The sequence below is a fragment of the Vibrio sp. Vb1337 genome, from assembly GCF_033338715.1.
GTDB classification, from domain to species: domain Bacteria; phylum Pseudomonadota; class Gammaproteobacteria; order Enterobacterales; family Vibrionaceae; genus Vibrio; species Vibrio alginolyticus.
Map to the genome: position 1 here is coordinate 144667 of NZ_JAWOTD010000002.1, position 115343 is coordinate 260009.

Consider the following 115343-nt stretch of genomic DNA (forward strand, 5'->3'; position numbering starts at 1 on the left):
GCGAGAAGCGAGAAGCGAGAAGCGAGAAGCGAGAAGCGAGAAGCGAGAAGCGAGAAGCGAGAAGCGAGAAGCGAGAAGCGAGAAAATCTTACTTCAGTTTCCATTGATAAGAAAAGAAAAACCGCCCGAAGGCGGTTTTTTTATTTATTGAGAATCGACGCTTCAATGATGGTTGCCAAGTATGGGTCTCTAATCCAAGTTACTAAACGTTCTGTACGCTCTTCTGGTTTCAGTTTTGCCCAGTTGACGTACATATCTTTATCAACTTTATAGCTTGGGTCTTCACAATCAGAAAAATAAGATAACTCATCTACATTTTTATACTGCCTGCCCAACGACATCTCAAAGCTTCCAAGTTTAAACGGTGTTTTTTCCGCTGTATTACGTTGTACTAGAGAGGACACCTTTAGAACTGCTTCTTGGAATCGACCAGATGTCGAAACAACGGGTCCAAATGGTCGAAGCCCCTTGATTTCTTGCCCGTTCAGCGCTTTAAATGCGAACTCAAAACGAGACGCGTAGACCACCTTACCATCGAAATCTTCATCCATGTCTATGTTGGATAGAGCCTCAGAGACAAAATCTGCATCTATATTTTTGTTAACCACATCGCTGTCATCTAGCGTCCATTTAGAACCGTTCTTCTTTAGTATCCCAATATAAGTAAGGTTACTTAGATACTCAGGACCAGCGGTAGTTTCAGATCCGAATACGGCTTCATTATCAAAAGTAGTAGATAGCTTTAGTGAAACTGGAACACTCTGCCATTCGAGGTTTTGTCCCTCATACGACTCTTTTCTGTGCTTGCCACCAATAAGCATAACTTCCATAGCGAATGACTTATTCGAAGTCCAATCAAAGCCTTTGAGCTCATCTGCAGTAGTGAACATACTGTCCTCGTTCATAAACTGTCGTTTATTTCCGTAGTTGACCGCAATCGCACTGTGCTTAATGTCTTCGATAATAGGCTTTGTCGGGCCTTTATGAACTTTACTATGTAAGACAAAATCTAGCGTTAACAAGTCTTTCTCTGACACACTATTTCCGTTCGCAATAAAGCCCGATTTAGCAGAGAGTGTATAGTTATGGTTTGTATCGACTCCTACAGGAATCTGTCTAGGTGACGTAATAAATCGTCCGACTGTCTTGTCCACTCGTACTGGTAGCTTATAGTTGCTTCCAGATAGAGTGAACTCATAGGTCATATTTTTGAAGCCACCGCTGTTTACATATTCTTTGAGTACATCTTGTTGGGAGTCAATTTTTATCACCTGCCCAAAAATCGGACCGAGAGCAACTTTAGATAAGTATCCGCTATAATCGACTAAATCGTGCTTAGCGATCAAAGGCTTCACTCCAGAGAAGACATCATCGCCAAAGTAAAAATACGGTTCAAACTCACAACCAATAAGGACTTTGCCGTCTGCTTTTTCCGCCTCAAAAAATTCGGCCAACTCACCTTTGGGATCTACACTAAATTCCTCGTGTTTCATCGGCTTGAACATCAAATTAAACTTAGGTCCACTGGTATTAAGTAAACCGTCAGTGCGCTGATAAGACATCTCACACTGAAACACATTTGACGTCATCTGTTTCAGACTTTGTTTGCCTAACACCATTTGCCACTTCAAACGGTGGAAAGGCGATAATCGCACCTTTTTATTTGCTTTTAATCGTACCTTCTCCCACTCATCAAAGGTGACCCATTTAGAGTTGTCATGAGGCTCAGAGACTAATAACCTAACGAACCCTAGGTCCTCCTCTGATAATTTTTTAGACTCAACATTAAATTGTGTAGCAAACTCTACTAAGCCTCTTTGTTGATCGCGATTATAGAGCTTGTCTTGCACTGGAAACGCAACATTAAACGCCCCAGAAACATCTTTCCTTTTTGGAGCAATATAGTTTGCTTTATTACGAGTGATGACTTGTTCAGCGATTTCTTCACCGTAACTTTCAATTAGTTGCTTGTGTCCCTCACGACGCATGAGTTCTTGGAGCCACAAGTTACACAAATTTTCTTTTAACTCTGTGTTTAATACCCAGCCATCGGTTTCTATAAATCGCTGAATGTATTCATCGATGGCTAGTGTTCGCCACTGTTCTGTGAACTCTTGTTCGCCCTCAGAACAAGCTCTTTGAATCAAAAGCACCAAACCATTAATAGCAAGTGCACGGCGTTGATAGCGCTTAATCAACTCCTTTGCACCCGTAGCTTTTCCTAAGTGCTCAACTAACGCATCTGAAGACGAAAAATACAACTCAGTCAATTGGGTATCAATCTCAGCCAGTGAATCAATAATTTCTGTGGTTTCATGGCTAAGCTGTTCAATTGCAGATATGCTTTTTCTAACTTCGTTGTAGGAAGACAAGTAATAATCGAAGAGCACAGAGTCTAGCAACTGGGCGCCACTCATCAGCATTTTCCCGCCTTCTTTGACAACGAAAAAGCCTCTTGCTGCCTGTCCTATTATCGGAACATAGCAAGCCATACCAACGATCATCTCGAAGATAGCTAGCTTGAGCTCTTTTGCAATTGCTTCTTCTCCCAAGTTCGCATCTAACTGAGCTAAACGCGCTTGCTCCATAGCCTTAAAGCCGAGTCGACTCGGTGGAATTCTCGCCGCAAACTCTTGTAGATAGATGCGAACTTCAACACGTCGGTTAATATTAAGTTGCGCGTTTTCGCGTTTGATTTCGTTGTTTGGTACCTCGACTATCGGTCGACGTTCGCCAAAAAAACGAATACCACTGACTGAAGAAAAGAACTCAGCAACATGCTGCGCTCGCTGTTGCGAAAGGTTTTGGTTATATTCTGAATCACCGTTTTGACAGGCATGCCCTTCGATTTCAACAACGGCATTTGGAATCTTAGATAATTCTTTATCGACCGCAGCCAAATACGACAAGTGCGGGGCTTGAACCTGGTTGTTATCAAAAGGAAAAACTAAGCGTAAACCGGCACCTTTATGGTCTTTAACAAACATTGCACTGTCTTCAGCAACGTCATTCGGAATACTGTCAGTAAACGTTACATTGTCGCCTAACTTATCTATGATTTGCTTAAGCAGTAATTCCCCGCTCTTCAGACTTTCTTTCCAGACAGGTACCCAGTTCAGATAATCGCGTGATACCTGCTCAAAATAACTTTTCCTGAGTTTAGCTTTCTCTTCTGCTAAGCGTAATTGCTCGCTTTTGTCAGTGATCGCTTTTATCTCATAGAAGGTGTTAATTGCATTGAGCCCGGCCCCAGCAAAGGGCGACAAAAAGCTTTTGACACTGCCGTTACCTGTCAACCACGTTCTAGCAGCACTCCCCGCCACAACGTGGGCATTGCCATTTCTCGCAGGTTCAATCACCTTGGTAAAGAACTTACTTTTATCAAATCCTTTCTCTTTGAGGAGCGCTTTTAAGCCCACTTGAGCTGCACGCTCGGATTCAGATGCCGCTTGGCGTAAATCTTGAAGAGTTTGGTAAGCTGCTGCGGTAGCCGATACCCCAAATGAAAACTCCAATGCCGAAATCATGGCTGGAGGTAATGCGCCCTTATCTACTTGCCCCCAAAACGTGTTTGCTAAACTCCCAATCACATCATGTTTACTTGATGGGTTTTGATGAATATTAATGCCAGCATTAACCAAACTTGGTGTCACTTTTGTGCCAATCTCCCACAGTGCAGCACTCATACTGGCAGTCGTTCCGCTATTCTCTAGGTTTTCAAGCTCCCCCATTCGGAAGGCTTGTAGAGCTTTAAACTGCGTAGGAAATTGGTATATCAAAGACTCTTCAAGTGAGATCATGTCGCCCGCAACAACCGCGATCTTACCAAACGGTGTCGTTTGGCTAAGCGTGATGTATTCTCGTAGCTCGTAGCTGACTCTAGTAGCATCACCAAATTCATCATACTCTTTGGTTACATTAGTGGCATTCTGTGCAAACTCAGGTATCTCATCGATGAGGTCAACATCAAAAACCACTTCAATGGTGTACATGCCATCAGTAAAAACCTCCGACGCCAACGGAAACAAAGCTATTGGACGATGCGAATCACTGTTTCGGTCAAGTTGTGCTTGCGTTATGATTTCTTCGTCTTGCAGGTTGAGGTGCTGTCCGCTCTCCTCATCAAAACGAGTAACTTTAACAATTGCATCAGCATACTCTTGTGTTGAAAATGCTACTGCGAGAAATGAGAACGTGGGTACAATAAAGCCACGAATGGGCTTATCTTCAGGAACAGAGTCATACCACTTGTTATACGCAACTTGCTCATCAGTTAGTGCTTGAGTGCCCGCTTCATATTTAGGCGCAAGTTGTGAGCGCTTTACTTCTGTGACAGCGTATTCCACTTTTTTTTCTAGCGAGTTCAGTGTTTTCTTGCTCCCATTTCCCTTTAGATTTCCTAAGATAGAGGCAAGTTCTGAGCACGCCTTTTTGATTGGCCGAGCATTACTCTGGGCACCAATCGCCAACTCTGTGAGCATTGACCATTCAGGAAAAGACAGCTTGTACGTCTTCTGTGCTAACTCATGTACTGGCGAACGCAGTACCAAAACCTGATTGATATTGGTTTTTTGGTTTTTCTGAGTAGAATCACCCAGTACATGTAAACGACCTAAATCGTCTGTCGCCCAAAGGGCTGCGCTTTCCTCACCTAAATTTATTGCAATGGGAAGCCGTGACATAGGGCGGATATTTTTCAACTCTTCTAATGAGGTCAGGTCTTTTTCGATATTGAGTGCTTTATATCGAGGGTTCTGTGCATCCCCAACATTAGGAAAATCGACACCAAACAAATAGACATCTGTTGGTAAATACTTAAGGTCATTACTCATCGTTTTCTACCTCCAGAAAACGCCCGCCGTCAGCATCGGCATTATAAAGCACTGGGGTTTTAGCAACTCTGCCAGAATGAATCACCTTCCATGACTGAGCGCCATTTCCATTCATTTCATAACGGTAATCTGACCCATAACGTCTAATGGTTATTTTTGCTGCTCCTCTCTGTGTTTCATTACCGTTGTTACTGATATTTACAACTTTCGCATAAACGTTCTTTTCATCGCCTTCCTTAGAAAACGCAAGCCAAGTTTGCTCCTCAACATTGATCAGCACCTTACGATACGAGTTTATGCCCCATACATATTTACCATTGGGGCTGATAGCAATTTGGCGGTAGATGCGCTTCTCAATATCGATGGAGTCTTCAAACTCTTTTTCAGGTAAAATCGTGTATAAGCGTTTGAGTGTCTTGGCGTCATAAACTCCCACCCCCAAGCCCGCGGCATTGATTAACTTGCCATCTACAATGACCGTATCTTCAGACAACGGTACATCTACCTCTTCTTTGGTTCCCGTCGCGAGTGTGTATTTAAAGCGCTTAAAACCGTCTGAGAAATAGATGTAGCTAGAATCGTCCGCCCAGACCAAATATGGCTTAGTACTCGCGCTACCCAGCTGAATGGTCTGTTGCGTTTCTAAGTCAAAGATTGCCTTTATCAAAGGCCCACCAAAGCTATAGGCATAAGCCACATAACGATTATTGGGTGAACGACTCGTCACATAGTTCTGTGGTGAAGCTGTACTTGGTATATCATCTGTGACTAAGCGTAAATCTGTCCCATCAATTTTCACGCTCCAAATTTTGTAGCCGTTTTCGTAATCATTTACGAGTGGGTCGTTAAACTTAACATTATTCCACCAAAACTGAATTCGAGGTTTGTCATAAGAGCTCGCATCAGATAAATCTTCACGAGGCCACTCTTTTGCTCGGCGTACGGCATAACCTGGTTTGACAGGAAGCGTACCTGGGTATTCAGGCTTAGACAGATCTTCAGAGTAAACAATAAAGTTATGCTCACTTTGCCATTGGCAGCGTGGTCCTGTCACATCTTTGCGTTCGAATGACGTTGTTTCACCAACGTTGTAACAAGCCTTTTGAGCGGGTTCTTTTTCTGCGGTTTGTGTTGTTGCAGTATTCGAAGTTTGATTACTTTCTTCACCACAGCCTGTTAATAACATAACTGTCGAAAGAAGCGTGATACTTAACGTTGTTCGTTTCATTTTATAATAGTTCCGTGAGTTCAATGTCTTGATAAATTACTGACATTAAGACCGTTTTATCTGAGTTATGAGATCGGCAATGACGGGTTAGATTGACCCTTTTAACTTCTGGTAACCAACCACTAAACACGACTTCTTTGCAGTACTGATCCACAAACTCAGCCTCGCGCAAAAAAATCTTTTGGCTCCATGTTTCATCAACACACGTCAGTTGGAAATAATCATCTGGTTGATCGCATTGGGGATTACTTTTATAAGTAATTACGACGCCTTCGCTTGGGGAGTTAACAACAACGGCAGCAACACCCTGCTCTTTTTGACTGACGGCATTGTAATCTGATTTGCTTGGCGCTTGAGTATCCAAATTCGGCAACGAAATCACAGGTTCGGAGCTCGCATCAAAGTTGTGAGCAGAAGAATAATCACAGAGGTCTACTTCAACCGCTTTTTCATTATTCCCACTCTTTAATTCATTGAGTTGCTGAGTATTGAGTTGAGTCCGAGAATAGTAGAGAGCAACATCACTTTGTACGCTACCGTTTATTTTGTATGGAAGCCAAATATGAGGCAAAGGAACACCAAGCGGCTCTCTCTTTGTTTTACTTCCAGCCTTAAATGGACTCAATTCGGTTTGAAGTAATTCTGTGTATGTTTCGCCTTCGTTAGGCCAACCAGCGACCACTACCTCAACTTCTTCTGCAGTAAGACCAAAAACACGGGCGCAAGCATATTCGTCCAACACACCCTCATAGACTTTTTTACCGTCTTGGTACAACTGAAACGCTTCCCCTGACAGAAATGCTTCGGAGTCTTCATCATATAAACTAATATCGACCGATCTCTGAGGCGAGGACTTAGTGCTTTGGTAGAGTGATAGATCGACATCAGAAAAGCGTCCGTCGTTTTGAACTTGGATTTCTCGCCAAACTTCTGATTGCCAAACGACATAAATGTAACCGCGATCGATAGATACATACCCTGAATCACTCTTATGAACAGGAACCAAAGGCACCAAAACGTTATCCCACTCATCCATCTGAGTTTCTTTATCAACGGGTTGCAGGTCTTCGGCGAGTTTAAGCAAGATTGGCTGAGGTTGGTCGGAACAAGGGATTTTGATATAGAGCGTTTTGCCCTCAGCTTCGAGATCTTTAAACGTCGCGAGGCTGCGGTGTTTGTTTTCTGTATCGGCCTTGCCTACAGTAACTTTTTCTTTTTGAGCTTCGGTTTTTCCCAACATCAAACATGCTGCATTACTAGACCACTGCCCTGCAAACTCAACAACGATTTTTTGATCTGGGCTTGGCTCAGAAGGTACATTCGTGTAACTACGAACTAAAGCAACATCGTCAGTAACCTGCTTGTAACCCGCTTTAAAAACTTTGCTTTCATTCGAAGCTGATACAGAGTCAACGAGTGTTTTAAGTCTAGGGAAGCTTTGTAACTGAGAGTCCTTTAATGGCGACCTACGAGCAAAGGAAGATAAGGAGACCCAACTGCCTTTCCCAAGTTCGGCTCTAATCGCTGCTAGCAATCCGCTGGTCGTTTTTTTAGAAGAAAGAGAAATCTTTTGCGCAAACTCTTTAGGGAGGTTTCTGAGGATGTCATCTGAATTTCGCAAACGCGAAAGCTGCCCTATACACTCGTCTGGTGTAAGAACATAAGATAGCTCACTGGAGGATAGCTTCGAGCTAGGTATAAATTTGCAAACTAAATGCATTTGAATTCTCCACAACCAACATCGTAAATATGGTTGCGGTGACAATTAAGCTGATAAGGCTTACAAGTACGATTTGGTCTGCGTATCCTACTTACTTAGCCATTTATTTTCAACGAGATAGAAAAATCGCCCGAAATCAAAAACACCAAAAAAATGGTGATTTTTACTATTAAAACATGCGATTTGACCACAATAAAAGCCAGTAACATCACCCACTCTGTCAAAATGGTAAAATCTTACTATCTAAAAAAATTTAATTTATGGACTGAAGTTAACAAAAATCGTAGTAACGTGTGCTTCAGGTAAGCACGAGGAAATTCAGAAGTTTATGAGGTGCCCTCCTCAGCAACAAACAACAAATTGACTGTTACTGAGGAAGTTTAAATAAAAAGGTGAGCGCATTACGCACTCACAAAAGTAACTGCTCTGAAGCTTGCTAGGATTAAATTTGCTTCATCGCGAGTTAAAGAGGTGAGGTATTACCCATCGACCTCATGCAGAACACTATACTCAGAGTATAGAAACGAGCGTAAATATATAATATTTAAAAAGATTTTCAACGCGACACATTCACCACAGCTCCTGCCGAGCGACCATCACAATCACGTCATACACACCTAAAAGCAACATTGGCCTAGTTATTATAGTTATTCAGCCTTGTATTAAGACGATTCATTAATTCGAGTAACTTATCAATAAAGGCAATTATTTTGATAAATATCACAAAAAGTCCCAAAGAAATAAAGCGAGCTAAACGCTCGCTTTATTTATGCCGCATTTTTTAAAGTTTTGTTATCACTAAAATATCGGTTGTAAACAGCACCTAAGGAGGCTGTACTTGCGAAACGATCATAGTTAAATGTTGCTTGAGCCTCTTCGGCAGAGGCGGAAAGCTTGTTGGTACCATTTACATAAATCGTCACTACCCCCTCCTTCAGTCCTGAAAGATCTAAATCAGTTGTCCATGAGTCTGAAAGCACGGTTGCCATGCCTGTGGCTTCTGTACCATCAGCGTCGACTGCTTTGATATCTATGAACTCACCATCTTCAAACCGTTCACTGCTACCACTTACTGTCACGCTTTCCACTCCAGTAACATCTTTGATAACGTCTAGGTGTATTGTCGGTGTAATTGGCATGGAGTAAGCCGTGTTCTGACTACCGGTATTCCCTGATAAGTCTTGGTAGTCACGAACAAGCAACGTCACATTCAGCTCTGACGTGCTTGGTACCACCACATCACCAGTCCAAACACTTGGGTCCGCGGTTGCCACTAATGAAGTGATCGTCGTGCCACCTAACTCCGCCACAGCGGATTGCAGATCTTTATCGAATTCCAGCGTCACCGTCACGCTTTGGCCGATGGCTTGGTGCTCAGGCGTAAACGTCACGTTAGTCAGCGTTGGCAGAGACTGCGCCAGTGTAAAGCTCTGGCTTTCACTCACTTCAATGCCGGCTGAGTTCGTCCCCGTCACCATCACGGTGTAAGTGCCGTTGGTTTGGTGACTCATATCAATCGCGTCACTGGTCCAATTGCCACCGGCTTGTACCGTCGCACTGCTGCTTTTCAATACCGTCGCGCTGCCTTGGGCCTTTACTTCAAGACGCAGGGACTGACCGTCAAAACGTGTCGACGTGCCTTCGAATTGTAGCGTGGCGGCATGCGTTTCATCCACATTGCCCACTGGCGTGATGGCTAAGGTCGGCGTGATCGGCATGGAGTAAACCGTGTTCTGGCTACCGGTGTTTCCTGATAAGTCTTGGTAGTCACGAACTAGTAACGCCACATTCAGCTCTGACGAGTCTGGTACCACTACATCACCAGTCCAAACACTTGGGTCCGCGGTTGCCACTAACGAGGTGATCGTCGTGCCACCTAACTCCGCTGCGGCGGATTGCAGATCTTTATCGAATTCTAGCGTTACCGTCACGCTTTGGCCGATGGCTTGGTGCTCAGGCGTAAACGTCACGTTAGTCAGCGTTGGCAGAGACTGCGCCAGTGTAAAGCTCTGGCTTTCACTCACTTCAATGCCGGCTGAGTTCGTCCCCGTCACCATAACAGTATAAGTGCCATTGGTTTGGTGACTCATATCCATTGCGTCACTGACCCAAGTGCCACCAGCTTGTACCGTTGCACTGCTGCTTTTTAGTACCGTCGCGCTGCCTTGGGCTTTAACTTCAAGACGCAGGGACTGGCCGTCAAAACGTGTCGACGTGCCTTCGAATTGTAGCGTGGCGGCAAGCGTTTCATCCACACTGCCCACCGGCGTGATGGCTAAGGTCGGCGTGATCGGCATGGAGTAAGCCGTGCTCTGGCTACCGGTATTCCCTGATAAGTCTTGGTAGTCACGAACAAGCAACGCCACATTGAGCTCCGACGTATTTGGTACCACCACATCACCAGTCCAAACGCTTGGGTCCGCGGTTGCCACTAATGAGGTGATCGTCGTGCCACCTAACTCCGCCGCGGCGGACTGCAGATCTTTATCGAATTCCAGCGTTACCGTCACGCTTTGGCCGATGGCTTGGTGCTCAGGCGTAAACGTCACGTTAGTCAGCATTGGCAGAGACTGCGCCAGTGTAAAGCTCTGGCTTTCACTCACTTCAATGCCCGCTGAGTTCGTCCCCGTCACCATCACGATGTAAGTGCCATTGGTTTGGTGACTCATATCCATTGCGTCACTGGTCCAAGTGCCACCGGCTTGTACTGTCGCGCTGCTGCTTTTTAGTACCGTCGCGCTGCCTTGGGCTTTCACTTCAAGACGCAGGGACTGGCCGTCAAAACGTGTCGACGTACCTTCGAATTGTAGCGTGGCGGCATGCGTTTCATCCACACTGCCCACTGGCGTAATAGCTAAGGTTGGCGTGATTGGCATGGAGTAAACCGTGTTCTGGCTACCGGTGTTTCCTGATAAGTCTTGGTAGTCACGAACTAGTAACGCCACATTCAGCTCTGACGAGTCTGGTACCACTACATCACCAGTCCAAACACTTGGGTCCGCGGTTGCCACTAACGAGGTGATCGTCGTGCCACCTAACTCCGCCGCGGCGGATTGCAGATCTTTATCGAATTCCAGCGTTACCGTCACGCTTTGGCCGATGGCTTGGTGCTCAGGCGTAAACGTCACGTTAGTCAGCGTTGGCAAAGACTGCGCCAGTGTAAAGCTCTGACTTTCACTCACTTCAATGCCCGCTGAGTTCGTCCCCGTCACCATCACGATGTAAGTGCCATTGGTTTGATGACTCATATCAATCGCGTCACTGGTCCAAGTGCCACCGGCTTGTACTGTCGCGCTGCTGCTTTTCAATACCGTCGCGCTGCCTTGGGCTTTCACTTCAAGACGCAGGGACTGGCCGTCAAAACGTGTCGACGTGCCTTCGAATTGTAGCGTGGCGGCATGCGTTTCATCCACACTGCCCACTGGCGTAATAGCTAAGGTTGGCGTGATTGGCAATTCGTGAGCGGTGTTATCCTCACCTATGTTGCCAGTCAAATCTTTAAACTGACTAACAACCAAGTCGACACTTAACAGCGCGGTACTCGGAACTTGTACATCACCAACCCAGATCTTTTTATCTGCCGTTGCTGACAGAGAACTAATGCGATTGCCGCCAAGCGTAGCGGTCGCCTCTTGGAGCTCTTTATCAAACTCAAGCGAGACACTCACGCTTTGCCCCACGCTCTGATGCTCGGGGTTAAATGTCACATTGGTTAGTTTTGGTAAGGTTCCTTCAACCGCGATACTTAAACTGCTTCCCTTTCCAGGAATGGTGTTGGTACTTTGGTAGCTATCATCCTCTACCTGTATTGTTATGTTTTTATCTTGTTTTTCTGGGCTGACATAGTTAACCGTCCACGTAATATTATCTGAAGTCGACCAAGTATCTTGTTTTAACGTTCCTGTTGCACCGCTATCACTAGCGACAAGATGGACATCTGAGATATCAAAGTTCGTAACTTCTTCTGTAAAGTTAAACGCAAGCGTAATCTCTTCGCCTCCAAAAAGAGGGGCGCTTGAGGCGGTAGAGATACTTAGCCCGGGAACGGTTGCCGCTTCCACATGCGCATCAATAGAACTTTCACTCTTGTTATCCACCTTGTCTGTTGCTGCCACCGTGATCGTATGATCGCCTTTCGGTAACAAATAGCTGATGACATAAGGCCCCGCTTCGGTTGTCGGCTCAGTAATCGCTTGAGGAACCACTGTGCTACCACCACTCACCGCTTTTGACGTGACGAGATTTAAATTTTTATCTGTAATGTATGCACTAATTTCTAGTTGATACTTATCGTTTGTCGGCACCTTAGAGGTTTGATTAGCACTTAAGCCCGAAATACTTGGAGCGTCATAATCAACAATAGATTCGATAACCTTTCCATCATAACTTTTGCCTAGTAATTCAAAGCTTGTATTCTCTCTTCCAACTGAGTCCGTCACCGTCACCTTAAGGGTATATGACCCTTGGTTATCGACGGCAAAGTTCATCATTCCATTACCACTAGATGAGATAACATCGCCTGAGTAACGCAAGGAATCACCGAGGCTTGGAATAAGCTCCACAGAATATTGTGAAGCTTTCACTCTTTCTCCTTCCACCGTAGATACCGTAAACGGCTGGCTTGCCTTGGTTAAAAACAGTTTCCCACCCTGCAAACTCGTAATTCCATCGAAATAAACTGTGACTTTAGGAACACTAATATCAATGACTTTTCTGATATCAAAATACAGTCCGACGCTATCTGTCGCTTTGATATCAACCGTGATTGAACCACGCCCCTCTAACTGAGATTTCGGTAGTTCAAAGTACGTAGATGAACCGTTCCCATCCTCTACTCTTTCTTCTTGATAGCTTGGGTTTAAAACCGAATAGTTTACTTTTGCCAGGCTGCTACCAGTGTCCGTTATGTCGAAACGAAAACGAACATTATCTGGATTTGTTGGCGATTCAGTTACGATAATCTCATCGCCAACACTTGGAGGTGTGTTGTCAACTTTAATATCAACGGTCGCTTCACCGACTCTCGACCACACATCCGTTGCAGTAATCGTTGTCCTGATCGTTTTTCCATCCGCATCGCTAGGAAGTTCACTTGTAAATGTTGAACACTTGTAGGTTGGATCATCTGCACACACCTCTAATTGTGCAAACTTCTCCGGATTATCTTTATAGTTGTAGGATTCCGTTCCAAATCTGGCCATCACATTGTCTAGTCTAGAGTTTTCATACAGCTTAATTCTGAACTTGGCGACAAGCTGCTGACCATTAATGGTTGTGTTTCCGACCGGATCAGTAATTTCGACGACTACCGAACCTTTAGGTAATTCAAGCAGTAGATCGTGCTCTGGCGTCAAGTTTCCTGCTAAATCAGATAAGTTCTTGATTTTGTATTCTTGAGTTGTACTCAGGCCATCAATAATATCGGCATAGGATTCAGAATACGTACACTTGATATTTCCAACACCTTTGGCACAAGTCGTTGGTGTATAAGCTTTGTTGCCAAGATTACGAACCAACTTTGGATATTCATCTGAACTTTCGGTATTCACGCCTGATAAAGCATCATTAAAAGAGAGCTCAAATGTGAGCATCTTCTTCTTCAAAGCTTCATCAAACCAAACATCACTTCCTTTAAAACTGTATGAGTTACCATCTACGACTGTCGGTGCATCAATATCCACCATCGAGAAATTGAACTTGTTGATCGTTTCACGCCCATTTGTACCCAAGGTTTTAGTGATCAAAGTAACAGGTGCTTTGGTCATGTTTTGCCCAACATTGACACTACAACTGTAAGGTTCTTGCGATACGTTGATAACACCAGAAGTTGGTTGCTCATTAGTTGGTGGCGCATCTAGAGAGTTGTATTCTTCACGAACCCAACACTCTAACGTTTTGGCTTTGACCGCACTCAATGTAGTAAAGGTGACATCAAGAACACCATCAGATAAGTAATTTTGGAAGTCCAGCGGGCTTTCAACTGTTAGAACCACGCCTTCACGCTGTACGCTAAAGGTTTGGTTTACTTTTCCAACCTTTCGGTCTTTTTCATCAAGGTAACGAACTTTGTTATAAACCTTGATATCAAGTTCATAATTACCATCTTTGGCAATTTGTGTAGAAAGCAACGTTGCCGTCCAAGTGCCATCTGCAGTTTCTGAGAACGTAAAGTTAGTCCCGTTTTGCTCTCCAGAGAATCTATACGTTGAGTCAATTCGATCAACGCCACTATCATCAACAATATCAAGCGTAAGTACGATATTCCCATCTTGATAGATGGTGTTGTTTGTAATTGGCGTTCCATCCGTGTAACTCATCGCCAGCGTCACCTGCGGGATTGAGTTGTATACTTTGACGGTAAAATCTTGCTCATCACTGGTTAAGGTTGTGTTGCCACGAACATCAGACCCTTTTAAACGAATCTTGTGTGTACCCGAACCTAAATCACCAAGACTCACTTTGAGATCTTCATTGATTTTTTTACCTGGAGAGCCAGGTAATGGCTCCAGATCGCTAAACGTCCAATACTCTAGGCTTTCTCGATTGACACCATTAATTGAAACATCACCGTTTGCATTTAGGTCTAGCGCCGTTAGGTCAAAGACATAGTTACCTAAGTAGTAGTCATTCGCATTGAAACCACTTAATCCTAATGTTGGTCCATCACGATCAAGAATAACCTTGTGCGTGTTAGAACTAGACTCAAAACCATAAATATCGGTTGCTTTTACATACAATGACGTTGTTTTTTCATCTTCAGAAATGTCTATTTTATCTGTGTCACTCTTGATAAGAGACATGACAAACTCTTTAGATGAATCCGTTGGCACAATTGTCTTAATTGGCGAATCTTTACCACTTTGATACAGCGAGACTTGCTCAAGGTCTGAATCGTCTATTACGGATTTAAATCGCACATTGAACTCACGCCCTATGACATAGTTCTCTTTAGACAATGTGTCTTCAACCCAAGGCGTATTTAGGATGATTTCAGGGCCTTTGTTATCGACTTGGAAGGTGAATTTCCCTGTTGTACTGACATTGGCAGGGTAAGCGTTGTCCGTCGCAGTGACGTAAAATTCATTCCATTCATCGTAATCAAATGCTTTTGAAACCAGTTGGACTTTGACGTCAGGCTGTTCACCAACTAGGTATGGTACGTCACACGCCTCTGTTAGAGGGTCACAGCTTTCTAATGTCAGAGCCTGACCAGATCCGCGGCGCAGATCTATTTTTACGTTATTGCCAGAGCTTAACGTCCCCCAATCAATGACAGGTGTCCATTGGTTATTACCGCCTAAACGGCTTTGAACCTGCTCACTTTTTACAATAGGGGCTTCAGAGTCGATACGAATATTGAATCTCGGAGCGGTGCTAGTTAACTCTGAAACGGAGTTACCTAAGTTGTCCTCTGCTGCTGCAACAACTAACCAATCTCCATCACCAGGATAAATCGTAGAGCCTTGATTTGAACAAATCTCGCCCGTACATAGTTTGACTTTAAACGCGTCTTTCGAGTTACTTGCAAAGTTTTCTGGTGTGTATGTTACTTTTTCACCGGTTTGCTGGTAGAAAACAAGGCCCCTCGAGGCAAGCTTATCACCAACAATATCCTCAACGTTGAAGGTTAATTCATGAGTATTGTTCGCATTTAAATAAATACCGTTTTCTACAGGTTTACCATCGACATCATTGGGTGGAAGGTAACTGGCCTTAGGGAAGTCGTTATCAATAAACACCGATTCTATAAACGGAGATTTACCATTGTAACCATACGCATTGCCATGTGGGTCCATAGCACTGGTCTCCACGGCAAACTCTATAATATCTTTTAGTTCACTAGACTGGGAGTTAAGGGTGAAGAAGTACTCTTTTCGATAAGCATTGCTGCTGTCTGAGTTTTCTACGATGTTGATGTCCAGTGGTATTTCAATATTTGGCTCATTGGCTTGATACCACATCGTGCTAAACTTCGGGCCGTGAGCGTCGGTTCCTACAATACCAGAAGGATCGTCTAGGACAATTTTAGAAACAACCTCGCCAGCGATATAAAGCCTATTACCAACCATCGTCTCTCTACCGCTTTCAATGGTTAATTTTGGCTGCGGAGGCAAGGTATCGATACTGCTACCCTCTGTATCAAAAATGTTCTTACCATTTAAGTCAGGATTAGCCATCGAAATATCATCAGCATAGAGCTGCGCGATATTGGTCTCAATACCGTATTTGCTCGCCATGATTTCATAATAGGATTGCGCCAGATCTTTTCGGTAAGTTTCGGCGCCAAACGTGTAAGAATCGAGCGTAACTTGACTTCCTCCTGCCCCTACACCATTTGCTTTTCCATCGTAGCTAAAATCATCGTAAATAGCAGATGCAAAATCTAATGAGTTATTTCTTGGCATTCTCTCGGCAATACTATCAATTGCTTCAACAAGGAATCGGTGTAGATAGTCATTTGATGGCTTGTCTGGAATCGCTTTAGTCGTAAGCATTTCATTGGTTGCATAAGACACAACCGTTGGGTCAAACCCAAAGAATGAGTTGTTATTCGTACCTGATAACGCGTAGCGCACCTCATCAAGAATTTGAATCGCACGTTCTGAAGTTTTCTCTCCCGCTGTCACTTGATCCCACTGGAAATCAAACAAACCAGTCTGATATGTCGATAGTTCAGTAATATAGTAAGTTTGAGAACCTTTGAGCTTAAAATACACACCAATATTGGCCTTGTTTAAGTCAACCGTTACTTTCTTAGTCCCTGGATCTCTTTTCCATTGGTAATAGTATGGCTCACTGCCTTCGATACCAATTAAACGAACACGCATGAAATCATAATTCACTACGTCAGTTGTGGTTTCACAGCTCGCTACGTCAAGAGCCATGGACTGGTCACTTTCCAGTTGCTGGATAGTGGTACAACTTGCAAGTGAAGTGAATTCACCACTTGGGCTCAACCCTTCAAGTTGAGCTCGCGCACCAATAAATGGTGTCACCACTTTTATGGTTGGTAGGTCAAAGCTACTTCTAAAATATACTTCTCTTGGAGTGCTTTCGTTATCAGACTCATCGACGGTTTGAATGACTAACTTTTGACTACTGTTTTCTGATACCGATTTAAAGCTGTCACCCAAAATATCTCTTACAAAAGGAATGTAATAGATGACATCCTCTACTCGCCCATTGCTATCTAACAGCGTTTCGTGCGGAATTTTTGCGATGTAATCGTCATCGGATGCGGTTGTGTCAATAACTTGCTGAAGTGAGTAGTTGTTATCGTTGTTTTGGCTTACGAAGTACTTGACGACGAGCTTAAGCTTATTAGCGTTGGAGCCTAAAACCGTATCGGTGTTTACGTCTGAAACTTTCACACGAACATAAGGGATTTTATTCTCTTTCAATAAATTAGCGTTGAAGTTACTAAAATCTATCCCTTTTAATGAGTTCTGAATCCCTAAACTTGCGTACGCATAATCAATCTTCAGGAAATCGCGGCTTGCTTGAACATTGTCTGGGGTGTACGTATCTTGAGAGTAGATACCATCGTAAGTGGTTCGTTCACCATCTAAACCCACATTTACGTACGTCATTGACGTACCTTCAGGATAGGTTATCGTCTGTGCTGGCGCTTGATCGTCACGACTTACTGCATGCTGCGCAGAGCCCGTATTGCCTTTGCTATCCTTCGCTCGAACCTCAAAGACCGTCGTAGATAGGAATTCATCAGTTGGGTAAGCCTTACTAAACTCACAAGCATTTCCAGACTCTACAGTGACAGGAGAACATGTGACGCCCTCATGTAAGCCATCTTTAAATGAAATACTGACAGAACTAATCTCTTGCGAGCTTTCTTTTACAACCCCTTTCAGAACGTATTCTTTAAGTTGGTTATTAATTGCACTCGCCGATGTAATATCGATAACAGGCGCATCGTTATCCCATTCAAAGTTGATATGAAGACCCGAATGGCTGCCTGGAATTAACTCATTACCCAGTACATCCGCTGTATATAAGACTAACCGTGCTGCTGTTACGTTTGAGAGCCCTGTGGCAGGGTTCATATCTACACTATCGATCTCTTTAGTATTAATGTTAACTTTAACGTTGGTCTCTCGAAGGCCAACTTCAAAATCATCAAATTCAACCGAACAGAATGTGCTTCCAAAATCTTGTATGTCGTTACATTGAAATTCACCAGACCAAGAGCCATTAATCTGATACTGAATAAAGGCGGATACGTCTTCTACACCGATATCATCAACAATTTTTAGGTCAACTTTATCGGTGCCTGCAAGTACATCACGGTCAATGCGTGTCACGATAGGCGCTGTGGTATCAATCTCCGTCCCATCTCGCGGTGGAATGATGCCATCTGTACTGCCATATGTACCTAAGTCATTAAGCTTCTTACTAAAGTCGACATAGTCGGCAGCATCAGTACCAGAAATATTGATACTTGGGTCGTTTACCACGATCAAAACGTGCTGAGATAAGTCACGTGTGTAAACGTCGCTGTTTATCTTTTTCTGTCCAAAGCTGAGGGGAGTCACTGCTCCTGAAGTCTTGCTCACTTCAAGACCATCAAGAACACCATCTGCAATAACATCCCGATATTGGATGTCAGCGAAGTGCATCGAAGTGTAGACGTTATCGCTGTTGCCGTATTTTTTTATAAGATCGTAAGAGTAAGACGAGTATGCTGTTAATAAAGCACCGTATTGATGCCCAGCACTAGCAAAACTGCTTTGCCCACCTTTGGTAATATCAATAGGTTTGGTCTCATTTACGTCAAAACCATACATGCTATTGATACTATCCAAAGCGGTTGAAAAGGCACTTTCATCTGTGGCCCCCTGAGAAATTTTGTACTTTGCCAAGCCTGCTGCCAAGTTCGACAGCGGAGTAAGCATTAACTTTTGCTCACTCCCCTCTTTAAAGTTCACAACACCTTCAAATTTAAGTGTCTTCGCATTGCTCACAGATACCGTTTCATTTGTAAACGGATCGGTATAACTCCCCTCTTTTGCAACAACAAAAAGAGGCATTGACGACGATTCAAACTCTAGCAGATAGTTTCCGAAGGCATCAGACGTCGTGTTAGCCAACTTCCGACCTAAGTTTCCATTTTTGAACTCGAAAACCTCAATCTTGGCGCCATTGACTGGGGCGTCAAACACCATACCGGAAATGCTTCCTTTGCTTCTAGCTGGAGGTGTGTTGTCTCCTCCATCACCACCACCACATGCACTCAATAAAAGAGATGTAAGCGTAAGACCTAATGTTAATTTCAGCGTATTTTTAGCGAACATAGTAATTTGGCAAAATATATTTTCCCGAGATTATATTATTGAAAAATATTTTCTCAACGTGACATTAACACCAACAAAATAGGCATAAACACCAAGCCAACCGTCACTTTGACTGAATTATTAAAATTATTTTTACATCCTATAATTATTAACTTAGTTAAAACAGAGGAATTACTCATGCTTTAATGCTAGTTTTTATTTAAAATATTATACTCTACGCACAACTGTCAGTATTGATAAACCAACAAAACTAATGACTATTTTAATAATAAAAAGGAGTGTGCAAGCTCCTACCGTAGCCCTTATCACTACTGCGTTAATCATATTGATTAGCGTATCGCTTTCTCACTACTTCCTCACTCCTGTGGATAGGCTACCTACCATCAAGCCTTTAGAATTCGAAAGTGAGAATGTGCAGCCACCAATTAAAAAGAATACTCGTAGGCAAAAAATCACTATCGGTGTTGTTGAATACTCTTTTGTCGCTTCATTATTAAAATCAGGAGTGAGTCAAAAAGAGATCAACTTGCTATTAGCACTTATCAAAAGCAAGTTTAATATTATTGACTCTATTAAAAGAGGTGATAACTTTATCTTAAGAACTAAATTAAATAGTAAAAATGAAACTTACATTAGTTCTTTTTACTATTTAGGCAGTAAAACTGGTTTATTTATTATCAATGATGGTCACGGTAACGTATTTGATGAGCATGGTGTGTCGATAAATAATCAGTTCATGTTTTCTTCACCCTTTGATAAAAACTACAGAGTGAGCTCTGACTATGACTTAAAGCGAACACACCCAGTGACCAATATAACGACTCCGCACTTAGGCACTGATTATGCCACACCTGTAGGTACACCGATTCGTAGTATTGCTGATGGCATCGTTTTAAAGTCCCGCTACAACCGTTTTGCAGGCAACTACATTAATATCCGCCACACAAATGGCTCTGTATCACGCTACCTACACTTATCTCAGCGCAACGTCCATGTTGGTGAGAAGATCAGCCGAGGACAAGTGATAGGGAAAACGGGTAACACAGGAAGAACAACAGGGCCGCATTTACATCTTGAACTGCACATCAATGGTGTTCCGGTTGATTACGAGCGATACATTCAAAGGCACCCAAACACTGACGTAAATATAGAAATGCTGATTGCAGCGAGAAAAGAAAAAGCAGAGTTAACAGCGGAATGGCAACGGTATGAGCAGTCAAATAGGTAACAACAGCCACTTCGATTCGCTCTTTCTTCATTTATCTGAAGCGAGTCCTCGTAACCCTCTGAGCGCTTCGTAGTCTGTCGCCACTAACCAATTTCAGGATCAAAAAGAGCCGCTACATGCGGCTCTTAATGATTATAATTTCCCGATATTCCATCGGTTTCCCCTTTACCAAACACGTTGTCCTCTTGTTCTTGAACGCAAATGGTACGCGCCCTATCATGTTCACGTAAAAGATCAATAAAAGAATAAAATGATTACTCATTGTATTGGCTAGATATCTAATACAAAGAGGCCCAACAATACCTCTTTCTTACTTTCTAAACAGTGACGCTGTCACGATTATGAGTGGTTTCTATCATATTCAGCGCTTGCCTTTCTCAGCCCTTCTAAATCGTCTGAACATAAAAATCTCTTCAGGCTGTCGATTTTCTTATCAGGCCAATCATATATCCTAAGAGCAAGCAGTTCGTCTATCGTCTCTCGAGAAAAGCGATATTTGACATGCTTAGCTGGTGACCCCGCAACCATGCTGTAAGGCTCAACATCTTTCGTCACAACACTGTTTGCCGCAACGATTGCTCCTTCTCCGATAGTCACACCCGGCATTATCATGGATCGCATACCGAGCCAGGCGCCATCGCCAATATGAGTATCTCCTTTCCCGACGTACGCTTCTTCAATAAAGTCCATAAATGGGTACAAGGAGAACCAATCAGCTCTATGTGTACTGTTTCCCCCCATAACAATGACAACTTCCGCTGCAATACAGACAAAGTCACCTATATGTAACTTATCAATCTTCCATTTTGGTTCCCAATCTCGGCTGAACTCATCGCCTTGTAGATATCTTACAACAGACTCTTCAAAACCGGCGTCCCAACAATCACTGTAATAACTATGTTTACCTTTAATCGTTATATTTGGGTTCGTAACAACTTCATGTAGCAAAGTCACCTTAGACCAATGCTTAGTTTTCATGAATACTCCTATAAATACTATCTAATAAAACACTGTAGATAGTATGAATCTAAATAAACTCTAATAATTACGTAGTTCCTATTACCACTAAAATTCACTTCACCACTGAGCTAATAATATGGTAAGCAGCCTCTACTCTTTCGGCATTAGGGTAGTTTTTATTCGCTAGAATCACTATGCCTATTTTTTCAGAGGGTACATACGCGACATATGCCCCAAAGCCACCTGTTGAGCCCGTTTTGTTATACCAAATGTCACGACCGAGAGTACCGGATTCACTTGCTTGAACCAGTTTAGCGTTGAGAATTACGTCGCTGGAGTTACCCTTCAATAATTGTGAAAGTGAAACGGGGTAATCATAACCCTCCCATCCTACGGCTTGTGTAAACGTGTCGGTATCAAAATACTTAGTATGAGTTCTCTCTAGCGCATTTTCTATATCAGTATTAAGTTGCGCTTGCCCCATATTTGCTTCGATATATTGAAGCATATCTGAGCTTGTTGATTTAATACCATAGGCTTGTGCATCAAGAATACCTGGATTAACTCTAACTGGGTTTCCCTCAGAACTATAACCAAAAGCATAGTTGTTAAGCTTATCCTTTGGTACATCGACAAACGTATTGGTCATACCGAGCTCAGGCAGAATGACGGTTTCCATCATTTCCGTATAATCTGACTTCATACTCAAGGCACCGATGTAGCCAAATAGACCAATACTAGGGTTTGAGTACTTCCTCTTAGTACCGGCTTCGTACTCCGGTTGCCACGTTTTGTAGTACTGCATCATTTCAGCGTCGTTCGTTACTTCGCTAGGAAATTGCAGTGGTAGACCACCCGCAGTGTAGGTGGCGACATGAACTAGCTTGGTATTACCCAGAGCACTATTCTCTAATTCTGGAATATAATCTTTGACCTTGTCATCCATGTCTAGCTTACCTTTTTCTTGGGCATACCCAGTCAAAGTAGCGGCAAAAGTTTTACTGATAGAACCGAGTTCAAAAATTGTGTCGTTGGTGACTAAACTCCCCTTACTTTCGTCAGCAAAACCGTAATTGTAAAAATAACGCTTGCCATCAATCGTTACTGCAACAGCCAACCCCGGAATGTCGTATTCGTTGATTAATCCTTTAGCGCATTCATCAACTACGCTCTTTAATTGACTGCTAACCGTTAACTCCGTTTTCGCAAACGTGACGAAAGAAGTGAGCGATAAAATGGCCAGCAAGGCATTGTTTAACTTCATTGAACCCTCAATTTTTTAATTTTAACTTATAATTAATTTCTAGTTTATTCCAAGGCTTTTAACTTTTTATATAAAAGTAATCCTGACTTGAAGAACTCCAATCGTTAACCCTCGATGAATAACACTGTGTCTTCAAATTTTTAGTGCGATATAAACAGGTCTAAACCTGATCACCGTTGATAGGTAGGCCGGTTAGATACGAATGTAAGTAACATCCGTTTCCAAAATGGGGAAATAGTGTACTCATTACGCTTTCTCCATATCACGATAACGGTATACTAGGTAGATATACTTGGTATATACAGATCCACATCCTCACAACGCTTTAGAACCACTTTTCAACGTCTACAGAGAAAACGATGCCATTTTCACTACACTTCGAAACTGGAAAAGTCACCAGCCAACAGCTTTATTCCGAGATATACCAAGGGATATTAGAAGGCAGATTACGATCAAATGAGAGATTACCGTCAACCCGCATGCTGTCGAAAAAGTTAGGCATAGCAAGAAACACTGTCATTTCGGTGTATGAGCGACTTCAGTTCGAGGGGTGGATAGTAAAAAAGGCAGGGTCTGGCACGTACGTAAGTAATGCTCTAGAACAAACGATGAATCAAGATAAGAGACCAATAAAACACTACCAACTAGGGGTGTTTGGCACTAACGCAGCGAAGAAGCCAGAGATCATCGCACCAAAGAATCTAGACTATGACTTCACTTTAGGCGTTCCTGATCATCAGAGAATAGCAAAGCATATTTGGCGACACTCAAGACTGAGTAGGCTCAATGCATTAACTCCAGAGTTTGCACATGGTGGTGATTTGCAAGGGTTAGCTTGTTTACGAGAGTCTATCTGCGAGTATGTGAGACACTCGAGAGGCGTAATCTGTGACCCTGAAGACATCATCATTACGCAAGGGTGCCAGCAGGCAATAATGACGACTCTCCTTACATTACTCTCTCCCGGGGATCTCGTGTCGACGGAAGATCCAGGATATCCTGTTTTTCGAAATCAAGCTCGATTACTTGGCGCGCAAATAGGCTCCGTGCCGATGGACGACCAAGGTGTTATCGTTGAATCAATCCCTTCTAATACCAAAATTATTTATACAACGCCTAGTCATCAGTTCCCTTTAGGCTTTAGCTACTCAGTTGAAAGGAAGTTAGAACTGCTGAGATGGGCAGAAGTTAATAACGCAATCATTATCGAAGATGATTATGATGCGGAATATCACTACCTCAATACCAGTAAGCAAGGTCTCAAGTCACAAGACAAAAATGACTGCGTCGCTATGATAGGCAGTTTCTCTAAAATACTATTTCCCGGCATACGCATTGGCTATATGATTCCGCCAAAGTCTTTAATAGAGCCAATTTCAAATATGTTATGGCACTTGGGAAGAAGTACATCTGTAGTGTCTCAAATCCTACTTGACGAATTCATGCGTGACGGTCATTTCTCTCACCATTTACTCAATATGAATAAAATCTACAGCGAAAGGTATAATAAGCTAACTCAATTAATTGACAACATAGATTGCTTACAACGTATTCCAAGCCAAGGTGGATTGCATATAGCAGCTGAAGTATCGGGATGCGCGACACAAATGATGAATAAATTTGCTTCATCAAATGTAGCGGTTTACCCATCATCGCATTTTTCTATCAACAACCATTCTAATGCCCTCTTATTTGGATTTGGCATTATTCCTACCCAAAAAATAGAAAAAGCATTTGATATTATTCAATCAATATTGGATTAAAGCAGATATAAAATTATCGTTTTGCTCGGTATCAATTTATCGTCGCAGTTATCAGCATCAGGGCGACAGCCAGCGTGGAACGCTTTTCAACCCAATAAGGGTTCAATACGAACTGTGTCGCTCTGACACGCTTGGTTTGGCTTCAGCCCCAACACTATATTTCTTCGACTGTAAACGTACTAGGTTCAAAGTAAAGCGACGTATCACGCTGACACTTTCAGCGCCACCAGCAACCCTATTGCGTAAATCATCTTCTTTTAAGTTCACATCGAGCATTCAATGAACCTTATTTTTCTAATATCGAACAGTAAGTTCTGCTTAACACTCTATCAAAACACTATCTTTCGCTAGATGTTAAAGAAGAAAAGACTTCAAGGTAATTAAGGATTTGTTATAGAGTATTGACCTATATAATAAAGATCACAATCACGACATTAATCTCCAGTAATTTACCATATCGCTTCATGATCGCTTAGGATACAAATTATCGAAAAATACCAAACCCTAGGTTAATACGCTGTTAACGGCTCAAAAAAATAACGAAGTTGTACCGCAATTATATCAACATCATTTTCATGTAAAAAATAACGAGCGCCTTGGATACCGATCTCCCAATTATCTGAGAGGTTGTAGCCAACTTCTGCACCAATATATCCATCAAAACCATCCACTTCCGTCGTTATCTTGCTGCCTTGATACGTACTTTCAATATCGGTATCCCAGAACAAGCCCCCCAAACTCAGTTTTGCGGACCATGAATTGTATTGCCAGAACTTATAACCGATGTCGAAGCCCATGCCCTTAACAAGGAGTGGGGCTATAGATGCGACATTGGCGTGATAGTCTTCTGGTGAAGTAGTAGCACTACGCAATGTAGCACTACCTTCACCCATATCAATATAACGAATAGTTCCAGACCATTGATCAGAAAAAGTATATCCCAACCCGACAGAGCGATAGAACCCGGTGTTGTCAGTAGAGATTACGTTATCACCTTTAACAGCATCACGCTCATCTGCATGGCTTGACCCCATTTGAACATCAACATACCAGCCCGCTTGACTACTAAAACTAAACACAGCAATTAGTGCTAGAGCACTGTTTCTTCCATAACGTTGCATGGCTCCTAACAAAATCAAAAGCATCAACACCATGCCACCCAATGATCCTGCTGAAGTATTTTCAACCTTTACATCTCTTACCAACTTAACGGTCACTATAACTTTCCCCGCGTCTTGCAGGCCTTGGCTATCCTGAATGATATATGTCAACACATCATTGCCTTCAAACCCTGAGGTAGGGGTATAGGTCACGCTCTGATCTGCATTCATGACCGCCTGCCCATACTGCGCTTGGACTGAAACCAACTTCAATGTGTCGTTATCCGGATCGGTATCGTTAGCAAGGACATAAACCGTGACAGGGGTACGATCATCGGTGGTAATATTATCGTCCACCGCATTCGGATTCTGACTGTTTACCACATTTACCGTCACCTTCGCCGATCCCGTTCCACCATTACCATCCGTTACGCTATAAGTGATCAAAGCCTCCCCGTAGTACTGTGGTTGAGTGACATAACTTAGTTTGTTATCAACCACACTAACACTACCAATATCTACAGAAGCGCGACTTACCTTCAGCCCATCACCATCAGCATCGGTATCATTGCTCAATACATCGATCGTCACCGTACCATTGAGACTAACAAACGCATTGTCGTCAATCGCTTGAGGGGGTGTATTATTGCTTACACGAGCGGCAACGACGCCAGGGTCAACGACACTGCCATTAGCCAATCCGTCATCATCGTTCGGGCCACCGTCTTCAATGGTAAGTTGTACACACCAGTCACCTTCAGTCAGACCCTGTGACCATGAACTGTGCCCTGGTGGCGGACAATAACCAGCCTCGCCAGCACTAGAAGAAACCGTGTTTTGAGCATCCTCAATAAAGTCTATCCACCCCTGTTCAGCGTTATACTTTCGGTACACTGCATTTGCTGGAACAGGTAAACGCTGAGGCAAAACTAATTGATAGCTTTGGCCGGGCAGCGGCAAATTAGTTACTACAAAATCAAAGATTCCCCCTATGCTCTTCATGTTGATATCTTTAGGAAGCTCCTCATCCAGCAATAAAGCTCCTCCTGTTGCGTTAGTCAGAATGGTTATTCCTTTGCGTAAACAGACACCTGGCTGCCCCTCAATGAGGAAGCGATCTTTTTCTGACACAACCTGTTGAATTACGTTACAGTCAGAAATTGCATCAAGATAATCAGGGATACCATCACCATCACTATCATTATGACCTTCTTGATCATCCGGGATTAAGTCGCCATCACTGTCTTCACTCCCGAGCTCCGCCAATGTTTGTACCACTTCTAAATAGACATTCCGTGTCACTGATAATGGTGGAGTGCCATTGTCAGTAACTGTCAATTGCAAATTGTAAATCGCTGAACTCAGTAATTGCGGAGAGAAAGTCAATGTTTCGCTGTACATCTGCCCCGCAATCGCTTGGTTAAGTACATCGCTATCACTACTCCATCTGAAACTGTGTATATCGGACATATTGGCATCACTAACACTGCTCGTGATTGCGACCGGTTCAACACCATTTTCAATTTGGCTCCGCTGCTCCCCCGCCTGAGATACACTTACCGTGACCTTCGGAGCCACATTCTCTTCAAAGATTGTCAAGGTGTAACGACGCTTACTACCTAGATTAAGGGTGCTGTCCAGATCAATCACTAAGGTTTCAACGCCCTCATTTTGTCCATCATTAAGTAGTTCGAACGAAAGTTTGCCTTCGGTACCACTAGGTATCACCACTTCACCAGAGGTGAGCGTGTGGTCATCACTGTCCGTGCTTCCTGAAACCGTATAAGGTATGATTACTGGGTAGCTCGGCGAAGGACCGTTAAGGTGTATCGATACGCTATGATTGGTGCCTTCCGTGGTTTGCGCATCTTTGGAGATACTTATCAGTGGATACACTGTTACCGTTTGACTAGCTTCAGCGACGTTTCCATCAGAGTCTTGAGTGCGCCAATAGACCGTATTAGTTCCAGGTCGGAAAAAGGTCGTGCTGTCGACCAATGAAACAGGTAATAGCTTGCCTGTACTATCTCGTGCCACAGCAGAGCCTAATGCAACTTTAGTAAAGAGCGAAGTTGCGTTCACTTCGATATCTGAAGGTGCGGCTATTGTTGGTGCGTCCAATTTCGCACTTTTAATTGTCACGATTGCTTTCGCGGTGGCCTTTCCACCGTTACCATCTTTCACACTGTATTGCACTGCCACTGTACCAATTGAGGTCGTTACCAATTGGATTTGACTGCCCACAATCGTTGCCGTTCCAGATGTAGGTTTAACCCATTCCAGTTGTAATGTATCTAGATCAACATCGCTGTCGTTGCTGAGTACATCCAATAAGTAGCTACCATCGTTACTCTCGGTAAAGACATAGGTATCATTAACCGCCACTGGCTCATCATTAACGTTGATTACCGTGATGCTAAACGCTGCTAAAGATGTGCTTAGCTCACCGTCTGAGACACTAATAACAATATTATTGGTGCTGCCAACATGCTCATTTTCCGGCGTACCACTTAGCAACCCAGTTGCTCTATCAAAGGTTGCCCATGATGGTTTATTGCGGATTGAAAAGCTCAAGCTACTACTATCAACATCCGATGCCTGCAGCGCAAAGCGGTACGTACTGCCTTCGTTGACGGTAAGAGCAGGAGTGCCACTGATCACTGGCGCGTCATTGACATTGTTAACCACAATACTGAATCTATTGAGCATTGTGGTCGTGAGACCATCAGAAACCGAGATAACAATGCCCTGATATTTGCCAACATCACCATTATCTGGTGTACCACTAAGCGTGCCTGTTGATGCATCAAAGCTAGCCCAAGATGGCTTGTTCACGATACTGAAGGTGAAGGCTTGGCTGTCAACATCTGACACTTGTGGCGTGAACAGATAGGTGCTGTCTTCATTCACTTGTGTTGCTGGTGAACCAGAGATAACGGGTGCATCGTTAACGTTATTCACAGTAATCGAAAAAGCTGACAATGAGGAAGAAATAGTGCCATCGGATACGCTAATCACGATACCTGGATAAGTCCCCACATAACGGTTACTTGGCGTGCCAGAAAGCGCTCCTGTTGTCTTGTCAAATGTAGCCCAAGGTGGCTTGTTAGCTATCAAGTAGGTCAGAGTATCCGCTGGGTCATTGTCCAATGCCGCGGGCACAAACTGATACACACTATCTTCATCAACTTGCGCCGATGGGGTACCCGTAATCACTGGCGAGTCATTAACGTTATTCACCGTGATGGTCACTAACGCCACTCCAGAGGTAAGTTCTCCGTCACTTACGCTGTAAGTGAAACTGTCCTGACCAAAGAAGTTACTGCTACCCGTATAAACCGCGTGATTGCCTGTGACGGTAACATTACCGTTGACTGGCGATTTTACAATTTGATAGCTCAAAGATGAGCCTTCTGCATCGTTACCATTTAAAGTAATGGTCAGCGGTATTTCTTCCTCTCCCGTAGCACTGATATCGGTCGCGGTTGGTGTATCGTTGACTGCATTAACCGTCAAATCGACACGAACCTCTGTCGAGTCGAGATCACCGTCGTTGACCTTGAACAAGAAGAAGTCGGAGCCATTGAAGTCCGCTTCTGGTGTATAGCGCCAACTATTATTGGTCAACTGCTCTAGCACGCCATGACTGACTTGCTCAGTGATAAGATACTGCAGAGTGTCATCATCGTTATCAATATCTGAACCAACCAGCGTGATCACCAAACTATTGTCTTCATCAAGCGTTTGTGACTGTGCTTGCGCCATTGGTGCGTCGTTGACTGGTGTTACTGTCATGGTCACTGTTGCGGCGTTAGATACAGCACCTGCTAAGTCTGCCACCGTATAGGTGAAGCTATCTTCACCGAAGTAGTTCTCATTGGGGTTGTAAACAATCGCTCCTGACGCCGTCACGTTCACACTGCCATGTGCTGGCGTATCGACGACTGTGACACTAGTGAGTTCAAAACTGTCTCCAACATCGGCATCACTATCATTGCCTAATACATTGACCTCGAAGGAGCCTCCCTCTAGTAGTTGTGCACTGTTATCAACAGCAACGGGGGCATCATTCACTGGCGTAATATTGAGCGTGACGGTTGCAGGCACTGAGACTGCTTGACCACTATCGGTTAGCATGTAGGTAAAGCTATGTTGACCATTAACGTTCGCTGTTGGCACAATCTTTAAGGTCCCATCGACATTGACACTGACCGTGGCAAAACTGTATACCCCCTCTCCTTGACCAAGATCTTGCAGGGTAATACTACTCGGGGTGAATGACCCATCTTCAATATCACTGTCGTTACTTAAAATATCGAGTGTCGATGTGATATCTTCATCAAAAGTAAAACTGTCTTCCTCCGCTACTGGTGAGTCATTGACGGAACCGATATTGACGCTGACCGTGGCCGCAAGAGAAACGCCGCCTTCACTGTCTGCGATCGTGTAAGTAAAGCTATCGCTACCATTTTCATTCGGATTCGGCGTATATACAAAAGTGCCTACAGTTTGATCAATGGCTACTTGCCCTTTTTGAGGCAAACTAACTAACGATAAATCACCCGTTGGGATGCCATCTTCAACATCCTCCGCTTGACTACGCGCGCTGACTGCTGCGCTTGCGGTATCTTCGTCGGTGTTGATGGTCAGCGCTTTAGCGACTGGCGCATCATTTATAGCCATGATAGTGACGGTCACTGTCGCCTCTTGCGACTCCTGCAGCAGGGCATCTTTCACGGTATAGGTAAAGCTATCTGTGCCTGTCTCATTATTATTTGGCGTATAGGTAACAACGCCGTTGCTGATCGACACCTGACCTTTAATTGGTTGCGTTTTAATCGTTGTAGAAGAAGCGACCATGTCATCATTAACATCGGAATCGTTGGCTAACAGATTAAATTGTTTCGCCGTATCTTCCTCAGTCGAGAAGCTATCATCAACTACCGTTGGCGCGACATCGTAGCGTTTGGTCACAGTATCCGTCACTGCATCAGATGCGTTGCCAGCGGCATCGGTTACCACCACGCTTACTGTCAACGTCCCCTCTTGCAAAATAGTGACGTCAATGCCCGTTACTTGCATGGTCTCCGAAGAAATTGTTTGACTAGCGCCGTCAATGGTCGTGGTACCGTCGGTCACGCTATAAGTGAACATCGCGTTCACTTCAGCTGCTGCGAAGGTAAAGCTCATCGCCTGTTCGTTGGTTTTGTTAATGCTCTCCTGATCAATGCTGATGCTATGTCCAGTCGGGATCCCCGTATCCACTGAGATCAACAACTGAGTCGCTGCTGTATTGAGGTTGCCAGCTGCGTCGCTAAATTTCTCGGCTGCAACATCAATAGTTGCATCCTCAGTGCTTTCTTCTGCAGGTGTAAAGGTAGCCGTGTAACTGGCGCTACTGCCCGCAAAGTTAGAAAGAGTTCCTCCAGCCACGGTCACATCGGCTTCGGAAAAATCAGTTGCGGCTTCACTCAAGGTAAACGTGAGTGTTGCCGTTTCACCCGCTTTCAACGCAGCGCTGGAGCTAGTGATACTAACGGTTGGAAGCACAGTATCGACGCTGATGGAAAGTGGTGTAGCTGCACTATTGGTGTTACCAGAGGCATCGGTAAATGTGCCTGTGGCAACTTCAATAGTACCGCTCGTCGCACTCTCTTCCGTTGGTGTAAAGGTCGCAGTGTAGCTGCTACCACTGCCAGCAAAACCAGACAAAGTACCGCCACTAACCGTGATATCCGCCTCGGTAAAATCGCTCGACGCTTCACTTAAGGTAAAGGTAATGGTCGCCGTTTCGTCCGCTTTCAGCGCCAATTTATCACTGGAGATAGTCACACTCGGCACTAAACTATCAACGGTTATAGACAGTTGAGGCGCAGCAGTGTTGCTATTCCCGGCAGCATCGGTAAAGAAATCTGCCGCCACGTTAATCGTCGCTGTACTTGTACTGTCTCTATCCGGCGTAAAGGTGGCCGTGTAATTGTCACCGCTGCCCGCAAAGTTAGACAAACTGCCGCCAGTGACGGTGACATCTGACTCAGTAAAGTCACTTGAGGACTCACTTAAGGTGAACGTGATACTCGCCGTTTCGCCAGAGATCAAATCAAGGTCTGAGCTGCTCAAAGAAACAGTTGGCCTCACGTTATCTAACGTAATTGTTGTGCTATCTATACTGGAGGTGTTGCCCGCCGCATCGCTCTGGCTCGCCGCGACCGTCAGGGTGCCGTTGTTAAACGCACTTACATCAAACTCACTGCCAATAGTCGTCCAAGCCCCGGTATTGTCGGCCGTCACCGTACGACTGACTGAGTTGTTATTGTCCGTGATGGTCACGGTCACACTATTGCCAGCCTCCGCGCCGGAGCCAGCAATCAGCACATCATTGTCTTCTGCCGCATTGACGATACCGTCGATTGCAATCGGCGTGGAAATGGTAACAGCGGATGGCGCTGCGTTATCTAGGGTTACGCTCTGGGTGGCTACGGTGGAGATATTACCTGCTATATCAGCTTGGGTTGCAGACACAGTCAGGGTGCCATTGCTCAAGCCACTGATATCCAGCTCGCTGCCGCTCAGCGTCCAGTTGCCTGAGTTGTCGGTCGTCACCGTACGACTGACAGAGCTGTTGTTATCCGTGATAGTCACGGTCACGCTGTTGCCTGCTTCCGCGCCGGAGCCAGCAATCAACACATCGTTATCTTCCACTGCATTAACAATACCATCGGTTTCAATCGGTGTAGTGATGGTCACAGCTGATGGTGCGGCGTTATCTAAGGTAATGCTCTGGGTGGTCACTCTGGAGGTATTACCCGCCGTATCCGATTGCGTCACAGCAACTATGAGTGTGCCGTTGTTCAGGCCACTGACATCAAGCTCACTGCCGCTCAACGTCCAGCTGCCTGAATTGTCGGCCGTCACCGTACGGCTGACAGAGCTGTTATTGTCCGTGATAGTCACGGTCACGCTATTGCCTGCTTCCGCACTGAAGCCAGCGATCAGTACGTCGTTGTCTTCTGCCGCATTGACGACCCCATCAGTTTCAATCGGCGTATTGATGATTACAGCAGATGGGTCTGCATTGTCCAGAGTAATACTCTGGGTGGCTGCGGTAGAAGTATTACCTGCTATATCTGCTTGGGTTGCAGACACAGTCAGGGTGCCGTTGTTAAACGCACTTACATCAAGCTCACTGCCGCTCAACGTCCAGTTGCCTGAGTTATCAGCCGTCACCGTACGACTGACAGAACTGTTATTGTCCGTGATAGTCACGGTCACGCTGTTGCCTACTTCCGCGCCGGAGCCAGCAATCAGTACGTCGTTGTCTTCTGCCGCATTGACAATACCATCGGTTTCAATCGGCGTGGTGATGGTCACTGCTGATGGGGCTGCATTGTCTAGGGTAACACTCTGGCTAGCTGCGGTGGAGATATTACCTGCTATATCTGCTTGGGTTGCAGACACCGTCAGGGTGCCATTGTTCAGGCCACTGACATCCAGCTCGCTGCCGCTCAGCGTCCAGTTGCCTGAGTTGTCGGCCGTCACCGTACGACTGACAGAGCTGTTATTGTCTGTGATAGTCACGGTCACGCTGTTGCCTGCTTCCGCGCCGGAGCCAGCGATCAACACATCGTTGTCTTCTGCAGCGTTGACGATACTGTCAGCCTCAATCGGCGTGGTAATGCTCACTACGGATGGTGCTATTGTATCAATGGTGACACTTAACGCGTTGGATGCCGAGCTAACATTATCATCGCTATCAGATGCTTTAGCACTTATTGCATGTGTAATACCAGACGCCAACTCATTGGTTGTTATCTGCCAGTTTCCTCCAGTAGCAGTGCCTGTGCCAATAACCGTTGCACCTCCACCGACTTGATCACTGTATAAAGTAACGATCGATCCACTCTCAGAAGTCCCACTAAACGTTGGTGTAGTGTCACTGGTAATATTATCAGTATTTAATGGCCCGGTATCCGAACTAGCATCTAAATCGGGTGTAGATGGCGCATTTGGCGTGGTATCGACTGTCGTAAAGTTAAATGTGGCATCATCGCTGATCCCAGCGAAGCTATTATTTGCGCTGTCAGCCACGGCACTGGATTCAATATGAATGGCGTAGGTCCGGTTCCCTGCCAGATCACTGGTTGGGTTTAAGTAAACTTTATTGTTGGTAACACTGATGCGACCAGCGCCTGGTGATGTTGTTGTGCCATCGCTTTCGGTGGCAACATTAAATACTTCAAAGTCGCGACTGTCGGTAACATTACGAATGGTAATATTGCCGCTCTTCAGCTCAATATTTTCATCGAAGGCAATCTCGATGTTGTTGCTAACAGAAACATTGGTTGCATCATCAGTGGGAGTTGAGCTCGCACTGACAAAAGTAGGCGCGGTAGAGTCTGAAACCGCAGCGTCATCAATCTTGATACTTCTGATAAGATAACGAGAGTCAGCACCCGGACTTCGGGTAAACGCCATAGTCACTGTATCAACGTCCTGCCATGCCGAATCATTAAAATCTGTACCACGGGTCAGGGTAAACAAGTCCTGTAACCCTGAGTTTGCTTCACCACCTTTTGGCAAGGTGACAGTTTCGGTCACTGTTTGAGTATCATTAGAGAAGCCAGTTAACACAAGTTGATACGTTTTATCTGAGTCTCGGGCCGACCCCTGCATAAAGGTAATTTCGTCGAAACTGAAGTTAGTACTTGATTTCTCAAAAAAGCGGAAGCCACGATTGTTGAACTCATTAATCATGGTATTTGAGTAAAGAACACCAGCTACAAATCCGAGGTCATTTAGGCCAGTAAACGGAGTGCCATCCGAGCTAGTGCCCGCATCTAATACCATAGATACAGTACCTGCATTGGTAAGAGTGACTGAGGGCATACCCCCTGTGACGCCGGTCTCCACCTCACTAAAATTGGAACCTGAACCATTAGAGTAGTTAATCGTTTGCTGTGCAGCCCAGGCTCCACCGGAAAAAAACGCTGAGAACACCCATGCTGTTGTAATTGCGATCGCAACCTGACGATGTAATCTCATTTTCCTCTCCTGAAGATGACGGCCTTATCAACATGGCCGGGTTATCATAATCAACTTAAATATTTAATTTTTTTATAGGAAAGGATTAGCTAAAGATTCAGCCAATTCTTTCTTGGTTGATTAGCTGTGCGGTGGGTATACTCCCGCAGTGGCAATTAACCAATTAATCGGCAATACCGGGCTCAGAATATTAAGTGGCATTGAACCGCCTGTTTCAGTCACAGTTACAGTACCTCCGCCCGAGCCACTACCAGACACACTTAAGCCTTCGATCTCGGTCAAATCTGGTTGCTGAAACGTCGGTTTATAGAACCCGGGGGTAGAGTTTTGCGCTATATACGAATTACTATCGGGTACCTGTGTATTTGCAGCATTGGTAGCAACCTGCATCCTGCCTGTTACAGGTGCAGAAGTGCCAAGAGGGGTAAAAATTGCCGTATGTAAGTGTGCTGGCATTTGAGTTATATCAATAGTTACCAGTTCAGTACCCAATCTTTCTCCCTGATGATAATCCATCCCCCCAGGTCGTGTGCCTACACCAACTGGACTGCGGCCACGCAAATCAGGTAAACCAAAGGTAGTTCGGGCGTCACCTCCGTATAGAGTGCTAACTAGAGAGAAGAGCGCTGGATTATCTTCAATTGCCTGCATTTGCCCCGAGCACATTGCCCAATTTCTAATTGCAAAATTGCCACCAAATGCGGTTAGTGTCCCAAGATACGGTTCTGTAGCCATACTGTTCTTCCTTTCAACGTATACACTTAAGTTAAAACCAGCCCATAACGAAATTGGTGTGGTTGGTTAAAACTTTCCAATCTCGCATTACTAAATACCGTTACGGGCTTCATCACTGCCGCAAAGAGCCGTATTGAGATATTTATTTACTCACAAGCAGAAGCGTGCTGGAGCAATGACATCCCAGCATCTAGCCCAGCCATTTGCGCATAGCGATAACCCGAAAACACGCCTTGCTGTGTAGCAATAACATCTATTGATATGGCGCTATCTAACGTTTTCACTTGTAACCCATGTTGTGGGCTGATCTCGAGAATGCTCCCCGCCTCAACACCAACTAAAGAAGTCTCCATTGCGCTTGCTTGCAAAACATTGGCGACACCATTTGGCAAGCTCAACATCGCACCTCCGAAGTCATGATTGCCTGCTCGCACTAAGTTGACGATTTCGCGACTCGTTTGCACGTTCCAACGAATGTGCAGATCATGTTGGTTTACTGCTCGTGCCACTTCATTGGGGTTTGATACTTGTTCACGCCAAACCAGCCCTTGCTTTTGTTGCGCGATGAGGAAGTCATACATCAGCTTAGCCGTCATTTGTGACGCTTTTTTCTGAGCACTGGTTAAGGTCTCAAACGGGTGAAATGGTACCTCTAACTCCATTCCTATAGCGCCGGAATCAGCCGATGCCTCAAGACGATGCAGGGTGAGGCTAAAGGTGTCTAAACCGTCTCTTAATTGCCAATAGAGAGGCATCGGGCCTCGATACTCGGGCAGCTTTCCCGGATGAATGTTGTACAAGTTTCCGTTGAAAAACTGACACAGCGAGGAATGAACTATGTGCCTGAACAAATAGATGACGCCATCCGTGACTCGCCAAGCATCGAGTTGCGCTATCAAAGCACTGCTGTCATTGGCGGTATACTGAGCAATATGAATCGATTGAGCGCTCAGATAGCTCTGTAGCTGCTGTAAGTCAGGATTTAGTTCTCCTTCCGGTACTACCACGCCCGCCAATTTATGTTGTTGTGCCAACAACTGAATGATGGGCAAGGCGTAACAACTTCCTGTAAAAACGACGTATTTTTGCTGCATATCGAAATCATCCATGGGTGGCGACAAAACCTGGCAATCCGGTTAACTGATAATAGAAACAGACCTTATCGCCTCCCTTCGCTTCAAAGTAATGGTGTTCAACGGCTTTGGGCTTGGCATCCACATAAAAAGTCATGTCGGGTTTAGGATGGGTAATACCAGAGTCGTATTGTCCGACCATCGCATCTCCGTAAGTATCGATATGGCTGTAAATGGCGAGGATACGTTTTGCCATATCTGGCACATCTTTCGGCAGCTCAATGGTGTTGCCTTGCAGCATTTTTATTCCACCATCTAGCTCAAAAATCTCGCTTCTGAGCAACATGGCTTTATTGACGTTAAGAATTTCTCCCAGATCAATTCGATCATCGATCGCTTCCGGCTGGCAATGGTTGGAATGTGCATACTCTGCTTTTTCCCATTGTTGATTAAATTCCGTCTCCCCGATGACCATCATGGCGCGCACAGATACCTGATTGGGGATCATTTCGCCTTGAATATGTAAATATTGAACCAAATGTTTCGCGATGCTGAGGAACCCTTCCCGACTAAAGCCATGCTGCATCGCTTCAAGTATCAGGAGATCAAACGTTTGAGTTGGCGAAAATTGGGTAGCATCTTCTTCCACTAAGGCTTCAATGTAGTCTGCGATATCGAGATCCGCGATCAATTGATTGAGTGCTTTAATGGCTCCGGGGTGAATATCTACTAGTGTCACCTGAAGCTGCTCTGCGCTAATTCGATCACTTTGTTTGTAGTGAGCAAGTAAAGGCAGCAGCAATGGTGCAAAGGGGCCGCAAGCTGGATAAAGCACTTTAACCTGTGACTTGTTGGCAAGCATATGTTGGATAGCTTTGTTTATACCACACGCAAAGCCTTTAATTCGGTACACATCTTTGATGGTGTGTTTACAGTTAAGTGGGGACATCACCAGCCCAGACGTGGAAATGTACTGTCGGGTCAGTTCCTCTTGAGTGAGTTTAGCCAGAGAAAGAGATTGGCAAGCGTTGCCATACATGCTCTGAAAGGCTTGCACCAGTGTTCGGTGCTCAACTTTCGTCTCCTTCAATACGAGCTCAACTGCCGCAGCGAAACTCTCTTTCAGTTGCCGTTGGCGTTCAGCCGTGCTGAGTTGGTTTTGGAGCATAGCCTCAAGTTGAGTCCGTAATGAGTACTTAAGCAGCTCATCCATTTCGGGTTCAGCAAAACCAAACTGTTGAGTTTGTTGCTGCACTTCTTCAACACCGACCGTCTCACGAGATTGAGGACGTTGCTGGTAGAATTCTATAGATGAGCCTTTTTGCATAATTCATGAACCTCACTTGCCGCTGTAGCAGTAGTTAATGATGTAACACACCTGTACTTGAGAAAAACATATGCCAGAGGTCCGCGTTACAATATCTCAGCTCCCGGCTCTAACTTCATAAACCGTACTGACAAAATTGGGCAGAAAAATTGAGATAAAAACAGTTCTAATCCTGTAAATTCAGAGAGTAGTAAATAGTTAGGGTAATAGGCCTTTCGATGTGATTCTTCTAAAGCAAGCGCTTGCCAATCCCCTCGATGGCAAGATCGTTTGACATATGGCAGCCACGCAGTCTCCTTAATAGAGGTAAGCGCGGCACTCAAGTGTGGTGTAATATGAAAGCCTTTTAACAGGCAGAAAAAGCCAATATCCATAGTATAAAGCCAACTATTTATAATATTGAAATTAAAATAACTTTTTTCGGCAGTTATTTTGAAATTGCCGATATTTGATTTATAGACTAGAAAAAATCAGTTAGCCAGAATAGAGATAAAAAAAAACACTAAAAATAAGATTGTCAATTTATATCTCTAAAATTAAAGAATTTAATTTTTAAAGTTTAATGAAGTCCAATATAAGTTTAAGGTGTGCAATCTTTTAAAAGATATAAGTTTAAAGATATTTCAAAAAACTTATTAAGAAAAACATGAACTCACAAAAATAAATATCAAAATTATTAATAAAAAAACACCACTAATATAACAATGAATTAAGGTGGTTTGAAGATTAAAATGCCCATTTCATTTTCGTATATAACATTTTAACTACTAGTATTATATATGTGGTGAAATAAGATAAATTTATTCACTCAACATATCCAATCGATTCAGGTTTACTGGGAAAAGCTATACGTTACAACGGAGTGAAATATGGCAAATAGGGATGGAAGAATTCAACTCAACGTATTACGACTCAAAGAACTGAGAAAGAAATTAGGACTGAGCCAAGAAAAACTGGCGGAAGAATGCTTTCAACAGGGTTTTGTCGTATCTATTGCTTCTATAAAGCGAGCAGAGTCTGGGGCGAATGTGCTGTATCGTACCGCATCCAATCTCGCGGAATACTTTTCTGTCCCCGTAGAGGACCTTTTAATAGATCGGGCCTCAGAACCATTATTTACAAATGTATCTTCATCACCACCATATTTTTTTATTTTTGCAATCGAAGCAAAGTGTGATTTGACCGCAAAGGCTCTGCAAACCTTACTTCTCAGCCAAAACACTACACCCATAATACAAAACCGAACGTTTGTTCTTACTTGGTCTTTACAGGAATCGGACGAATATATTTTTGAGCGAATTCGACAACTAGCCCTTCAATTAAAGGTTGCTCTTTCGGCTTCGATTCGGTCTTTTATCAATGTGAAATACATGCATCGAATCACTGAGCTATCGGAACATCCGAATGCGATAACCCCAATCAATGAAATCCTAGTTAAAATCCCTTGGGGAGAAATAGCTGCTTGTCCTTGCTTTATCTCGTCCAATTGTGCCAGACCAATAAAACCTTTTCTAACAGGAGAGCCAGACTTCAACAACTGGCATTTTGTATCCTTACACCAAAACCATACTGACTGTTTCGTAGGGCGTAAACTTGAACTAGAAACATTGAATAGCGGAATCAAGCGATGGCAAAAACAAGAAGCAGGCCAAACGTATTGTATTACTGGTACCGCAGGGATAGGAAAGACCAGCCTACTCAACCAGGTCATTTCGTCTTTGAGTCGTTCTTCGTGTTTAACCACAGAGATTCAAATCCTGAATCATGGCAGTGCTGATCTCTTGTCCCCTCAAAATATATTCACTCGGGCAATTTGTTCATTTACTCGTGAAGATACCGATGATTCTATTCGTCAGCAGACTGTCGAGTCATCAATTCCCTCTTCTTTCCATCTCTGCCTTTATTGGTTAATGGGGGTAACACTCAACGAATCAGAAAAACAGCTGCTGAACTTAATGGAGTTCCAAACGCTGAAACAAACGATAGAGCAATCTATCCCTTTCTTAATTCAACAACGGCAGAGCAGCAAACCGCATTTGATTATTGTTGAAGATGTCCATTGGGCCGACGAGGTAATGTTGGCATTTCTTGAGACACTGCTACCTTATATTACAAACACCAATATTTTACTCTTTCTGACGTTTAGGCAGCAAAAACGACTTAGTTCCAAACAATCTTGGTTTGCCAACGTGAATCTAATCGAACTTAGGGAGTTATCATCTGAAGAGTCTTACGAGTTAGCTTGCTCAATCACATGCCAACAGAATAAACATATCAATGACTGTATAAAGCTTGCGAAAGGCCATCCTCTATACTTACGCCAAACACTACTTTGTTCTCAGTTTGATAAAGACGTTCCGGAGTCATTGGAACATTTAGTTTCGATACAATTAGCTCAACTTCCAGCCCAAGATCGCCAAGCACTCTGTACTGCATCTGTGTTGGGGCAGTACTTTCAACTGGAGCAACTGCGTGAAATCACTCGAATTCCCGGCTACGTACCAGATAAGTTAGTCGACGCTGGCTTAGTAAAACTCAATGGCGATCAATACCTTTTCCATCATGATTTGATTTGTAATGCTGTTTTCCGTCAAATAGACAAGTCACAGTGTTCAAAAATACACATGGCCTGCGCAAAATGGTATGAGAACCGAGATCGGTTCTTATATGCAGTCCATATCAATCATGCCAAGGGCGAAGGTGTATTTACTGTTCTTGACCAGACCGCCAAACATTACCTGAGCAATTATCAATTTGAAAAAGCACTGACTCTTATTGAATACGCTATTAAAGAGTCACCTAAAGCACAGATGGCGTATGCACTAAATATGAAAGGAAACTGCCTGTATTCGATGGGACGCATCAAAGAGAGTATTGAGGTTCTTGAGCAAGCGATTCATCACACAGAAAATGATTCTGAACGTGTTCAATACTATTTAGACCTCATTAACCCCTACCGTTTAACCGACAACTTTGTACAAGCGATGTCGATTTTAGACCAAGCCCAAGCCCTGTGCGAAAAGCTGACGTTAAATAAATCTTTGTGTGAAATTCACTCGATGAGAGGTAATATGCTGTTCCCCACTGGGCAGCTAGACGAATGTGAGAAAGAACATTTACTTGCATTAGATTACAGTCAACGAGCAAACTGTTTTCGCGCGAAAGCAAAATCGCTTGGCGGCCTCGGTGATTGTGCCTACGCACAAGGAAAAATGGCTCGCTCATACGAGCACTTAACCGAGTGTTTGCAACTGTGTGAAGAGCATCAGTTGCTTTCGATTGAAACTGCCAATCGCTACATGCTGGCAACAGTGATGATCTATCAACTGCAATCTGACGAAGCACTAAAACAGGCTCAGCATGCCTCGAATCTTGCCTATCTCACGGCAAACCGCCGAGCAGAAATTGTTTCTAGGCTTACGGCTGCATGGATCTTTCTCGACCGTAATGTCTTGGTGCAAGCTGAAAACGAAATCTCGACCGCTCTACAACTTTCAAAACAGCTTAATGCTCATCGATTTGTCGCTTTTCTTTTGGAGTCCAGTGCAAGATTGCACTGGTATCAGGGAAAAGAGGAGAAAGCCCTTTCGGACATCGACACGGCTCTAGATCTTGTTCATATCAATAAGCTACACAATTTTATTGGTCCTTGGCTCGTATCTACCAAGGCACTTATTTGTGGCGATGAATCAACGGCCCTCTCCGCTTTGCGCACTGGTGAGGCTTGGCTAGAATCTACCTGTGTTGGTCATAACTATTTACGCTTTTACCAACAAGGAATCCAAGTAGCGTGGCAGTATAAGCAGCCTACGCTACTTCGAAAATATCGCGATAAGCTGTCTAACTTCACCCAAGAAGATCCGCATCCATGGGGTGATTTTTATATTGAACAAGCGAATCTGATGCTTGCCTTACTCGACCAGTCCAGCTCCGTCTCTGAGTTGTTAAACTTCAATCAGGCCGCGCGTAAGCATCAACTGAATCAGGCTCAAATAAGTGTTGATGAGCTCGACCATTGGCTCTCCACATCTACTCAACCATGAAATATTCAATAAACGAAGAAAGTCGATTAATTGCACCGTCAAGTCATCGTGTTTACTCGATTTACCTCGTCAAACACAGATATTCGAAACCATCGAATATCTGTGTTTTGGCACAGTGTCATCGCTGATGAGATTTATGCTGGCGCAAGATCATTTTGCTCCACCTTAAAGTTCTCGATGCTAGGAACATGCTCAGGCAAAAGTAGAGTAACGCGTTGATTTGCTGCTTCAATCCATTTACCTGAACTATTTTTATATCGATAGAATGCCACGCCTGATTTCCAATCATCATTAAGTAGGAGGTTGAGCGTTACGTTATGAAGATCAGCTCCTAAAGGAGCAATGCCTAGATAAGGCTGGTAGCCCTGCAACGTCACCATGATATGACAATCACGCATCGTGCATTGATAGTTGAAACTACCATTGAGATCAGACACCACATTTAACGGTGGGTTAACGGCCTGAAAGATATGTCCTTTACCCACTATTGATTTGTCTTCGCTGGCCACGAGTAGATTAACATCGAAGCTCACTCCTCCAGGTAAGCCGTTACCAATTTGATAATGAGCAGTAAAAATTGCTTGTGATTCTTTTGAGTCCATTTTCATTGTGTTCTCCAACTGAATTTATTGTCGTTAGTGACCCATTCAATGTAGATAACACGTCATTCTGGTTCAGTATCAATTTAGGCTCAGATCTACTTGACTACATAAATTATCCACGGTCACGCAGATGCCGATCGTTCTTTTCATCAACCAGATATTGTTGCTCTCTCGCTGATGCTTTTGGCGATTTGTACAGAACAACTGATACCAAACTGATATGGTGAATGTATGCATTTGGTTTAATATTTGAACAACTATTCAATACATAAGCCAAATGGAAAAAATAATGGAACATGAATGGATGCAGGGAACTAAAGAAAACCAAGTGGTAGAACAGCACCCTAACCCTCAAATACAACGCCTCGCTGTACTTAGCGCGTACTCAATCTCAGTCAATAATGCCAAACTGTTTATTCAGAAAATGGATAAGTGCGGTTTTCCTAAAGAACGATTACTGACACCTCTTGAAAACACGGTTTCACCGGTTCCCGGTTTGAACCAATATCAAGTCGAGTCACTCATCTTCAATACTCGCTATCAACACCAACCCTTTGTCATTGTCATGTGCGAAAGTACGCAAGAAGTTCAGCAAGCCTATCTAACAGCAACTCAATTCAATCTCCCGATTCGTGTTCGCTCAGGAGGGCATGATCACGCAGGTGAATGCAGTGGTGACAACGTCATTTTGATTGACGTGAGCAGAATTAAGACCTTCCAATTGTGTGACAATATTGCCACCATTGGTGCTGGCTATCGCTTCTATCAACTGACACCAAAACTTGCAGAGCATGATCGAATGATTGCACATGGAACCTGTGCCACAGTTGGGTTGACTGGCTATATTCAAGGCGGAGGATGGGGCCCTTGGACGCGAAAATACGGCATGTGTTGTGAGCACCTAGTGAGTGCAACCGTGGTATTGGGTGATGGTACGATCACAGAAGTCTCAGCAGAGTCCAACCCTCACCTATTTTGGGCACTAAGAGGCGGCGGAGGCATGAGCTATGGCATTGTTACCGAGCTACGCGTAAAAACATTCCCTTTACCCAAAGAGATCCACCGCTTCGAGCTTCAGTGGAACCTCTATCCAAAAATCAACGGTATGCTTCAGCCAATACCAACGCACCCTACCATAGATGTGCTAAAAAATTGGGAGCAGGCTATAAAAAGCCTCGATACGCCTAAACTTCTTGGCACCAACTTGCAAATTGATGCTCTGCCTGAATCATCTAACCACTGTGATATTGAAACCATCAGCCATCACTGCACCATGTATGGCTACTGGGAAGGAACAGAACAAGATCTTCACCAATTTATAGCCGTTCAATTTGGCGCTTGCTTCCCTGATTTAGTTCAAGTCTATGAAGCACATGGCACTGACTTTGACGGGAAGAAATACGATCACTCCCTGATGAGCACATGGGGGCGCGATTCTTTGTGTCAAAACGGTTCTCCTTTCCCTCCCGATTATGACGCCCCAGCACCTCACAAAATCACTTCGCGATTGGTGTCAGAGCGAGGTCTTAAACCAGAAGGCTATACTGCACTTTTGCAAAGCTTAACTTCACCTTTGATAAAGCCAGAAAACCGCGATCAAGGGCTATTTAGTTACGTAACCTTAGGGGCGATCACTGGCGGTTTTTATCATCACTCAGACGACCTTGAAGACATATCTTTCCCCTACCGCCAGTGTCAATATACAGTCCAATACCAAACCTGGTGGAATGAAGAGATAAAGCAAAAACTAGAACTACAAAATAACCCAGTACTTGTTGATGTAAACAGAGCCATGGACTGGATTGATAAAGCCAGAGAAGCTGATATACCGGGAACCTATGGTGCCTTCATCAGCTTTAAAGATCCGGCAATTCCGACAAGCGTTTATTTTGATCGAAGCTACCGCGACTTAATCGGTATAAAAGAAAAATACGCTAAGGATAAGTTTAATCACCTTAGAACTAATAAGACCATCATTTAACATCAATATGCATCTTAAAAAGCATATATTAACAGAACGTCATTTGGCCGTTCTATCACGTATAGAAATTAAAAAAGAGGAAAAATTATGACAACTAAGGGTTCATTTTACGTTAAAAATAACTCCAACGATAAAATCACCGGATATGTGAGATTTAAAGACTCTCCGGAAATGGAGGTTCATTTCGACTTGAATATTGGCGAACAATCTGAATCTGCTAGTTTTGAATCCGGTGCCGCTACCCATGACTCCTGGTATTACAGTTTCAAAAAGGCAGGTAAAACCTATACTGGGGACAAGTCCTGTGCATACTATGCAAAAGATGAAAATAAAGGCCCCGTCGTTGTAGAAATCTTTAATGATAATTTAAAAATATCTCCACCACTTAGCGGTTCTTGTGAGAAAACTTTATAGCTGCTCACCTGATTCATCACTTCGCCCGAGACAGTTGCACAACTTCTCGGGCAGTTTCATTTCTCGGTATTTGGATTGAAGACTCTCCCCATTTTCAATCACAATCTGAAATTGTTAACTTTATGTTCTCACTTTATATCACCACTGCAAGATAATCGAATAAATACAAATCACTTTTAAAATAAACTTTAAATCTAGAGTAACCAAGATTGAAAAAATAAATATATTATTAATTTCTAAGATCAAAGAGTTTTACTTAATACATCACTTTTTATTTTAACTCTATCAACTGATACTAAACTGCTACTGACGTTTTTTGATTGAATGCTTAACTTAATAGCATGCGCTTATCTCAATGGCTAAAACCATTACTAAAGCGCAATTCATCTATATCCACGTAATCTCTAAGCATTTGATTCAGAGGGTTTCTTGGATATTCATCATTCAAGATAAACAACGGAAAGCATGGCTATGTGTACAGATGTTAATATCAATTATGGTTGCAACAACCAAACCTTATCCGCTAGAACCATGGAGTTTGCAGTTAACCTTCAGACCGAGATTTGGTTTAGAGCCCAACAAACTTACCAAATTACGACCTTTACTTCCGACGGAAAAGCCGACCGTGTTTTCAATGGTCAGCCGCCAAAACGTCACAGTAAAGAATGTGAGTTTCGAGCAAATTGGCAGGGAGAGTTGAGCTTCATACACTGCAATGCCATTACCCGGTATAATAACCCTCTTTTAACAGCTGATGGCATTAATGAATCTGGCCTTTCTGTTGGGTCACTGTACTTGCCCATTCTCAATCAAAATGTATCGACCTCTCACATCCCTGATGATGCCTTTGCATTAGGCAGCGGCCTGTTTGGTACTTTTATCTTGTCTACGTTTAATACTGTGGACGAGATGGTGACCTACTTCACCACCCACCCCGTTTACGTGTTTAACTCGACTATTTCAACTGGTGAAACAGAGAGTGACAACATGGCTTTGGACCAGCATTTCGTGATTCACGATGCAAATAATGACAGTGCCGTCATTGAGTTTCTTAACGGTAATATGCATATCTATCGAGCATTCAAAGAAAGCGATATGTTCAGCAAAGAGGAAAATCAGCAAGCACGCTATCAATGTACCGAATACGACTTTGATGATTATAAAGTGGTTGTGGACCACTCCTACGTTGGAGTAATGACTAACTGCCCAAATTACCATTGGCATGTCAATCACCTCTCTTATTTTTCCAATTTGCGCAACTACAACCCAGAACCGAACAATGAAGCAACCATGCAACGTCATGTCCAAGTGCCTGGCCCACTTCAATCAATCAATGGCGCTGGCTTGATGGGTCTACCCGCCGACCCAACACCGCCGTCTCGATTTGTACAAACCTATGCAATTAAGCAGTTAAGCGAACAACCAACTAACTTCGACGAAGCCTTCTCACTCGGACAAAAGCTACTTAATCGCGTTGATATACCTTTGGGCATCATGGCGAATGAGTTTGAGACATCCGATAACCCTGAAGTCTTTTTTAGTGATATTACCCAATGGAGCGTTATTAGACATAACAGTCATCAATCACCCGCGTTCTATCTGCGTACTTACGGAGACATGACTTGGCGAGTCGCTAATGTCAAAGACTATATTGGGTTAAATAGAGACTGTCAGATTTCAAGCGTTTTACAGCTCATGCCAGTTACAACATCATTACCGTTTGAACAAGTCGAATCTCGACCAACTATTAAAATCGCTTAGAGTTAATTTTGAAGCGCAAACAAATGAGAAGCAAAAAGCCAGAGTAAGAAATCAATCTCACTCTGGCTCATAGCTGCATATAGTATAGTTTTATCTGCTATAGATATAACGTATGGTTGCTTTTACACTTGTTACATTCAGTCGATTTACTCTTTACCGAACACGTTGTTCTCTTGTTCTTGAACGCGGATGAATGTAGTACGCTTGGTTAGCTCTTTAAGCTTTGCTGCACCTACGTATGTACATGTTGAGCGAACGCCTCCAAGGATGTCTTGAATAGTGCCGTGAACGCTACCACGGTATGGCAATAATACGGTTTTACCTTCAGCCGCACGGTAGCCAGCGACACCACCTGAGTGCTTATCCATCGCGCTCTTCGACGACATGCCATAGAATTTCATGAACTTCTCGCCGTCTTTCTCGATCACTTCGCCGCCTGACTCTTCGTGACCCGCTAGCATCCCGCCTAGCATTACGAAGTCCGCGCCACCACCGAATGCTTTCGCTACGTCACCCGCACAAGAACAGCCACCGTCACCGACGATCATGCCACCAAGGCCGTGCGCTGCATCGCCACACTCGATGATTGCAGAAAGCTGCGGGTAACCAACACCCGTTTTTACACGAGTTGTACATACAGAGCCTGGGCCGATACCCACTTTAACGATGTCTGCACCAGCTAGGATTAGCTCTTCACACATATCACCAGTAACCACGTTGCCTGCAGAAATGACCTTGTCTGGGAACTCAGCTCGCACGCGTTCAACATACTCGACCAAATGCTCTGAGTAACCATTTGCAATGTCGATACAAATGAAAATAAATTCATCTGAAAGCGCCATGATGTCTTTGGTTTTTTGGAAGTCTGCGTCAGATGTTCCCGTAGACACCATAACGTTATTCATGGTTACTTTATCTGCTGATTTAGCAAACTCAGCCCAATCTTCTACCGTGTAATGTTTGTGAACAGCGGTCATTACACCATGCTCAGCCAGCGCTTTAGCCATTGCAAAGCTACCAACCGAATCCATGTTTGCTGCGATTACTGGCACACCAGACCATTGACGACCACTATGCTTGAATGTAAAATCGCGGGTTAAATTTACTTGAGAACGGCTCTTAAGGGTAGAACGTTTCGGGCGAAACAGTACATCTTTAAAACCTAACTTAAGTTCTTGTTCGATACGCATTGTGTAATTCCTTGATTCATATGTATATGTGTCATCTCAGAGTGCGTAGTGATTTCGTTGGCAGACGAGTTCACTGTTCTTCGGACACAAAAAAACCGGAGCGTTGGCAGACGCTCCGGTTTTCAGCATTATAGGCTGTGATTTATTTCCTACAAGTCTGATATTTGAATTTTTTTTGTGATACCATCTTGATAATCGCATATCAAAAACGCTCCCCAAGTCATCAAAACCTCTTATTATTTATATCTATCAACAACTTGAGAAAGCACTTAAGTTAACCCATTGCGCAAACCTTTGCGTCATATCTTAAAAATTAAAACGCATCACCTCTCAAATCTGCCTAAAACTCAATCACCTAATACTAAGATGCCCTGCTAATTCGTAAAAAAGTACTCAAAAAAATCGACCAATTTTCTCAACAATGTATGAAATCTAATTAATTTCGATAGAGTTCTTGGGTGATAGCGGTACGAAGAGTGCTAACGACATCACTTGCCAAAAGACCAATTTGACCATTCTGACTCACGTTTATATCAGCAGCATGACTGTGAAGTACCACACCTAAACGTGCGGCAACAGAAATTGGTAAACCTTTGGCTAGTAATGCACCAATGACTCCAGATAACACATCTCCCATTCCCCCCGTCGCCATTCCGGCGTTACCCGCTAGACAGACGTACATTCTCGTTCCATCGTAAACAAGCGTCCCCGCGCCTTTTAAAACCACTACACCGCCATAACGCTCTTGCAGTTGTCTTGCAGCAGAGTATCGGTCACTTTCTATTTGTTGAATGGTTACATTTAGTAGTCGAGCTGCCTCTCCAGGATGCGGTGTGATCACTCGATGGTTGTCGTACACCAGAGTGCCATCGCATCGCTGGCTCAGCATCGCTAGAATATTGAGGCCATCAGCATCAACAACTTTAGGTTTCTGCTCTTGAGCCAGATATTGATAGGCTTGATAAGCCCACTCATCATCTCCAAAGCCAGGACCAAACACGAATACGTCAGCCCAGCGTATGCGTTTAGTTAAGTCGTTCTCAGTATCCCTGAGCAAGTCAGCGGTGATGCTCTGGCTCATTACTTCTGGGCAACCAACCTGCAGTGGAATAAGGCTACTCGTGTGAGTAATTGCGGCAGTTAAACCCGCTCCGGCTCTAATCGCAGCGGAGGAACATAAACGAATCGCTCCAGACATCCCTTGGTTGCCACCAACACAAAGCAACTTCCCGTTGTCACCTTTATGGACCGTTGGATTTGGCTTGGGCATTAATCTTGAAACAACCTGATGATCAATACCTAATGCACTTTCTACTTCGATAGTATCAAACTTAGTATTGACACCTAAACCACAAAAGTAGAGCTCGCCAACGCGATCTCTCGCTTGTCCAGTGCATAAGCCTTGCTTAACCCCAATGAAGGTTACAGTATGCTCGGCACGAATAGCATCACCTAAAACTGCACCTGTATTAGCACACAGACCAGAAGGAACGTCGACTGCAATCACAGGGGTATGAATTTGATTAATTTGGTCAATATAGCGACGATACTCCGAACGAACCTCACCGCTTAAACCAGTACCTAACATGGCATCAATGATCACATCTGCCTCTAACAATGCGGTATTCCATTCATCCCAATCATTGTTAACACCGTCGATTGACTGCCAATCTTGGTATGCGCGCAAAGCATCACCTTTTAGCGCAGATACATCACCAATTTGGAAAACATGTACATTGAGTTGAGCTTGTTTCGCAAGAGATGCAAATACGTAACCATCGCCACCGTTATTCCCTTTACCGCAAATCACTAAGATATTTTTTGATTTAGGATACAGATGTAAAAAGCGCTCATACACGGCCATACCAGCGCGTTGCATTAAGCTATACATAGAAACACCAGCCATTTGCGCAGCCAGCGTTTCACCGTTTTTTACTTGCTCTGCGGTGTAGAGTTTTAGGGCGAGATTAAAGTCCATGTTCACGTTCTACGCATTGGGAAACACAATTATAAGTATACAAAAAAGCCAAGGCGGACCTTGGCTTTTGAGAAAGTTTTTTATCGCTATTGATTCTGAGACATCAGAGCTTCAGCCGTCGCATCTTGTATAGACAAAAACAACGAGTTGATTTTTCCAGTCGGTGTGCGCATTGGGTTCAACGTAACATTCTGGTACATAAACTCCGCTTGCTGCGTGACTGGTCGAACATTGCGACAGCAAAATAAGTAAGGTCGTTGTCGCCATGTGATGAAGCTGCGACAGCCTAGGTCATACACTGGTTTTGTTTTTAATTTAAACCACTCCTGTGGGATTTCAGGGAAGATATCAAATATAGAACGACCTATCGCATCATGAGACTGCAAACCACTGTGATGAGTCATAAACCCATTCCAGACCTGTACATTGTAATCTCGATCAATGACCACTAAGCCCATGTCAACGTTTTGTACCATATCCACCATCCAATGGAATTGTTCAAACTCTGCTGGCATATTCAACATTAGAACTCCTCCATTAGATAAGACAGTTTGTTATCAAGCAGCGGCAAGGATTCGTCCACAAACATAAACAACAAGTCACAACGAATCGACGTTCCTTCAATGTTGTAGCTCACTTCGAATGTCATCGTGCGGCTGAATGCTCCAGTTGTAGATTCAATGATCGAGTCAATTGAGATATGCTGACCAAGGAGTACTGGTGGACTTTGGAAGAATCGGACTTCAGACTGCTCGCCTAAACCATTTAAGAACGACCCCACCAAAATATTAGAAATATCCATTAGCAGCTCAAGCTCTTCTAGCTCTTCGCTGTCTGCTGGTACTTTCATCAACTTTTTGAGATCAGATACGCTTGAGTCACTCAAGATCACTAGCGCTTCGCCAGCAATACCTTCGCCACAAAATCCCTGACAAACACCCGATACGTTGTCATGCGACGCCAAGTCGCGTAGGGCCATGTGAAGTTCGCTCACTTCAAAGATATTGACGTTCGGCAGAGGTAGTTGCACAAACACATCAAAGTGACGCGCCAATGCATCGGCTGCTCGACCAATTGAAACGTTAGCCACTTCCATGTAAATATCGCGACGACGTAAAATCGGTAACTCAATAGAGACAGGCGTGATAATTTGAGGACGAGGTTCTGGCTCGACCAACTCTTTAAGCGCCTTCTTGAGTTCATCTTTGGCGATCGGTTTTTGAATAAACGCTTTTGCACCCAGTGCGAACACGCGCTCTTTCGCTTTAGGTTGGATATCCCCCGACACAACAACCACCGGAGTTTTATCCCCCAACCGTTGCATGTGCTCTAGTGTTTCAAAGCCATCCATTTCTGGCATGGTCAAATCAAGAAACATCAATTTAAACTCGTTTTTTTCGAGTTCTTCTAGCGCGTTTTTTCCGTGGATAGCAAACGTAATATCGGCATTCAATGTGGCTGGTAGTGATCTCGCCATCTGCTTGCGTGCTAACGCTGAATCATCACAGATGAGTACGGGAAAAGACATTCAATCACCTTTTTATATTCCACAATCTGCGCCGGAGTCTAACAGATTGTTACAGCATGTAATACGAGAAAACTGACGAGTTTTTTATTTCTTTATTATTCAATAAGCATACGCAATATGAATGAATGAGTGAACAAAATGACTAAAAAGCAAGCATCACATTCGCTGTTTAGTGACATAAAACAAACATGGGTAAAACTCCTCCACCCAAAGTAAGCAAAAAGTTGCAGCTAACATCCAAAGCCCATTTTTGCTCGAATTTCATTCTTTCCATTTCCATAATGGGTAAACAGTAACGCGCTAAAACTAAAAAGGCACCCTGCTAGAGGATGCCTTTAATAACAATTTCATCGATAAGATATCAATTCTATGGCACACCATGACCTTTAGAAGCCACCCATACGCGATACCATTGCTCTCGAGTAAGTTCGATGTTCAATGCATTAACTGCAGTTTGCACACGCTCGATTTTACCAGAGCCAATGATTGGAATAGGGTTAGATGGCAAACGACGTACCCAGGCATAAATTACTTGGTCAATACTCGCTGCGCCCACTTCTTCACGAATTGCTTCTAATTCGTTACGGACACGAACAGCTTGCTCACTGTCACCACTAAAAATTGAACCTCCACCGAGGCAAGACCAAGCCATTGGTCGCGTACGCAACATTTGCATTTGGTCAAGCGTTCCATCGTGAGCAACCTCAAAGTTAAGTGGGTTGATTTCCACTTGGTTAGTAACCAACGGCTTACCTAAGCGAGATTGCAGCAGTTCAAACTGGCGTGGAGTGAAGTTAGACACGCCAAAGTGCTTCACTTTGCCGACTTTGTGAAGCTCAGAAAATGCTTCTGCAACCTCGTCCGCATCCATTAACACGTCAGGACGATGAATTAAAAGTACGTCGATTTCATCCACATTCAAACGTTTTAGCGAGTTATTCACCGATTGGTAGATATGTGCTGAGCTCGTGTCGTAGTGATTGATCTTACGCTCTGGCGTTTTATCGCCACACAAATTGATGTCGCATTTCGTCACGATCTGAATTTGCTCACGAACACTCTTGTCTAAAGCTAACGCTTCACCAAACAACGCCTCACACTCGTAATTACCGTAGATGTCGGCGTGATCGACTGTCGTAATGCCTAACTCAATGTGTTGCTTAAGAAATGACAAACGCTCTTGAGCCGTCATTCCCCACTCAACTGCACGCCAATATCCTTGAACCAGCTCTGAGAACTCTGGGCCTTTTGGTGCAGTTACTACTTTTGCAACCATGGGTTTTCTCCTTCAATTGATCTGCATTCATCGTAGTCTTGTTTTCGTACCGGCTCAACGGGTAAACTTTCGCAATTCGAACTGGAGTACGAAATATGTCTTTTGCCCAACGCCTAGCCACCCTGATCGGAGAAGAAAGCATCAGCGGGTTCGCTCGACGCGTCGATGTGTCTGAAGCTTTAATACGCAAATACCTTAAAGGCAGTGAACCTAGCCTAACTAAAGCAAATCAAATTGCAATGCGCGCCAATTGCTCTCTTGAATGGTTAGCAACGGGATGTGGTTATTTATATCGCCGTGCTGAAGTCGTGGATATGGATGCGTACAAACTTGCCTTTCAACACGTTATGAATCAGCCGTTGTCAGACGATGCAGAAGAGATACACCGCAAGCTAATCGCAGGCTATCAATACCTGCGCGCTCACAAAAAATCGGATGGTTTTTTGGATGAGTCTGCAATGGCGACCTTCCTATCTCTCCATAAAGAATCTAAAAACGAGTCACTTTGACCTCGATAATTTCGCCATCACTGCGCAATTGCACATTTAAGGACGGTGATGGCGTCAGAAACTCGTCCGGTTTTACCCAAAGCAAACTTCGAATCGCTTCTTGCGGATAGCGGTTCATCAACAAAATAACTTCTTTATCGACAAGCTCGGAAGATTTCTTTTCCAGAGCTTCAACGACATCATAGTGTTCTTGTCCGATAGTAACTCTGCGTAAAACTAACCCATCCTTTCTTAAGTTGAGAAGTAAGTCATTCAGACGCTGCCACTCGTATTCAGTGAGAAACGAGAACTGAGCACTTTCTCTTCTCAAAACCACTTCACCATACAAGTGCTGCTGGTAGTACGAAAAATCATCCAAACAAAAAGCGCTGATAAACGTTGAGTTGTCTCGCAACTGCACTTCGCAGCCATACCAGCTTCCACTTTTTTCTATACGTTCTTTTAGATTGGAATATGGCATTGCTGACAACGTGTCTTGCCACCAGCTCGGCGTTGAAAGTGCCGGAAACGTTACCGAACAACAACATAAAGAAAGTAAGAGTCGAAGATAAAAGCGCATGCACTGCTCTAGTTGGTTGACATCGAACCAAGACATTACTAACTGCAAGAAAATGTTCAAGAGAAAAATAGTGGCAGGTGGTGATGAAAGTTATAACGCAGAAATTAAGAAGGCGCACATGTGCGTGCGCCTCTACCTCGTTACTCAATCGTGAGTGTGCGAATCGGCGATGTCTATTGATGCATCCCGAACATAAAACGAGGACTTACCGTAGGGTTTGAATCCATCCAAATTGTGTGTAAAACCTCACATCCCTCCTTCTGAAGCAGTCATGTTGCTTTACATTTAAAGCATGGTTCATTTTTCTCAAAAAACAAGTTTTTTACCCTAAATTATGAGAGCAATAGCACAATCTGAGTGAATGAATAATATCGCGACACTTCAAACACTCAATAGTGAAAAGCTAAATTGCATCTTTATTGATTAGGTCTAGACTCTGCGAAGCGTATACTTTCTTTCGTCCCTTCCCCCAGCAACAGGAGAGCTTGTTAATGACCAAACGCGAGAGAATTGTGAAATCTGTGTTGGCGCACGTACCGAAAGATGCGATTAACCAGTTTGTCTCTCGAGGGTCAACACCATTTTCTGTTCTCATTATGGCCGCCATTGTGGGTACGTTGGCTGGTTTTGTCGGTACGTATTTCGAGCTTGCCGTTCATTTCGTTTCTGAAACACGAACAGAATGGTTAAGAAGCGAAATTGGTAATGTTCTACCGTTGTGGCTGGCAGCGGTTCTCATTAGCGCACTTTTAGCTTTTATTGGCTATTTTCTTGTGCACCGCTTTGCGCCAGAAGCGGCAGGTTCTGGTATTCCTGAAATCGAAGGGGCAATGGATAATATTCGTCCAGTGCGCTGGTGGCGAGTTCTACCAGTAAAATTCTTCGGCGGCATGGGCGCACTTGGCTCAGGTATGGTGCTGGGTCGTGAAGGCCCAACCGTTCAAATGGGTGGTGCTGTAGGTCGAATGGTGACCGATATATTCCGGGTAAAGGATGACGATACCCGCCACTCCCTGCTCGCTTCTGGTGCTGCTGGCGGTTTGGCTGCGGCTTTTAATGCCCCACTCGCAGGCATTATGTTCGTTGTGGAGGAAATGCGACCTCAGTTTCGCTACTCTTTGATCTCAGTTCGCGCAGTGATCATTTCTGCCATTATGGCGAACATAGTGTTTCGCGCCATCAACGGGCAAGACGCCGTTATCACTATGCCGCAATACCAGTCGCCAGAGCTTCAAACCCTATGGCTGTTTTTATTGCTTGGCGCATTGTTTGGCGTGTTTGGCGTGATCTTCAATAAACTGATTACCGTGGCACAAGACAGTTTTGTCGCAATTCACAAAAACGATCGTAAGCGCTACTTGATTGTGGGTTCGCTACTGGGAGGCGTGTTTGGTTTGCTTCTTTTGTACGTACCCCAACTAACTGGTGGTGGTATCGGCCTTATTCCTGACATTACTAACGGTAACTACTCGGTATCTATTTTAGTTTTGCTTTTCTTTGGTCGCGTAATTACAACCCTGCTCTGTTTTGGTTCTGGTGCGCCGGGAGGCATCTTTGCACCTATGCTTGCTCTGGGAACCTTATTTGGCTATGCGTTCGGAGCAAGTGCTGATGTCTTGCTCCCTGCGCTTGATATCGAGCCTGGTGTATTTGCGATTGCGGGCATGGGTGCCCTGTTTGCTGCAACGGTACGTGCACCGATTACTGGTATTCTGTTAGTGATTGAAATGACGAATAACTACTACTTAATCCTGCCATTGATCATTACTTGTTTGGGCGCTGTGATTATTGCTCAATTGTTGGGTGGACAACCTATTTACAGCCAGTTGCTGCATCGCACAATCAAAAACGAAAAGTTACGCCAGCAGGATCTACCGGAGAATCAATCAACATAACATTCTCTTTGTTATCACTTCGCTCCAGACTATCGAAGGGTTTGGAGCGATAAACTCTGCATTTTTACATCTTTTCCCAAATATTCGATACCAAACTCACAAAATTATCATTCTCTGATATTTGCTCACCACCTTTCATGAGAAACCCCTCTCCATACTTGTTAGTATTCGCTACTTAAATAGAGCATTTCATCCAAATCGTCATGTTTCGTTTCATTCAGGCAAAAATCAAATGGAGTAGATTTGAACTGGAGAAGACTTGTGCAGTTTTATAGTGTCCCGCCGTCTCAAGCCGCGTTGGCACTAGGTATGATAGGTTTAGGGCAAGCTTGGGCACTCTATGTTCCTGAGATTGGTGAACCGATACGCCCATTTTTGGCGTCACTCGGCGCACTTTTACTCGCCCCTGTACTCATAAAATATGCCGCGAATCCACGATTATTCATGGTCGACATTCGTCACCCACTGAGTGGTAGTTTAATGGCACCAATGAGTATGGCGTTACTGATCCTTGCAGATTATCTTGCCGCTGTAGCACCTATCATCGCTTATCCACTTTGGTTTATGGCGCTTTTGCTGCATTTTACTATGATGGTGCTGTTTTTTAGCTTTCAGCTAATGAACTTCAAAATGTCCAATATCGTACCGAGTTGGTTTCTTTATCCGGTGGGGCTAATCAGTAGTTCACTAGCCGGTTCTCAACTAGGTCACAACTTATTCTCCGAAACATTAGCGATGATGTGCATCGGCATTTATTTCTTCATGCTGCCACTCGTGTTGTATCGTTTAGTGTTTTTCGGCTCTCTACCAAGGCGAGCAAGACCGACCCTCGCAATTATGGCCGCGCCGGTAAACTTGTCATTAGCAGCATACTTGGTGAACTTTCCCTTACCTGATCCGATACTGACAGGCGCATTGGCCGGGATCGCCATCACTATGACGTTATTGATCTACTTATGTTACTTCCGCTTACTTCGCTTGAAGTTTCAACCTTCTATCGCGGCAGTAACCTTTCCTTCCGTGATCAGCGCCATCGCAATGCATCGCTTGACCTCTTTTTTCGCCGAATCGCACCCTCACTGGCACTGGCTACACGACTTTGGTTTTCTAGAGCTCAGTATCGCGACTGTATTGGTTGTTTGGGTATCGGCAGGTTACGTCAAAATGTATTGGCCAGAAATCATGAAGTCATTTTCTAAACAAGCATAAAAAAAGGATGGCGTTTGCCATCCTCTTAGAATAGTGCTTGGTTACCTAACGTAAACCGTGCAGAAACTCGGCACGCGTTGCTGGGTTGCTTTTGAAGATACCGCCCAATGCTGTTGTCGTGGTTTCACTGGTTGCATCCATCACACCGCGAGATTTCACGCAGTAGTGTGTTGCGTCAATCGTCACTGCCACATCATCGGACTCAAGCAACGTTTGAAGTGCAACAAGAATTTGCTGAGTCATACGCTCTTGAACTTGTGGACGCTGGGCAAAGAAGCGAACGATACGGTTGATCTTTGACAGGCCAATGATCTTGCCACGTGGAATGTAAGCCACAGCCGCCTTGCCATCAATGGTCACAAGGTGGTGTTCACAAGTACTGGTCACTGTAATGTCCTTCACGCGAACCATCTCGCTCACGTTCATCTTGTTTTCAATCACCGTGATTTTTGGGAAGTTGGAGTAATCCAGACCAGAGAAGATTTCGTCAACGTACATCTTAGCAATGCGGTGAGGGGTTTCTTCTAGGCTATCGTCGGTAAGGTCAAGTTGAAGCAGACCTAAGATCTCACGCATGTGGTGTTCGATCTTCTCTTTCTTCTCTTCACGACTTACGTTGTTTGGACGCATTGGCGTTTCCAAACCGCGTTGCTCTAGCGCTTCTTTTACTAACTTCGCTGACTCGCTAAGACCTGACATTCCACTTCCTCTTTTGTTTTACTTCAGCCTTCGTACAAACCCAATCAAAATTGCATTCATACTTTTCGCTTTGAGTTGCTCAGTTCGTGTCTTTACACCAAGTCACATCAGATGAAGGTACTGAGCTGATTTTCTTGAGCTCCGCAGGTTTTTTACCCCTTTTGGATGGCTGACAAGGATACTCGGATTTTTGAATAATTACACCCATATTTTATAGGTGGACATTCTTACTCAGTCCCCTTTTATGGTAAAGTTGCCACAAAACAAAAGAACACAGGATTTTCTCAATGGGCTGCTGCGACGCACCTGGCTTGATGCCAATTGAAGAAGCGATGGACAAAATGCTATCGCGAATCAAACCTATCCAAACAACGCTTTCTCTTCCACTTGCTGACGCACTCGGTTTTGTACTGGCAGAAGACATTTTGTCTCCTATTCACGTACCACCATTTGATAACTCAGCAATGGATGGCTACGCTATTCGCATTCAAGATCTTGAGTCATCTTCTGTATTGCCTCTGGCAGGTAAATCATTTGCAGGACAACCTTTTGAAGGTGAATGGCCTCAAGGTACCTGTGTTCGCATCATGACTGGCGCAAAAATCCCACAGGGTTGTGATGCCGTTATCATGCAAGAAAACACTGAAGTAACAGATGCTGGCATTCAGTTCAACCAAACCGACGTGAAGCCACAAAACAACATCCGCCCAACAGGTGACGACATCAAACAAGGCGACATCGTACTGGCAAAAGGTGCACGTTTGACACCTCGCGATATTCCGATGATTGCGTCGCTTGGTGTTAGCCATGTGACAGTAGTACGTAAGCCAAAAGTTGCTTTCTTCTCTACTGGTGATGAACTTAAACCACTGGGCGAACCGCTAGACGAAGGTCAGATCTACGACAGCAACCGTTACGGTATTAAACCACTTATCGAGAACTTCGGTTGTGAAGCCGTTGATCTTGGTATCATTCCAGATTGCCCAGAGACTCTGAAAGCAACCTTTGAACAAGCGCAAACATTGGCAGATGTGGTTGTGACCTCAGGCGGTGTTAGTGTGGGCGAAGCGGATTACACCAAAGACATTCTTGAAGAGCTTGGTGAAATCGGTTTCTGGAAGTTAGCAATCAAGCCGGGTAAACCTTTCGCATTTGGTAAGCTAAGTACAGCTTGGTTCTGTGGGCTGCCGGGTAACCCTGTTTCTGCAGTTCTTACTATGTACGTGCTTGTTCAACCAATGCTGGCAAAACTTGCAGGCCATACAGAATGGAAAGCACCCGAATCTATTCCAGCAACAACCAAAACCGCCTTTAAGAAAGCGCCAGGTCGTACCGATTACCAACGTGGTATCTATACATTGGAAGATGGCAAGTTTGTCGTTGAAACAACCGGTAACCAAAGCTCTGGTGCATTCCGCTCAATGAGCCTAGCGAACTGTTTTGTTGTCTTGGAACGTGAACGCGGCCGAGTTGAAGTGGGCGAAACGGTTCAGATTCAACTATTCAACTCAACCCTTTACTAGGAAGACGTTGTGGATATTCTTTCCGATCAGGAAATGTTGCGTTACAACCGCCAAATCATTCTTCGTCAGTTTGACTTTGAAGGACAAGAAGCACTCAAACAAGCATCGGTATTGATGCTTGGTGCTGGCGGTTTAGGCTGCGCATCAAGCCAATATTTGGCGACTGCTGGTGTCGGTAAAATCACGCTGATTGATGATGATATCGTCGAGTTGTCTAACCTTCAGCGCCAAGTGCTGCACCACGATGCGGATATTGGTCGTAAGAAGGTAGACTCGGCGGCCAATGCACTACGTGAACTTAATCCGCACATTGTCGTAGATACCATCGCAAAACGTCTTGATGATACCGCGTTAGAGAGCCTGATTAAGCAACACACTATTGTTGTCGATGCATCAGATAACGTCGATACGCGCAATCAACTTAACCGCCTATGTTTTGCGACTAAAACACCGCTAATTTCAGGCGCGGCTATTCGTATGGAAGGCCAAGTGAGTGTGTTTACTTACGACGACCCAACTCAACCATGTTACCAGTGCTTAAGTGCCCTCTTCGGCAGCGGTGCGTTAAGTTGTGTCGAAGCCGGAGTCATGGCTCCTGTTGTGGGTATTGTTGGCGCAGTACAAGCGATGGAGACGATCAAAGTGATTGCTGATTACGGCCAACCAAAGAAAGGCAAAATTCTGATTTTGGACGCGCTCAGCATGTCTTGGCGAGAAATGAATCTGATGAAAATGCCAACCTGTCCGGTTTGTAGTTAGTTCTAAACCTCTAATCATTCCCAAAAAGCCCAACTCGATGTTGGGCTTTTTTCTCATTTTGACAATCAGATTTAAAACCCTTCTTCTTACAAATTTTAACTTCATAAAATTCAACAATTTAAAAGTTGGCACATTCCTTTCATTGCATATATCACGAACCAATGAGAGGGCGAATTATGAAAAGGACATCACTACTACTTGGGTCTCTAATAGTTAGCGCTTATGCACAAGCGGCGCCATTTGATACGTGCCCAAGCCAAGCATACCTATTCCAATCAACCCCGGTTCAAATCTATGGCGTCAATTTGGTTACAGGCTCTACGACTCTTTTAGAGGACGACACAGGTTTGGCTTCGGGCATCAACGGTGTAGGCTTTAACTTCACTGACCGTTATATCTACGGCTACGACACCACAAACAAAAAGATTGTTCGTCTTGGTCAAGACTTCCAAGCAGAGACACTTGATGTTTCGGGTCTTCCTACCGACCACACGTTTTACGTAGGTGACGTTTACAACCACGTCTACTACTTGTACCGCAAAGGCAAAGGACTTTTCTCCATTGACCTTTCTCCGCTCGATTCTGATCCAAATGCGACATTGAGCATCGTGAAAATCAGCTCAACAACGACTGTGAACCTAACCGACTTTGCATTTCATCCAGGTGATGGCTCCCTTTACGGCATCGACAACAACTCTGGTGTGCTATATCAGTTCAACCCATCAAATGGTAGCGCAACTGCGATAGGTGACACAGGTGAGAAAGGCACATTTGGTGCTGGCTACTTCGATGTAAACGGCAACTACTACGTGTCACGTAACCAAGATGGCAAAATCTATCGCGTTGACCTTTCGGAAGGTAACGCAGCCAATATCGCAGCAGGTATCGTTCCTGCGGTTGAGTTTGTATCCAACGGTCCAAGCTCAAGCCAAAATGATGGCGCACGTTGTGCAAATGCTCCGGTGATTAACGAAGACGAGCCAATTGATTTCGGTGATGCTCCAGACAGCTACCACACAACACTTGCGTCAAACGGTCCTCGCCACGAAGTCGACGGTGTAACTTGGCTTGGTTCAGTCGCTCCTGATGGTGATGCCGACGGTCAAGCAAACGACAACTCTGTGGGCACAGCCGATGAAGATGGTGTTGGTTTTGTATCCGCACTTGACCCAGGCTTAAGCTCAATTGTGAATGTGACTGCTTCTACTTCTGGTTACCTATCAGCATGGTTTGACTGGAACCGCGATGGTGACTTTAATGATGAAGGCGAACAAGTCTTTACTGACCAACTACTGTCTGCGGGTAATAATCCCCTACCGTTTGTCGTTTCAACCGCTGCAACGGAAGGGTCTAGCTGGAGCCGATTCCGCTTTAGCCAACAAACCGGATTAAACTACGATGGTGGTTCGACATCTGGTGAGGTGGAAGATTACCCAATTACCATTACTGGTAATGGCTACTCAGTGGAATATTTCCCGAGTGCAGAAGATTACGCCACCGTCGCTTACGAAGATAACTGGCCATACACCGCAGACTACGATATGAACGATGTGGTCGTGAAATTCCGCATCACTGAAACCAGTCTTGCTGGTCATGTTGAGAATATTCAAATTACTGGTGACCTAGCGGCTTACGGCGCAAGTTACAAAAATGGCTTCGCAATCCGACTACCGGGTGTTTTGAGAAGCTCGATTGAAAATGGATTAACGACGCTATCCTTCAATGGTGTAGAACAAGCATCTAATGGCTTGGAAAGTATTTCTGATGAAGCCATTTTCATCATCAGTGAAGACTTAAGCACACACGCGGCGAGCAGCTGTAGCTACTTCCGTACCGAGTCTGGCTGTGATGATAACGTTTCACTCACCTTTACCTTGAATGTGTACTTCACTGAAGGCTCTGACCGTTCAGCAATTCAAGCCATGCCATACGACCCGTTCATCTTTGCAACACCGGGCACTTACCATGGCGATGGTATTACTTTCCAACCAGGGCGTAAGTGGGAAGTTCACTTAGCAGACCAAGCACCAACAGAACAGTTTGATGACCAAAACCTCTTCGGTGTCGGCGTCGATGCAAGTGACCCTGCGCAAGGTGTGTACTTCAAAACAGCAAACAACTTACCTTGGGCACTGTTGATAGTAGAAGATTGGGATTGGCCGCTAGAGCGTGTAGACATGGTCGATGCATACCCTCAATTCCAAACTTGGGCTGAGTCTGGTGGCGAACGAAGCACAGATTGGCACACCGCTCCAACACCTAACAAATGCTACATTCCATAGGGAGATAACATTATGAAAGCACTTATCACAATCATCATGGGATTAGCACTAACGGCTTGTGGCGGTGGCGGCGGAGGTGGTAACAGTACACCACCTTCACCAACCCAAACCACCGTTGCAGAGGAAGACACAACCCAACAGGAAGAAACAACCGTAGAAGAGACTACCGTAACTGTAGAAAATGCAACCATGCAGGGCCTAGTAGTACCGGATGGCTTTAGCTACAACCCAGTGACGGAGGGTACGCTCAATGTAAACATCAGTGGTTTCTCTTCACAACGTGCACACCTAAGCGTGTACAAAGAGTTTGTCGAGAACAGTTCAGGTAACTACGATGCAAAATATCCAAGCAAAGTCGCATCGGTTCCACTCAACAACGGTACAGCAAACGTCGACTTTAATGTTTCTGATAGCCAAGGTAGCCTACTTGTTGAAATTTGGTTCTATGACGGCAGTGACCCAATTCAGAAAGTGATTACTTCTGGAGACAACACTTGGACCATGTAACTAGATAGATTGAAGGCATGGCGAAAGCGACCTTTCATCATAAATCTTCAATCTCAAGCTTAAAAATCGCATCGTTCTTTTGAACATGCGATTTTTTTGTTGTAAAACAGTAAGATTATCCACCTAGCAAACTAAAGACAATGCAAGCACTGATTAGTACTGATGAACTCAATAGCCTTCTCGGCCAACCTAACGTCAAGCTCCTCGACGCTAGTATTGCGTTTCAAATCCCTTCTGAAGGCAAAAAGATTCAAGATAAGTGGATTCCAAATACTTTACGCTTCGATTACGACAATGACTTTTGCTTACCCGGTTCTTCCCTGCCGCATATGATGCCAACAGAAGAAGGCTTCAACCAAAGTGCGCAACAACTCGGTTTGAACAACGAAGATTTGATTGTGGTTTACGACAACTCTGGCACTTTAGCCGCGCCAAGAGCTTGGTGGATGTTCAAAGCTATGGGACATGATAATGTTCGAGTCTTAAACGGCGGCCTTCCCGCTTGGGTTGAAGCCGGATTCCCTGTTGAAAGTACCCTATCGCAACCAAGCGAAGAAGGTAACTTTGCAGGTAAGCTCAACCAAAATGCCTTTTTGAGTGCACAAGATGTTCTTGCTCATTCAACCAATAAAAGTGCCAACATCATCGATGCCAGAGCCAAAGCACGATTCCTTGGTGAAGTGCCTGAGCCACGAGAAGGTCTACGTAGTGGGCACATTCCAAATTCGGTTTGCTTACCGTTTCAAGAACTCTTGACCAACGGTCACATTAAACCAAACTCAGAGTTGCAACAGATATTTAGCGCACTAACGATAGATAGTGACAATTCGATTATTTTTAGTTGCGGTTCCGGTGTAACCGCATGCATTTTATTACTCGCGGCGTATCAAATTGGTCTAGACAATCTGTCGGTGTACGACGGTTCTTGGACCGAATGGGGTGCTGACCACTCTCTACCTATCGAGCGTTAAGACAAGTGTCTGTTTAACAAAGTATCTTACGTTTATCTAAAGATGATGTGTTCCAATAAACTAAACGCAGCTTCTAAACCAAACTTGTCATTTCGAAATAGAAACTGGCTATGAGTGATTTGTCCCTCCTCATAGCCTGACTACATCAAAAGCCGACTATTTCCGTTAGCGTTCAGATGTCGCGTTACCGTGCATTTGCTCATCTAAGTTGAGCACGGTTAATGCGTTACTAACGCTCGTGGCGATCACGTCTATCGCTCCAGTTCTTAATGCTCCGAGTAGAGCGAGTGGCTTGCTGTTCTCAGCTGCGATCGCAATGACTTCCGAGATCGGCCGAAACTCTTCAATACCAAGTCCAATTACTCGGTCACTCATTACCGTGTTCGCTACATTACCGTGAATATCAAAGAAGTCATAACCTGCAAAATCCCCTACCACACCTTGTTGAAGTCTCGACTGAACCACTTCATCAGGCGTAAACCAACCTAAGTCGACCATGTAACTGTTTTCGCTCATGTCACCAATACCAACCAAAGCAACATCGGCTTTACGTGCTAGGTCGAGCGTTTGTTTCACGGTTGCATTTTGCATGAAGGCCAACTTCTGTTCTCTATTTTCTGCGTATGCCGGCGCATAAAGGGTTTCAGAGGTTCCCCCATATTTCTTCGCCAACTGACGACAAATATGGTCGGCGTTATACATACCGCCACGCGGGTGAATACCACCAATGCCACACACAAATTTACAGTCACGCGGCGTAATAACACCAATATGGTGAGCGACAGACGACACGTTGCGCCCTTGTCCGACCGTCACCACCATGCCGTTTTTGAGCGTGCTAGTGAGATAATTGGACACCAATCCCGATACCTGTAGTCGTTGCGCTTCTTCATTCGGTTGATCAAGAGCAACAAGCGCGCGCTTAACGCCGAATCGCTCGATCAAACGTTGTTCAATCTTGGCGCTGAACACCGGATGGTATTTAACGGTAATTTCAACAATGCCTTCATCACGTGCCTGCTTGAGCATTCGCCCGACCTTTGCGCGTGATATGGCAAATTTTCTCGATATCTCTTCCTGAGTCGCACCGTCTTGATAATACGCGACGGAAATCTCTGTCAACAAATCCTTGTTTTCAATGGAAATATCTTGATTAGAACTGCTCATGGTTTCTCTCGCCCTTTAAGAGGATCGATATTGTATGCAATAAGTGAACATATGCTCATTGACTTAGCATATGTTCTTTATCAATTTAAACGCTACATTTGCTCATCGCAATAACATTTTCTCACTACAATTTTTTACCCTCTTGGACAACGCTCAAGCTTTGAACAATAAGGGCAAACGTTTATTTGGGTTAACCACTAAACACACAGTAAAAAAACGTTGATGAAGTTCACTATAAGTCCATTTCAGCGATTGACTTTCAGCATAGATAGGATAAATATGGACACATCATTTACTCAGCTATCGATCAAATGTTCATAGCATTTGTTCGGTAACGAAATTTTCCGTAGTTGGCTGAGCAGATGTCTCATTAAATGCGATGAGACGGTTAGCTAACTCGCTTGCAAATGCACAAGCTGTGATAACAAAAATCACGCTTAAGCCCATTTAAATAGGATGATCGATTATGAGCAACAAGTTAGAGCAACTTCGTAAACTAACGACTGTAGTAGCAGACACTGGCGAGATTGATGCAATTAAAAAGTATCAGCCAGAAGACGCAACAACTAACCCTTCTCTTATCCTTAAAGCCGCTCAAATCGCAGAGTACGCACCTCTAATCGATGCTTCAATCGAATACGCTAAAGCACAGAGCAACGACAAAGCTCAACAAGTTCAAGATACTTGTGACATGCTTGCAGTAAACATCGGTAAAGAAATCCTAAAAACTATCCCAGGTCGTATCTCTACAGAAGTAGACGCTCGTCTATCTTACGATATGGAAGGCAGCGTAGCGAAAGCTCGTCAACTAGTGAAAATGTACAACGATGCTGGCATCACTAACGACCGTATCCTTATCAAACTGGCTTCAACTTGGGAAGGCATTCGCGCAGCTGAGATCCTAGAAAAAGAAGGCATCAACTGTAACCTAACGCTTCTATTCTCGTTCGCTCAAGCACGTGCTTGTGCAGAAGCGGGCGTATTCCTAATCTCGCCATTCGTTGGTCGTATCATGGACTGGTACAAAGCGAAAGAAGGCCGTGACTTCGAAGCTCAAGAAGATCCAGGCGTACTATCTGTAACTAAGATCTACAACTACTACAAAGAATACGGCTACAAAACTGTAGTTATGGGCGCAAGCTTCCGTAATATCGGTGAGATCTTAGAACTAGCTGGTTGTGACCGTCTAACTATCGCTCCTGCTCTACTTGCAGAACTAGAAGCAGCTGAAGGTGAAGTAGTTGAGAAACTAGTTGATTCTAAAGGCGCAGCTGAGCGTCCAGCACCAATGACTCACGCTGAATTCCTATGGGAACATAACCAAGACCCAATGGCTGTTGAGAAGCTGGCTGAAGGTATCCGCAACTTCGCCGTTGACCAAGGCAAACTAGAAGCGATGATCGAAGCTAAGCTATAATTGCTTACCAAAAGCGAGTAGCCCGTCTACTCGCTTTTACCATCAGCACTATTTTCAAAAAATTCTATTTGAACTTGTTTCGGCGAGTTCCCTCTATTTAAATCAAATATCGAGAAGTAATCACTATGGATCGTAAACATCTAGCAAATGCAATCCGTGCGCTAAGCATGGATGGTGTTCAACAAGCTAACTCTGGTCACCCAGGTGCACCTATGGGTATGGCTGACATCGCTGAAGTTCTTTGGCGCTCTCATCTAAACCACAACCCATCAAACCCTGAGTGGGCAGACCGCGACCGTTTCGTGCTGTCTAACGGCCACGGCTCAATGCTGATTTACTCTCTACTGCACCTTGCAGGTTACGAGTTGTCTATCGACGATCTGAAAAACTTCCGTCAGCTTCACTCTAAAACTCCTGGTCACCCAGAGTACGGTTACGCGCCAGGTATCGAGACCACAACGGGTCCGCTAGGTCAAGGCATCACTAACGCGGTTGGTATGGCTCTAGCTGAAAAAGCGCTAGCAGCGCAATTCAACAAAGAAGGCCACGACATCGTTGACCACTTCACTTACGTGTTCATGGGCGACGGCTGTCTGATGGAAGGTATTTCGCACGAGGCATGTTCTCTTGCAGGTACTCTAGGTCTAGGCAAGCTGATCGCGTTCTGGGATGACAACGGCATCTCTATCGACGGTCACGTTGAAGGTTGGTTCTCTGACGACACACCTAAGCGTTTCGAAGCTTACGGTTGGCACGTAATCCCTGCAGTCGATGGTCACGATGCTGACGCAATCAACGCAGCAATTGAAGCAGCGAAAGCGGATCCACGTCCTACACTTATCTGTACTAAGACTATCATCGGTTTTGGTTCACCAAACAAATCTGGTTCACACGATTGTCACGGTGCGCCACTAGGTGCAGAAGAAATCGCAGCAACACGCAAAGAACTAGGTTGGGAGCACGGTCCTTTTGAAATTCCGCAAGAAGTCTACGCAGAATGGTCAGCGAAAGAAACAGGCGCAGCTAAGGAAGCAGCGTGGAACGAGAAATTTGCAGCTTATGAAGCAGCGTACCCTGAGCTGGCAGCTGAATTTAAACGCCGCGTAAACGGTGAGCTTCCTGCACAGTGGGAAGAGAAAGCAAGCCAAATCATTGCTGATCTTCAAGCTAACCCAGCAAACATTGCATCACGTAAAGCGTCTCAAAATGCTCTAGAAGCATTTGGTGCTCTACTACCAGAGTTCATGGGTGGCTCTGCTGACCTAGCACCTTCTAACCTAACCATGTGGTCTGGTTCTAAGTCTCTAGAAGCAAGCGACTTCTCTGGTAACTACATCCACTACGGCGTACGTGAATTCGGTATGACAGCGATCATGAACGGTATCGCGCTACACGGTGGTTTCGTTCCTTACGGCGCAACATTCCTAATGTTCATGGAGTACGCACGTAACGCAATGCGTATGGCTGCGCTGATGAAAATTCAGAACATCCAAGTGTACACGCATGACTCTATCGGTCTTGGCGAAGATGGTCCAACTCACCAACCAGTTGAGCAAATGGCATCGCTACGCCTAACACCAAACATGAGCACATGGCGTCCATGTGACCAAGTTGAGTCCGCTGTAGCTTGGAAGTTGGCGATTGAACGTAAGGATGCACCGACAGCACTTATCTTCTCTCGTCAAAACCTTGCGCAACAAGAGCGCACAGCAGAACAAGTAGCAGACATCGCAAAAGGTGCTTACATTCTGAAAGATTGCGAAGGCAAGCCTGAGCTAATCCTTATCGCAACAGGTTCTGAAGTTGAACTAGCAGTAGAAGCAGCAGCACAGCTAACTACTGAAGGTAAGAAAGTACGCGTTGTTTCAATGCCATCAACAGATGCGTTTGACAAACAAGACGCCGCTTACCGTGAAGCTGTACTGCCATCAGACGTAACAGCACGTATCGCAATTGAAGCAGGTATTGCTGACTTCTGGTACAAGTACGTAGGCTTCGACGGTCGCATCATCGGTATGACTTCATTCGGTGAATCTGCACCAGCTGGCGAACTATTCAAAATGTTTGGTTTCACGACTGAAAACGTAGTGAACACAGCAAAAGAGCTACTCGCGTAATTGCAGTAAAAAGATAGTCAGTTTTCTCTATTGCGAATGTGAAAACTGAAAAGCCCCACCAGCAATGGCGGGGCTTTCTTTTATCTGGCTCCTATTCGCATAAACGCAGCCAGGACATAAACATCACAACTTTCGTTACGACTATTTGTCTTCAAATCGAAGTGCGAGCTGATAGAAATCTTGTACTTGGTCTTTCAACTGTCGGCTATTTTGCTCAACTGAATGTGTTGCTGCCAAGTTTTGTTCTGCGGTCGAAGCGATAGAATGAATGTGCTGGTTTACATCACTAGATAGCTTTAACTGGTTATTCGCCGCTTCTGCTACATCAACCATCAGCCCACTCATGGTTTGCATCATCTGTTCAACTTCAGACAAACGCAACGCGCTTTGTTCTGCTACTTGAGAACAGGCATCGGTTTGCTCTTTGTTTGCCAGAATATCTTTCTGCCAACTTTGAATCGTTGCCAACATAGTGGAGATAGAGGCTTGGATTTGTTCAGTTGCATTGGATGTTCGCCCAGAAAGCGCGCGGACCTCATCAGCTACAACAGCAAAACCACGACCTTGCTCCCCTGCCCTTGCTGCTTCAATCGCCGCGTTAAGTGCCAGTAAATTGGTTTGCTCTGCGATCCCACCAATCTCTTCCATCAAATGGTTCACCTTCTGCGCCTGATCACTCAGTTGATACGTCGTTTCCGTCGCTTTTTCAGCTTGAAGGCTTAATTGCGCTAGATTGGTGTGCGTTTGATCAATGGTCTCCTTCGCCATCAAGCATGACTTCAATGTATCATCAATCAACATATGCGCATCATTGGTACTCGAAGAAACCGAATTTGCCGACGACTCCACCTCTTGGGTAGCATCTCGCACACGATGAATATCGGTATTTTGCTGATTTAATGCAGCCGAGACTTCTGCCGTTGTTTGACTAAGCTCTTCGGCGCAATGCTGCAAAGGCAATGCGGAGTCAGTCATCCTTCCTAACACGGTTCGAATTCTTGCGGATAGCATTTTGATATGGAAATCGGCAATCGAAAATGCCGTGTTACCAGAATAGATCAAGCGACTTACGCTGTCATATTGCTTTTGTAACTTTTTAAGTTGCTGAGGTGTATCAATTAACTCTTGGCGGAATAACAGAGCTAGAACACTTGCAGGTAACGCACTTGCAAGCCAAGCCAACGGCCCTTCAACAGACAACGCATATGCGGTTGCAGGTGCGGTTAGTGCACCAAGTAGAATCGCATAGCGAATGGTTTCATTGGTTTTCAACGACCAAGTTCGGCCAGACTTTTCTGCAGCACGCATGCTTTTGTAGGCTTTTGTCGCAATATCAACCCACTCTCGCTTTGGTTTCACGCGCACTGATTGATACCCAACAACATGGTTGTCTTCGTAGATAGGGGTGACATAAGCATCAACCCAATAGTAACCGCCAGACTTAGTGGCGTTCTTAACCATTCCACGCCAGGCTTTACCTTGTTTAAGGCGTGCCCACATATCACCGAAAGCGGCTTTAGGCATATCTTTATGACGAACTATATTATGGTTCTGACCGACAAGTTCTTCGTGAGTGTATTCAGCAACGCGGCAAAAGGCTTCATTACAATATGTAATAACACCTTGTAAGTTCGTTGTTGAGACGAGTTCCTCAGACTCCCTCACGAGAGTTTCTTGAGCTTTATGAGAAATATTGGCTGACATAGACGAAACTTCTTTAGTTTTTATTGATTTTCGGCAAGATATATACAGGATTTTTATTTTTATTACAAAAAGTTAGATAAAAAGTCTTATCAAATCGACATTTTTATTGTGGGAATTCACATTATCGATAAAAACATAAAGAAGAGATTGTTGATTTGAGCTAATAAACAAACCCGACACGATCGGCCGGGTTATATATTAAGCCTCAATTAAGCGGTTTGTGATTCTGGCTTTTTATTCGTTTTTAACGCAAACATCGCGATAACGAGTAACACAAATGGAAGAACATACAAATTAAGATTCTGCCAACCTACGGTAGACTCAAGCCAACCAGATAGTAATGCGGTGATGGTGACACAACTGAACACGAAGAATTCATTAAACGCTTGAGCCTTGCTTCTGTTTTTCGCTTCATAACTTTGACTAAACAGCCCGGTTGCTGCGATAAACATAAAGTTCCACCCTATTCCTAACAGGATTAAAGCAAGACTAAAATGCCAGATAGACACTCCATGTATATTAATTCCAATACAAGCAACAAATAGCAATCCACCCGCCAAAATCATATTCTTAGCGCCAAACCGCTCTATCAGACGGCCCGTGACAAACGCAGGTGCAAACATACCCAACACGTGCCATTCGATCACTCCCGCCGCTTTATCAAAATCAAAGCCACAACCAATCATCGCTAAAGGAGTTGCTGTCATTAAAATGTTCATCACCGCGTACGCAACCATTGCCGCGATAACGGCCAGCATGAAATTAGGTCGACGAATAATCAGTCTCAGCTTATCCGCCTTAGCGTGTAGCGCCTGCGTGTGTGCAGGTGGAAAACGAATGGTTTGTAGCACAACCAACGCGGTTATATAAAGCACGACAAGCACAGCAAATGCACTAATGTATAAGCCATCACCTGACCACTGCTGCGAGTACACGGCCAGATTAGGCCCAAGGATCGCCGCTAACACCCCACCCGCCATAGATATCGAAATCGCCCTATGTCTTGCCGACTCTTCACACACTTCAATGGCAGCAAACCTGTATAGAGTACCGAAACCTATACCAACACCAAGCAAAAACGTAGACATGCAGAACAGATAGAAGTTTTGTTGACTTAATGCATACGTCGCTAGACTAGCACCCAAAATGCCAATGACATTACCAAGGCTAAAACCAAGGCTACGCCCTAACTTGCCCATAATTAGCGACGCGGGAATTGTCGCGGCCATCAGTCCCAAAAACTGCAGTGCAACTGGTAATGTGATAAAACTTGATGACGGCGCAAGTGTTTTGCCAATAAGGGCAATAACAGATATGAGTAAAATATTCCCTGTCATTAATAAGGCTTGGCAGAGGGATAGAAGCCATACATTACGGTTCAATTCCAAATTCCTTTTGGTTACAACGTATACAGATAACATATAGGAAAGCAGAAACAATAGAAAGATATGAGAGTAATTCTCAACAAAAAGAGCCAGAGGCATAGTACCTCTGGCTCTTCACTATTCTCTTTTCGCTTTTAAAAAGTTTTTCTGTTGAGCTTACTTGTTGCGGCGCGCTTTTACTGCATCAGAAAGCTGACGAAGTACCGTTTCCGTATCTTCCCAACCAATACATGCATCAGTGATCGACTGACCATAAGTGGCTGCTTTGCCATCCACTAAGTCTTGGCGACCTTCAACTAAATGAGACTCGATCATCACTCCAAAAATGGCTTCTTCGCCACCAGAGATTTGCTCGGATACATCATCAGACACCAGCATTTGACGCTTGAACTGCTTCGAGCTGTTAGCATGGCTAAAATCAATCATCACTTTTTTCGGCAGACCTGCGGTGTCCAGCTCATCTTTAATTTGAGCTACATGTGCTGCACTGTAGTTTGGTTCTTTACCGCCACGTAGAATAATATGGCAGTCTGGATTACCAGCGGTTTCTACGATCGCGGAATGACCGTATTTTGTTACTGAAAGGAAGTGATGGGAAGCGCTTGCAGAACGAATCGCGTCGCTCGCTATTTTAATATTCCCATCTGTACCGTTTTTGAAACCTACAGGACAAGAAAGACCAGAAGCAAGCTCGCGGTGAACCTGAGATTCTGTCGTACGAGCACCGATAGCTCCCCAACTGATCAAATCCGCCACGTACTGAGGTGTAATCATATCTAAGAATTCACTTGCCGTCGGCAAGCCCATATCGGTTAGATCAAGAAGAAGTTTACGTCCGATACGTAGACCATCATTTAGCTTATAGGTGTCATTTAAGTAAGGGTCATTGATAAGGCCTTTCCAACCAACGGTCGTACGCGGCTTTTCAAAATAAACTCGCATAACAACCTCAAGCTGCTCGCCCAGTTCATCACGTAATACTTTTAGCTTTTTACCGTACTCAACCGCGGCAGCCGGATCGTGAATAGAACACGGGCCAACGATCACGAGTAATCGATCGTCTTTTCCTTCAAGAATATTGTGAATGGCGTTACGGCAATCAAAAGTGGTCGAAGAAGCGGTTTCAGTCGCTGGGAACTTCTCTAATACTGCAACAGGTGGCAATAACTCTTTTACTCTATTTATTCTTACATCATCAGTTTGAAACATTACTTCTACTTCCTGGTTTTATTTCCGACCCCATTTTTACCAACTGAACTCATTGCAACATTGTTCACAAAGCGAGCAGCATCAAGGGCTGTGGTCATTTTCTGTCTAGCGTTTAAGTAACTTATCGGCTTAGGCGTAGACTTGCAATCAGTTTTTGCAAATAAATGCAAATAAAAACCACCTGTTAACCACCGCGCACAATGTAAAGTAAAGTTTACGAAAAAAAGTTCAAAATAATCATCAATTTTCTTATGCACCAAAAAATCTTTACTACAATGTAAGAAATATCAGAAGTTTGTGAGGTATTTTTGGGTAGTAAATGTTGATCAAGTTCAAATATATTGTTGCTTGATATGAAATGATTAGAATATTAAACTAATTTCTTATAAACGCTGGTTTTTTCTAATTTTTTGATAAAACGAAGTAGAAGTTAATATGCAATCAATACAAGGAAACATTATGAACAAAGTAGCAATTGCAGTAGCAGCAGTGGTAGCTGGTAGTAGCGCGCTTTTAAACTCTGCTCAAGCTGAAATGTACATCGGGGGCAAAGTGGGCATGACTACACTTGACGACGCTTGCTATCTAAATAGCCCTTGTGATGATGAAGCGTTCGGTGCAGGACTACATATCGGTTATGACTTTACCGATATCATCGGGCTAGAGTACGGCGTAGACTTCTTAGGCGACTATGAAGGAAACTCTAGGTCAGGGGCTAATACGATTAATACGATTGACGGCAATCTAACGGCTTTAACACTTGCACCTAAATTCAACTGGCACTTAAACGACTCTTGGAATCTGTTTGCTAAGATCGGTGGTGCTTACATGATGTCTGATGACGAAACAGACTTTGTCCCAACAGGTTCTTTGGGTGCTGAATACTCGATCGATAGAAACTGGAGTGTTCGCGCTGAATACCAACGTTACCAAGACATGTCTGACGACGTGTGGGACGACATGGATGCTAACTTCTTTGGTATCGGTGTTAACTACAAATTCGCAGCTGCTCCAGTTGTTGCAGCAGTTGTAACGGAAGAAGTGATCGAGCCAGATCCAGAACCAGTGATGATGAGCAAGGTGCACAAAGAAGAGTACGGTACAGGTACGTTTGAATTCGATAGTGCTAAGTTAACAGAGTCCGTTTCTGAACGTCTGGACAACTTTGTTTCATTCTTGAACGAATATCCTCAAGCTCAAGTAGAGATTACTGGTTACACAGATAGCTCAGGCCCTGCGGCATACAACCAAAAACTGTCTGAGCGTCGTGCTCAATCTGTTGCTGATTACCTAACCGCAGCTGGCATTGGTTCAGATCGTTTGACAGTCAAAGGTATGGGTGAAGAAAACCCAGTTGCTGACAACAGCACTCGCGAAGGTCGTGAGAAAAACCGTCGCGTAGAAGTTGTAGTACCTTCATTTGAATACCAAGAGCTAGTTCAACCAGAATAAGCATCTATGATTCATGATCGATGATGTGGCAAAAATTTATGGGGTGCATTTGCACCCCATTTTGATCTCATATTAAGGGATATTGCCACTATGGTTTTGGGAAAAAGATCAACTCATTATCTTGCACCATAACGCAATCCATACCAGCTGCATGCGCCGCTCGCTTCCCCAACTCAGTATCCTCGAACACAAGACACTGTGACGCCTCCACGTCGAGTTGTTGCGCGGCCACCAAAAAGGTATCTGGAAAGGGTTTATGGTTCTCTACATCACTCGCGGTTACTACAACATCCAACTTGTCTAATAAACCTGCATGACTTAATAAGCGCATGGCACTTTCTCGTTGGCTGCCAGTCCCGACTGCAATTTTCTTATGGCCTAAATATTCCTCTAACACGATGTTCGTGCAAGGAATAACGTCACCATGAAGCTCCATAGCAGCGAATGTTTCCATTTTAAATGTCGCGACAGTTTTAGGATCTAATGAAAGCTCATGCACACGATTTAGTTCCTCAACAATTTTAAAGCTCGGCATCCCTCCTAAACTGTGAAACCACTCCTGACAAAACGGAAAATCAAAACGCTCAGCAGTTGCTTGCCAAGCTGCCAAGTGGGCTGGCATGGTATCGATTAGAGTACCATCCATATCAAATATGAATCCTTCATAGGGTCTAAAATCAATCGTGCTCATGTCTTTTCTTCTATTTGTGCATCTGTAATGTTAATTTATCAGCTCTTTCAATCGTCCTTACCGGCATTTACTTATCATGCTCAAAATTTCGAACTCCGTCACAATTCAAGAGTGGGAAATTCAATTATCCCCAATTAGAGCTCAAGGGAATGGTGGCCAGAACGTTAACAAGGTAGCGTCCGCTATACACCTGCGCTTTGATATCCGGCATTCAAGCTTACCTGACTTTTACAAAGAGCGATTACTTGCACTTTCTGATAGTCGTATAAATAAAGATGGCGTGATCATCATCAAAGCGCAACAATTTCGGACACAAGAACAAAATAAGGAAGACGCCCTAAATCGGCTTCAAGCATTGATAAAAGCTGCCGCTTTACAGGAGAAGAAGCGTATTAAAACGAAACCAACCCGCGCTTCTCAACGCCGACGACTTGATACAAAAAACAAGCACGGAGCGAAAAAACAGCAACGTAAAAAAGTGCTGTATTAGTGCATGTCGTTTTCTCGACATGTTAGTTGAACAACGTTTGCTAGCCCTTGGAAATCTCATTGGATTTCTCTTTTTAGTTACTTATTCAGGAAACAACAATATGACTATTAGGCAAAAACTCTACTTCCTCGGAGTTATCGCCATTTTAGGCATCGTAGCCCTTTTGGGTACGTCATCCCATTTTGAAAATAAGAGCAATGACCTTAATCACGCCATCAAACTCGTTGGTGATCTAGAAATACGCTTACTAAACTTACGCAGAAATGAAAAAGATTTCCTACTACGTAGTAATGACAAATATCTAAATAAGTTTGACGCCAATGTTGACAAGTTTATAGACACAGAAAAAGAGCTTGCGAACATACTCAAGAGTAATGAATTACCTTCCAGTCAACAATTTAAGCAAGACTTGCTCGCATACCAAAGGGGCTTTCAGAATCTGGTCAGCGCTTACCAACGATACGGGCTTGATTCAAAGAGTGGGCTTCTCGCTGGTTACGAACAAGCACTATTAGAAGCAAAACAACGTTCAGACCACCAGCAGTTATTGGCATTAGTCCGTTTTGACTCTGCGGTAAAAGCAGGACTATTCAATAGTGACTTGCTTGAGGGGCAATATGCTCCGGAGCTTATCAAAACAGGTAAGCAATTGGCGGCCCAAAAGCAAGTTGTTGGGGTTGCTTATGACAAAGGCCTACTCGGTGAAACTCGCGCATTATCTCATGCCGTAGAAGAGCAATTTGAAACCTTTTCCACAGCCCTTAGCTCTGCTGCCGCACAACGTGATGAACAAATGTCGACCATCAAGCAGGTCATTACAGCTCTGATCTTAGTCGTTATTTTCGCATTGATTTGGCAAATTTCACGTTCAATCAATACGCGAGTGAATAGCTTACTTGGCACCATTCGAAGTATCAGCGAAACGAACAACATGGGACTTCGATCTGATTTGAAAGGTCAAGACGAGCTATTTGATATCAGTCATCACCTCAATGACCTATTGGATAAGCTTGAGCATCTAATTAGTAGTACCCAAGAAAAATCGGCGCAACTCACTGCAAGTACCGATAATATGCATCGTGAGTTAGAAGGCGTTATGGAGCAATTCCACACTCAAACTGACCACACTGCATCAATGGCGACGGCAGTTCAGCAAATGGTTGCCACAATAGGTGAAATCTCTGAAAGCACATCAGTTGCGGTAGAAGGCGTACATCAGGCAGCGAATAATGCCGAACAAGGTCGAGGAGTTGTTGAGGCGACGGTAACCAACATCGGTCAACTAACCACGATTTTATCAAACAGCCAGCAGTCGATTGGCTCGCTGAATCAGCATGTAGATAAAATTGGTGGTGCCGTGAACATCATCCAAGAAATTGCAGAGCAAACCAACCTACTAGCTCTCAACGCAGCAATTGAAGCCGCGCGAGCAGGCGAACAAGGCCGCGGGTTTGCAGTTGTTGCCGATGAAGTACGCGCCCTAGCTAGCCGAACTCATCAATCCACAGAGGAAATCACGCGGGTCGTTGCAGATATTCAAACTCAAATGTCTACAGTTGTTGCTGATATTGATCAATGTAACGATCAAGGGCAACAAACACTTAATGCTTCTGAAAAACTGGATTCTAGCCTGCAACAGATCATCACTGACATGCATTCAATTCAAGGTAATTCGGAGCGCATAGCTTCAGCAATTGAAGAACAAGGTATCGTGATGAACCAAGTTAGCGGTTCAATCACCGAGCTAAACGCAATATCTGAGAATAACATGCAATCCGCTCAGGAATGCTTGCATGAAGTGAACTCTGTCTCTGCTCAAGCTCATGATATGGATGAAGCCGTTGCACAATTCAAAACTGCGCTAAAATAACCCTTTTTCAAAATAGAAAGCCCGAGGCAACCATTGCTTCGGGCTTTTTTTCAATTGTCACTTCGTGCTTACTGCGCACTTCGGATGTGATTATTCATTATCAAGAGGAACCAGCTTGGTGTTGCCGCCATGAACTTTCTCACGCTGTCTTTGCACCAGAGCGTAGAAGCCTGGGATCAAGAATGTACCTGCTAAAAGCACACACAATAGACCACCAATCAGCGACACGCCGAGTGAGTTTTGACTCACGTGCCCCGCGCCAGCGGCAAAGATAAGCGGGAAGATACCCAGGATAAATGACCAAGATGTCATATTCACAGCGCGGAAACGTAACGTGCCTCCTTTAACCGCTGCACTATCGATATCAGCATCTTTTTCTTCACGCTCTTGCTTGGCGAACTCCACAATCAAAATTGCGTTTTTCGCCGCCAAGGCTATGAGCAAGACAAGACCAATTTGGGCATACAAGTTAAGCGGCGTGCCAGTTAGATTCAACGCAAGGAAGGAACCTAACGTTGCTACTGGGACCACCAAAATAATAGCCAGTGGAATACTCCAACTCTCATACTGAGCCACCATAAACAAGTAAATGAATATCAAAGCCAGCGCAAACGCATAAATGGCTTGGTTGCCCGCAAGCACTTCCTGATAAGCCATACCTGTCCATTCATACGTGTACCCTTGTGGAAGAACTTCAGCAGCAACGCGTTCCATTGCGGCAATCGCATCACCACTAGAGTAACCCGGTGCTGGTTGGCCTTGAATGATAGCACTGCGGTACATGTTGTAACGCCACGCCACATCAGGCTCAAACACTTGCTCGTAGCTCACTAGCGTACTTAACGGAACCATATCACCGTTCGAAGAACGAACATGGAAACGCTCTAGATCTTCCATGCTGCTACGGTGCTGGCTATCAGCTTGCATGGTTACGCGGAAGTTCTTACCAAACATGGTGAAGTCATTCACATAAAGCGAACCTAAGTTGCCTTGCAAGGTTTGGAAAATAGACGACAGCGAAATACCTAATTGCTGCGCTTTCTCACGATCGATATCAACGTAGTAGTGCGGAACATTCGCGCGGAACGTGCTAAACGTGTAGGCAATTTCAGGCGCTTGGTTAGCCGCTTGGATCATTTCTCCCATGACCATCGACAAATCGGTACGACTTCGCCCTAGCGTGTCTTCAAGCACAAACTCAAAACCAGACGCAGCGCCCATACCAGGAACCGCCGGTGGTCCCATCGCAAAAACAACCGCTTGAGGTAGCTCTGTCGCCGCTCGACCGTTAATACGTGCCGCGATAGCATTAGCAGAGTGCTCTCCTTGCAGCGAGTTACGAGTATCCCAGTCATGCAATTTGATAAATACAGAAGCACCGTTTGATGCTGCTGCGCCTGTCATAAACGAGTAACCATTCGCAACCGTCACACCATCCACACCAGGTTCTTCACCGATCATTTTCATTAAATCATTGGTGACTTCTTCAGTACGTGATAAAGAGGCTGAATCCGGTAGCTGTACGTTAACCAGCAAAATGCCTTTATCTTCTTGAGGAACAAACGCTGTAGAGGTGGTTTTCGCAAAGAAAGTGACCGCTGCGATAGCAACTATAAAGAACGTCACGAGCAGTAAAGACTTCTTCACCAAGAAACCAGCGATCTGGCCATAACGCGTAGTGATGCGCTCTAAGCCTCGGTTGAAAGCCTGGAACCAGTTAGCGGTATTGCCCCCACCCTGCTTCAATACCAGAGAACAAAGTGCTGGGGACAGCGTCAATGCATTGATGGATGAAATCACAACCGAAATACAGATGGTCAAAGCGAACTGGCGATACATGATACCAGTGATACCTGGCAGCATGGCAACAGGTATGAATACCGCAAGTAGGACCAAGGTCGACGTGATGATTGGGCCCGTTACTTCTTTCATCGCTAGCAACGTCGCTTTACGCGGTGAAATAGTTGGGTCTTTCGCCATGGTAGTATCGACGTTTTCGATAACCAGAATCGCATCATCCACCACGATACCAATCGCAAGGATCAAGCCAAACAAAGTAACCGTATTAATGGTGAAGCCCGTTGCCTGCATGATGGCAAACGTACCAATCAGAGAAACGGGGATCGCGACAACAGGAATCAACGTTGCACGCGCACTACCCAAGAACAAGTAAGTTACAGCAATCACCAATAGAATCGCTTCAATCAGTGTTTTTACTACCCCTTTGATCGATTCAGATACGAACACGGTTGTATCGTAGCTGGTCTCGTATTCCATTCCCTCTGGGAAGTTTTTGCTCAAGCCTTCAAGGAGCTCCATGACGGCCTGACCACTTTCTAACGCATTCGCATCCGATTGAAGAGACAACGCAACGATTGACGCGTCCTGGCCACGGAACTTACCGTTACCATCGTAGAACTTTTTGCCTAGTTCGACACGAGCGACATCTTTCAGATAAACCGTGGAACCATTTGGATTAGCTCGAAGGACAACGTTCTCAAACTCGCTCACGCTTTCCAAGCGACCTTTGGTCACAAGGTTAAACTGAACTTCTTGCGGATTGTTGTATGGTGCTGCACCTACACGCCCTGCCGCAACTTGAACGTTCTGTTCAGCCAAAGCGGCGTATACGTCTGACGTGGTTAGCTTAAGGTTGGCCATTTTTTCAGGATCTAACCAAACACGCATTGCGTATTCGCCACCACCAATCACGTTAACTTCACTGATACCTTTCGCACGAGCCAACTGATCTTTTACATTCAAGTTAATGTAGTTAATCAAGAACTGATCATCGTATTTGCCATCAGGTGAATAGAAGTTAAGTACCATCAGCAAGTCAGGTGAACGCTTTTTCACCGTCACACCAACCATGCGAACTTCTTGAGGCAGTTTTGACTCAATCTGTGACACGCGGTTTTGCACGTTAACTTGCGCCATATCTGGATCGGTGCCGACATCGAACGTGACGTTTAGGCTATAAGAGCCATCGTTCGCGCTCTTTGAAGACATGTATATCATATCCTCAACGCCGTTGACTGAGGTCTCTATGGGGTCCGCAATGGCCTGCTCGACAACTTCCGCACTCGCGCCAGTGTAGTAAGCCGAAACGCTTACTGATGGCGGGCTTATCTGTGGATACTCAGCCACTGGCAAAATCGCCAGTGAGATCGCGCCGGCTAGCGTTAATATGATCGAAATAACCAGCGCGAATTTAGGTCTCTGAATAAAGAAACGACTTAACATAGTGCCCCCTACTGCTTATCTTCAGCAGGTGCTTGAAGGCGCACTTCTACACCATTACGCACACGTTGTAGGCCTTGTGTAATAACTGTATCTTCCTGATCGAGCCCTTCTCGAATGATAATGCCTTGTTCAACCTGAGGTCCAAGCTCGACGTTACGACGCTCTGCCACATTTCCCTCAGCCATCACCATCACAAAGTCACCTTCTAAGTCAGTCTGAACGGCACGTCGTGGAATAACAATAACGTCCTTCGTATTCTTATCTCTTAAGTTCACTTTGATGTGCTGACCAGGAAGTAGCTTCTGATCTGGGTTTGGAACGAGCGCGCGCATAGCAATCGTACCCGTTTTGGTGTCAATACGATTACCTAAGAAATCAAGCTTACCGAGATGCTCAAAAAACTGTCCATTTTCCAGTTCAAGCTGAACTTCAACGCGGTTTGATTCAGCCGAGCCGTCGCCTTTGACTTGATCCATACCCATGGCTAAACGCTCGCGCTCACTCACACTAAATGAAGTATGCACTGGGTCTAAGCTCACCAATGTCGTCAGCACGCCAGATGATGGAGAAACCAGATCACCCGTACTCACTTTGGTATCACTAATACGTCCGCTAAAAGGGGCTCGGATTTGAGTATAGGAAAGGTTAACTTCAGCAAGCTTAAGTTGAGCATTTGCCGCTTCTAGCTCTGCTCTCGCACCAAGAAGTGCCGCAGTTAAAGCATCAAACTCAGATTGAGAGATACTACCGCGAGGCAACAAGTTTTTACCTCGAGTATGATCTAATTCGGCTTTTTTTAGCGCCGCTTTAGCTTGTGCAAGTGCGGCTTTAGCACTCGCGACTTGGGCTTCAAAAGAAGATGGCTCGATAGAGTAAAGGAGCTGCCCTTTTTCTACCATTTGCCCCTCTTCAAAGTGACGAGCTTTTAAGTAGCCAGAAATCTGCGCGGTAATATTGGTATCTTCTACTGCTTCAATGCGACCGATATAAGACTTGCTCGGTTGGTAGTCGATAACCGTGACATCCTGAGTCACTACGAGAGGCGCTTGACCTTTCGTTTGGGCATTATTAGCTTCCCCGCATCCAGCGAGGATTGCTGTAGCCGCCATTAGTGCGACAAGTGGTTTCTTTTGCATGTATTTACCGTCTTTATAGAACAGGATATTGTTGAATTCCTATCAACCTTACTCCTTGCTGCCACTGAAAACTTCACTGAAAAGCGCCCAAGGTGTTTCTAAATGTAAACATGAGAAACAAAAGGAAAATAAAGTAATTTAGTTAACAGTGGTATTCAATGAGCAATATACATACAACTCAATCATAACTATTTAATATACGCCTTAGGAGATCGCGAATTTTAGCGTGTGCTTGGAAACACTAACGGGAGTATTGTATTCGGGCGTAAAGTGAGATTCAGTGCTCAAGATAAGAACGTTTTGTGGCTAAAAAGGTAAAAAGTGACGCCTTCATACTCAAGACCCCGATTTTGACTATTTTTTTAATATAAATGGGTTATCATTCAATTAATTCAACGCCTTCGACAGAGAGGATGACTATGACTTCTAAATGGGCGAAACGCTTTTACCAGATGGCAGAACTAGTGGCGTCTTGGAGTAAGGACCCATCAACACAAGTCGGTGCCGTTATTACTAAACAGAATCGCATTGTATCTGTTGGATTTAATGGCTATCCGCATGGTGTTTCTGACAGTGTCGACACCGATGAGCGCGAGTTGAAATACCTTAAAACACTGCACGCGGAAGAGAACGCAATTTTGTTCTCAAAACGTGACTTAGACGGATGTGATATTTGGGTAACGCATTTTCCTTGCCCTAACTGCGCGGCAAAGATCATTCAAACAGGGATCTCACACGTACACTGCCCTGAGCAGTCTGAAGACTTTTTATCTCGCTGGGGAGATAAAATCCAAGTCAGTCAAGATATGTTCGACCAAGCGGGTGTGAAAGTCGACTGGTTACCACTAGAAGACATTGAAATTGAAGACAAAGACGTGCGCTAGTATTCCATCTTAATATTTAAATAGCCCAGAGAGATCTGGGCTATTTTGTTATTAAATCTGCAAGAGGTCTCGACGTAGTCTTTTAACTGTGTTTTTTCGCTGTGAGCTCAGCAATTTTGACAATAACGAGTACTGATTTTTCCATCATTTCAACAGAAATAAACTCATGAATTCCGTGGAAGTTAAAACCACCGGTGAAGATATTCGGGCACGGCAAACCCATAAAAGATAAACGAGCACCATCTGTACCACCACGAATAGGTTTTATAATCGGTTCCACATCACACGCTTCCATCGCTTGCTTTGCCAGCTCAATGATATGAGGGTAAGGCTCAACCATTTCTCTCATATTGTAATAGCTGTCTTTTATTTTTAGCTCTACAGAACCATGGCGTAAACCCGTGTTCATTTCATCGACGAGTTTCTGCATAAAGGCTTTTCGATCCTCAAGTCTTTGACGGTCAAAGTCTCTAATAATGTAACCTAGCTCGCTTCGTGCAACGCCCATTTCTGCCGATTTTAAATGGAAGAACCCTTCGTAACCTTCGGTTGTTTCCGGAGTTTGATCTTGGGGCATTTGAACTTGAAATTTCGCAGCCAAGTTCATCGCATTGACCATTTTGCCTTTTGCGGTACCTGGATGAACGCTAACTCCATGAAAAATTACATCAGCGTTTGCTGCATTAAAGTTTTCGTATTCCAATTCACCTTGCGGGCCACCATCTATAGTGTATGCCCATTTCGCGCCAAATTTTTTAACATCAAACAAATCTGCACCACGACCGATTTCTTCATCCGGAGTAAAGCCGATACAAATGTCGCCGTGTGGAATGTCTGGGTTTTCCAGTAGCAGAGCTACCGCGGAAAGAATCTCTGCGATACCAGCTTTGTTATCCGCGCCAAGTAATGTAGTGCCATCTGTAGTAATAAGATTGTGGCCATGTAGGTGATGTAAATCTGGGTATTGCACGGGAGATAACACTTCATCCCCCAACCCTAATGCAATATCGCCACCCTGGTAATCTTCGATGAATTGCGGCTTTACGTTTTTGCCAGATGCATCCGGCGCGGTATCCATATGGGCAATGAAGCCGATAGGAGGAACCTCATAATCAACATTGGCTGGCAGTTTAGCCATCAAGTAGCCATTTTTATCCAAAGTCACGTCACTTAAGCCAAGTTCGAGCATCTCTTTTTTAAGTAACTCAGCAAACACAAGCTGGCCAGGTGAACTTGGGCAAAGCGTCACATGTGGATTGGATTGGGTATCAAACGTGACGTATCGAAGAAATCTTTCAACTAAATGTTTCATATTTATTCTCATTGTTTTGTACGATGAGGCCTTATCACGCATTGATAAGCTGACGTTGCCTCATCAAACCTCACGCTATGTTACGCTCTTAGCTCAATAAGAATTTGCTTTGAATCATTTTTTGATAAGAAAGGCTTCTGCACTTTGCCCTCGCTAATTGAAGCACGAATTTAATCTAAAAGTTCCTCTGCCAGTACTCGCCACTCTTTAACCTTTTCACGAAAATGACGCCATTGCTTATCGGTCATCGAACGAGAAACATCTAATGTCAGTTGATCAACCAATGCAAAGTTAGAGTCAATATTCAGAGAAAGCTGCTCACTATAATAACTCTCTGGCTCGAACAAGAGTCGCATAAATATATCTTGATAAGTCACAACATTAGATTTGTTGTCGAACAAGTATTCGAGCTCTTGATATACCGTGGCTCGATAATCTCTCCATAAAGGGCTGTTTAAAATAACTTGCTGAGAAAATGTTTGAGCTAATTGACGCTGATTTCCTGATAGATTCCCCAGCCATTCTTCCATCCACTCTTCAGTGTTATCCAGAATAATTTCACGCACTTCGTCTTCTGTCTTATCGGCATATTTTGCGTTTCGCTCTTGATAATGTTCTTGTACATTACTCAAAAACTCGCGTTCTTGCTCTTTCGTTAATTGCAAACTTAACGCAAAAAGATCTGGTGCTGCTTTGCTTACCACTCTATCGTAATGCGCTCGCGTTCTATCTCGATTTTGTTGTAAGTAATTTAAGGTGATATCGCTCGCTTTTAATCTCTCAAGGTCTTTTAAATGTTCGATATATAATGGTAACTCCTCTTTCTTGTGCCAGTCTGCCAACAATAATAAGCGCTCTTCCACTAGGACTTCTTGTTCCCCTTGCAACGAGACATAGTCCTCTAAGTAATCGAGCACGAACCAATCGATATTGCTGTATAAAAACTTTTTCGCACAACCGGCAAGCAGAAATACGAAACAAAATAGAAGGCCATAACGAAGCGCCTTATTAGATACATCCTTTAATTTAGTCACTTATTCGTATTCCCTTTTCTGTTGATTAAGTTCTATACTCAACCTGTATCACTTAGTATTGCGGCAAACTTACACCAGTGTGACAAATATTGATTGCCACCTTAATAATATATAGAGTTTGAAATTAACTTTTTGATCACAGCTATCCGCAAAAAAGTGAGTTAGAGCGCAATTATCGGCTAAAAAACGTACCGAACGACGCTCCCTATAACGGCATATAATTTGCATGGATGTTTTTTGGATGGTTTATGGAGGCGAAGTATGGCAGCCGCTGAGCAACTTGATACCAGTGTAGAATATGAGATTCGATATTTTGAACAGGGGAAAATGCACTGCATGAGAGTCATTGCTGAAAGCAAAAAAGTGGCTTATCAGTACTATTTGGAGTGTGGTAAGCACAACAGTGACTTGTACTCTATTCGCCCAGACAAGTAAAAAAACCGCCTAACAGGCGGTTTTTTTATTCGTCAGAACCAATATAACTGTTTGATTTTATTTATTATTACAGATTCAAATCCAACAATGTTATTTGATGTCGCCAAAGCGCTCAAGATAAAGGACGGTTGCTGCAGTACGAGAAGGAACTTGAAGCTTTTTAAGTAAACTCTTCATATGTACTTTAACCGTAGACTCAGAGATAAAAAGACGATCGGCAATTTGCTTGTTGCGGAAACCTCTTGCCACCTCTCTTAAGATCTGCGATTCACGATCGGTCAGTGTATCAAACACGTCCTCTTGCTCTGAACGTTCACTCAAATACTTAGAAACTTCTTGGCTGTATGCCTTGTCCCCTTGGTGCGCTTGTTTTAGCAACTCAACCAACTCATCGGGCTCAGTGTCTTTCAATAAATAGCCATCGGCACCACTTCGAACTATTGCTTCGATATCTGCTGGGCTATCTGAAACGGTTAGAATGACAATTCTGGCTTCACAGCCATCTGCACGCAGTGCTTGCAAAGTATCAAGGCCAGACATGCCTTTCATATTAAGATCAAGAAGTACAAGATCCAGTTCCAGCTCATGCGCTTTCGCTACTGCATCCGCGCCATTACTTGCTTCTGCAATAACCTCAAACTCAGGCTCAAAGCTTAAAAGCTGGTGGATACCTCTTCGCATGAGTGGATGATCATCCACCAGCATTACTTTACACACTGTCACTGTTTACTTCCTTACTATGTTGGAATTCTAATTTTACGGTACAACCTTTGTTTATCGATGCTTCGATGTGAAGATCGGCATGCAGTCTAGCGGCCCGCTCTTGCATGATACTCATACCGTAATGATTTAATTTTTCGTCTTGATGTTCAAAGCCTATTCCATCGTCGCTAACGGTTACTGTGACTTTTCCATCATTATCGAGACATTGAATGTGAATATTATCTGCTTGCGCATGTTTGATAGCATTAATTGCCGCTTCTCTTATCAACTGTAGTAAATGAACCTGCTGATGTGCATCCAGTTCAGTTGATGAAAGTCTATTTTTTAGCGTAATGTCCGCAGCAGTTTGTTCACTGAGCGTTTCAACCATGTCTTGCAATGCTTGGCCAAAACTGCCCTCTTTAATCGTAAGACGAAACGTCGTCAGCAACTCGCGTAACTGCGTATAAGCCGCAGATAAGCCCGTATCTAGCTCAGCAATAACTTGATTAGCCTGCGCGATCGCCTTTTCGTCAGGTAAGTTCTTTACGCTTCTCTTTAACAAAGCGACCTGAATTTTTAAGTAAGAGAGTGCTTGAGCCAATGAATCATGCAACTCCCGAGCAATAGTGGCTCGCTCTTCCATCAGCAGAATTTGTTCTGCTTGGCGCTGCGCCCGATTGTAATACACGGCGCGTGATAAAATCTGCACGAAGTTGTCAATAAGAGCCTCGTTCGGACAAGGTAACCCTGCTTTCCAATATAAATAGCCCAAGTGCTCGCCATCTAGCATCAGGGCTTTACCGTGGCAATCTTCATCACAATCTTGGCAGCATTCTTCTCCTTCCATCAATATCCAGCTCGGTTCTCCCAGCTGCTCGATTTCAAGTTTGACCGCTTTAATGCCCTCAAGACTGACAATATGCTGCAAAATCGCCTGGAAATTGTCTTGATTAATACGCGACGCCGTGAGTTCTTTTGACGAGTCATACAGCACTTCTAAAGACTGGTTGGCATGCTGCAATTTACGTGTTTTCTCATCAACCGCTTGCTCTAATCCTCGGTACAACTTACCAAGGTCTGTCGCCATCCGGTTAAAGGTTCGAGTCAGTATTCCCATTTCATTATCGCTAGATACATTGAGCGATATATTGAATGAGCGATTTTTAATTTGCTCGCTAGCAAAAACTAAGGCACGCAGAGGCCGAACAACTTCGAGGCGCACAAAATGAACGACAAACATACTGACACAAAGGATGCCACCCAACCCTAACCCGCCGATCCAGGCTAAGTTAATCAGTTTTTGCTCCGAAAAGCTTTGCAGCTTAAATACAAACTCATCGATTTGTTCAACAAAACCGGCCACTAGGAGTTGATATTCTGCCGGGTTGTCTCCTCTAAGCACCGCCTTGAGTTCATGCCATCTGATAATAAGACGGTAGTAATCGTGAGTGATGTCTTCAGGCACAGACCAATGCTGAAGCGCTTTCATTGAAGGTGAATATATCGAATGTTCAAATGCGTCAATATGTGAAGAATAGTCAACAGATTTAACCTGAATATCATTCGCCAGACGGTAGCTTTGCATTCGCATCGAGCCAGCAACATTGACGGCTTCAGCATCGTTCAAACTGGACGCTAACGTAAAAATCGCAAAACCAGTCGTAGCGACTGAGAGCAGCAAAATAAGAAGCATCGCGGACGCAATCGTGCGCGTCACTGACTTTTTCACATTTTTAAACAATCTGAGTTCCTCGCCCATTAACAATCCTATTTGTACGTGCAATGAACCCATTACCTTTCAACTTTATCAATATGTGATCACCTGCGACGGAATTTATTGATCCAAAACAATATTGCATACCATTTACCCCCTAAGAGGTATTTATACAAATATGTCAAAAACTACAATTTCGTTAGTTTAAATGACAGTTTATTAATGAAAATTGTGGACTATGCTTAGTTTGGGTTCCAAGTTTCGAGGTGACTAAGTGGTAGACCTTTCCAGAAGAAGACTCTTTGCAAGAAAAGCGCACCCCGACAACGCCGTACGTTTGCCTTGGTTAACTAAACCGGAACAGTTTACGGACGATTGCACTCGCTGCGGTAAATGCATTGAGGCCTGTGAAACAAAGATTATAACCAAAAGTGATGGCGGATTCCCCTCGGTCGATTTTTCCATCGATGAATGCACATTTTGCTATCAATGTGCAAACGCCTGTCCTGAGCCCCTTTTCTTGCCAGAAACAGAACAACCTTGGCAAGCAAAAGCAAGTATCAACGATAACTGCTTAGCAAAACAAAATGTCGAATGCCGAAGCTGTGGGGATATGTGCGACCCGATGGCAATTCAGTTCAAATTAGAACTGGGGAAAGTAGCACAACCCAATTTAGACCTTGATGAGTGTAACGGCTGCGGCGCCTGTGTTTCAGTGTGCCCGACTTCATCCATCAATGTGAGCAATATAACAGCCTAAGCCGAATGTCGTCGGCCAAAGGCAATAAAAATAAATGAGAGAGCTATATGTCACTAAATGAAGTGCATATTTCAAGTTTGGTAGTACATGTGCTGCCGGAACATTTGGACGAAATCAAACAAAAGATAGAAGCACACGAAAATGCGGAAATCTATGGTGACAGTCCTGAAGGCAAGATTATCGTCGTACTTGAAACTGAGAACCAAGGTTTCATCACAGACACTATCGATGCCATTAACAATTTACCGAACGTCTTAAGCACGGTATTGGTTTATCACCAAATCGAAACTGGGCTTGAAGAAACGGATGAAGAAGACACTGGAACACAACATTCCCAAATCGAGGGTGAAGTATGAAAATGACAAGACGTGCGTTTGTGAAAGCAAACGCGGCTGCATCAGCTGCTGCTGTCGCAGGTGTGACACTACCAGCATCTGCAGCCAACCTGATAGCAAGCTCTGATCAAACCAAAATCACATGGGACAAAGCACCTTGTCGTTTCTGTGGTACAGGCTGTTCTGTTCTTGTTGGCACTCAAAACGGCAAAGTGGTAGCAACACAGGGTGACCCAGAAGCACCAGTAAACAAAGGTCTGAACTGTATCAAAGGTTACTTCCTTTCTAAGATCATGTACGGTCAAGACCGTCTAACTCAACCGATGCTACGAATGAAAGATGGCAAATTCCACAAAGATGGTGAATTTACACCTATCTCTTGGGATGACGCTTTCGACATCATGGCTGAGAAATGGAAAGCTTCCCTCGAGAAAAAAGGCCCAACAAGCGTAGGTATGTTTGGCTCAGGCCAATGGACAGTAATGGAAGGCTACGCTGCATCAAAGTTAATGAAAGCAGGCTTCCGATCAAACAACATTGATCCAAACGCTCGTCACTGTATGGCTTCTGCCGTTGTAGGTTTCATGCGCGCATTCGGTATCGATGAGCCAATGGGTTGTTACGATGACTTCGAGAACGCAGACGCTTTCGTTCTTTGGGGCTCAAACATGGCAGAGATGCACCCGGTTCTATGGACTCGCATTACTGACCGCCGCCTAAGCCACCCTCACGTTAAAGTGAACGTGCTTTCTACTTACTACCATCGTTCATTTGAGTTGGCAGACCACGGCTACATTTTCAATCCTCAGTCTGACCTTGCAATTGCTAACTTCATCGCAAACTACATCATCGAAAACGATGCAGTAAACTGGGACTTCGTGAACAAACACACGAACTTCACTCAAGCAGACACTGACATCGGCTACGGTCTACGTGACGATGATCCGCTACAAAAAGCAGCGAAGAACCCGAACTCTGGCAAACTCACTTCTATCTCATTCGAAGAGTACAAGAAATCAGTAGCGCCATACACAGTAGAGAAAGCATCTGAAATCTCTGGTGTTGAGAAAGAGAAGCTTATCGAGCTTGCGAAGCAATACGCGGATCCAAACACGAAAGTGATGTCTCTATGGACAATGGGCATGAACCAGCATACTCGTGGTGTATGGATGAATAACTTGGTTTACAACATCCACCTACTAACCGGTAAGATCTCGACTCCGGGGAACAGCCCATTCTCACTAACGGGCCAACCATCAGCATGTGGTACCGCTCGTGAGGTTGGTACGTTTGCTCACCGCCTACCAGCGGACATGGTGGTTGCTAACCCTAAACACCGTAAGATTGCAGAAGACATCTGGAAACTGCCAGAAGGTACGATTCCACCAAAACCTGGCTTCCACGCCGTATTGCAAGACCGTATGCTGAATGACGGCGTTCTGAACTGTTACTGGGTTCAATGTAACAACAACATGCAAGCCGGTCCAAACATCAACACAGAACGTCTTCCAGGTTACCGCAACCCAGAAAACTTCATCGTTGTGTCTGACCCATACCCGACAGCAACAGCACAAGCAGCAGACCTTATTCTTCCTACCGCAATGTGGATTGAAAAAGAAGGTGCTTACGGTAACGCAGAGCGTCGTACCCAAGCTTGGTACCAACAAGTGGGCACAGTCGGTCAAGCAAAATCGGACCTTTGGCAGCTAATGGAGTTCTCGAAACGCTTCAAAATGGAAGAAGTGTGGCCTGAAGAGCTTCTAGCGAAAGCGCCTCAATACCGTGGTAAAACAATGTACGACGTACTTTACCGCAATGGTAACGTCGACAAATTCCCTATCGAAGAAGCTCGTGAACTGAATGACGATGCTCACCACTTCGGTTTCTATGTTCAAAAAGGTCTATTTGAGGAATACGCAACATTTGGCCGTGGTCACGGTCATGATTTGGCTCCATACGACCGCTACCACCAAGTGCGTGGTCTACGTTGGCCTGTTGTTGATGGTAAGGAAACACAGTGGCGCTTTAAAGAAGGTTCAGACCCATACGCGAAAGAAGGTTCTGGTTGGGACTTCTACGGCAATGCTGACGGCAAAGCGAAGATCATTTCCGCGCCATACGAAGCGCCACCAGAAGTACCGAACGATGAATTTGATATGTGGTTATGTACTGGTCGTGTTCTTGAGCATTGGCACACAGGCACCATGACTCGTCGTGTACCTGAATTATACAAAGCAGTACCAGACGCAGTGTGTTACATGCACCCAGAAGACGCAAAAGCACGCAATGTTCGTCGTGGTGAAGAAGTACTCATGGCAAACAAACGCGGTGAAGTACGCGTTCGTGTTGAAACTCGCGGTCGTAACCGTCCGCCAAAAGGCTTGGTATTCGTACCGTTCTTTGATGCACGTATTTTGATTAACAAGCTTATCCTAGATGCGACTGATCCACTGTCTAAACAGACAGACTTTAAGAAGTGCCCAGTCAAAATCACTAAGATTGCTTAACCTTCAGATACTGAATGCTACGGCCGTCATTATGGCGGCCTAATAAAGAATTTAAGCCATAAAGGCGGAGATGAAATGATGAAAAAATTACTTGTCGCAGTTTTATCTGTAGGTGCGTTAGTGACAGGCATTGCGCAAGCTGAGTTGGATAATCCAGGTGGTATTGGAGGTCTAGAATCTTTACGTGGAATGTCTCAATTGGAAGATACGCGTCCAGCAGACGAGTTCAAAGACTTCCCTAAAGATCAAATTGTTGAAGACAGCTATGTTTATCAACCACCGTTGATCCCACACAGCATTCGTCACTACGAAATTTCGTTAAATGCTAACAAGTGTCTTGCATGTCATAGCTGGAAAAATGCAAAAGAGTCAGGTGCGACTAAAATTAGCGTAACGCACTATGTAAACAGAGAAGATGCGGTACTGGCAGATATGTCTCCTCGTCGTTACTTCTGTTTGCAATGTCACGTTCCACAAACGGATGCAAAACCACTAGTGGAAAACGAGTTTAAGGCAGTCGATTCGCTTCAGTAATTGAAACGCGAGTACTAAGAGGTTACTTATGAAAATACTTAAAGCGTTTTGGAAGAGACTGTCGAGCCCGAGTAAAGCTGCCGCTGGTGTGGTTTTATTTCTAGGCTTCGCTGGTGGCCTTCTATTTTGGGGCGCATTCAACACAGGTATGGAAGCAACCAACACAGAAGAATTCTGTTCTGGCTGTCACGCGCCGATCGTTGCTGAAATTCAAGAAACAATTCACTACTCCAACCGATCTGGTGTTCGTGCGATTTGTTCAGACTGTCACGTTCCTCATGAATGGACGGATAAGATCGTTCGTAAAGTACAGGCATCTAAAGAGCTATTTGCACACTTCGTAACGAAGACGATCGATACGCCAGAGAAGTTCCAAGAGCGTCGTGGACACCTCGCAGAGCGAGAGTGGGCACGTATGAAAAAGAATGACTCTCTTGAATGTCGTAACTGTCATGAGTTTGATTTCATGGATTACTCTCAGCAAGGATCACGTGCGGCAGAACAACACTCCACCGCTCTAGCTTCAGGCGAGAAAACATGTGTAGACTGTCACAAAGGTATTGCGCACAAACTACCAGACATGAGCGGCGTTGAAGGCTGGCACTAAGGAGACTTACCATGAGTACATTAGAATCTGTAATTTGGCATATCCTTGGCTACAGTGCTATGCCAGTGATTATTCTTTCCGGCTTTGTGGCGGTAGCAGCAATCTCTCTCTGGCTGCTGTCATTTGGTAAGGATAAAGAGGTGTAACGTAACGCATCTCTACTCGTCAACTAGCCTATTTGTTGACACTGAGCGCCGAGCAAATGCTCGGCGCTTTTTATTTATTGCTCAATGGTACTGCCAACAATAAATAAACAAGCAATCATACATAAAAAAAGCGACCATAAAGGCCGCTAAGATTTACTGCTATAGGGAGTTGTTTAAGATTCTTTTACTGGCAGAACCTGTTTGACGTATTGTCCTGGCGCTTCATCAATAACCGGATGGTTTTCTGAGCCAATAGGGAAAGGCTCAACTTGCTCTTTAGGGTTGAATTGGAGTAACCACTCGTTCCAGTGTGTCCACCACGATCCCTCTTTGTGTTCCGCGTTATTCAACCACTCATCAGCAGAGTCATCCAAATTATCGTTCAACCAATAACCATACTTATTTTTAGCTGGCGGGTTCACGATGCCCGCAATATGACCAGACTCACCGAGGACAAATGTTTTGTTACCACCCGTGTTCAGCGCACCACGGTAAGTTCCCTGCCATAACGCAATATGGTCTTCTTTCGTTGACACAAAATAGCTAGGAATTTTGATCTTATTTAGATCAATCCATACTCCACCAATTTTGACGCCTTTATCTTGCACCAGCTTGTTCTCTAAATAGAGCTCGCGAAGCAAGAAATTGTGAGATGCAGCGCTGACGTTGGTGCTATCGCTATTCCAGTACAACAAGTCGAAATCAACCGGACTGTTACCCTTCAAGTAATTGTCGACGTAGTAGTTCCAGTACAAGCTGTTTTCACGCAGTAAACTAAACGTCACGCTTAAGGAACGGCCGTCCATATACCCTTTTGCGTTATTTTGCGCTTCAATTGCACTAACAATGGTGTCATTGATATACGCGCCGACTTCACCTGGTTGAGAGAAGTCGAGCAACGTGGTGAAGAAAGTGGCAGACTTAATGCGCTTCTTCATACGTTTTGCAGCGTAGTAGGCAACCGTGCTTGCTAAAACAGTACCACCGATACAATAACCAGCAGCATTGATTTGCTCTTGTCCTGTTATATCTTCAATTGCAGCGACGGCTTTCACTACGCCTTCTGTCACGTAGTCACCAAACTCTATGTGCGCTTGTGCCTTGCCTGGGTTACGCCAAGACATCATAAATACACTGTGCCCCTGCTCTAACAACCATCGAACCATTGAGTTCTTTGCCGTTAAATCAAGGATATAGTATTTATTGATGAAAGGTGGGACGATGAGCAGCGGCGTCGCATTCACTTTCTCTGTTAGAGGTCGATATTGAATCAACTCAAACAATTCGTTTTGAAAAACCACATTGCCCTGTGTCGTCGCAACGTCATCGCCCACACGGAATGCATTGTTATTCGTCATACGAATTTTTAAAATGTCTGCGCTCGACTCAACGTCTTCTTTCAACTGCTCTAAGCCTGCCAGTAAGTTTTGACCGTTTTGCTCAAGTGTCAGCTTCAAAAGCTCTGGGTTAGTGGCGATGAAGTTGGAAGGAGAAAGGGCGTTAATGGCTTGGCGAGAGAAAAAAATAATACGTTCTTTCGTCTTTTCATCTAAGCCTTCCAAAGACTCGATGGTGTCCAGATAGGTCTTACTAAATAAAAGGTAGGATTGTTTGATGAAGCTATACATGGCTTCATTTTGCCACGCTTCGTTTGAGAAACGCTTATCCCCTTTTTCAGCTTCGACGATTTGTGCTTGATTCCCTGCCAATGCAACATTCTGCCAAATTTGCAGCTGCTGTTCCCACCACTGTGCTTGCAGCTTTAAAATCGCAGCAGGCTGATTCGCAGCTTGTTCGAACAGTTTGGCAGTATCCTCAAAGTTCACTTCTTGCATGGCCTTGTTTAAAGGAGAGTTCACGACTGCCTTGTTCACTTCGAAATCATGCCACCACTGATGATTGGTTTCCTGAAGCTTCACAAGATAGTCCGAAAAGAAGTGTTGAAACATAGTCTTACTCCTATATTCGGAAAAAACAACGCCGCCCAAATCTAGGGGCGGCGAGAATCGGACAAATTACGCTGGAGTAACAGTCTTTAGATTTTCCGAAGTCATTTTCTCAACGTCTTCTTTGAACTCTTTTGCAATCGCTTGAAGCTTGTTGCTGTCATCCATCATTTGTTGAGAAAGTTTAGTTAGTACGCTTAGTTGCTGACTGTTGAAAGCAGTCAATGACGTTACGTCTTTGATTTCTGTCGCTGCTTTCATCTGGTTTAGACCCACTTCACTGTATGTGCGAATGGCGTTCAATTGAAGCTCGGTCAACACTTCTACGTTTTTTGTCACTAGCTTGTTGAACTTCAAATAAGGTTCTAGATTTTTTTCAGTTTGATCGCTAAATGTTTTGAAGAAATCTGTGTACATGGTTTGTCTCCTAGAGAAAGAATTAAAAATGTCCGTTTAAATAATTACTTAACTGTCTTTACAACCACAGCCGTGCCCATGCCGCCGCCCACACAAAGTGAAGCAACGCCATATTGACCATTTTGCTTATGAAGCTCGTGAACCAGCGTGACTAAGATTCGGTTTCCAGATGCACCAAGCGGGTGTCCTAGCGCGATAGCACCACCGTTAAAGTTCGCTTTATCTTGAATCGCGTTAACTGGAACTTGGTTTGTTTCCGCCAACTGATGAATCACGCCAAGTGCTTGCGCTGCAAATGCTTCGTTTAACTCGTAAACGTCGATGTCATTTACTGTAAGTTCCGCTTTTTCGAGTGCTTTATTGACCGACTCTACAGGACCTAGGCCCATGATCTTCGGATCAAGACCCGATTGCGCATAACTTACGATCTCAGCAAGCGGCGTTAATCCATGCGCTTTAACTGCGCTTTCAGACGCCACGATAATCGCACTCGCGCCATCGTTAATACCTGATGCATTACCCGCAGTCACAGTGCCTTCGCGGTCAAAAGCAGGACGTAGCTTGCTTAAGGCTTCCATTGTCGCGTTCGCTTTTGGGTATTCATCCGTATCAAACATCACGGTTTCACGGCGTTGCTTTACTTCCACTGGCACAATTTCGTCTTGAAATTTGCCAGCTTCGATAGCGGCTACCGCTTTCTGTTGGCTAGACAGCGCGTATTCGTCTTGCTGCTGGCGAGTTAAGCCGATTTGTTTTGCTACGTTTTCTGCCGTCACACCCATGTGATATTGGTTGTAAACATCGGTTAAACCGTCCGCTACGAGCAGATCTTTTAGCTCCAGATTGCCCATTTTGTTGCCATCACGAATGCTGCTTGGTGCGGCAAACGGAATCTGAGACATGACTTCAACACCCGCTGCAACAACGATCTCAGCATCGCCACTACGGATATGGGACACGGCATCCATGACCGTTTTCATGCCACTACCGCAAACCATGTTTACGCCATATGCAGGAACAGATTCAGGAATCCCCGCAAACAGTGCCGCTTGGCGGCCAACACCCATTCCTTGATCTGCACCAACAACGTTGCCAACAATCACTTCGTCAACCTTGTCGCCAGGCAACTTTGCCGCTTCCAACGCGCCTTTAATCGCTACTGCTGCCAGATCGCCAGCAGAAGTATTTTTCAGGCTGCCACCAAAAGCACCAATTGGAGTACGCTTCGCCGCTACGATAAATACTTTTTCCATCATCTTCTCTCCTTAGTGCATGTATAGGCCGCCGTTCACCGACAAAGTCTCTCCGGTGATGTAGGCGCCCGCATCGCTGACCAAGAAGCTCACTGATGCTGCAATTTCTTCTGGTGTCGCAAGACGTTTCATCGGAATTTGGTTCGTGATGGATTCCAGCACTTCTGGCTTCATTTGCTCAACCATTGGCGTACCCGTGTAACCCGGAGCGATAACATTAACTGTCACACCCGAGCGAGCACCTTCGTATGCTAAGGCTTTAGAGAAACCGATCATCCCAGCTTTCGCCGCCGAGTAGTTTGCTTGACCAAACTGCCCTTTAAGACCATTGACTGAAGAGATATTGATGACACGACCACCGCCTTTTTCGCACATTGCAGCAAAGAGGGGTTGCGTAACGTTGAATAAACTATTGAGGTTGGTATTGATGACATCATTCCAAGCTTGCGCAGTCATCTTTTTAAACACGCCATCACGTGTGATTCCTGCGTTGTTGACAACAACATCAATGGTTCCTTCCTCCCCAAGCAATTGCGCCAATTTCTCTGCACACTCTGTCGTGTTTGTTACATCCAACTCAAAAAGGCGAACCTGATCTTTGGTAAACCCTTTGCTGTTGAACCACTCCAACGCACATTCGTAGTTACCTGTGAAATAAGTAGCGATTACACGGTAACCGTCATTGACTAATTGAGAGGAAATAGCAGAACCAATTCCGCCTTTTGATCCAGTGATCAAAGCGACTTTCTTCATTGAAGACTCCATTCTTAACGGCATTTAAAAAGCAAACTTAATACACTGATGAAATAGTTCACCAACTGACGTGTTTATTTATTCTTTTGACAACCAATCCCGTGCTGCCTTTATTTTAAGTTAACCTAGAAATATTACATTTCAAATAAAAAACTCACCCAATTGCATAAGATTGATTTAGATCTCATTACCCGTGAAATGTTATAAAATGGTTAATTTTACATAAGCCATTGTTTTAAATCACACTTCCACAGAAGCCACACCAACAGAAATAGAAACATAATTATTAAATATCATGCACTTACATACAGAATGGTAGACGTTACATTATGTCATGATTTAAGATCTGAATTTTAAGCCTATATGATTACAACAAACTTGAGATTAGAATAATAATTCAATTATCAGTAAAAATAATTATCAAACATATCATTTAATTACTGCATTTAATGATAATTTAGTTATCAATTAGATTATTTTAATACAGTGATGATTAATACCGATAAAATATAATAAATTAAATATATTTAATCTAAAAATGATATAAGAGCTTGTCTCATACTGGTGCAATACGCACTATTATGACGCATAGATTAAAATATAATTTCATTTTAATTTTATATATTCGAAGAACATCAACTAGCTACTAGTGAAAGTAATCGTTCGCTTTGTAGTAGCATCCTTTTCCACTTTGCACTATCTTTGTGGCTTCTCTTTAATCACTAAATCATCAACAGATATGAATCTTGCATTGCTCAGTATGTTCATCCCTACTTTCTTTTTTGTCTCAATCACGCCTGGTATGTGCATGACTCTCGCCCTAACGTTAGGTATGAGTATCGGTTATCGTCGCACGTTATGGATGATGATAGGAGAACTTCTCGGTGTTGCGCTAGTGTCAGTCTCTGCGGTGTTAGGTATCGCTGCGATTATGCTCAATTATCCTTGGATGTTTATCGCGTTAAAGTTCATTGGTGGCGGTTATTTACTCTATCTTGGTGTTGAAATGTGGCGATCGCGAGGGAAACTTGCGATTAATGTCGACAACTTAGAAACACCAAAGAGTGACAATATCGCACTGATCATGCAAGGCTTCGTTACCGCAATCGCAAACCCAAAAGGCTGGGCATTTATGATTTCTCTTTTACCGCCTTTTATAGACCAAAACGCAGCACTTGCACCGCAACTGATCATACTTGTCTCCATTATTTTACTGTTTGAGTTCATTTGCATGTCTCTGTACGCTACTGGTGGTAAAGGGTTGAAACACGTATTAGGTCAGTCTAAGAATGTACGCCTAATGAACCGTATCGCAGGCACTTTAATGATGGGAGTTGGTGTCTGGTTGCTACTAAGCTAAGGCAAACTGGAAACAATGAAAAATATTCTGAATAAAATCGCTAAAGTCATGGGTGAAGTATTGGACTTTCAAGCCCGAGTTTGGGTTGTGAACGTCTATAGCGGTGAGCATAAAGGCGAGTCTTATGTCGTTAATGAAGATGCTTTCTCTGTACCTCTTCAGTGGATGAAGAAGAAAGGCTACCAAGAGTCGATGTTGAATAAAGTCGAAGCAATGAAGCGCTCACAAGTCTTAGAGTTCGATTTGGGACTTGTGAAACATCGTCTGATGCGCGTGAAATAAGCACAAAAAAGCGCCACTCAAGATGAGTGGCGCAAGCACTTTTACCTTAAAAATAATGCTACGGCGCTGCGTCAATCTCAACTGGAAGATAATGTTTCGGCTCCAGTTTCAACCACTCCGGCAGCACAGTACCAATCGAAATCGAAGACCATGTACCCGACAGAACGCCAATAAACATGGCGGTTGAGAAACCAGCCAAAGGCGCTCCTCCCATAATCCATAATGCACCAACAGTGATCAATGTCGTACCAGATGTCACCATAGTGCGTGAAAACGTCGCGATAACAGCTTGGTCATTGATGTCTTCTGTTTTCCAACTCTGTTTCGCAATCAACAGCTCACGGATTCGGTCTGCAATGATGATCGAGTCATTCAATGAGTAACCTAAAATTGCTAACACCGCTGCAAAAACGGTTAAGTTGAACTCCATTTGAGTAATTGCAAAGAAACCAAGCACTAAGATCACATCATGGGCCAAAGCAAACAGTGAACCACTCGCTAAACGCCATTCAAAACGGAAACACAAGTAACCGAGAATACTCAACACACAAATCAACAATGCTAAGCCACCTTGTTCAAACAAGTCTTGGCCAACTTGAGCGCCAACTATACTGTTGCTGACAACATCAACTTGGTGAGAGATTGGCTTCAACACCTCTTCTACACTTGGCAACGTTTGTCCATCTTCCGGCGCAGAGTAACGGATCACCCAACGGCCATCTTCACCAGAGCGTGTCACTGACGCAGATTCACCAAGCTTTGGTTGCAGAACGTCAAGCAGATCATGGTTAGTTAGCTGCTTATCTACCTTTACTTCTGTCACCATACCGCCAGTGAAGTCCAAACCTAGGTTCAACCCTTTAAAGCCTAGAGCGACGATCGCGATCACCGTTAAAATGATGGAAACTAGCGTAGTAAAGTAGCGAATTTTACGAATATTTTGTTTTAGCATTTCGACCATGATTAAACCCTCACATCACGACGGGCATCGCGGCCCCAAATTAAATTGATCATTGCTCGAGAGGCAAATACGCCTGTAAACATACTGGTTAACAAACCTAATCCGAGTGTTAAGGCAAAGCCTTGGATTGGGCCATTACCGATGGCGTACAAAATCACGGCGGTGATCATGGTAGTAATGTTGGCATCAAGGATGGTCGAGAATGCGCTGTCAAAGCCAAGATCAATCGCTTGAGCGAAGCTGCGGCCTTCACGCATTTTGTCCTTAATACGTTCGAAAATAATAACGTTGGTGTCCACTGCCATACCGACGGTTAACACTAAACCTGCAATGCCAGGAAGCGTTAGCACCGCACCTGGTAACAAGGCAATTAGGCCAAGCAGACAAAGCATGTTGGCACAAAGCGCCACGTTTGCTACCCAACCTAAGCGGCGATACCAAAGTGCCATAAAGGTCAGTGTTAAACCCATACCTAAAGCCAGTGCTGCAAAACCGTTTTCAATGTTTTCTGCACCCAGAGAAGCACCGATAGTACGCTCTTCCACAATAGTAACCGGCGCGGTTAGTGAACCCGCACGAAGCAATAGCGCTAACTGCTGCGCATCGTCCATGCTACCTGCTCCGGTAATGCGGAACTGGCTACCAAGTTGAGATTGAATAGTCGCGACGCTGATAACGCGCTCACTACGCTCGGTTACACCGCGATCGTTTGTCTTGTACTCTCGGTAAACGGTCGCCATTGGCTTGCCGATGTGAGTTGCTGAGAAGTCGCTCATTTTCTTACCACCAGCGTGGTCAAGAGAAATATTTACTTCTGACATACCCATTTTGTCGACACCAGCACGAGCGTTTACGATGTGCTCACCCGTTAGGACTGGTCGTTTGGCCAAAATCACCGTACGGCCGTCATTGTCTTGAAGAACAAGATCTTGGCTGCTGTGTGCTTGGCTCGCATCTTTCACTTCATAAAACGCCAAGCTTGCTGTTGCACCAATAACGTTTTTCGCTTGAGCAGGATCTTGTACACCAGGGAGTTCAATTCGAATGCTCTCTTTACCTTGGCGTTGCACTAGTGCTTCTGTGATACCAAGTTCTTCAATACGACCACGCATGATCTTCAAGTTTTGTTGAAGAGTCGACGATTGAAATTCTTGGATATTTTGTTCACTCGGTTCAAGCACAAAGCCACGAGATGAACTTTTTGAAATCCAGCCAGGGTAGTTTTGACGCAAGAACTTGTTCACTTCCGACAATGCTTGCTCGCTGTCACTGTTTACCGTAATTCGGTTGCCGCTTTCTGCTCGAACTTGCACACCACGAACACGTTGATCACGTAAATTCGCTTTGATTTCATCAATCAACGCATCACGTTGCTCTTCAAACGCTTTATTCACATCAACATTCAACAAGAACTGAACGCCACCACGAAGGTCAAGACCGAGTTTAATTGGGCTAAAGCCCATCTCATTCAACCATTCTGGCGCAACCGATACGTATGAGAAAGTGATGCTGTCGTCTTTATTTAGCTCTTTGTTTAACAACGCACGAGCTTTACTTTGCGCATCTTCACCATCGAATACAATGGTTGTTTTGCCGTCTTTTTCAATGATTTTGTCGGCTGAAATATGGTTGGTTTTTAGCAGTTGATTCAGATGAACAACCGACATTTCACTGTTGTTTTGATCCGCAAACGTCAACTGGATAGAAGGCTGTTCGCCAAACCAAGTTGGGATCGCACTTAAAGTTAAGATAATGACCGTCGTGATTAATACGACATATTTCCAAGCTGAGTAGTGATTCATCAGCTTTCTGTTCTTTTGCTGCTTTGGTGTTTTTTTCATGTAAACATCATCCCTTCACGATGAAGTGAAGCTTTTAATAACAAGGCTTAACACACGACAGATGCTCCCAGAATAAATTCAGGGTATGAAATGCTCAGAACGCTCACGTCCTGTCGAATACAATCGTCGTGTTAAGAGTGCACAATGGTGCAAATAAATGGTGTTTAGGCAGAGAACTGACTATTGAGTGCGACGTACATGGCATTGGTCTCTTTCCAACCAGAAATGCGATGATCGCTTGTGAAATGATAAAATGTGGACTGGTTGTGGCGCCAGTTAATGTCCATCAAGCTGTATGCGTAACCCGCATCAGCGTAAAACGGAGTCGTGAGATCGCCGACAAAATCTACGTGCTCGTCATCAAGCCCTTCTCGTAAGTAAGACGTCCAGCGTTGAGAGTTAAACAAAGCAACGGAATCGAGACTTGCATGGCCTTCAGATACTGGAGATTGAGAACTTTCTTCTGAAACTTCAGAGAAATCGACGGAAGAGTTTGGCGATACACTTGTTGCTACAAAAGGTTGTAGCTTAGAAAAGTGCGGTACGTGAGCCTTGTGATCGATTTGCGCAGCAGATACATGCACTGGTAGCAATACCATTGCAAATAGCAGCAAAATCAATTTTCTAAGGTAAATCCAAGGCATAGGAACTCACTAAAAACACAAAGAGCCAAGTTAGGTCACTTGGCTCAATGATAGTATTCCTATTGATTATGGTTCACAACTAAAAAGTTATAAATCTCTGATTTCAGGTTTGTATCGTCATTGCTTTTATCAAAATGTCTTTAGAGAACCAATGTAATCGGTTGTAAGTTACCGATAAAAAAGCTCACCCTTATCAACATCTAAGTAGATCTTGTTCTCTTGCTCCAAACCGCCGCAATAGATGAAATAAACGTTGCGCTTTTTGAACGTCACAGAACGAACCCAGCCTCCGAGCTCCTCAAAATCACTCGGATCACAGGTTTCATCGTCTAACAATTGCTGTGTTTTCTTACGGAAAATATCCAAGTGAACTTTTAAATCATCCGACTTCTGTAGGTATTCATCCAATATCTCTAAGCGCTCTTGCTCTTTAATAACTGGCTCTGCATCAGATAACCCTTCAGCATTCAACCATTCGGCTTTTTCTTCTCCACCCTCTTCATAGACAAGATAGCCGGAGATTCGGTACCACCCATCTACTTTTTCTAACACCGATACTTTTTCTCCCTTATAGAGCGTATCGACAACTAAAGCATTAGGGTTAGGCTTGTTGTAAACATTGACACGACGCTCAATAACGTAGTACTCGGTAACTTCCGGGGGAACGGCTTCTAAATCCAGAATCGGTTTGGATGTTTCTTTTTGCAGTGACGATTGCTCGACTTGTGTAGTCTTTGGTGCTTCAGGTTCATCTTTCTGCATAAAGAAGAAATAGTATCCAGCCCCCGCTCCGCCGAGCAACAGCATGACAATCAATGCGACGAGAATTTTCTTCATGCCCTTTTCCTTTTCATTCTTTATTCTTATCCCACCAGCAGCACGCATGTCGTAGAAATTTGGGTATATACTCAAAAGAGCAAGTCAACTAACGCGAGCAATAATGATCAACAGACTCAATTGGATACTACTATTTCTTCTGTTCCCGATAACGGGGCACGCCAATATTCAATGTAACCCATCGTCGTGGAATGACAATCTTACCCAATTCAATCGTTTAGAGTCCAATTACAATCAGCATGTTGAGGTATTCAATACACTTTTGACCGAACATAAACAGCGTCAGTTATTGTCCGAAACCTTTTCACTGCATGAGCTCGTGCTACTTTGGCGTGCCAAGTCGAACCAAAATGTGTTCAAAGCGCAATTAAAAGCATCGATTCAATACAAAGAAGAGCTCACAACTAAAGCGAATCAGCTGCTTAAATTGAGCACACAATCCCAATGGTCAGCAAATGGGTGGGAGATACTGGCCCAGAAGTGCCGCGAGTCAAACAAAACAGCCAATCAAATAACTGCGGAATGGTATAACACCAACGCTTTGGAACTTGCTGAAGATTACAAGCGCCTCTCTTCACAATATCAAACTCTGTCACAAGTCTATGATAAAGAAGCCCGAGCGCTTCAATACGCTCAAGATGTTTCGAAGTAAAAACAGAGCCAGTTTTGAATAGACGATGTTGGTTTTTCACTCCAATATTGGACGTTATTCGTGCTTTTTATCTTTCCTTAGTCGTGAACGATATCAAATGTAAATAATGGGATTGTTCCCTTTGACAAACTTGACTAAACCATGACCAAGACAATCAATTTATAGAGACATACGTCACATTAATGCTTTACTTATGGACATTTTTTGGTTAGTTTAGCCATTAATAAAATTTAATAAAAAGTCACATTTGGCTGGAGATGATGCTACAAACATGGTTATCAATCGATTAAGTAACAGGGAATGTCCTAATGCTACCAAAGCCAAGTTTTTGTCAGTAGTTAGGCACGTAAAAGAGTTCGGTTCAATCAGTGATTTGGATCTTTGTAAAATCTTCGGAGAAACAATATGGAGTGATGGGAGGGAATACCATTCAGCCGCGTTCTCATTCAAGGTTGATAGATACACAGGTAACTGTGAAATCTCACAATACAAAAACCAATAAGGCTTAAGAATTTATTAAGCGGAGTCAGGAAACGGACTCCGCTTTTTTGATCATGGCAATCGTAAAGTCGTGCTCGGAGTATCCCTCAATCAATCGTGTATTCGGACACAGCAACCGACAATAGCGAAAGACACCTTCTTTATTGTGCGACGCTAACATTTTCATGCTGGGTAGTTTGGATTCATCCAACAAGTTAAACACACAACCTTTCTCTGTCGCTCGGTACATTTTATCAATCATTTCAATGGTATGATTTGGGTTGGTGGATTGATAGTTCAATGATCCGGAAGCAAAAACAAAATCGCAACGAGGCAATACCAACGTTGAAAAGTCGCCACATATAAACTTACTTTGCGTGCGAAAATCTCGTTTTCTGGCTTCAGAGATAAACTGTTTTTGCTGATCAATGCCAATATAGCTTTGAGGAAGCCCCCCTGTAAGTTCGATAAACGCTAACAAGTCTCCGTAGCCGCACCCAATATCTAAAATACTTGAACCGTCTAACGTTAACCCTCGGCACAACGCCTCAAAACGGCTGATCTGACTATACTTATCTGCCCATCCCAGAGTTCGGGCTCTGTCTTTACCAAACTGTCTATATCGCTTTCGATGATAGTGGGCAATCTTAAGTCTATCGAAAAATTTCATCTTTCTTATGCATAAATCGGCAAACTGCCATTTCCTTTCACTTGTCTAATCGCCAAGTGGGTATGAATATCTTTCACATTTTCTAATCGCTGTAACTTTCTAGTAAATGTTTCATAACCAGCGAGATCTTTACTGACCACCTCTAACAGGTAATCATAGGCCCCTGATACGACATGGCATGAGATCACTTCATCCATCTCAACAACGGCATGTTCAAACTCATCAATCGAAGAAGCTTGGTGGTTATTTAAACTCACTTCAACAAATACAGTCATCGCGATGCCTACAGTGTCTCTGGACACAATAGCTCGATAACCACTTATTACACCTTCCTGCTCCAAACGCTTAATGCGTCTTGCACAAGGTGATGCCGATAGCCCTACTTGGTCAGCAAGTTCTGCAGTTGTCAGAGTGGCATCCTTCTGCATTAGGTTGATAAGTTGCCTGTCAATTTTATCCATTTATTCTTCTGTGCCTTTAATCACTAATAATTAACATTTATACGCAATTTGTCACCAACATCAAGCCTAATTACGTCAAACTTTGCCTCCCTTTGGCAAGAGTTTTATTCAACAATTAACACATCATTTACAAATGGATATGTCGATAATGATCTTGGGATACGCAGCTATATTAACGACCTTACTGCTTTGGTCTGGTTTCTTTATTTCTTTAAAAGGGGGCGCAATTTCTGCCTTGCAGCCAGCCGATATCGCGTTAGTTCGCTTTCTAATCCCAAGTATAATTTTATTACCATTTGTGATTAAGCATAAACAGTCGCTACGCGTAGTGCCTAAACGCTACCTGGTTGGTGTTGTGGTTGGAAGCGGCCTTCCCTATCTTCTGGTCGTCGGAACGGCTATGCATTTCGCTCCCGTGGCGCACGGCAGTGCATTAGTACCTGGCACTTTGCCATTGTTTGTTTCTGCTATCGCGGTACTTTGTTATCAACAGTCGCTGAGTGCTCACCGCTTAATCGGGCTTTCTACGGTGTTGTTAGGGATTTTCGTATTCCTTCTTTCTAATAGCGGCGCAGAGTACAACTGGTCTCAGTTGCAAGGGCATATCCTGTTTCTAACTGGCAGCATCATGTGGGCTGCTTTCACCATCAGCGCTCGTGTCGCTAATCTTAATGCACACGTCTGTGCAGGATTCGTTGCAATCGCGTCTTTGGCTCTACTCATCATCGCCGTTGGTTTCGGGTGGGTAGACAGTTATTTGGTGGTAACACCGTTCAGCCAGTGGCCATGGAAGGAGTTATTTGGCCACGCGATGCTACAAGGTGTTGGCGCAGGTTTAATCGCTTCTTTCACTTTCATTTATGCAATTAGGATCATCGGTGCCGAAGCCAGCGCAGCTTTTGGTTCATTAACTCCAGTCGTCGCGACACTTCTTGCCGTTCCAATTTTTGGTGAACAACCAGATTCTCTCACTTGGTTAGCGCTGATGTTGGTCACATGCGGCAGTATTGTGGCAAGCCAAATCTTTATGAAAGGTGGAATGAGCCAAACTTATCGCCCACCACTTCACAGATAGCGATGATTTTACAAAAACTTATGCCTTACTATCTTGAATAACAAAATGGCGTTTTGATAGCCTCAGCTCAACTAATAATTAAAACGCCAATGTGATGCCAGCCACTCATACTAAAGATGAACTGCATAGGTTTCTCAAACCGGGAATGAAACTTTCTACTAATTTCGAATTTGGGCCTAAGGATCAATATACGTATTCCACCACCTATCTGGGGATGAAAGAAAATGCTTATTTGATTCTTGATATACCAATGCGTTTGCTTGAAGAGCAAGTGATGAGAAAACTCCCCAACGCCGATGTCATCGTGCGTGGTGTATCAGATACGGAGTTAGGCCATGTCATTGCGTTTAAGTCCAGCGTACTGACGACGACCGTTCGACCATCCCCCCTTTTGTTTATCCGCATTCCAGGAACATTTGCAACCAAACCAGTTCGAGAACATGAGCGTTACAAGTTGCAAATGGACTGTAACGTTATTCATGCAGGGAATGTCTACGACGGTAGCCTTATCGATTTCTCTCTAGCAGGTGTTGGTATATCAACCTTGATTGAGCCCGAGTTCAACGTGGGTGAGAGTGTTACCATCGAATGCCCGTTAAGCCACTATATCGGAGAAGAAAATCGATGTGTCATTGCCAACATTAAGAAATTGGCGAGGGGATGGGTAGTTGGAATTAAGTTTGCTAGTTCCATTGAGATGACTCACGAACTAAAAACAGAGTTACTGGAGCAATCCTTTCTAACCAGTAACGTCTGAAATTACTGCTCGCTAAAGCGCGTCGCCTCAAAGCTGTTGAGTATTCTGTGAACCGTATAGGTCACAAGCAGCGTCGCAACAATAGCAAACAAAATACTGCTCACGCGATACAGCGCACTGAACATTAAGTCACCATCCGGAGTAAGATATTGGCCGAACAAAATGCCTAATGTGGTTAAGCCGCCAAATCCGGCTCCCGAACCGCTAGATTCTTTCACGTGCATATAGCTGAACATCATAGCCCCAATCCAAAGCAATGGGACGATAAACAATAAAGTATCCGACCAATCGTATAATACAAGTTGTCCGACGATACCAAAGGTCACCCCCATCAAGGTTCCCATTGCTCTTTTTCGCGCATACCCTAAAGCACCGTTCCAATGCATAGGAAACAATAAAAGCAAGGTTGTCGCCTGAGCAGACATAGAGTCACTGAGGTCAAATAGCTGGAATACAAGGAAAGACATTGTAGCGATACTCGCCCCCATAAGGGCTTCATGACGCATTCGATGACTCTGTTTAGGCTGCGACGGTTTCGCTGGTGGCTGACGAGGTTCCGCATCGGGAATCAAAAATGTCACCACATAAGCAACGATCACTGAAATAACATTCGCTTGCAGGTTGCTAAATATTAGGTCATTTAAGTCAGTGGTTGGATAACTCGCAAAGTGCAGCATGATGCTTAAGCTCAGTACGCTGTTCGCTCCAAATAAGAATAAGCTCCCTTTTGACATACAGGCGAATTTATACAGGAACAACCCGAATGCAATGATTGTCATCATGCCTGGGTGCCCACCAAATAACCCACCAAGCACACCAACTTCTAATCCACACACAACCGCTGAAAAAATCAGTTGTCGTGCGGCATGTAGACTCATGACTGGCACCATTCCAAGTAACAGCATCGGGGTTACAGTAAAGAATACGCCATAGTTCCAACCAAATACTTTACATAAAGTGAAACCAATGGTCGCACCAGTTGCAATGCGCAAACACTGACGGAAGTCGTTTTCCGACATGGGGTGGTCCCATAACTTCATATCGCCTCCTCGTTAATAAATATAATGAAGAAGACTCAAGAATTGGATCTGGCACCTCGCTAACCAACCAGATAATGAGTTTTCTGGCAACAACTGCACGGTTGCTCGTGCCCCTGCTGGAAATGCGCGCTGCTGAGGTTCATCGATAGCTAAATGTAAACGTAAGCGCTGCGCGTCTCTCACCCAACGGTTTGAGTCAGTTGGTGTTGCTAAGCGACCATCCGCATCGAATTGACCCGAGCTGACCCCGGCATCCACACTCGTAATACGAGCTTCAAATACATCACCAGGCAAGCTATCAAAAGCCACTAACGCACGGCTGTTCTGATTAAAGTGTCGTAAACTCTTTTCACGAAAGTCGGCAATGATATCCACGTCATCGGAGACTAAAGCGACAAGAGGTGTACCAGCTGCCGCATAGGCCCCCGTCTCCAGCTGCAAGTTAGCGACAACGCCATCATGTTCCGCCGAGACTTGAGTGTAAGACAGATTAAGTTCCGCTTGTTTTAGCTGGTTTTGCGCTACGCGGATATTCACATTCGTCGCGCCTAAATCACCGCGGTTTACTTCCAACTCTTTTAAACGAGCACGTGCGGCCAGTAAGTTCGCTTTAGCTGCCGTTGCACTGCTCTGTGCGTCATCGCGCTGCTGTTGCGAAGTACCATTACGGTGAAACAGGGTATTAAGACGTTTTGCTTCGCGAACTTTTTGTTCCGCCACGATTTTGCTCGCTTCAACGTCTGCTTTTGCCGCAGCAATAGAAGCATCAAGTTGTTCGTTGTTTTGAATCACACGCTCAAGGTTAAGTTGAGCCTTTTCTACGGCGAGCTGATAAGGCTGGGGATCAATCTGAAATAGTAGATCGCCTTGGCTTATTTCTTGGTTGTTGGCAACATAAAGATGCGTAATCTGCCCACTCACACGGGGGGCCACTTTAGTTACCACACGCGTTGCCATTGCCTGAGGCGTCAACGGCATGGCGAGATCTGCAACTAGAAAATAGGCAAAGACAAGGACAAACGCGACGCAAGAATATTTGATCCAACGTGCGAATTTTTGATCTGGAGTCATAGGCGTTTACTTCTCTTTTTATTCGGTTTTCTGACTTATTCGCTAAGTGAATCAAGCGCATTGTGAGCAATCTGATCAAGAATCAATGAAAGCTGCTGAAGTTCCTGGTCGTTGATGTCCGTTAGGAGCTTGCTTCGAACTTGAAGAATTCGAGCCTCCATTTGCTTTAGTAGGGTTTTCCCCTCTTCTGTGAGGCTAACAATACGTGCTCGCTTATCGTGTTCACAGCAATGGCGAACGATCAGAGATTGCTCTTCTAATAATTTTAATGTTCGCATCAACGACGCTAACTCGATCTCAAGCGCTTCAGCCAAATGCTTCTGACTGATGTTGTCACCCATTCGATAAAGCTTCCATAACGCAGTCCAACGCGGATACGTTAGGTTTAAAGGCTCTAACTCGCGATCTGCAACCATTTTCCACAAACGAGCAACACGAGATAATTTTTCAGCCAGAGAAAGGTCTCGCAAACTGTTGATGTCTTGAATCATAAGATCTACTCAATTACTTAGCGTGCTAAGTAATATAAAATAGTTAGCACGCTAAGTAAATATCTTTTTGTGATTGAAATCACGTTGGGTGTGTCAGTGAAGGGGCAGAAATCTAAGTAACACAACACTATGTTTGAACTTGAAATGCAGCGATGTACACAACAAACGTCGAGACCAATAAAGTCTGATTTGTATAAGAGTAAAAGGGTCAGATACAAAAAAGCACAACCCACAGTCATGGTGTTGTGCTTTTCAGATAATGAATAATTGGGTTATCTCGTAGTGAGCCAATTATTCATGTTCGCTCGACTAAGAACCGCTGTTTAAAATCCACAAATGCTTCATGGAGCGCATTTTCTTTAATCGGCTTGAGAAGCACGTAATTTGCACCCGATTCCATAAAGGCGTCACTGGTTTCTTTCGCGGTGTCAGCAGTACACGCATAAATTGGCGTGCCTAGTTTTAGCTTTTGTCGGATCTCTTTGGTCGTTTCAATTCCACCAAGATGCGGAAGTTGGTTGTCCATCAGTATCAAATCGTAAGTATGATCTTTTAAGAATTCCATTGCTTCTAACCCATCTTTCGCCCAATCAACCTGCATTTTGTACTTGTTACAAAACGCTTTTAGAATGAATGCGTTAGTATGGTTATCCTCTACCAACAACACTTTGAGACTCTCTGCAAATAGTTCACCTGGCTTAACTCGCAAACTCGAATCAAGAGGGGTGAGTACTCGCTCACGATCTTTCACTGGCATTGTAATGACAAAAGTCGTTCCTAAACCTTTCTGACTGCGGACTTGAACATCACCTTCCAGCATGTCGACAAGGCTCTTCACAATGGTCAGCCCTAAGCCACTACCACCGTATTCTCGAGTCGTTGTTGCTTCTTCTTGAACAAAAGGTTCGAACATTTGGTCGAGTTTGCCAGACTCGATGCCGATACCTGTATCCGTAATTTCCACGACCAGCACGCTATTGTCAGCACCATAGAACTGCTCCAGTTCCGCATGCAAGCGCACGCTACCCGAGGGCGTAAACTTCACAGAATTACTGACTAGGTTGAATAAAATTTGGTTCAGACGAACTTGGTCAGTAAAGATTTCAACATTGGGATCTATTTTGTTTTCAATGACAAGGTTGACGCCTTTACTTTCACAAATAGGACGATAAATGTTTTCTAACGTTCGAATTGTATCAGTGAAAGAAAACGGGTGCTTTTGGATATTAAACTTACCCTGCTCAATCTTCGAAAAGTCCAAAATATCATTCAAAACAGCAAGTAAGTGCTCACCACTATGCCGAAGTACGTCAATTTGGTTATTCTGCTCTTCTGTTTCCACAGAGTCTTTTAGCAATTGAGCAACCCCTAAAATTCCATTGATTGGCGTTCGGATCTCATGGCTCATTTTAGCCAGAAAGTCGGCACGGGCTTGAGCAGATTTCTCTGCTTCTTTGCGCGCCAAGTTACTCTGTTTTTCCGCCTCAATAAGCGTGGTTATATCCTGACCTTGAACAATAATACCGCTAATATCTCCATCAACTCGAATCGGCGATAAGTTCCAGCGATATACTTTGTCTCCAATTGGCACATTAACGCCTGTCAACGTAGCTCCCTGAGCCGCCATGCGAAGGTGTGGCATCAACTTTTCTTTGAAACCTTTGAACACTGGGTGCATGGTTTCAACATCGTTTTCCATGACTAACTCTTTGCGTGCTGCCGGATTGATTTGGACAAGTACACCCGATTCAGACCACACCATAATAGGTGATAACGCAAAGTTAAACAGGTCGCGGAAAGACCGCTTTTGTGCTTCAAGCTCTTCAAAAGTGTTTTCTAGTGTCGAACCAATATGATCGAATTCCTCAATATCTGACCCCTCAAAACGCTCAAATCCTTTTTCTTCACGAGCCGAGCGAGTATATGCCATCAGGGATCCTAACTCTTCAACTACACGATTCTCGATCCATTCTTTAGTCATTAGCGCAATCATGACCATACCGATAACTGAGGCTAGCATTGCTAGCAGGTGTTGGATTTGCAATGTCACCACGCTCTGATTGTCTTGCACAGTAAGCAAGCACAAGTCAGTCTCGGCGGCATTTACCTCAATAGGGGTTTTGATGATCAATAATTGGTCAAGCTTGTGCTGGGACTCTCGTCGTTTGAGTACGTCAAATATTTGATAAGCCTCATCTCCTACTAATGAACTTGCCAATGGTGTGTTGTTAGCGACCAACACAACATTGTCGACGTTGCCTTCATTTTTTAGCCTTTCCATCAACCCAAAGTTATTATCTAAAACAACAACATTGTAAGAGTACCCCATCACTTCACCGGTTTTAGGTTGTAAAACGGGTACGCGACGAAGTAACAGATGGCGAGTTCCCATCGGGGTCTGTGAGGGTAGATAATACCAGTTGTTGCTAAAGGTCACCTGACTGGCAAGTCGGCTAAGTATCAGATTGTTGATGCCATAGAAATGCGCGTTGCCATCGTCCCAAATAATACCTTGATGATCGGTTAGGAAACGAAACTCTGGTGTATGGGAAGGATCACTCTGGTCAATACTCATGAAAAAGTAATTGAGTGCCTCTTCATCACGTTCTGTATAAAAATCCAATACAACATCACTTTTCGAATTGCTGTTGTGATGAATCTGAATCGCTGCAAAATGGCTATCAAAAATGTTCAGGATCAGGGCAGAGGTCTGCTGCTTGGTTCGGTCGACTTCCTGCCAAATAATCTGCTTCGAGAAGTAATAACTCTGAACAAAGATGCCTAGAATGATCGGAGCAAGTACGAGAATAATTATTTTGGTAATAAGCGTCGACAGTGAGCGACGCTTTCTTGTTTTTGATGTAGTTGTCATCAATTATCTGAGTATCTAAATGCACGTTTTCTTAATGCTTCAATTCTTTCTGGAGAGTCCGATTTGGTAACGACTTCAAAATCACCAGAGTAAACAGTGGGAACTGGCTTTCCTTCTAAATCCCACTTAATGGCCTCAGCCATTGCAATACCTGTATCATCGTTCATACGCATAACGGTAACGTCTAACTCCCCTTTAGAAAGCGCCTCTAACTCTGCTGAACCGCCGCCCCAACCATTGATCATGACATCATCACGACCTAACTCTTTAAGAGCGTCAACAGCACCTAATGCTACATCGGTAGAACACGCGTAAATGAAGTCAACGTCCGGATACTTCTCCAAACTGGCTTTTGCAGCTTCATACCCAGATTGCTTTGTTGCTTTGGTGTAGTAAGCAGATTGTAGTTCAAATTGATTATCGCGGTTCACTTGGTTGATAAAAGTGTTGCCTCTGATGTCACTAATGTAGCCCTCTGAGAAGTAGAGAACACTATAGTGGCTATGTTTAGGGAAACGCTTGCCAAACTCAACGGCCAATTCACGACTTCCTTCTGCGTGGTCGAAACCAACATAAAGAAACGGCTGATGATGTTCCCAATCCCTAACAGGTGTGGTGATATTTTGTAAAATTAACTTGGTTTTCTTTGAATCTAAGACATGCTCAACAAACTTACGATGTCTTGTGGTATCTAGAGTAAAGATCAAGTAATCGGAGTTGCTTTTCAGCGCCTCCATTAAAGACAAACTTTGCTGCTTTATATCTGCATTAGGACGAGTAAACACTTGATTTAGTTGATAGTCGATATCAAGCTTATCTAGGCGTTTTTCAAACGCATCGATGTTTCGAATCCAATAATCAGAGATCTGCTGCCCTGGATAAACAACAGAAATTTTCAGTGGACGCTTTTTGTCTTTTGCTACGGGTACAGGGGTTTCTCTTACCACTTCAGCCAACGCACTAGTTAGCTGCTTCTGTTGTGGAAACTGGTCTAAAAACTCTTGATATGCCCAATACCCATTAAGAACTTGGGTGGCCTGCACATTCGGCGCAAAAGCGGCCATTGAAATCAGGGAGAATACTAACGCTTTTTTCATCTACTGCTCTTTTAGCTTTTTTATGAGCCTAATTCAGCTCTATTCATTACCTAGCCGAGTCATCCTATACTCTTGTAATCTACCTTCCTCTTAGTGCCTGTTTCAATAGTAAATTGGTTCTTGGTCTGAGTGGATGCAAATAAAGTACATTGAGTCGCTTCCTTTGTCTCGATGACGTAGAGACATTTCGCGCTTTTCATACTCAGGACCTTTAAAAAGAACACCAGCCCATTATGCGTCAGTTTATTCCTACATGGTACTCCAAAAACAAAAAGAAACCGCCAATGTGACATAGGCGGTTTCCGTGTATCTTTGCGTAGCAAGGGCTTATCAGAGTGCCACTATCTCTAACATCATTTGTTGATGTTCGTCGACGACAATATTTGCTTTTGACATAACGAGCAGCTCTTTTTTCGCTTTAGTTAGTTGCTTAATATAGTACTCTGCTCGCATGGCAAGCGTCTTTGAGTCAAAATCCGATGACCATTCCAATACCAAAGGGCCTTTTCCCTTCAAAGCTTTCGCTCCTTTTCCGGTTTGGTGCTGATTGAATCTTCGTTCAACATCATTGGTAACACCACAATACAACGCGTTGCGGTTATTTCGTATCAGGTAGACACTCCAACGCTGCGTTGTATTTTCCATCATGAAAGCAGTGACTCAACCTTAGCTTTTAATTCATCCAGCTCTTCTTTCAGCTGAGCGACTTCGAGCTCTAGCTGACTTACTCGATCGGAGCTCGAGCTTGCAGCAGACACAGGCGCTGCAAGTTCGGACGCATCAACATCACCACAGAACAAATGCATATAACGCGACTCCCGCTTACCAGCCTCACGTGGTAATTTGACCACTAATGGTCCTTTCTCTTCGCTTGCTAAATGCTCAAGGACCGTTTCCACTTCTTTTACATCATGAAATGTCGCGAGACGATTAGTACGAGTACGAATTTCCCCAGGTGTTTGAGCACCGCGCAAAAGCATACAGCATACAATGCCCTTCTCCTGCTCTGTCAGCTTTAAATCACCAAATTCCGTATTACAGAAACGGTGTTGATACTTGCTGACGCGGCTGTTGAACGCACTTTCGTCACTGACGAGCCTGCGCTCAATAAGAGCATCAACGGCATCGAGTACGTCTGACTCAGAGAGTGACATCACGGGATCACGGTTGCTTTTTTGATTACACGCGTTGGTTAATGCGTTTAGGCTGAGGGGGTAAAGATCTGGGGTAGTGACTTCTTTTTCGATCAAGCAACCAATAACTCGTGCTTCAATTGCCGTTAGCTCAACTTTCATAATGCATTTCCTTATTATTTTTGCATTTGACTTTGTACCTAAATCGCTTCGAAATCATACGCCATAAATTCACACAGCAGTGCAAGAAGCGTTAGCGGTTCAGGTGTTGGTGTCAGGCTAAAGCATAGCGTAAGACCTGACACCCCTTACGAATAGGGTCAGGTATCAATGCTCCGAGAGAATCGGCACTCTCGTCAAATTGCCATCTTGGTCGACCATCATTATTTTTGAACGATTAAGCTCAACTTCGATGATTTCGAGTTGCTCGCGAGCGTTGATATACGCCGTTTTTAACTTTTCAGCCACAGAGCGAGTGACTTGCTCATTATCTTGACTATTTACTTGCTCCGCAGTGTTACCAGAGTCCATATCAAGTTCATCATTTTGCATTCAATGGTGTTGATAATATAGTGAAGGCCACGTTATGACAATGAATCGATGGATTCTACAATGTTGGCCAAAACTCGAAGAAAGCAGCACGATTATATGGACACAACGCAATTGGTTGAGAAATGTTCAACTCTGCATTGCTATTGATCTAAAGACTGTTATGCCACTGGATGTTGTGCTTTAATCGAGGAAGATATTCATAAAATTAGGAAAGAGAACTATGAGTAGCGTATTTGAAATCGTTAACCAAGCTCGTCGTAAAAACAAACTAAAACGTGAGCTTCTTGATAACGAGAAGAAAGTTCGTGATAACCGTAAACGTGTTGATCTTCTAGAAAACCTTCTAGACTACATCAAACCAGAAATGACTCACGATGAAATCGTCGCAATCATCAAAAATATGAAAGCAGACTATGAAGATCGTGTTGATGACCACATCATTAAAAGCGCTGAGATCTCTAAAGCACGTCGTGACATCAGCCGTCGCATTCGTGAGCTGACTGAAGAAGACAAGCAAACTAGCGGCAAAAAATAAACGCGTAAGCTAGATTTTCGAACCCCGAGCAAGAATATCTTC

At 44.1% G+C, this 115343-nt stretch carries 81 protein-coding genes; 33 read left to right on the forward strand and 48 right to left on the reverse strand.

Annotation, left to right across the window (positions count from 1 at the left end; all coding sequences use genetic code 11):
- Positions 1–140 precede the first annotated feature (140 nt).
- The 4 genes from R7E42_RS02510 to R7E42_RS02525 all read right to left on the reverse strand — a co-directional run bounded on the left by R7E42_RS02510 (position 141) and on the right by R7E42_RS02525 (position 19089).
- Positions 141–4832, reverse strand: coding sequence for an OmpA family protein (locus tag R7E42_RS02510; protein ID WP_064354668.1), 4692 nt, complete (start codon positions 4830–4832; stop codon positions 141–143).
- Complete coding sequence (locus tag R7E42_RS02515; RefSeq protein WP_064354667.1) at positions 4825–6060, reverse strand: TolB family protein; 1236 nt, start codon at positions 6058–6060, stop codon at positions 4825–4827. Before R7E42_RS02515 ends, R7E42_RS02510 begins: the two co-directional genes overlap by 8 nt.
- A gap of 1 nt (position 6061) precedes the next feature.
- Complete coding sequence (locus tag R7E42_RS02520; protein ID WP_213962668.1) at positions 6062–7780, reverse strand: hypothetical protein; 1719 nt, start codon at positions 7778–7780, stop codon at positions 6062–6064.
- 767 nt (positions 7781–8547) lie between these two features.
- Entirely contained in the window at positions 8548–19089 is a 10542-nt protein-coding gene (locus tag R7E42_RS02525; protein ID WP_318072311.1) for a tandem large repeat, read from the reverse strand.
- Between the two features lie 253 nt (positions 19090–19342).
- On the opposite strand from R7E42_RS02525, the gene R7E42_RS02530 reads away from it, so the two are divergent.
- Positions 19343–20317, forward strand: a complete 975-nt coding sequence (locus tag R7E42_RS02530) for a peptidoglycan DD-metalloendopeptidase family protein (RefSeq protein WP_167416132.1) — start codon at positions 19343–19345, stop codon at positions 20315–20317.
- A 339-nt stretch (positions 20318–20656) separates the two neighbouring features.
- On the opposite strand, the gene R7E42_RS02535 is transcribed toward R7E42_RS02530, so the two are convergent.
- Both R7E42_RS02535 and ampC read right to left on the reverse strand, forming a co-directional pair.
- Positions 20657–21295 (reverse strand): CatB-related O-acetyltransferase, encoded by a 639-nt coding sequence (locus R7E42_RS02535; protein WP_005373432.1) that lies wholly within the window; start codon positions 21293–21295, stop codon positions 20657–20659.
- A 94-nt stretch (positions 21296–21389) separates the two neighbouring features.
- Positions 21390–22541: a class C beta-lactamase gene (gene ampC / locus R7E42_RS02540; protein ID WP_318072312.1), complete on the reverse strand. Its 1152-nt coding sequence runs from the start codon at positions 22539–22541 to the stop codon at positions 21390–21392.
- A gap of 359 nt (positions 22542–22900) precedes the next feature.
- Here ampC and R7E42_RS02545 point away from each other — a divergent pair, with 359 nt between their 5' ends.
- Entirely contained in the window at positions 22901–24304 is a 1404-nt protein-coding gene (locus R7E42_RS02545) for a PLP-dependent aminotransferase family protein (protein WP_167416134.1), read from the forward strand.
- Positions 24305–24406: 102 nt separating this feature from the next.
- On the opposite strand, the gene R7E42_RS02550 is transcribed toward R7E42_RS02545, so the two are convergent.
- The 5 genes from R7E42_RS02550 to R7E42_RS02570 form a co-directional block, all read right to left on the reverse strand.
- Entirely contained in the window at positions 24407–24580 is a 174-nt protein-coding gene (locus tag R7E42_RS02550) for a hypothetical protein (protein WP_262635580.1), read from the reverse strand.
- Between the two features lie 233 nt (positions 24581–24813).
- Entirely contained in the window at positions 24814–34446 is a 9633-nt protein-coding gene (locus R7E42_RS02555) for an Ig-like domain-containing protein (RefSeq protein WP_318072313.1), read from the reverse strand.
- A gap of 120 nt (positions 34447–34566) precedes the next feature.
- A complete protein-coding gene (locus R7E42_RS02560; protein ID WP_005373442.1) occupies positions 34567–35181 on the reverse strand; it encodes a phage tail protein in 615 nt (204 codons plus the stop codon).
- A 146-nt stretch (positions 35182–35327) separates the two neighbouring features.
- On the reverse strand, positions 35328–36275 hold the full coding sequence (locus R7E42_RS02565) for a formyltransferase family protein (protein ID WP_318072314.1): 948 nt from the start codon (positions 36273–36275) through the stop codon (positions 35328–35330).
- A gap of 7 nt (positions 36276–36282) precedes the next feature.
- A complete protein-coding gene (locus R7E42_RS02570) occupies positions 36283–37581 on the reverse strand; it encodes a hypothetical protein (RefSeq protein ID WP_017819914.1) in 1299 nt (432 codons plus the stop codon).
- A gap of 869 nt (positions 37582–38450) precedes the next feature.
- On the opposite strand from R7E42_RS02570, the gene R7E42_RS02575 reads away from it, so the two are divergent.
- A complete protein-coding gene (locus R7E42_RS02575) occupies positions 38451–41624 on the forward strand; it encodes an AAA family ATPase (protein ID WP_005373448.1) in 3174 nt (1057 codons plus the stop codon).
- A gap of 134 nt (positions 41625–41758) precedes the next feature.
- On the opposite strand, the gene R7E42_RS02580 is transcribed toward R7E42_RS02575, so the two are convergent.
- Positions 41759–42232 (reverse strand): DUF1842 domain-containing protein, encoded by a 474-nt coding sequence (locus R7E42_RS02580; protein WP_005373450.1) that lies wholly within the window; start codon positions 42230–42232, stop codon positions 41759–41761.
- 283 nt (positions 42233–42515) lie between these two features.
- Between R7E42_RS02580 and R7E42_RS02585 the strand changes: the two genes are divergently transcribed.
- The 3 genes from R7E42_RS02585 to R7E42_RS02595 all read left to right on the forward strand — a co-directional run bounded on the left by R7E42_RS02585 (position 42516) and on the right by R7E42_RS02595 (position 46382).
- The gene (locus tag R7E42_RS02585) at positions 42516–44207 is read left to right on the forward strand and encodes an FAD-binding oxidoreductase (protein WP_005373452.1); all 1692 of its coding nucleotides are present in this window, start codon (positions 42516–42518) and stop codon (positions 44205–44207) included.
- 87 nt (positions 44208–44294) lie between these two features.
- Positions 44295–44621 carry a hypothetical protein gene (locus R7E42_RS02590; protein ID WP_005373454.1) on the forward strand — a complete coding sequence of 109 codons (327 nt, stop codon included), beginning with the start codon at positions 44295–44297 and terminating at the stop codon, positions 44619–44621.
- A 471-nt stretch (positions 44622–45092) separates the two neighbouring features.
- On the forward strand, positions 45093–46382 hold the full coding sequence (locus tag R7E42_RS02595) for a linear amide C-N hydrolase (RefSeq protein ID WP_017635214.1): 1290 nt from the start codon (positions 45093–45095) through the stop codon (positions 46380–46382).
- 146 nt (positions 46383–46528) lie between these two features.
- Here R7E42_RS02595 and R7E42_RS02600 read toward each other — a convergent pair whose 3' ends face one another.
- The 5 genes from R7E42_RS02600 to R7E42_RS02620 all read right to left on the reverse strand — a co-directional run bounded on the left by R7E42_RS02600 (position 46529) and on the right by R7E42_RS02620 (position 52354).
- Entirely contained in the window at positions 46529–47572 is a 1044-nt protein-coding gene (locus R7E42_RS02600) for a GMP reductase (protein ID WP_005373458.1), read from the reverse strand.
- Positions 47573–48008: 436 nt separating this feature from the next.
- Complete coding sequence (locus R7E42_RS02605) at positions 48009–49550, reverse strand: NAD(P)H-hydrate dehydratase (RefSeq protein ID WP_213874300.1); 1542 nt, start codon at positions 49548–49550, stop codon at positions 48009–48011.
- Between the two features lie 86 nt (positions 49551–49636).
- Positions 49637–50074: a PAS domain-containing protein gene (locus tag R7E42_RS02610; protein WP_005373463.1), complete on the reverse strand. Its 438-nt coding sequence runs from the start codon at positions 50072–50074 to the stop codon at positions 49637–49639.
- Positions 50074–51078 (reverse strand): response regulator, encoded by a 1005-nt coding sequence (locus R7E42_RS02615; RefSeq protein WP_005373466.1) that lies wholly within the window; start codon positions 51076–51078, stop codon positions 50074–50076. Before R7E42_RS02615 ends, R7E42_RS02610 begins: the two co-directional genes overlap by 1 nt.
- Before the next feature lie 367 nt (positions 51079–51445).
- On the reverse strand, positions 51446–52354 hold the full coding sequence (locus R7E42_RS02620; RefSeq protein WP_213874301.1) for an aldo/keto reductase family oxidoreductase: 909 nt from the start codon (positions 52352–52354) through the stop codon (positions 51446–51448).
- A 95-nt stretch (positions 52355–52449) separates the two neighbouring features.
- On the opposite strand from R7E42_RS02620, the gene R7E42_RS02625 reads away from it, so the two are divergent.
- Positions 52450–52863, forward strand: coding sequence for a helix-turn-helix domain-containing protein (locus tag R7E42_RS02625; RefSeq protein WP_005373470.1), 414 nt, complete (start codon positions 52450–52452; stop codon positions 52861–52863).
- Here the strand turns inward: R7E42_RS02625 and R7E42_RS02630 are convergent.
- A complete protein-coding gene (locus R7E42_RS02630) occupies positions 52844–53458 on the reverse strand; it encodes a hypothetical protein (protein ID WP_246542532.1) in 615 nt (204 codons plus the stop codon). The genes R7E42_RS02625 and R7E42_RS02630 overlap by 20 nt on opposite strands.
- A gap of 455 nt (positions 53459–53913) precedes the next feature.
- On the opposite strand from R7E42_RS02630, the gene clcA reads away from it, so the two are divergent.
- Both clcA and R7E42_RS02640 read left to right on the forward strand, forming a co-directional pair.
- Positions 53914–55317, forward strand: a complete 1404-nt coding sequence (gene clcA / locus R7E42_RS02635; protein WP_318072315.1) for a H(+)/Cl(-) exchange transporter ClcA — start codon at positions 53914–53916, stop codon at positions 55315–55317.
- Positions 55318–55578: 261 nt separating this feature from the next.
- Complete coding sequence (locus tag R7E42_RS02640) at positions 55579–56526, forward strand: TDT family transporter (RefSeq protein ID WP_005373475.1); 948 nt, start codon at positions 55579–55581, stop codon at positions 56524–56526.
- Positions 56527–56571: 45 nt separating this feature from the next.
- On the opposite strand, the gene folE is transcribed toward R7E42_RS02640, so the two are convergent.
- The gene (gene folE, locus R7E42_RS02645) at positions 56572–57225 is read right to left on the reverse strand and encodes a GTP cyclohydrolase I FolE (RefSeq protein ID WP_005373478.1); all 654 of its coding nucleotides are present in this window, start codon (positions 57223–57225) and stop codon (positions 56572–56574) included.
- Between the two features lie 287 nt (positions 57226–57512).
- Here folE and moeA point away from each other — a divergent pair, with 287 nt between their 5' ends.
- From moeA to R7E42_RS02670, 5 genes are all read left to right on the forward strand, one after another.
- The gene (gene moeA, locus R7E42_RS02650) at positions 57513–58748 is read left to right on the forward strand and encodes a molybdopterin molybdotransferase MoeA (protein ID WP_039841169.1); all 1236 of its coding nucleotides are present in this window, start codon (positions 57513–57515) and stop codon (positions 58746–58748) included.
- Positions 58749–58757: 9 nt separating this feature from the next.
- The gene (gene moeB / locus R7E42_RS02655) at positions 58758–59507 is read left to right on the forward strand and encodes a molybdopterin-synthase adenylyltransferase MoeB (protein ID WP_053349250.1); all 750 of its coding nucleotides are present in this window, start codon (positions 58758–58760) and stop codon (positions 59505–59507) included.
- A 176-nt stretch (positions 59508–59683) separates the two neighbouring features.
- Positions 59684–61789 (forward strand): LruC domain-containing protein, encoded by a 2106-nt coding sequence (locus tag R7E42_RS02660; protein WP_318072316.1) that lies wholly within the window; start codon positions 59684–59686, stop codon positions 61787–61789.
- Positions 61790–61801: 12 nt separating this feature from the next.
- Entirely contained in the window at positions 61802–62296 is a 495-nt protein-coding gene (locus R7E42_RS02665; RefSeq protein ID WP_318072317.1) for a hypothetical protein, read from the forward strand.
- Between the two features lie 140 nt (positions 62297–62436).
- Positions 62437–63267 carry a sulfurtransferase gene (locus tag R7E42_RS02670; protein WP_017635204.1) on the forward strand — a complete coding sequence of 277 codons (831 nt, stop codon included), beginning with the start codon at positions 62437–62439 and terminating at the stop codon, positions 63265–63267.
- A 165-nt stretch (positions 63268–63432) separates the two neighbouring features.
- Here the strand turns inward: R7E42_RS02670 and R7E42_RS02675 are convergent, their stop codons facing one another.
- Positions 63433–64434 (reverse strand): sugar-binding transcriptional regulator, encoded by a 1002-nt coding sequence (locus R7E42_RS02675; RefSeq protein ID WP_238970507.1) that lies wholly within the window; start codon positions 64432–64434, stop codon positions 63433–63435.
- A 466-nt stretch (positions 64435–64900) separates the two neighbouring features.
- On the opposite strand from R7E42_RS02675, the gene tal reads away from it, so the two are divergent.
- Both tal and tkt read left to right on the forward strand, forming a co-directional pair.
- On the forward strand, positions 64901–65851 hold the full coding sequence (gene tal / locus R7E42_RS02680) for a transaldolase (RefSeq protein ID WP_005373488.1): 951 nt from the start codon (positions 64901–64903) through the stop codon (positions 65849–65851).
- A gap of 125 nt (positions 65852–65976) precedes the next feature.
- Positions 65977–67968, forward strand: a complete 1992-nt coding sequence (gene tkt, locus R7E42_RS02685; RefSeq protein ID WP_158173414.1) for a transketolase — start codon at positions 65977–65979, stop codon at positions 67966–67968.
- Positions 67969–68109: 141 nt separating this feature from the next.
- On the opposite strand, the gene R7E42_RS02690 is transcribed toward tkt, so the two are convergent.
- The 3 genes from R7E42_RS02690 to aroG form a co-directional block, all read right to left on the reverse strand.
- The gene (locus R7E42_RS02690) at positions 68110–69672 is read right to left on the reverse strand and encodes a PAS domain-containing methyl-accepting chemotaxis protein (RefSeq protein WP_318072318.1); all 1563 of its coding nucleotides are present in this window, start codon (positions 69670–69672) and stop codon (positions 68110–68112) included.
- Between the two features lie 209 nt (positions 69673–69881).
- Entirely contained in the window at positions 69882–71054 is a 1173-nt protein-coding gene (locus R7E42_RS02695; RefSeq protein ID WP_318072319.1) for an MFS transporter, read from the reverse strand.
- Between the two features lie 159 nt (positions 71055–71213).
- Positions 71214–72266: a 3-deoxy-7-phosphoheptulonate synthase AroG gene (aroG, locus tag R7E42_RS02700; protein WP_005389030.1), complete on the reverse strand. Its 1053-nt coding sequence runs from the start codon at positions 72264–72266 to the stop codon at positions 71214–71216.
- Between the two features lie 459 nt (positions 72267–72725).
- On the opposite strand from aroG, the gene R7E42_RS02705 reads away from it, so the two are divergent.
- Positions 72726–73718 carry an OmpA family protein gene (locus R7E42_RS02705; protein WP_005373499.1) on the forward strand — a complete coding sequence of 331 codons (993 nt, stop codon included), beginning with the start codon at positions 72726–72728 and terminating at the stop codon, positions 73716–73718.
- An 88-nt stretch (positions 73719–73806) separates the two neighbouring features.
- Here the strand turns inward: R7E42_RS02705 and R7E42_RS02710 are convergent, their stop codons facing one another.
- Positions 73807–74409 carry a beta-phosphoglucomutase family hydrolase gene (locus tag R7E42_RS02710; RefSeq protein ID WP_064369357.1) on the reverse strand — a complete coding sequence of 201 codons (603 nt, stop codon included), beginning with the start codon at positions 74407–74409 and terminating at the stop codon, positions 73807–73809.
- A gap of 76 nt (positions 74410–74485) precedes the next feature.
- On the opposite strand from R7E42_RS02710, the gene arfB reads away from it, so the two are divergent.
- Positions 74486–74899, forward strand: coding sequence for an alternative ribosome rescue aminoacyl-tRNA hydrolase ArfB (arfB, locus tag R7E42_RS02715; protein ID WP_318072320.1), 414 nt, complete (start codon positions 74486–74488; stop codon positions 74897–74899).
- Between the two features lie 100 nt (positions 74900–74999).
- Positions 75000–76769, forward strand: a complete 1770-nt coding sequence (locus R7E42_RS02720; RefSeq protein WP_025767924.1) for a methyl-accepting chemotaxis protein — start codon at positions 75000–75002, stop codon at positions 76767–76769.
- Positions 76770–76859: 90 nt separating this feature from the next.
- Here the strand turns inward: R7E42_RS02720 and vmeZ are convergent, their stop codons facing one another.
- The gene (vmeZ, locus tag R7E42_RS02725) at positions 76860–80012 is read right to left on the reverse strand and encodes a multidrug efflux RND transporter permease subunit VmeZ (RefSeq protein WP_318072321.1); all 3153 of its coding nucleotides are present in this window, start codon (positions 80010–80012) and stop codon (positions 76860–76862) included.
- Positions 80013–80020: 8 nt separating this feature from the next.
- Positions 80021–81148: a multidrug efflux RND transporter periplasmic adaptor subunit VmeY gene (gene vmeY, locus R7E42_RS02730; RefSeq protein WP_054574704.1), complete on the reverse strand. Its 1128-nt coding sequence runs from the start codon at positions 81146–81148 to the stop codon at positions 80021–80023.
- Between the two features lie 419 nt (positions 81149–81567).
- Here vmeY and R7E42_RS02735 point away from each other — a divergent pair, with 419 nt between their 5' ends.
- Positions 81568–82032: a dCMP deaminase family protein gene (locus tag R7E42_RS02735; protein ID WP_182015843.1), complete on the forward strand. Its 465-nt coding sequence runs from the start codon at positions 81568–81570 to the stop codon at positions 82030–82032.
- An 82-nt stretch (positions 82033–82114) separates the two neighbouring features.
- On the opposite strand, the gene pepT is transcribed toward R7E42_RS02735, so the two are convergent.
- Both pepT and R7E42_RS02745 read right to left on the reverse strand, forming a co-directional pair.
- The gene (gene pepT, locus R7E42_RS02740; protein ID WP_064354853.1) at positions 82115–83344 is read right to left on the reverse strand and encodes a peptidase T; all 1230 of its coding nucleotides are present in this window, start codon (positions 83342–83344) and stop codon (positions 82115–82117) included.
- A 170-nt stretch (positions 83345–83514) separates the two neighbouring features.
- Positions 83515–84378, reverse strand: a complete 864-nt coding sequence (locus tag R7E42_RS02745) for a DUF6279 family lipoprotein (RefSeq protein ID WP_053304525.1) — start codon at positions 84376–84378, stop codon at positions 83515–83517.
- Positions 84379–84639: 261 nt separating this feature from the next.
- Between R7E42_RS02745 and R7E42_RS02750 the strand changes: the two genes are divergently transcribed.
- Positions 84640–84813 carry a hypothetical protein gene (locus R7E42_RS02750; protein ID WP_005373524.1) on the forward strand — a complete coding sequence of 58 codons (174 nt, stop codon included), beginning with the start codon at positions 84640–84642 and terminating at the stop codon, positions 84811–84813.
- 90 nt (positions 84814–84903) lie between these two features.
- Here the strand turns inward: R7E42_RS02750 and R7E42_RS02755 are convergent, their stop codons facing one another.
- Positions 84904–85518 carry a response regulator gene (locus R7E42_RS02755; protein ID WP_031777156.1) on the reverse strand — a complete coding sequence of 205 codons (615 nt, stop codon included), beginning with the start codon at positions 85516–85518 and terminating at the stop codon, positions 84904–84906.
- A gap of 4 nt (positions 85519–85522) precedes the next feature.
- Positions 85523–87259 (reverse strand): nitrate/nitrite two-component system sensor histidine kinase NarQ, encoded by a 1737-nt coding sequence (gene narQ, locus R7E42_RS02760; protein ID WP_025767926.1) that lies wholly within the window; start codon positions 87257–87259, stop codon positions 85523–85525.
- Positions 87260–87506: 247 nt separating this feature from the next.
- On the opposite strand from narQ, the gene napF reads away from it, so the two are divergent.
- The 6 genes from napF (at position 87507) to R7E42_RS02790 (ending at position 92121) form a co-directional block, all read left to right on the forward strand.
- Positions 87507–87992: a ferredoxin-type protein NapF gene (gene napF / locus R7E42_RS02765; RefSeq protein ID WP_318072322.1), complete on the forward strand. Its 486-nt coding sequence runs from the start codon at positions 87507–87509 to the stop codon at positions 87990–87992.
- A gap of 47 nt (positions 87993–88039) precedes the next feature.
- The gene (locus R7E42_RS02770) at positions 88040–88348 is read left to right on the forward strand and encodes a chaperone NapD (protein ID WP_005373535.1); all 309 of its coding nucleotides are present in this window, start codon (positions 88040–88042) and stop codon (positions 88346–88348) included.
- A complete protein-coding gene (gene napA / locus R7E42_RS02775) occupies positions 88345–90834 on the forward strand; it encodes a periplasmic nitrate reductase subunit alpha (RefSeq protein WP_005389060.1) in 2490 nt (829 codons plus the stop codon). The genes R7E42_RS02770 and napA overlap by 4 nt, the downstream gene beginning before the upstream one ends.
- Positions 90835–90912: 78 nt before the next feature.
- The gene (locus R7E42_RS02780) at positions 90913–91368 is read left to right on the forward strand and encodes a nitrate reductase cytochrome c-type subunit (RefSeq protein ID WP_005389061.1); all 456 of its coding nucleotides are present in this window, start codon (positions 90913–90915) and stop codon (positions 91366–91368) included.
- Between the two features lie 28 nt (positions 91369–91396).
- Positions 91397–91975 carry a NapC/NirT family cytochrome c gene (locus tag R7E42_RS02785; protein ID WP_005373542.1) on the forward strand — a complete coding sequence of 193 codons (579 nt, stop codon included), beginning with the start codon at positions 91397–91399 and terminating at the stop codon, positions 91973–91975.
- Between the two features lie 11 nt (positions 91976–91986).
- Complete coding sequence (locus R7E42_RS02790) at positions 91987–92121, forward strand: TIGR02808 family protein (protein ID WP_005373546.1); 135 nt, start codon at positions 91987–91989, stop codon at positions 92119–92121.
- Positions 92122–92294: 173 nt separating this feature from the next.
- Here R7E42_RS02790 and phaC read toward each other — a convergent pair whose 3' ends face one another.
- From phaC to R7E42_RS02810, 4 genes are all read right to left on the reverse strand, one after another.
- On the reverse strand, positions 92295–94070 hold the full coding sequence (gene phaC, locus R7E42_RS02795; RefSeq protein ID WP_017819891.1) for a class I poly(R)-hydroxyalkanoic acid synthase: 1776 nt from the start codon (positions 94068–94070) through the stop codon (positions 92295–92297).
- A 66-nt stretch (positions 94071–94136) separates the two neighbouring features.
- Complete coding sequence (locus R7E42_RS02800) at positions 94137–94484, reverse strand: phasin family protein (RefSeq protein WP_005373550.1); 348 nt, start codon at positions 94482–94484, stop codon at positions 94137–94139.
- Positions 94485–94528: 44 nt separating this feature from the next.
- Positions 94529–95737, reverse strand: coding sequence for an acetyl-CoA C-acetyltransferase (locus R7E42_RS02805; protein WP_031812850.1), 1209 nt, complete (start codon positions 95735–95737; stop codon positions 94529–94531).
- 12 nt (positions 95738–95749) lie between these two features.
- Positions 95750–96490 (reverse strand): SDR family oxidoreductase, encoded by a 741-nt coding sequence (locus R7E42_RS02810; protein WP_005373555.1) that lies wholly within the window; start codon positions 96488–96490, stop codon positions 95750–95752.
- A 739-nt stretch (positions 96491–97229) separates the two neighbouring features.
- Between R7E42_RS02810 and R7E42_RS02815 the strand changes: the two genes are divergently transcribed.
- Together R7E42_RS02815 and R7E42_RS02820 are read left to right on the forward strand one after the other, a co-directional pair.
- Complete coding sequence (locus R7E42_RS02815) at positions 97230–97850, forward strand: LysE family translocator (protein ID WP_021035942.1); 621 nt, start codon at positions 97230–97232, stop codon at positions 97848–97850.
- 15 nt (positions 97851–97865) lie between these two features.
- The gene (locus R7E42_RS02820; protein ID WP_017635186.1) at positions 97866–98132 is read left to right on the forward strand and encodes a hypothetical protein; all 267 of its coding nucleotides are present in this window, start codon (positions 97866–97868) and stop codon (positions 98130–98132) included.
- Positions 98133–98190: 58 nt separating this feature from the next.
- Here the strand turns inward: R7E42_RS02820 and secF are convergent, their stop codons facing one another.
- The 4 genes from secF to R7E42_RS02840 all read right to left on the reverse strand — a co-directional run bounded on the left by secF (position 98191) and on the right by R7E42_RS02840 (position 102415).
- Positions 98191–99093, reverse strand: coding sequence for a protein translocase subunit SecF (gene secF / locus R7E42_RS02825; protein WP_005373567.1), 903 nt, complete (start codon positions 99091–99093; stop codon positions 98191–98193).
- Positions 99094–99095: 2 nt separating this feature from the next.
- Entirely contained in the window at positions 99096–100934 is a 1839-nt protein-coding gene (secD, locus tag R7E42_RS02830) for a protein translocase subunit SecD (protein WP_005373570.1), read from the reverse strand.
- A 164-nt stretch (positions 100935–101098) separates the two neighbouring features.
- Positions 101099–101578 (reverse strand): hypothetical protein, encoded by a 480-nt coding sequence (locus tag R7E42_RS02835; RefSeq protein WP_021449446.1) that lies wholly within the window; start codon positions 101576–101578, stop codon positions 101099–101101.
- Between the two features lie 168 nt (positions 101579–101746).
- Complete coding sequence (locus R7E42_RS02840) at positions 101747–102415, reverse strand: SH3 domain-containing protein (RefSeq protein WP_318072323.1); 669 nt, start codon at positions 102413–102415, stop codon at positions 101747–101749.
- A gap of 103 nt (positions 102416–102518) precedes the next feature.
- Here R7E42_RS02840 and R7E42_RS02845 point away from each other — a divergent pair, with 103 nt between their 5' ends.
- A complete protein-coding gene (locus R7E42_RS02845) occupies positions 102519–103067 on the forward strand; it encodes a hypothetical protein (RefSeq protein WP_017635183.1) in 549 nt (182 codons plus the stop codon).
- Positions 103068–103593: 526 nt separating this feature from the next.
- Here R7E42_RS02845 and R7E42_RS02855 read toward each other — a convergent pair.
- Both R7E42_RS02855 and R7E42_RS02860 read right to left on the reverse strand, forming a co-directional pair.
- A complete protein-coding gene (locus R7E42_RS02855) occupies positions 103594–104217 on the reverse strand; it encodes a class I SAM-dependent methyltransferase (RefSeq protein ID WP_005373579.1) in 624 nt (207 codons plus the stop codon).
- A 5-nt stretch (positions 104218–104222) separates the two neighbouring features.
- Positions 104223–104678 (reverse strand): Lrp/AsnC family transcriptional regulator, encoded by a 456-nt coding sequence (locus R7E42_RS02860; protein ID WP_005373581.1) that lies wholly within the window; start codon positions 104676–104678, stop codon positions 104223–104225.
- Between the two features lie 148 nt (positions 104679–104826).
- On the opposite strand from R7E42_RS02860, the gene R7E42_RS02865 reads away from it, so the two are divergent.
- Positions 104827–105753: a DMT family transporter gene (locus R7E42_RS02865; protein ID WP_064354860.1), complete on the forward strand. Its 927-nt coding sequence runs from the start codon at positions 104827–104829 to the stop codon at positions 105751–105753.
- Between the two features lie 94 nt (positions 105754–105847).
- Positions 105848–106510 carry a flagellar brake protein gene (locus tag R7E42_RS02870; protein ID WP_318072324.1) on the forward strand — a complete coding sequence of 221 codons (663 nt, stop codon included), beginning with the start codon at positions 105848–105850 and terminating at the stop codon, positions 106508–106510.
- 2 nt (positions 106511–106512) lie between these two features.
- Here R7E42_RS02870 and R7E42_RS02875 read toward each other — a convergent pair whose 3' ends face one another.
- The 8 genes from R7E42_RS02875 to R7E42_RS02910 all read right to left on the reverse strand — a co-directional run bounded on the left by R7E42_RS02875 (position 106513) and on the right by R7E42_RS02910 (position 114766).
- The gene (locus R7E42_RS02875; RefSeq protein ID WP_017635179.1) at positions 106513–107550 is read right to left on the reverse strand and encodes a DUF2955 domain-containing protein; all 1038 of its coding nucleotides are present in this window, start codon (positions 107548–107550) and stop codon (positions 106513–106515) included.
- 12 nt (positions 107551–107562) lie between these two features.
- Complete coding sequence (locus R7E42_RS02880) at positions 107563–108621, reverse strand: HlyD family secretion protein (RefSeq protein ID WP_017635178.1); 1059 nt, start codon at positions 108619–108621, stop codon at positions 107563–107565.
- Positions 108622–108656: 35 nt separating this feature from the next.
- Complete coding sequence (gene slyA, locus R7E42_RS02885; RefSeq protein ID WP_017635177.1) at positions 108657–109112, reverse strand: transcriptional regulator SlyA; 456 nt, start codon at positions 109110–109112, stop codon at positions 108657–108659.
- Positions 109113–109407: 295 nt separating this feature from the next.
- The gene (luxQ, locus tag R7E42_RS02890) at positions 109408–111984 is read right to left on the reverse strand and encodes a quorum-sensing autoinducer 2 sensor kinase/phosphatase LuxQ (protein WP_318072325.1); all 2577 of its coding nucleotides are present in this window, start codon (positions 111982–111984) and stop codon (positions 109408–109410) included.
- Positions 111984–113081 (reverse strand): autoinducer 2-binding periplasmic protein LuxP, encoded by a 1098-nt coding sequence (locus R7E42_RS02895; RefSeq protein WP_005385634.1) that lies wholly within the window; start codon positions 113079–113081, stop codon positions 111984–111986. The genes luxQ and R7E42_RS02895 overlap by 1 nt, the downstream gene beginning before the upstream one ends.
- 330 nt (positions 113082–113411) lie before the next feature.
- Positions 113412–113729: a GIY-YIG nuclease family protein gene (locus R7E42_RS02900; protein ID WP_005373593.1), complete on the reverse strand. Its 318-nt coding sequence runs from the start codon at positions 113727–113729 to the stop codon at positions 113412–113414.
- Positions 113726–114376, reverse strand: coding sequence for a YceH family protein (locus R7E42_RS02905; protein WP_005373594.1), 651 nt, complete (start codon positions 114374–114376; stop codon positions 113726–113728). Before R7E42_RS02905 ends, R7E42_RS02900 begins: the two co-directional genes overlap by 4 nt.
- Before the next feature lie 165 nt (positions 114377–114541).
- A complete protein-coding gene (locus R7E42_RS02910) occupies positions 114542–114766 on the reverse strand; it encodes a hypothetical protein (protein ID WP_005385630.1) in 225 nt (74 codons plus the stop codon).
- 220 nt (positions 114767–114986) lie between these two features.
- On the opposite strand from R7E42_RS02910, the gene R7E42_RS02915 reads away from it, so the two are divergent.
- Complete coding sequence (locus R7E42_RS02915) at positions 114987–115301, forward strand: DUF496 family protein (RefSeq protein WP_005373603.1); 315 nt, start codon at positions 114987–114989, stop codon at positions 115299–115301.
- Positions 115302–115343: the final 42 nt, after the last annotated feature.

Bases quoted from the DNA above. Each gene is read 5' to 3' on its own strand.
- R7E42_RS02510 (WP_064354668.1), bottom strand. From the start codon at position 4,832: ATGAGTAATGACCTTAAGTATTTACCAACAGATGTCTATTTGTTTGGT.
- R7E42_RS02515 (WP_064354667.1), bottom strand. From the start codon at position 6,060: ATGAAACGAACAACGTTAAGTATCACGCTTCTTTCGACAGTTATGTTA.
- R7E42_RS02520 (WP_213962668.1), bottom strand. From the start codon at position 7,780: ATGCATTTAGTTTGCAAATTTATACCTAGCTCGAAGCTATCCTCCAGT.
- R7E42_RS02525 (WP_318072311.1), bottom strand. From the start codon at position 19,089: ATGTTCGCTAAAAATACGCTGAAATTAACATTAGGTCTTACGCTTACA.
- R7E42_RS02530 (WP_167416132.1), top strand. From the start codon at position 19,343: ATGACTATTTTAATAATAAAAAGGAGTGTGCAAGCTCCTACCGTAGCC.
- R7E42_RS02535 (WP_005373432.1), bottom strand. From the start codon at position 21,295: ATGAAAACTAAGCATTGGTCTAAGGTGACTTTGCTACATGAAGTTGTT.
- ampC (WP_318072312.1), bottom strand. From the start codon at position 22,541: ATGAAGTTAAACAATGCCTTGCTGGCCATTTTATCGCTCACTTCTTTC.
- R7E42_RS02545 (WP_167416134.1), top strand. From the start codon at position 22,901: ATGCCATTTTCACTACACTTCGAAACTGGAAAAGTCACCAGCCAACAG.
- R7E42_RS02550 (WP_262635580.1), bottom strand. From the start codon at position 24,580: ATGCTCGATGTGAACTTAAAAGAAGATGATTTACGCAATAGGGTTGCT.
- R7E42_RS02555 (WP_318072313.1), bottom strand. From the start codon at position 34,446: ATGAGATTACATCGTCAGGTTGCGATCGCAATTACAACAGCATGGGTG.
- R7E42_RS02560 (WP_005373442.1), bottom strand. From the start codon at position 35,181: ATGGCTACAGAACCGTATCTTGGGACACTAACCGCATTTGGTGGCAAT.
- R7E42_RS02565 (WP_318072314.1), bottom strand. From the start codon at position 36,275: ATGCAGCAAAAATACGTCGTTTTTACAGGAAGTTGTTACGCCTTGCCC.
- R7E42_RS02570 (WP_017819914.1), bottom strand. From the start codon at position 37,581: ATGCAAAAAGGCTCATCTATAGAATTCTACCAGCAACGTCCTCAATCT.
- R7E42_RS02575 (WP_005373448.1), top strand. From the start codon at position 38,451: ATGGCAAATAGGGATGGAAGAATTCAACTCAACGTATTACGACTCAAA.
- R7E42_RS02580 (WP_005373450.1), bottom strand. From the start codon at position 42,232: ATGAAAATGGACTCAAAAGAATCACAAGCAATTTTTACTGCTCATTAT.
- R7E42_RS02585 (WP_005373452.1), top strand. From the start codon at position 42,516: ATGGAACATGAATGGATGCAGGGAACTAAAGAAAACCAAGTGGTAGAA.
- R7E42_RS02590 (WP_005373454.1), top strand. From the start codon at position 44,295: ATGACAACTAAGGGTTCATTTTACGTTAAAAATAACTCCAACGATAAA.
- R7E42_RS02595 (WP_017635214.1), top strand. From the start codon at position 45,093: ATGTGTACAGATGTTAATATCAATTATGGTTGCAACAACCAAACCTTA.
- R7E42_RS02600 (WP_005373458.1), bottom strand. From the start codon at position 47,572: ATGCGTATCGAACAAGAACTTAAGTTAGGTTTTAAAGATGTACTGTTT.
- R7E42_RS02605 (WP_213874300.1), bottom strand. From the start codon at position 49,550: ATGGACTTTAATCTCGCCCTAAAACTCTACACCGCAGAGCAAGTAAAA.
- R7E42_RS02610 (WP_005373463.1), bottom strand. From the start codon at position 50,074: ATGTTGAATATGCCAGCAGAGTTTGAACAATTCCATTGGATGGTGGAT.
- R7E42_RS02615 (WP_005373466.1), bottom strand. From the start codon at position 51,078: ATGTCTTTTCCCGTACTCATCTGTGATGATTCAGCGTTAGCACGCAAG.
- R7E42_RS02620 (WP_213874301.1), bottom strand. From the start codon at position 52,354: ATGGTTGCAAAAGTAGTAACTGCACCAAAAGGCCCAGAGTTCTCAGAG.
- R7E42_RS02625 (WP_005373470.1), top strand. From the start codon at position 52,450: ATGTCTTTTGCCCAACGCCTAGCCACCCTGATCGGAGAAGAAAGCATC.
- R7E42_RS02630 (WP_246542532.1), bottom strand. From the start codon at position 53,458: ATGTCTTGGTTCGATGTCAACCAACTAGAGCAGTGCATGCGCTTTTAT.
- clcA (WP_318072315.1), top strand. From the start codon at position 53,914: ATGACCAAACGCGAGAGAATTGTGAAATCTGTGTTGGCGCACGTACCG.
- folE (WP_005373478.1), bottom strand. From the start codon at position 57,225: ATGTCAGGTCTTAGCGAGTCAGCGAAGTTAGTAAAAGAAGCGCTAGAG.
- moeA (WP_039841169.1), top strand. From the start codon at position 57,513: ATGGGCTGCTGCGACGCACCTGGCTTGATGCCAATTGAAGAAGCGATG.
- R7E42_RS02660 (WP_318072316.1), top strand. From the start codon at position 59,684: ATGAAAAGGACATCACTACTACTTGGGTCTCTAATAGTTAGCGCTTAT.
- R7E42_RS02665 (WP_318072317.1), top strand. From the start codon at position 61,802: ATGAAAGCACTTATCACAATCATCATGGGATTAGCACTAACGGCTTGT.
- R7E42_RS02670 (WP_017635204.1), top strand. From the start codon at position 62,437: ATGCAAGCACTGATTAGTACTGATGAACTCAATAGCCTTCTCGGCCAA.
- R7E42_RS02675 (WP_238970507.1), bottom strand. From the start codon at position 64,434: ATGAGCAGTTCTAATCAAGATATTTCCATTGAAAACAAGGATTTGTTG.
- tal (WP_005373488.1), top strand. From the start codon at position 64,901: ATGAGCAACAAGTTAGAGCAACTTCGTAAACTAACGACTGTAGTAGCA.
- tkt (WP_158173414.1), top strand. From the start codon at position 65,977: ATGGATCGTAAACATCTAGCAAATGCAATCCGTGCGCTAAGCATGGAT.
- R7E42_RS02690 (WP_318072318.1), bottom strand. From the start codon at position 69,672: ATGTCAGCCAATATTTCTCATAAAGCTCAAGAAACTCTCGTGAGGGAG.
- aroG (WP_005389030.1), bottom strand. From the start codon at position 72,266: ATGTTTCAAACTGATGATGTAAGAATAAATAGAGTAAAAGAGTTATTG.
- R7E42_RS02705 (WP_005373499.1), top strand. From the start codon at position 72,726: ATGAACAAAGTAGCAATTGCAGTAGCAGCAGTGGTAGCTGGTAGTAGC.
- R7E42_RS02710 (WP_064369357.1), bottom strand. From the start codon at position 74,409: ATGAGCACGATTGATTTTAGACCCTATGAAGGATTCATATTTGATATG.
- arfB (WP_318072320.1), top strand. From the start codon at position 74,486: ATGCTCAAAATTTCGAACTCCGTCACAATTCAAGAGTGGGAAATTCAA.
- R7E42_RS02720 (WP_025767924.1), top strand. From the start codon at position 75,000: ATGACTATTAGGCAAAAACTCTACTTCCTCGGAGTTATCGCCATTTTA.
- vmeZ (WP_318072321.1), bottom strand. From the start codon at position 80,012: ATGTTAAGTCGTTTCTTTATTCAGAGACCTAAATTCGCGCTGGTTATT.
- vmeY (WP_054574704.1), bottom strand. From the start codon at position 81,148: ATGCAAAAGAAACCACTTGTCGCACTAATGGCGGCTACAGCAATCCTC.
- R7E42_RS02735 (WP_182015843.1), top strand. From the start codon at position 81,568: ATGACTTCTAAATGGGCGAAACGCTTTTACCAGATGGCAGAACTAGTG.
- pepT (WP_064354853.1), bottom strand. From the start codon at position 83,344: ATGAAACATTTAGTTGAAAGATTTCTTCGATACGTCACGTTTGATACC.
- R7E42_RS02750 (WP_005373524.1), top strand. From the start codon at position 84,640: ATGGCAGCCGCTGAGCAACTTGATACCAGTGTAGAATATGAGATTCGA.
- R7E42_RS02755 (WP_031777156.1), bottom strand. From the start codon at position 85,518: ATGCTGGTGGATGATCATCCACTCATGCGAAGAGGTATCCACCAGCTT.
- R7E42_RS02770 (WP_005373535.1), top strand. From the start codon at position 88,040: ATGTCACTAAATGAAGTGCATATTTCAAGTTTGGTAGTACATGTGCTG.
- napA (WP_005389060.1), top strand. From the start codon at position 88,345: ATGAAAATGACAAGACGTGCGTTTGTGAAAGCAAACGCGGCTGCATCA.
- R7E42_RS02780 (WP_005389061.1), top strand. From the start codon at position 90,913: ATGAAAAAATTACTTGTCGCAGTTTTATCTGTAGGTGCGTTAGTGACA.
- R7E42_RS02785 (WP_005373542.1), top strand. From the start codon at position 91,397: ATGAAAATACTTAAAGCGTTTTGGAAGAGACTGTCGAGCCCGAGTAAA.
- R7E42_RS02790 (WP_005373546.1), top strand. From the start codon at position 91,987: ATGAGTACATTAGAATCTGTAATTTGGCATATCCTTGGCTACAGTGCT.
- phaC (WP_017819891.1), bottom strand. From the start codon at position 94,070: ATGTTTCAACACTTCTTTTCGGACTATCTTGTGAAGCTTCAGGAAACC.
- R7E42_RS02800 (WP_005373550.1), bottom strand. From the start codon at position 94,484: ATGTACACAGATTTCTTCAAAACATTTAGCGATCAAACTGAAAAAAAT.
- R7E42_RS02805 (WP_031812850.1), bottom strand. From the start codon at position 95,737: ATGGAAAAAGTATTTATCGTAGCGGCGAAGCGTACTCCAATTGGTGCT.
- R7E42_RS02810 (WP_005373555.1), bottom strand. From the start codon at position 96,490: ATGAAGAAAGTCGCTTTGATCACTGGATCAAAAGGCGGAATTGGTTCT.
- R7E42_RS02815 (WP_021035942.1), top strand. From the start codon at position 97,230: ATGAATCTTGCATTGCTCAGTATGTTCATCCCTACTTTCTTTTTTGTC.
- R7E42_RS02820 (WP_017635186.1), top strand. From the start codon at position 97,866: ATGAAAAATATTCTGAATAAAATCGCTAAAGTCATGGGTGAAGTATTG.
- secF (WP_005373567.1), bottom strand. From the start codon at position 99,093: ATGGTCGAAATGCTAAAACAAAATATTCGTAAAATTCGCTACTTTACT.
- secD (WP_005373570.1), bottom strand. From the start codon at position 100,934: ATGAAAAAAACACCAAAGCAGCAAAAGAACAGAAAGCTGATGAATCAC.
- R7E42_RS02835 (WP_021449446.1), bottom strand. From the start codon at position 101,578: ATGCCTTGGATTTACCTTAGAAAATTGATTTTGCTGCTATTTGCAATG.
- R7E42_RS02840 (WP_318072323.1), bottom strand. From the start codon at position 102,415: ATGAAGAAAATTCTCGTCGCATTGATTGTCATGCTGTTGCTCGGCGGA.
- R7E42_RS02845 (WP_017635183.1), top strand. From the start codon at position 102,519: ATGATCAACAGACTCAATTGGATACTACTATTTCTTCTGTTCCCGATA.
- R7E42_RS02855 (WP_005373579.1), bottom strand. From the start codon at position 104,217: ATGAAATTTTTCGATAGACTTAAGATTGCCCACTATCATCGAAAGCGA.
- R7E42_RS02860 (WP_005373581.1), bottom strand. From the start codon at position 104,678: ATGGATAAAATTGACAGGCAACTTATCAACCTAATGCAGAAGGATGCC.
- R7E42_RS02865 (WP_064354860.1), top strand. From the start codon at position 104,827: ATGATCTTGGGATACGCAGCTATATTAACGACCTTACTGCTTTGGTCT.
- R7E42_RS02870 (WP_318072324.1), top strand. From the start codon at position 105,848: ATGCCAGCCACTCATACTAAAGATGAACTGCATAGGTTTCTCAAACCG.
- R7E42_RS02875 (WP_017635179.1), bottom strand. From the start codon at position 107,550: ATGAAGTTATGGGACCACCCCATGTCGGAAAACGACTTCCGTCAGTGT.
- R7E42_RS02880 (WP_017635178.1), bottom strand. From the start codon at position 108,621: ATGACTCCAGATCAAAAATTCGCACGTTGGATCAAATATTCTTGCGTC.
- slyA (WP_017635177.1), bottom strand. From the start codon at position 109,112: ATGATTCAAGACATCAACAGTTTGCGAGACCTTTCTCTGGCTGAAAAA.
- luxQ (WP_318072325.1), bottom strand. From the start codon at position 111,984: ATGACAACTACATCAAAAACAAGAAAGCGTCGCTCACTGTCGACGCTT.
- R7E42_RS02895 (WP_005385634.1), bottom strand. From the start codon at position 113,081: ATGAAAAAAGCGTTAGTATTCTCCCTGATTTCAATGGCCGCTTTTGCG.
- R7E42_RS02900 (WP_005373593.1), bottom strand. From the start codon at position 113,729: ATGATGGAAAATACAACGCAGCGTTGGAGTGTCTACCTGATACGAAAT.
- R7E42_RS02905 (WP_005373594.1), bottom strand. From the start codon at position 114,376: ATGAAAGTTGAGCTAACGGCAATTGAAGCACGAGTTATTGGTTGCTTG.
- R7E42_RS02910 (WP_005385630.1), bottom strand. From the start codon at position 114,766: ATGCAAAATGATGAACTTGATATGGACTCTGGTAACACTGCGGAGCAA.
- R7E42_RS02915 (WP_005373603.1), top strand. From the start codon at position 114,987: ATGAGTAGCGTATTTGAAATCGTTAACCAAGCTCGTCGTAAAAACAAA.